We start from the raw sequence: 115,343 nt of genomic DNA, 5'->3' as shown, positions 1-115,343 counted from the left end.
AATCGGTTATTTGCAAAATTGGCTTACTTGGGAAGAGCTACAAGCGACGGGAAGGGACTTACAAAAGAATGGATATGGTCAGTATATTTTGAGTTTAAAAAGACGTTCGTGAGACTTAAAAATCACTTCCTGTAATGATGCTTGAATTAACTCAAGCAAATTGATTTCCGTCATTGAATAAATGTTGAATAGTCCCCTCACATTACCTCCTATCTGATTCATGTGTATTAGTCGGTAGTTCGAGTTAAGGCTACAGAAATGAAAGCATATAGCTTTTTCCTTAAAATAATTCAACTAGCCAATATACAATAGTGTCTCTAGCAAAAAGAACTTCATCAGGAATCCTTTGGAACTTTTTCGAGCAATTAGCGAGAAAAGGGATAGGAATATTCGTAACACTGATATTGGCATATTTCCTAACGCCTGAAGCGTACGGACTTGTGGCAATGATGGCCGTGTTTTTAGCGTTAGGATCATCGATTATGCAATCGGGATTCAATCAAGCTCTAATCCGAATGCCTGATGTTACGCAAACTGACTACAACACGGCCTTTTTTGCAAACATTGCGCTTGGTGTCTTTGCATATTTATTGTTATTCCTGACTGCGCCATTTATAGCAGGATTCTATGACGAAGCACAGTTAGTGCTGCTTATTCGAATCGCGGCTTTATCAATAATCATAAATGCGTTTCAGGTGGTTCAGCAAGCAAGCTTAAGTAGAGCATTAAACTTTAAGGCTCAGGTTAAAGCAGTGTTGCCGGCAAGTACTATCTCAGGAATAGCTGCTATTGGTTTAGCGTACTTGGGATGGGGAGTTTGGGCCCTAGTCGGACAAATGTTATTGGCGGCTCTGTTACAAACAGTATTTCTATGGATAGTACAAGGTTGGCGCCCAACTAGAGATTTTTCGATTCCGACTCTTAAAGAAATGTATGGATTTGGCTACAAGCTTTTTCTTTCAGGTGTACTAGATACTATCTTCCAAAATTTATATGTCTTAGTCGTTGCTAAATTATTTTCTACTACTATTGCCGGCTTATATTATTTTGCGCATCAGATAAAACAGTTGGTTATTCAACAGTTAGTCATGTCCATCCAGACGGTGACGTATCCCGCACTTTCGAAATTACAGAATGATGATGAAAACTTGCGGAGAGGCTATAGCCGTGTGATTAGCGTATCTACATTTTTGCTATTCCCGGCTATGTTGTTTTTAGCGGTGATGACAGAGCCTTTGTTTGCGATTTTCTTGCCTGATAAATGGTTTACTGCAGCATCATACTTACAACTGATGTGTATTGCGGCGATGATTTACCCGCTGAATACAATAAATTTGAATATTTTGAAAGTAAAGGGGCGTTCGGATCTATTTTTGTACCTCGAGATAATTAAGAAATTTGTTGCTGTAGTCATCATTCTGATTAGCTATCGCTGGGGTGTGTATGGACTGCTTATTGGACAGGTTGTAAGCTCGATGCTGGCCTATCTACCTAATAGTTATTACTCAAGTAAGTTGATTGATTATGGGGTTAAGGAACAGTTTAGGGATTACGGTGCTCATCTGGCGCTTGCAGTGATGATATCACTCCTCGCTGTAGTTGTTTATCACGTTTTTGAAATAGCAAGTTTCTCCATGGTTTTTGCTGTACTGCCGCTGATGGGCTTTACCTATCTTTTCATCAGCTTCCTTTTCCGAAAAGACGATTTTTTATTCCTTGTCAGAATATTTAAGAAAAATAAAAGAACTTCTAGTTAATGAAAATTGCACATATCTTTAGTGATCCCAAATTCATTCATGGCGCATATCAAAGTTTCGATGCTGTAGCGCCAGGTGCAAGTACCTATTTTTATGATGGGGAACGGGATATTCCCGAAAGCCTAGACGCCATTAACCCTGTTAAATTTGAACTCAATAAAGAAAATATTCAGCGTCTTGCTGAATTTAATGTGTGGGTAATTCATGGTTTATCAGGAAATCGTTTAAAAATACTACGATATAAGAAACGGCACCAAAGAGTTGTCTGGGTTGGATTAGGGTACGATTATTATGATTTAATTTTCCCTAATAGATTAGATTTATTTGAAGAAAGCACCGAAGCAAGCGCTCCTATTCCAAAAGAATATACTTTATCATTTACGAAATTCTTTTCGTTTAATGGTGTTAAATATATCGCAATGAAATTCGGTATACTGAAGTTGCGAAAGCTATTAAAAATGAGACGAGTGGATATTTTTTGCCCTGTTCTAAATAGTGAGTACGAAATGGTAATGAGTAGGTACAAGCCATTTCTGCCTAAATTTATGGATTGGAATTATGGTTCGTCATCTGAGATTTTAATGAATTTCATTGCAAATTCAGATACATATTCGGTACAGCGAACTAGCGTACTCATCGGTAATTCTGCGACACCTTCAAATAATCACTTGGAAGTTTTCGAATTAATCAATCGAAGATCCTTGTTTTCATCTTTCGATATCATTGTCTCATTAGCTTATGGTGATGAAGAGTATAAAAACTGGCTAAACGCTATTGGTCAGAATTATTTTGGTGAGAGATATAAACCATTTGAGCGTTTTGTTCCTGTAGAAGATTATTTGCTCTTGATCTCAACTTGCAGCCACGTAATTCTCAATCATCGTCGACAACAGGCGGGGGCAAATGTCGTCTTTGCCTTGGCATTAGGTGCCAGAGTAGTGATGAATTCCGTCAGCCCTTTATATAAAGAGTGGTTAGAACGAGGTGCTTTAATCAATTCACTTGATGAGCTTGAAGCTGAACCGGATAAATTAGAGTTACCTTTGACTCAAGAAGAAATTTCATTGAATAGAAAAGTGGTTTTAGATCATTTCAATCCCGATGTTTTCAAGGAAAAGACTCGCTCTCTTTTGGAAGAGCTAGAATTCAGAGAGTAACTTAACTGATTATTGAGACTAGCTTTCTTTAAAAATGGTTTAAGTTAAGACGGGACTTATATTTTGACTTAAAACTATTTATCATATCGATATTTTTCGCCTGTTCTGTGGTTTAATCAACGAGGTCAATGACTAAAGGAGACGATTAAGTCTATTAATCGAACTGTTTAGATGAAAAAAATATTGGTTTTAATTAAAACTAAATTAAGTGAAGATACGAGGGTTTTAAATCAAATTTCTCTATTAGCTGAGAATTTCGAAGAATCATGCATCACCGTTGTTAATTTTCCAAATGAAGGTGACATCACTGACTTGAATTTACCCTCGAATGTTTCCTTGATAACAATAAAGTCGCCTTTCAGAGGTATAAAAGTTTTACGACCAATTAATGCGATGATATTTTGGCTCACATGTCTCTTAATTGCTATAAAAGTGCGACCAAATATAATTCATTGCCATGATAATGCAACAGCTCCTCTTGCTGTTATAATGAGTTTTTTAATAAAACGCTCATATATTGTCTACGATGATCACGAACTTCCCAACTCATATCCGAAAAAGTCTATTGGTATAAAAATTGAAGAGCTAGCTTTGAAGAAAGCAGACGTAGTGTTATTTGCTAATTCTATGAGAAGGTCGTTTCTTAAACATGAGATGGATATTCATACTAAATATTCCTTCATTTTCGATAATCTTTGCCCATATCATTCTATTACACCGTTTTCGGAACAGTCTGTTCTTAGTTTTGAAAATCTAGCTAATGTTTTAGCTTCTGCGAGGCAAAAATATAAAGGGGTATTTTTACATCAGGGGGTTGTCAATGAGGCACGAAGATCAGATCTTCTGTATACGGCAATAGGTAAGTTAAACGACTACTTTTTCGTAATCCTATCTCCAGGCTCCAAGGAAGAAGTAAGATTAAATGTACACGAAAATGTATTAGTATTAAGTCCAATCCCGTCAATGTATCTTGGTAATGTATGGAGTTTAGTTGATTACTCTCTCATATTCTATGATAGCATGACTTTAAATAATAACCTTTGTGCACCTAATCGATTTTATTTATCATTTAAATATAGTAAACCATTTATTTTTAATGATGATAACAAGTCACTATCCTTTCTATCGGAATTTTACGGAGGTGGCGTCGCTGTGGATGGATTTGAAGACATAGAAACTGTGAAATCGAAACTAGAACTCAGTACATTTAAATGTGATTATAATGACAGTGTAGAGACTCAGAAAGAAAATTTCATATCTATCTACGGCTCGTTATTTAAAGACAAGACACGTCTATGATAATAGTTATATCACTAACATTTTTACTTGTTATTTCGATACTGTCGAACCAAACACGAAGTATACGAAGTTATTCGTTCCTAATTTTAAGTGTAATCATTATTATGGGTGCGGGTAGTGCTCTCGCGATATTTTATATATTCGAGACATCTATGCTAGGAAGTATAGAAATGTCATTCGTTAGCGATGAGCTCGGATACATTAACTCAGAGGATTTTAATCTGTTAGGAGATGCTCGTGGCTTGTGGCACTCGTTGAACTATCTAATAATTAATTACGACTTCGCCGGATATTATTCACTTCGATTTATAAATATAATTTTCGCTAGCTTTGTTCTAATTTACATCGCTAGAATTTTTGATGACGGAAAGCTGTCTATTTTTTTATTGGCAAGCTGCCCTTTTATCTTTGCAATGACATATGTGAATTTAAGAGATTTGGCGATAATTTTCTCGGCGCTACTTGTCTTTGACGGGCTACGGCGCAAAAGTATTTTAGGCATCGCGCTAGGGTTAGTTGCTTTATTGACACTTCGGCCATTGATAGCATTTGTGCTATTAATATCGTTAGCAGTATTTTATTTGATTGATACGAAATCACACAAGACTTATTCTGGGGCCTTTGCGCTGTTAATGCTCGGGTTGCTGTCATTGATTATTCTATACTTCGGCATTGACTATTTTCAGTCTTATCTTCGTTATATGGAATATTTAAGCGTCACTGATAATCAACACAGAAGTATTCTCGCACAGGAAGATTCATCGCCTATGAGAGCTTTATTGACCTATGTCTTTACCCCACTGCCTACCTCTTTGTTTCAACGTCTACTTGGAAGTGGAGCTTCCGAACTTGGCTTGGCCCATGACTTGATTAGAATTCTCCACCAGTCACTTTATTTTATTATGATGTTTGTAATGCTTCTTAATCCCAAACAAACTTATAACGGAATAATTAGGCTTTTTACTTCTCTCGGTAAAGAGCAGAAAGCTTTAATATTGTTTCTTCTAGCACATGCTGTTGTATATTCAATTCATTTGGCAGGAATAGGGCACTCAAGGTTAAAGTTACCTTTCCAAATGGCTATTGGTATTGTTTTTTATCTTATTTACATTAAGAATCGATTCGTAAAGATCCGATGATAGTGATTTGAGTTTTTAAGTTGAGATAGTATAGCAACGCTACAGCATCGTATTGGTCGAAAGGAGGTTGGCGAACTACATGTAGTGAACTTAAATTATCACCTAAAAAATCAATTCTACCACTAGTTATTGGTCGGTCTGTCGCATGGGAATGATGCGATGCTAGCTTTTGTTGGTTCTCTGGGAGAAGTTTGTATTCAAAAATATGTTGGGGGTGATAATCCAGCCTCCAATAAAATTAAAACTCCAGCTGAAGGAGTGTTAAAGCTCGATTGAAGCGCCAAACGATAACAGCAATTTGGAAAAGTTTCGATACATTAGTTCAAGTTTTAATTGTACTTCAATGAGTTAACATACGATCTCGTTGGATAGGAGTTCCAAAGCCGGCCAAAATAAATGCGCTCCTGAGCCACGTCTACGTTCTGACTCATATTTCGCTGCATTCTACGGTTCATCTAAGCGGTGTGAAAATCAGAGCGTAGATAGATGATCACGACAATTTACAATTGGAGGATGTAGCTTACATCCTTAGATTAGCGAAAAGTTAAGCAATTATTTGAAAAGAAAACAAGTTAAAACATGATATTTGGCTTTAAGCAACTTAATAGTATTGTTATAGGTCAATTGCAGAGCAACTGTTGTAACGATTTGTGGGAATCTAGATCTAACATGTACCTCAATTGATAGTGTTTAGATTTCTTCATTAGCGTTGTATTTATTTATGAATTCAGGATGTCTTAAGTACTATGCACACCTTATTTATTCTCCCCGTTTTAGGGCAGCCAAGGTATTCGAAGCGAATTTCAATGCTTAAAGCAGAAGGCTTTAGTGTAGAGGCGTTCTATTTTGAAAGAGATTATCACCAAGGCCGGCTTCCTGATTGTTCATCTGAGAGTCTAGGTAAGATAGAAAATGGCAGGTATTTGAAGCGTATTTTTATGTACTTAAAAAGTATACGGAAAATACGCCAGCAAGCGAAATTGGCCACTGTTATATATTCCTTTGAGCTCGACTTGGGAATCTTAACAAGGCTTGCAACTATAGGCATACCAATAAAAAGAGTTATTGAGATTGGTGATATACGAGATATACAAACTGCTTCAGGCGTAGTTAGCACTATTTTGAGGAAGATTGAGAAGGTTGTTATCGCTAAAGTTGATTTGCTTGTGGTTACAGCACCTAAGTTCTACACGGAATATTATCAGAAGTGGTTAGGATTGCACGTTAACCACCTGATAATCGAAAATAAGCTTGATCAGGAACTTATGCCGAGTGTTCTTTCTTCATCCAATAATGTAAGGACGGTTGATGTTATAACCATCGGTTATTTCGGTGTCTTACGTTGTGACTGGAGTGCAAAAACACTCTTTAGTCTTGCTAAAAATTATCCAAATCGTTTCACTATTCACCTTGCTGGTAAATGGATGTTATCAGATGAATTATTTGAAAAAATAACTTCATTAGAAAATGTATTTTTTTTCGGTGAGTATAAATCGCCGAATGACTTATTAAAGATATATTCTGAGGTCGACCTTGTTTGGGCGGTTTACCAACCATTTTCGGAAGCAAAGAAAAACTATAACGCCTTGTGGGCGAAAACTAATCGCTTTTATGAAAGCCAGTACTTCAGAAAGCCTATTGTCGTTCTTGAAGACTCAGGTGATGAGTTTTTTGTTCGAGCACACAGTACGGGTTTAGTTGTTAATGAGTCAATAGAACTGAGTACTCTGGTGGAAATGCTGAATCCTACTAATGTCGATGCGTGTAGAAGGAACGTTGTCAAATGTGACGTAAAGAATTTTATATATTCTGGCGAAGCAAAAGCGCTACGAGACGCGTTGATTTGAGTTTTAATGGAAGACGGAAGGTACGCGTATTTTTTGGAAAATAGACTTCACCGTTAATTTTTTTTGAATTAAGCAGAATTGTTTATAGATAGAAGTAAAATCCTTTCAGTCTTCTATATTTTTTTAAAGATTTAATATCTTAATACTTGGTGGTTTTAATGCAGGATATTCAAGTTTGTTCTCGTTGTGTTATGGACACAACAGATTCAGAAATAACTTTTGACGCGAATGGCGTCTGTGATCATTGTATCGATTTTGATAAAAATGTAAGACCCAATTGGCACACTGATGCACGCGGAGATGCCGAACTGAAAAGGATAATTACTAAAATCAAGGAAGATGGTAAGGGGCGTGACTTTGATTGCATTATTGGGATGAGCGGCGGTGCAGACAGCTCCTACCTTTTACATGTGGCGGTAAAGAAGTACGGCTTGCGGCCATTAGTGTTTCATGTCGATGGCGGCTGGAACTCGCAGATCGCTGTTAACAATATCAATGTAATGATAGAAAAACTTGGCCTTGATTTGTATACGGAAGTTATTAATTGGGAAGAAATGAAAGATTTCCAATTAGCATATTTTAAAGCTGGTGTGGCTAATATAGATGTTCCACAAGATCATGCGTTTGTTGCTACCTTATACAATTTTGCTGCTAAATATAAAATTAAGTACATCTTAAATGGGGGTAATATATCCACGGAGTGCGTACGGAATCCATTGGAGTGGATTTACTACGGGACTGATATGGCACAAATTCGTGATATACGTCGGCGGTTCGGAACTAATCCAATGAAGACTTATCCATTTAGTTCAGTATTACGACACAAGGTTTATTTACGCTATATACGTAAAGTACAGGTGGTTAAACCGTTAAATTATTTCCCCTATATTAAAGAGCAGGCTATGCAGGATTTAGCTGATGAGTACGGCTGGATACCATATCCGCAAAAGCATTTTGAAAGTCGTTTTACGAAGTTTTATGAGGGCTATTGGTTGCCTAAAAAATTTGGTTACGATACGCGTAAAGTTCAATACTCCAGTCTGATTTTAACAGGTCAAATGACACGTGAAGAAGCTTTGGAAAAATTAAAAAAACCAGTAATTTCTGATGCAGATGCTAAACATGATTTCGAGTACATAGCGACAAAGTTGGGCATCAGTGTTGAAGAGTTACAGAAATACTTTGATCAGCCTAACAAGACCTATAGAGACTATAAGAACCAACAGACGTTATTTGATTTTGGAGCTAAGATGCTCAAATTTTTAGGCGTAGAGAGATCCATCAAACGATGATTACTATAGTTGACTATGGCCTTGGTAATATCAAAGCCTTCGCAAATGCCTACAAACGACTGAATATAGACGTTTGTTACGGATCAAGCCCTGAGCAATTAAAGTGCGCAAAAAAGCTAATTCTTCCAGGCGTTGGAGCCTTTGATCATGCAATGCAGATGCTTAATGAATCCGGTTTGCGTGACTGTTTGGATCAATTGGTACTTGAGCAAAAAGTTCCGGTGATTGGTATCTGTGTAGGTATGCAAATGATGGCTAAGAGCAGTGAAGAAGGAACCAGTACTGGCCTTGGTTGGATTGATGGTACTGTTAGACGTTTTAGTTACCCAAATGAGAATGTTGCGCTGAAACATCCATTACCACACATGGGTTGGAATAGCATCTTACCGGTCAAGGAATCGGCGCTCGTGAATAATCTGGATGACCACAAACGGTTTTATTTTTTACACTCATACTATTTCGAGTGCGCTGATTCGGCAGATGTGGTGGCTACAGCGAATTACGGTTTTGATTATGCGTGTATTGTTAACCATGACAATGTTCATGGTATTCAATGTCATCCGGAAAAGAGTCACCATAATGGTGTCGCCCTACTTAGAAATTTCGCAGAGCTATAAATATGCTATTCCCCAGAATCATTCCTGTGTTACTGGTACACGACAAAGGCTTAGTAAAAACGGTTAAGTTTAGAGACCCTAAATATGTTGGTGATCCAATTAATGCGGTAAAAATTTTTAACGAGAAAGAAGCGGACGAGCTTATAGTTATTGATATTGATGCGTCTGCACAAGGTCGCGAGCCCGATTATAAGATGATCGAAAACTTAGCAACCGAGTGCCGTATGCCATTGTGTTATGGTGGCGGCATTAAAACTATTGAGCAGGCACATCGTATACTGGGCCTTGGCGTCGAAAAAGTGGCTTTGAGCTCTATAGTATTTGAAAAGCCAAGATTAATAACTGAATTATCTGAGCGTGTCGGCAGGCAAAGCGTAGTTGTAGTACTGGATGTAAAGAAGCGTATGTTTGGCGCGAAGTACGATTGTTATACATCCAACGGCAAAGTCAATCAGAAAGTCTGTGCGTTTGAATTTGCACAGAAGGTACAAGAGCTTGGTGCTGGTGAGATCGTTATCAACTCTATTGATAACGATGGCGTAATGAAAGGCTATGATCTTGACCTTATTAATAAAGTAAAAAGCTTAGTTAGCGTACCGGTTACTGCAGTCGGTGGTGCAAGCAATTATAATGATATCAAGAATTTAGTGCGGGCGCATCCAATTATCGGTGCTGCTGCCGGTAGTATATTTGTGTTTAAGGGAAAATATAAAGCTGTGCTGATTAATTATCCCACCGCGACAGAAAAGCTGAATATACTGTCAGGCACAGTTGACTGAACTATATGGACTATACATTTTTATGAAGCAAATACTACAAGATATGGCGAAGGGTGCCACAGAGATTGTTGATGCACCAGCGCCTTCGGCTACCCGTGGTGCGGTACTCATTGATACGAAGATAACCTTGATTTCTGCAGGGACAGAGAGAAGCTTGGTTGATTTCGGAAAAGCATCAATGCTTGATAAGGCACGGCAGCAGCCGGAAAAAGTGAAAATGGTTCTAGATAAAGTCAAAACAGACGGTTTAATGACAACTGTTGACGCAGTCAAGTCGAAATTGGCGCAACCTCTACCACTTGGTTATTGTAATGTAGGTATAGTCTCCGAAGTAGGCAGCGCAGCCTCAGGTTTTAAAATCGGTGAACGTGTCGTTTCAAATGGACCACATGCCGATATTGTTCGTGTCGCAAAAAATTTATGCGCGAAAATTCCTGATAATGTCTCAGATGAGGAAGCTGTTTTTACAGTTGTTGCAAGTATCGGCTTGCAAGGCATCCGCCTAGCTGCGCCAACACTCGGTGAGTCGATTGTTGTAACCGGCGTAGGCTTAATTGGCTTGCTTACTGTTCAACTTTTAAAAGCACATGGTTGTCGAGTTCTCGCGATTGATTTCGACGATGGCAAATTGGAGTTAGCGAAACAGTTTGGTGCAGAAATATGTAATCCGGGTCGTGGTGAGGATCCTATTGAAGCAGGTTTAGCATTTAGTCGTGGAAAGGGTATTGACGCCGTCATTATTACAGCGTCAACCAGTTCATCAGATCCGGTAACTCAAGCTGCTCGTATGAGCCGCAAGCGCGGACGTATTGTTCTTGTCGGTGTCACAGGTTTAGAGCTAAATCGTGCGGACTTTTATGAAAAAGAATTGAGCTTTCAAGTTTCATGTTCTTATGGACCAGGCCGTTACGACCCAAGCTATGAGGAGGCTGGCCATGATTATCCGTTAGGCTTTGTACGATGGACAGAGCAACGCAACTTTGAAGCAATTTTAGATATGATGTCGTCCGGTCAACTGGACGTGAAGCCGTTGATTACCCACCGATTCGAATTTGAAGACGCAGCAGGAGCCTATGACGTTCTTAGTCATGACAAGGCAGCGCTGGGTATCCTTTTAAACTATTCACATGATGTAAGTACTAGAAAGATAACCAAAGTCACTTTGAATACAAATGTCAGTTGCTTGCCTAGCGAACCAATTGTAGGGTTCATCGGTGCAGGAAATTATGCCTCACGGATGCTTATCCCTGCTTTTAAAAAAGCAAATGCTCAATTATATTCAATCGCCACGTCGGGTGGCGTGAACGGCGTTATTCATGGTAAGAAAGCCGGATTCAAAGAAACAACAACAGATACAAACGAATTAATAGCGAGTGATGTAGTAAATACCATCGCTATTGTAACGCGTCACAACAGCCATGCCCGATTCGTTCAACAGTCGCTTGAATCAGGTAAGCATACTTTTGTCGAAAAACCTTTGGCTATAAATTCTCAAGAGTTATCCGAATTGGAAGACGCGTATCAGGCACTAACTGATAAGCCCATGTTGATGGTGGGATTTAATCGTCGATTTGCTCCACAAATTCAGAAAATGAAGACATTGCTCGATTCAGTTAAGCAGCCCAAAACCTTAATACTTACCATGAATGCAGGCTCCATTCCAGATAATCATTGGACACAGAATGAACTAGTGGGCGGCGGACGGATTATTGGCGAAGCTTGTCATTTTATTGATTTAGCACGTTTTTTAACTGGCTCTCCGATTGTCTCGGTTCAAGCACAAAGCATGGGTAAAACGGAAAGTTCAGAGACTACCGAAGACAAAGCGACGATTACTATCCGTTTTGCAGATGGTTCCTTAGCCACGATCCATTATTTTGCTAACGGTGCAAATAGTTTCCCTAAAGAGCGAGTTGAAGTGTTTGCCTCAGGGCGTGTATTACAACTTAATAACTTCCGCAAGCTTCAAGGGTTTGGCTGGCCAAACTTTAAGAAAATGAACTTATGGCGGCAAGATAAAGGTCAAAGTGCTTGTGTAAGCGCATTTTTGGAAGCGATAAAAAGCGGCACACCAAGTCCTATTTCGGTAGAAGAGTTGTTCGAAGTTGCTCGTGCGACGATTGAAGCAGCTGAGCAAATCCGCAGTTAAACTTTATAGTATTGGATATTATATGACAAAGAGTATTTGTGTTGTCGGATTAGGTTATATAGGCCTTCCGACAGCAGCACTATTAGCTAATCATGGTTACAGTGTTCTTGGTATTGATGTCGCCCCAGAAGTCGTCGAAGTTATCAACAATGGAAATATTCACATTGTAGAACCTGAGCTCGATGCCTACGTTGCAAAAGCTGTTGCGAGTAAACAGTTAAGCGCATCTTTAAAAGCTCAACCTGCTGATGTGTTTATTCTTGCGGTTCCCACACCATTTCATGACGGTCACGTACCAAACATCGACTATGTAATTGCAGCGACTCGGTCGATTTCAGGTGTTGTCAAAGAGGGTGATATCGTCATTTTAGAATCAACTTCACCAGTTGGAACAACAGAGAAAGTTGAGGAAGTTTTAAAAGATGAGGGTGTTGATACTTCGTCTCTATTCATTGCTCACTGTCCTGAACGTGTTCTCCCAGGCCATATTATGCGTGAGCTTGTGGAAAACGATCGTATCGTTGGTGGTCTTACCGAAGAGTCAGGGGAAAAAGTTGCCGATTTCTATCGGACTTTTGTATCAGGTGATGTTCTTGTAACTGATGCTCGTACCGCTGAAATGGCTAAGCTTACGGAGAACAGCTTCCGGGATGTTAACATCGCCTTTGCGAATGAACTCTCAATTCTATGTGATAAATTCCAAATTGATGTTTGGGAATTGATTCGATTAGCGAATCGCCACCCTAGAGTAAATATTCTTCAGCCTGGAACCGGCGTAGGCGGGCATTGTATCGCTGTTGACCCATGGTTTATTGTCCACGCTGGTGGTGAAGATGCGCGTATAATTCGCGCTGCCCGTGAAATTAATGATTATAAAACTGAGTGGGTGATAGAACGAATTTTACGTGAAGTCATGATGTTTACCGAAGAGAGAGGTAAAGCGCCATCCGTTGCTTGTATGGGCTTAGCTTTCAAACCGAATATCGATGATTTGCGGGAATCACCTGCTTTAGAAGTGTTTCAGGCGCTTGTAAGAGATAACGCAGACGTTTTGGCGGTAGAACCAAATTTGAAGCGCCATAAAAGCATCGTCTTAACGGATTACCATAATGCTGCGATCAGCGCTGATATCGTGGTCTATTTAGTTGCGCATAATGAATTTAAGCATTTGAAAGTTTCAGGGAAAGTTTTAGATTTCTGTGGCGTAACTGTCAATAGATAAATTATTAAGGTGAGAATAATGAAGGTTTTGCTGGCATTTGGCACTCGACCAGAAGCGATTAAAATGGCACCGCTTGTCAAAGCTTTGCAGGCTGACGAAAAGTTTTCGGTAGTCGTTGCCGTAACTGCGCAACATCGTGAAATGTTGGATCAAGTTTTGAATTTATTTGAAATTGTTCCAGATTATGATCTGAATTTGATGAAAGCCGGGCAGGATTTATACGATGTAACTTCAAAGGTATTACTCGGATTACGCGATGTTTTCCGTGATGCTAAACCTGATGTGATTTTAGTACATGGTGACACTGCAACAACCTTTGCTGCAACTCTAGCAGCGTTCTATGCTCAGATTCCTGTTGGTCATGTTGAAGCGGGGCTGCGTACGCACGACCTTTATTCACCTTGGCCCGAAGAAGCAAATCGTCAGTTGACAGGGAGATTGGCCAAGTGGCACTTTGCACCAACCGAGCGTAATCGCAAGGATTTGCTTCGTGAACAGGTGCAGGACGATGTCATTGTAGTCACGGGCAATACGGTCATTGATGCACTACATTGGGTTATTGATAAAATTGGAAGTGATGTTGAGCTACAACATTCTATTCAAGGCCAGTTATTACGTGCGGGCCTAAGTGTTGATCTATCAAATCAGAAACTAGTTTTGATTACTGGGCATCGCCGCGAGAATTTTGGTCAAGGATTTGAAAATATCTGTCAAGCGTTGCGAGAGTTAGCAACACGCCACCCTGATGTGCATTTCGTTTATCCGGTGCATTTAAATCCTAATGTACAAAAGCCTGTAAAAACTTTACTGGCTGGTCTTGAGAATGTTCATTTAATTGAACCGCTTGGCTATGAGCCCTTTGTTCATTTAATGCAACAGAGTTACTTAGTGCTTACTGACAGCGGTGGCGTGCAAGAAGAAGCGCCCGGGCTTGGTAAACCGGTTCTTGTGATGCGCGATACTACCGAGCGACCAGAAGCAGTAGATGCAGGGACAGTTAAACTTGTAGGTACGTCTGTTGAGCGTATTGTCTTCGAGGTTTCAAATTTACTTTCAAACAACGTTGCATATGCAGAGATGTCACGTGCTCACAATCCTTATGGTGATGGTCGGGCGTGTAGTCGGATTGCTGAGTATTTACGTGAACAATCTTAGTTTAAAAGTTAAGACTTATTGGCGGCTCGGGTTAATCAATATTTGGCAAGTTTTTTGGTACCGTGTAGGTATCAAATCTGGTTTGAATCCGGTTCGGCGTCTGAAAGCGGCTCCTCCTAGCGGGCTTTTTTTCACGTGGACTTCGATGTACGTAATAGTATTAACGTAGAGACCAAAAGCGATCTCGACGTAATTTACTTGTTCGGTCACTACCGATTCTCACTTGCCAGGTCGACTCCGCCGGATTGGTTTAAAAGCCCTTTTACACAAAAGAAAATAAATACAGGCTCAAGTGAGTGGTGGCAAATTCCTGACTTCAGCTTGAATGTTGGGGACATCAAACAGATTTGGGAGCTGTCCCGGTTTGACTGGCTTCTCAAATTAGCTCAACAAGCTTCTACGGGAGATAAAGTATCTTCCGGCAAGCTTGAGCTATGGTTGCAAAACTGGATTCATAACAATCCGCCATACCAAGGAGTGAACTGGAAATGCGGCCAAGAAGCATCTATTCGAGTACTTCACTTGATTACTGCGGCACACATTCTGGACAACCTGGATAATGCAGAACAAGGACTCGTTGACCTGATTCAAGTTCATTTGCAAAGAATTGCACCCACATTGAGCTATGCCATGGCCCAAGATAATAACCATGGGACATCAGAAGCGGCTGCTATGTATGCTGGAGGATTATTTTTAAAGAACAATGGAGTAAAGCAGGGCAAAGATTGGGCTCTATTAGGTAAAAAATGGCTCGAAAATAGAGCAAAGAAGCTCATAGAAAATGATGGCTCTTTCAGTCAATATTCAGTGAATTATCACCGACTCATGCTCGATACCCTGTGCTTATCTGAACTGGTACGAGCATGGTTTGGCGATACAAAATTTAGTGACAGTTTTCATCACAAGGCGCGAGCTGCGACGTTCTGGTTGTCGGCATTAGTTGATCCGGAATCTGGTGATGTGCCGAATATTGGTGCGAATGATGGAGCGCGATTAATCCCTCTTACCCACTCGGATTATCGAGATTATCGTTCGTCTGTTTTACTCGCGAGCACCGTGTTTTTTCAAGCAATCCCAAGCCAGTTAGCGGATAGTCCATCAACTAACTTCGCTATATTGCAGTGGTTTGATTTGGAGAGACCTGCAAAGTGCTTTGACATACCACACCACAATCTTTTTGACGATGGGGGCTATGCGTTACTCGCTAATGCGAAAGCGAGAGCAGTGATTCGTTACCCTCGCTTTAAATTTCGCGCAGGGCAAAATGATTTGCTCCATGTTGATTTCTGGTTGGGGCAGGAAAACCTTCTAAGAGATGCAGGCTCATACAGTTACAACTGTGAAGAGCCATGGCAGAGTTATTTCCCTAGCGTTGTTGCACACAACAGCATTCAGTTTGACACGCGAGAGCAGATGCCTCGCGTTGGACGCTTCTTATTGGGTGCATGGCCAGACGCTAAATTTGTTGAGTTGAATAAATCAAATAAAAAGAGTGTTAGCTTTGTTGCCGCTTATTGCGACGCGTGGAGTGGTCAACATAAAAGGCAAGTTATGCTTGGCGAATCGCTACTAACCATTACCGATACTGTTAGCGGTTTTGATAAAATAGCCGTAGCAAGATACAGATTAAACCCTCAGCGAGCTTGGGCTATTAAAGGTTCCGAAATCAGTGACGGTGAACACTTAATTAGAGTAAGTGCGGATGTGCCCATCGTTAGTGTTCGTTTAGTTAGTGGATGGGAATCACGGTATTATTTTAAAAAAACGACCGTACCGGTTTTAGAAGTTGAATTACATCAAGAAGGAAGCCTCACTATGGAGTACTTTTGGGCGCTATGAAAGTTTTATATTTCCATCAACATTTTTCTACCCCAAAAGGCTCTTCAGGCATTCGCTCATACCAAATGGCAAAAAAATTGGTTGAGGAAGGGCATCAAGTAACTATGGTTTGTGGGAGTTACGGGGGTGGGAACACCGGGTTACATTCGATCTTTGCTAATGGGAAGCGTGTAGGTAATGTCGATGGAATTGATGTTATAGAGTTCGACCTAGCTTATTCTAACATTGATGGTTTTTTAAAGCGCACAGCAATCTTTTTGAAGTTTGCACTGAAGAGCATAGGTATAGCATTACGACATGATTATGATGTTATTTTCGCTACAACAACGCCGCTGACTGCAGGAATACCGGGTATTTTTGCTCGTTGGTTGAGACGTAAACCATTTGTTTTTGAAGTGCGTGATTTGTGGCCTGAACTCCCAAAAGCTATGGGTGTTATTACAAACCCGCTGGTGCTGTGGGGGATGTCGGTACTTGAGTGGATTAGCTACCGCTCTGCAACTCGTTGTATAGGATTATCCCCAGGGATTGTAGATGGCATTGCAGCATGTGGCGTTAAACGTGATCGCATTGAAATGATCCCGAATGGTTGCGATGTTGATATTTTCTCGCAGAATGAAACTCCATGGAGGCCAAACGGCGTATCTGAAAGTGATTTCTTAGCAATCTTTACTGGCACTCATGGACAAGCAAATGGATTGGATTCTGTTTTAGATGCTGCTGGTGAGTTAGAGAAAAGAGGGCGCAACGATATCAAAATCGTGCTTATTGGCGATGGTAAGTTAAAGCCAGATTTACAATATCGTGCGAGTGAACTTAATTTATCCAATTTAATATTTTGCGACCCAGTGCCTAAAAATCAACTTGTCGGCTTGATGGCGTCTGCTGACGTTGGCCTGCAGGTTCTCGCAAATGTACCCGCTTTTTACTACGGCACGTCACCAAACAAGTTTTTTGATTATATTTCAGCAGGCCTGCCGGTAGTTAATAACTACCCGGGATGGTTAGCTAATTTGATTGGCAAATATGATCTAGGTGTCGCGGTAGAACCTGATAACAAAAAGGCATTTGCTGATGCTTTAGAATTTTGTGCGGACAATCGCAGAGCTTTGGCTGAAAAAGGCCAAAATGCGTTTGCACTAGCCCAAACAGAGTTTGAACGTTCGAAATTATCGTTACAATGGTGTGACTGGGTACTTGGCGCAATGCGACGATGAAACGATTTATTGATATTTTTGCTTCATTTTTAGGTATAGCCCTTCTGTTACCAGCACTAGTTCTGATTTCGATCTTGGTGGTAGCCTTCCATGGACGTCCGGTTTTATTTTCTCAAACTCGCCCAGGGCTAACCGGTAAGCCATTTAATATGTTTAAGTTCCGTACCATGCGCGATGCGTATGATGAGAAAGGCAATCCATTACCTGATTCTGAGCGCCTTACTAAATTTGGTGCTTTCTTACGCGCTAGCAGTTTAGATGAACTCCCTGGATTGTGGAATGTTTTAAAAGGCGATATGAGCTTAGTGGGGCCGCGCCCATTACTGATGGAATATTTGCCTTTGTATTCGGCTGAGCAAGCTCGCCGTCATGAGGTTCGCCCTGGAATCACGGGTTGGGCCCAAGTGAATGGGAGAAACGCTATCAGTTGGGAGCAGAAATTTGAGTATGATGTTTGGTATGTGGACAATCGTTCGTTCTGGCTTGATATTAAAATATTACTACTGACCATTAAGAAAGTGTTTGTGCGCGAAGGCATTTCATCTGATGGTCACGTAACTATGGAAAAATTTAAAGGCTCCGATACAAAAGGCCCAGATAAATCATGAAGCGTTTAGCGATTCTTGGTGCCAGTGGGCACGGTAAAGTAGTTGCCGATATCGCCAAAGCAAATGGTATATCGGATATCGTGTGCTTTGATGATCGATGGCAAGAGATAAAAACCTTGGGCGAGTATCCTGTGGTTGGTGATGTAGCCGGAGCGATTACGGGCAAATCGGCATTCGATTTTGATGCAGCGATAGTTACTATTGGCAATCCCTCGATAAGGGCCAAGATACAAAATCAGTTGGCGTGTATAGCACCCCCGTTGGTACATCCTTCCGCTGTGGTGAGTAGCACTGCAACTTTGGGGCGCGGAACTGTGGTAATGGCAAACGCGGTTATCAACGCCGACAGCAAGATTGGCGACGGCGTAATTATTAATACGGGTGCCGTTGTTGAGCATGATTGTGTTATTGGCGATTTCTCCCACGTTTGCCCAAATGCCGCGATCGCTGGTGGAGTGATAATTGGGAGAGGTAGTTGGGTAGGGATTGGAAGTTCAATTATTCAGCTCATTCAAATCGGCGAGAACGTCACTATCGGCGCTGGTTCAGTTGTTATTCGTAATATTTCAGATGATCAAAGGGTTGCGGGAAACCCAGCAAAGCCTTTAACAAACGGTAAACCCGGTAAGGATTCTTAATTTCTATGTTAAACACCCCATTTTCCCCTTGGCCTTCGTTCTCTGAAGAAGAAGCCAAAGCTGTTCAAAATGTAGTTTTATCAAACCGTGTAAATTATTGGACAGGCACTGAATGCCGAGAGTTTGAAAAAGAGTTTGCTGCTTGGGCTGATGCAAAACATGCTATCGCGTTAGCGAATGGAACGCTTGCTTTAGATGTTGCCTTAAAAGCGCTGGGGGTTGGTGAAGGCGATGAAGTAGTAGTTACTCCGCGAACCTTTATTGCATCAATTTCCACTGTAGTTTCAGCCGGTGCTACACCGATTTTTGCCGATGTCGATCGTGATTCGCAAAACATTGAAGCGCACACGATTGCCCCAGTAATAACCCCACGCACGAAAGCTATTATTGTAGTGCATCTGGCTGGGCGCGCGGCGGATATGGACCCAATCATGGCGCTTGCTGAAAAGCATGGCTTATATGTAATCGAAGATTGCGCTCAAGCCCATGGCGCACGCTATAAAGGCCGCTCTGTAGGCAGCATTGGCCATATCGGGGCATGGTCGTTCTGCCAAGATAAGATTATGACAACCGGCGGCGAAGGCGGCATGGTAACCACAAACGATGAAGCTTTGTGGCGCTCTATGTGGAGCTATAAAGATCACGGCAAAAGCTATGAAGCGGTTTATGAGCGTGAACACCCACCGGGTTTTCGCTGGCTGCATGAAAGCTTTGGCACCAATTGGCGTATGCTCGAGATGCAAGGCGCTATTGGCCGCATTCAATTGCGCCGTATGGCCGATTGGACAGCCGCGCGGCAACAAAATGCTGAGGCTATTTGGCAAGTAGGCCGCGAGTTTTCACTTCTTCGTGTTCCTGATACCAAGCTAGGCACTTGCCCCAAAACCTGTGATACCTGTTTATCTGGCAATTCACCGGCAACTGAACAAGGCTCCAATTGCGCACACGGCGCATATAAGTGCTATATGTTTATTAACCCAGAATATTTAGCCGATGGCTGGAACCGAGATCGTATTGTGGCTGAAATTAACCAGCGGGGAGTGCCATGTTTTCAAGGTTCGTGCTCGGAAGTATATTTAGAAAAAGCGTTTGATAACACCGGTTGGCGCCCAGCTGAATCGTTGCCGGTGGCAAAGGAACTCGGGGAAACCTCGGTAATGTTTTTGGTACACCCAACCTTGCAAACTTTTGAAATTGAAAAAACCTGTGCGGTTATGCGCGAAGTGTTTGCCCTCGCGCAACGGTAAGTTGGTGCTTGTTAACATTCGTAATGCAATTTAGAAAAGCTCCATAACAAGAACCTAATCGATAAAAGGTATCGAGTACCATGTTTAAAAGAATATTTGGCCTCTCTCGGGCCCAGAAAAACCTGATAGCGGTAATTACCGATATCGGGTTTTTGCTGTTTTCGATTTGGTTTGCCTTATCGGTGCGCTATGAAACGTTTTATATTCCGCCCAATATCGAAACGTGGGCGGCGATAATCGGTTCAACCCTTCTTTCTATTCTTATTTTCCAGCAGTTTCGGCTTTACCGTGCCATTACCCGTTACATTGGCCAAAAGGCGCTAGCCGTTGTGTGGCTTGGCGTGGGGTCTTCATCGCTGGTTTTATTTTCGCTGAGCCGCTTGCTAAGTGCGCAAATACCCGCGATTGCCATTGTAAGTTATGCGCTGATGGCGCTGCTGTTGGTGGGTGGCTCTCGTATGTTGGTGCGCTCGATTGTGCAGCGCTCGCAAATGCGTGAGCGTGAACGCGTGTTGATTTACGGTGCCGGCGCTTCAGGCCGACAACTGGCCCAAGCATTGAATAATGCGGCTGAGTTTCAGCCGGTTGCCTTTATCGATGATGATACAACGCTGCATCGTTCAAATATGTTGGGATTAACGGTTTATCCTGAGCAGCAAATTGAGGCGCTTATTTCCAGCAAGCACGTTTCCCGTATTCTGCTGGCCGTGCCTTCGGCCACGCGCGCACAGCGTAAGGCTATTTTAGAGCGCTTGGAGCCGCTACCCGTGCAGGTGCAATCGATTCCGGGTATGAATGATTTAATCTCCGGCCGCGAAATCGATACGTTAGAAGAAGTGAAAGTTGAAGATTTGCTGGGCCGCGATCCGGTGCCACCGTTTGAGCACTTAATGGACAAAAACATTCGTGGCAAGGTGGTAATGGTTACTGGCGCGGGCGGATCGATTGGTTCCGAGCTTTGCCGACAAATTCTGCGCTATTACCCGAAAACCTTGGTTTTATATGAACTCAGCGAGTTCACGTTATATGCCATTGAAAATGATTTACAGCGCATTTGTCGGCACGAGAATATTTCCTGTGTTTCCATTGTGCCAATTATGGGCAGCATCCAGAACCGGGTGCGGGTAGAAGCTGTGATGCAAGCCTTTAAGGTGCAAACGGTTTACCATGCAGCGGCTTATAAGCACGTGCCAATGGTGGAATATAATGTTGTTGAAGCGATTTTCAATAACGTATTTGGCACTTGGCGAACTGCTGAAGCTGCGATTAGTTCTGGGGTTGAGAGTTTTGTATTAGTTTCTACCGATAAAGCGGTGAGGCCTACGAATGTGATGGGCGCTACCAAACGGTTATCTGAGCTAGTGCTACAGGCGCTTGCGAAGCGGCAAGATCAAACCTGCTTTTGTATGGTGCGCTTTGGTAACGTGCTGGGTTCTTCTGGCTCGGTTATTCCTAAGTTTCGAGAGCAAATTGCGGCCGGTGGCCCAGTTACGGTTACCAATAAAGATATAACCCGGTATTTTATGACCATTCCCGAGGCGGCTCAGTTAGTGATTCAGGCTGGTGCGATGAGTTGCAGTGACAAAGGCCGCGGCGGTGAGGTGTTTGTTCTGGATATGGGCGAGCCGGTTAAAATTAATGATCTTGCCCGCAAATTGATTCGGTTGATGGGGAAATCGGTTAAAGATGCGGATCACCCAACGGGTGACATTGAGATTACCTACAACGGTTTGCGCCCTGGTGAAAAGCTTTATGAAGAGCTGTTGATTGGTGATAACGTGCGTGAAACCGAGCATCCGCGTATTCGTACGGCGAGTGAAATAGATTTATCATGGCCAGAGATGGAAGCGTTGTTGAATCAGCTCGATGCTGATTGCCGGGCGTTTCGTATTGATGCGGTTCACCAATTATTACAAGATGCGCCACTGGCCTTCACCTCGAACGACGGTATCTCTGATTTAGTTTGGCAAGCCTGCAAGAAATAATTTTAGGAAACTAAAGCGAAATGAAGATTTTAGTAACCGGCACCGCCGGTTTTGTTGGTTTTTATACCGCAGTTAAATTGCTTGAGCTCGGCCACGAGGTGGTGGGGCTGGATAGTATTAATGATTACTACGATGTGAACCTGAAATTTGGCCGTTTAGCTGAATCGGGTATTGCGCGTGATGATGTGGCTTACGGCGAGTTGGTGCAATCGGCTAAGTATTCCAAGTATTGCTTTATGCAGTTGCAGCTTGAAGATAAGGCAATGCTTGATTCGTTGTTTGCGGATGAGCGTTTTGATGCGGTGTGTAATTTGGCGGCGCAGGCTGGCGTGCGCTATTCATTACAAAACCCCCATGCTTACATTGATTCAAATGTAGTGGGTTTTATGAATATTTTGGAAGCGTGCCGGCACAACGGTGTTAAGAACTTGAGTTTTGCTTCGAGTTCTTCGGTGTATGGCCTAAATGAAACGATGCCGTTTTCAACTTCGCACAATGTTGATCATCCGATTAGCTTGTATGCGGCAACGAAGAAATCGAATGAGTTGATGGCGCACACCTATGCGCACTTATATGGCATGCAGTGTACGGGTTTGCGTTTCTTTACTGTGTATGGCCCTTGGGGGCGCCCAGATATGGCGCCGTTCTTGTTTACTAAGGCAGCGTTTGCCGGCGATACCATTAAAGTGTTTAACCACGGCAAGATGAAGCGTGATTTCACCTATATCGACGATATTGTAGAAGGGGTTGTGCGGGTTATTCTTAATCCTTGTGCGGCGAACCCTGAGTGGAGTGGTGCAAACCCGGATTCTTCGAGTTCTTCGGCACCTTATAAGATTTACAATATTGGGAATAGTAATACGGTAGAGTTGTTGGAGTTTATTGAAGCGGTGGAAGCCGCTGCGGGTGTGGAAATTCAAAAAGAGTTTCTGCCGATACAGCCAGGTGATGTAGTGGCTACTTATGCGGATGTGAGCGATCTTGAGCGTGATATGGATTATGCGCCGAGTACAACCGTGCAAGAAGGCATGCGCCGCACTGTGGCTTGGTACCGCGAGTTTTACGGGGTGTAAGAAATTGGGGTCGTTGTCGGTGAGCTCTGGCACTTAAGCGCGTTCACGCTTAAGTGCCAGAGCTCACCGACAACGACCCCATCTTTTCTAACCTGCAAAAGAAAACGGCGAGCTAAATAGCTCGCCGTTTTTGATCTTACTCTTGTACTACGTTGTTAAACTAGCCGCCTGTGGTAACAGTGGTAGTGTTAACGGTAGTAGTAACCGGTGGAACAGTTTCCGGTGGAGTTGTCTCTGGCGGAGTAGTTTCCGGCGGAGTAGTCTCTGGCGGAGTAGTTTCCGGTGGAGTAGTCTCTGGCGGAGTAGTTTCCGGTGGAGTAGTCTCTGGAGGAGTTGTTTCTGGAGGAGTAGTTCCACCATTACCTGGAGGGCAATCAACGCCTTCGATACACTCAACTTCATCAGCTGGGTTTTCACCGCTGTTACCAGCAGCAATTGCCGCCGCTGCAGCTGCCGCAGCCGCAGCCGCTCCAGCTATCGCGCCAACACCGCCTGCTGCAGCGCCACCAGCGCCTGCACCAGCAGCACCTTCATCTTGTGCCATGGCCGGGGCAGATGAAAGTAGCAAGGCGCCTAATAATACTAAAGCAGTATTCTTCATTACGAACGTCCTTCTCTTAATACATGTATTACTTGTACAACTACAAGCCTCACCATGATTACAGATCTAGCGGTAAAAGCAAGTTAATTTATGTTAAAGGCTTGTTTTTTAAGCAACGGTTATCGCAAAAATACCGTTGCCATGCTTGCCTTATTACTGAACCATTGAATCTATTTATTAAAATACGGTGAGCGCTCATCGGTTTGATGCCACAAACTACCGCGAGTATGCAGCATTTGGCCACCATCACGGGTTAATGGGCTCCACGCAAAACCAACGCGGCTGCGCGATGCATTAATACTAAACAAATCAAACGGTATGCTAATAAAGAACCCTTTGTTAAAGGAGCCTTCACCGAACTCTTCCGAAGATAAGTTTGTAAATGCAGCAAAGGCGCCAATGACAACACCACTATCGAAACGCCGCTGTAGATTCACTTTTACGCCTTTATCGCCAGCAAGGAATTGCCCTGCATTCAATGTAATTAAACCACCTTCCATCGCTGGAATATGCTGGCCAACATCATAGTAGAGTGATGCAAAGCCCGTGGTAACTTCGTAATCGCGGAAGCCGAAACCACCATTGAAATCGCGTTGGCGCACGCGATTGATGTCGAGGCCGTAGGCAAATGGACTATTTAACGGGCGATACAAGATCTCGCCGCCAGCGCCTGCAAACATACGTTCGAGGTAGCCACCATATAATTGGGCGTGCCATTCACTACTTAAGGCTTTGTAATAGTTCGCTTGTAGGCGGCTCAACCATGCATCGGCTTGCATATACTCCCGTGCATAGGTGCGCACGCGGGGAACATCGTTTACTAGGCTATCTACGGTGAAATTGAATTTATCGTAGTTGTTATAAATGTTTACACCAACACTGCTATGTAGGCTGAAGTTACGGTTCACTTGTAAATTCGCAAATACATTCGCTTGTAGTTGGAAGAACATAAAGGTTTCTGGCGAGCCATAGCCTTGTTCAAATAGTGGCAATATACCCCAGCTTGGCGTGAGCTTTTGCTCTGGATATTTCAGTGCCCAATCGTCGGTATTTGGTGTGGTATATACATACTCTTCCGGATTTTCCGGCTCTTTAGGACGTGGGGTAGGTTCTACGCGTTCGATATATTCCCAGGCTTCATCCGGCCGCACATCCGGATCGGCATTGGCGATACGGCGGCGATAATCATCGGCGTTGAAGCTGTAGGCGATAAGCGGTTGCCGGCTGGTTTGCTCAACAATTTCAATTTCGCTAATAGATTCAGGTAACTCGGCCAGGAGCACGCGAGCGGTACGATCGAGCCTATCTTGTGGATCGCGCAGGCGCGAAGGGTGCGTGTATACGGTTACTTTATTAAGCGCGTTGGCTTCGCCTTCAGGGGCAGTTTCGCTCTCAGAGGCGCTTAGATAAATTTCGCTGTAGGCGTATGTGCGTTGCGCTCTAATGTTTTGCGCTAGGCGCGCCCAGTTCACGTTTTCGATATCTGGATACCGTGGTTCTTGGCCTGCATCGGCGAGAACCGGATCACGTTTTGGCGGGTTTATGTTGATTGTTGGCATGCGGTTAAAGTTAGAGCGGATATTAAAACCGAATGTGAGGACATCGCCGCGCTCGTAGTTGAGCGATAAATCGATAACGTTACTGAGTTGCCAATTTAAACCAAAGTTAAATGCTGTTTTCGGATCGATAGGGACGCCTGCCAGATCGCGTGAATAATCGTTGCTTTCATATTCTACTTTCAGGCGTAAGTTATCGATGGGGGTTTGGTATTCAACACCGGCAAATAGTGCTGCATCACCTCGGAACCAGTTACCGGCTTCGAATTGACCGCCGCGGCCCGAGAAATCATTGGGATCGAGGTTTCTTGTGCAGAAATCGTTAACCACTTCGCAAAATGGGTTGCTGATTGAATCAGCCGTGCCCATGCGGCCAAAACCTATGCCTAGGGTAAAATCGAAGGGGCCAACGGCTTTGCTAGCGGCGATATACTCGCTACTAAGAACACCGGTACCGGCCATATCAATCAGGCCTACCGACACTTCGGGCCAATAGTTGGTTTCTTCGAATAGGCGGAATTTAACATCGAAGCCTTTATCGGTATAAATTGAATCACCGGAGAAGTTTGGATCGTTGCTATATAAACGGTTTGGAATGCGCACGTAAAACGCGCTGGCTTGTAGCCAATCATAAAGCTGCACCGATACGGTATAGCGGTAATATTCCTTCATATCGTTGTAACTGAGCGCGAATTCACCGGCTGGCGCGTTGCGGGCGCTTGGCATTTGGATAAGGCCGATGTGGCCGTAATTGTTAAAGGTTAGCCGGCGCGGGTGCTCGGTTAAAAACGGTTCGAGGCTGCCTTGGTTTTGTTGTTCCCAATTGGTTTCATGCAACTGAAGTGGGCGTGCAAGTGCTCGCCAGTTGTGTTGCGGTTGGGCGCTGACGGTTTGTGCGCTTTGTTGTTCGGTTTGCACGGGCGGCACTACATGGCGCAGCAAGGCTTGAATGTTATCTTCGAGTTTTGCGGTATCTTGTGCGCTAAGCACGCCTTCGAGTTTGCCAAATGGAAGTAATCCGCCGGCTGAGGCCTCGCGTAGGCCAACGAATAGGATATCGCCCGGTAGTAGTTGTTGGCCGCCAGCATTGTGTGCTGCCCACGGTAATTTCGCATGGGTATCGTTACGGGTAAGCAGAACGTGGCCGCGGTTGGCGCTTGGGAGCAAGGCTTCGTTCTGGCTTTGCTGCGACATAAAATGACGCACGCTGGTGCCAGCAACAAATGGCTGCGCCCCTGGGGTGTTTGTAAAGCCGTAGAGATATACGTTGTCGGGGCGTTTTGGCAACACTAGGGTGTAGTTGCCCGCTGGCAATAGTGGGTTGTGGTTTATATCGAGCCGTGCCTGATAGCGATTGATAGCGCCATAAGGCTGATAGCCTAACTTCCAGCTATTTATTTGCTCGCGCAGTGGGCTTGCGATTTCGTTCGGTAACTGTGCTAATTGGTTGAAAATATTTGCCCGTAGCTCGCGTATTTCAATAGTGCGATCGTTGGCGATAATGCGGGCGCTTGGCCAATAGATTTCGTGGCTAACGCGGTTTTCATTGATGGCTGAATCAAGCACGGTTAGTAAGCGCGTTGGCTCTTCTAATGTAATCGATAGGTGCGCTTCGGACGCCGATGAGGCTTGTATCGATACTAAACTATTGGCTGTGTTTGCAGTGGGCGCAGTGGTAGCGTGTGCCATTGGGGCTACGGCCAGTGCGAACGCTACGGCTTTGGCGAGCGCTGATGGCTTGAGAAATTTTGGCTTTATCGCTGACGCTGTTTTCTTCATTGATTCATTCTTTGTTTTTTGGGTGCTTTTCAGGGTTTTTGCGGCGTGCTTTGTTAGGTTACTCATCGCGGCCCACCCACTTTACTTGTTCGAGCATTATTGGTTTCTCGCCGGGCGTGAGGTGCTGGATGCTGCGCACTACGTGGCCATCGGCTTCGAGCCAAAATTCGTTTTGAAAGGTTTTGCCGCTGGGGCTGAATGTTCCGGTTTCGGTAACGTGGTAGACGTTGCGTTCTCCGCGCGGGAGCGTGATGGTTTGTTGTTCCGCTGATACATTGAAGGTGGATTCAGCGTATGTGCTGCGGGCGCGGTTGCGATCGAGGTAATCGATTTCGCGGCTGTATGTTGTTGGGCACTGCTGACGTTCTAAGATGATGCAGTGGAGTGGATCTTTATCGCGATTGCTGATGGCGAGGATATCGTGATTGCCAAGTTCGCTACTGGATATGGCTTCGGTTTGGCCGATGGTTTTGATGATACGGCCATTTTCGGTAACGATGGTGATGTTATCGGCGCTGATCCAGCTGTGCTGCCGGCGGCCTGCTTCGCGATCGATAAAGCCTAGGACAATTAATGCTTGGCGGTTATCGCCACGGCGGATATATAGCCCGGAATAGGGGAATTCTTCGATAGCTTCGGCGCTCAAAACCACATCTTCTGCTTTGTAGCTTTCGAGTGCATATTCTACTGAATCGTAGAAATCTTGATAGGCTGAAGTGCAGGCGGTGAGTGTTGGCAATATTAAGAGGCCTGCTGCCATTACTAATCCCTTGATTTTCTTCAAGCTAATTTTCTCCGTTGTGTAGCCAGCGATAATTGACGGTATGGCTTGCAGTATATCCCTCGTGGGGTAGCTCCGCAACGCGGGAACTTATTTGTTTGCTGGTTTTGCAGGGTTTGCGGAATCGGTTTACTATCGAGGCATTGGTGACGTGTGTTTATTTCTGAAAGGGGCTTTTTGAATGTGGACAAAGCAACAGCGCGAGTGCTTGGCCGCGCTCGGCATCCCGGTGTACGAGAAGATGGGGTCAGTGAGCATGAGCTCTGGCACTTTAGCGATCTCAGCGCCGGAAAAATTGGGGTCAGTGAGCAAAAGCTCTGGCACTTTAGCGTCTGAGATACCAAGCGAAGAGGGAGCGGTAACGGCGCCTGAACTCAATGGTAAAGATGATGAAAATGTTTCTTTACCACCCGTTTTTTATCGTTTGGGCCCGTGGATTTTGCAGTTTTCTTCCGATATCCCGGCTGCGAGTTTCGATTGGTTGCGGGATTTATCTTCTTTTGTGGGCGGGCGGCCGGTGCAAGTTTCTCATGCGCCTGCCGATAAGGGAGTTATAGATTGCGGTGAGTATGCGCGTGATGCGTTGAACTCGGAGCAAAAACAGGCACTTTGGGCGAAGTTAAAGCCAGCCTTGAACTGAGAGGCATAGATGACAGAGAAAACGCAGCGGGTATTTATTGCTGATATTGAGCGCCTGACGCCGGACATGATGCAAATTGAGAAACAAGCACATGCGGTGCCTTGGAGTGGGCAGGTTTTTGGGCTTTGTTTTGGCGGTGGCTATCGGGTAGTGGGGCTATACCTGATTTCGGATGGCGTAACGCGGATGATTGGATATTCTGTGGTGCATAAGGTGCTGGATGAACTGAGCCTAATGAATATTGCCATTGCACCTGAATATCGTGGCAAAGGCTTTGGGCGCATGTTGATGCAGGATATTATTGATTATGCCTGCGATGAGAAGGGTGCGCAGCAATGGCGCGTTTTCCTTGAAGTGCGCGAAGGCAATAAAACTGCTATCGCGATGTATAAATCTTTGGGATTTACCGAAATAGGCCGCCGCCCCGGCTACTACCAACCCGCTCGCGCGGGAAACCCTCGCGAAGACGCCGTAGTGATGGCCCTCGAATAAACTGGGGTCGTTGTCTTTAAGCTATGGCACTTAAGCCGAGCTTAGAATGGGGTCGTTGTCCTTCTAACCTGGCACCTAAGCATCTTGTGTGGCTATCGCTTAACTTACTAGTTTAGATAAATCAATGCTCTACACTCGAAAGAAGGTGGTGTCGTTGAGGCGATACTCGTCCCCCGAAGGTTAACATCCTTAAGTGCCATAGTATCGCCTCAACGACCCCAATTTCAGAGCGAGGAGGAAACTATGCCACGGAGACGGCGAGCATACGTGCCTGGAATCGGTGCGCATGTAATTCAAAGAGGAAATAATCGGCAGATTACGTTTAAAGACGATAGTGATCGTTCAGTTTTTGTAAGCTATCTGATTGAATACTTGGTTGAGTTTGATGTAAAAATTCACGCTTGGGTATTGATGTCCAACCACTTTCACTTCTATTGCACATCAGAACACAAATGGGGAATATCACGATTTATTCAAATACTCTGCAGCCGATATACGCGCTATTTCAACAAGCGCCACGGGCGAACCGGAACTCTTTGGGAAGGACGCTATTATTCAGCAATGGTGCAAAGCGCGAAACATTCCCTAAATTTGTACAAATACATTGAACAAAACCCCGTGAAGGCAGGGTTAGTGGCCCGAGCCGGAGATTTCCACTGGTCTAGCTATGCCACCAATGCTCGTGGCGTGCCTTCCAGTATTTGCACGCCTCATCCCGATTATTTAGCACTCGGAAAAAATGACCAGGAACGGCGTTCCGAGTATCGTCGTTTGTTTTCCTTTGATTGCTCTTCTGAATTTTTAGAGGATATTCGAAGTGCCACTATGAGCAACGGCGCGTTAGGTGACGAGGCGTTTTTGAAGCGGCTTTCTGATTTAACCGGGGTATCTTTTGAGTGCCACAGAAAACGGAAAGTTTCGCCTGAATACTGCGCCGTCGCAGAGAATATATCTGAGGATTTAAAAGTTTAGGATCTTAATCCTTAAGTGCCAGAGCTTTGGGACAACGACCCCATCTTCATCGAGCTTAAGTGCCAGAGCATGAGGACACTGCCCCTACTCTATTGGCGCTTAACTCCTTGAAAACACGAATATCAACCGTTCTTACAAAATCCTTAAGTGCCAGAGTTTGGGGACAACGACCCCATTTTCTCGAGGTCTAGGTGCCAGAGTTTGGGGACAACGACCCCATCTTCTAAACTTCCTTGGTGTGCGTAAACGTAATCTCCGGGAAGCGTTCTTGCGTGAGCGATAAATTCGCCATGGTGGGCGCTATGTAGGCTAGTGCATTACCGCCGTCGATGGAGAGGTTGTGTTGCGCTTTGCGTTGAAACTCTTCGAATTTCTTGGCGTCATCGCAATATACCCAGCGCGCAGTAGCAACCTGAATGTTTTCGTAAATCGCTTCTACCTTGTACTCAGCGCGCAAGCGGTGCACAACCACATCAAACTGCAGCATACCCACGGCACCCACAATTAAATCGTTTGAAGCCAACGGACGGAACACCTGTACCGCACCTTCTTCTGAAAGCTGCACCAAACCCTTCAATAATTGTTTTTGCTTTAACGGATCTTTTAAACGAATACGGCGGAATAACTCAGGCGCAAAGTTTGGAATGCCGGTGAATTTGAATTCATCGCCCCATGTGAACGTATCCCCAATTTGAATCGTCCCGTGGTTATGCAAACCAATAATATCGCCCGGCCACGCTTCATCTACGTGCTCACGATCACCGGCAACAAAAGTGAGTGCATCCGCAATCCGCACCTCTTTGCCAAGGCGCACATGCTTCATCTTCATGCCTTGCTCGTACTTACCAGAAACAATGCGCATGAAAGCAACCCGATCGCGGTGGCGCGGATCCATATTTGCCTGAATTTTAAATACAAAGCCTGAAAACTTCTCATTCGCCGCGTCAACAAACTCTTCTTTATCCGTATTCCGGCCCATCGGCGTTGGCGCCCATTCCACAAGGCCATCGAGCATGTGATCAACACCGAAATTACCAAGCGCGGTACCGAAAAATACGGGCGTCAGTTCACCGGCTAAAAACAGCTCCAAATCAAATTCGTTCGAAGCGCCTTTTACCAAATTAATTTCATCGCGCAGCTCATCGGCATAGCCGCCAATGCGCTTATCGAGCTCTGGGTTATCGATACCTTTAATGATATCCACTTCCTGAATGCGGTGGCCCTGGCCTGATTTGTAGAAAATAATTTCATCACGCGCAATGTGATAAACCCCTTTGAAGTTCTTGCCTTGGCCGATTGGCCAAGTAATCGGGGCGCACATAATTTTTAAAACATCTTCAACTTCATCAAGCAATTCCAACGGATCCCGAATATCGCGATCGAGCTTGTTCACGAAAGTAAGAATAGGAGTATCGCGCAGGCGCGTAACGTCCATCAATTTAATGGTCCGTTCCTCAACACCTTTGGCGGCATCGATTACCATTAAACAAGAATCCACCGCGGTAAGCGTGCGGTAGGTATCTTCCGAGAAATCTTCGTGGCCAGGGGTATCGAGCAGGTTTACCAATGAATCGCGATACGGGAACTGCATTACCGATGTGGTCACCGAGATGCCCCGTTCCTTCTCCATTTCCATCCAATCTGATTTGGCATGCTGACCCGATTTTTTACCTTTTACCGTGCCGGCTTTTTGGATTTTTTGCCCGTGCAGCAATACCTTTTCGGTAATAGTGGTTTTACCCGCATCGGGGTGAGAAATGATGGCGAAGGTTCTTCGCATATTTATTTCATTGATTAAGCTTTGCTTCGACATGCACCCAACTTTTCTTAATTATCTGTTTTTACTGGCTAAAAGTGGCTTTTTTCTGCTGTTTTTAACACCGCAAAAAGCCCCCAGCGAATTGCCGCGCATTATACAGGCTTTATCTAAAAATATGTAGGGATAGCGTTTAGCGCGTGATTGTTAACAACAAGGGCCTGTGGCATGCTTGTTATTCTTTGAAGTTGTAAGGATATTTATTTTAGATGCAAACGCATTCAGCTGAGCCGAAAGCCCGGACAAAAGCTCACCGCAAAGCCGCAAAGGCGAAAATTCAGGATCAGCTCACGGCTCTGTTCGAGAAAGAGCAAGCTGTGCCGGAAATGTTGGCTGGATTGGTGGAGTTTTTACGCCAAGGTGGTGTGGCGCATGCGGCGGAGCGAATGGATGCACTGACGGCGCGGCTGCAACAAAACCCTGAAGAGGCACAGGCGTTAGGGGAGCGAGTTCATGGCCAGTTGGTGGGGCTGAACTTGTATCCTGCTTTAGTGAATTTGGGGATTTTTGCGCGGCGGGCGTTACTGCGGGAAATGGCTACGCGTTTGTATGATCGGTTGATTCCGCCGCCTCGAGAAGAGGGGAGTTCACTCGATTTGTTGGCGCAGCTGTTTCATCGCAAGCGTGATGCTTTGTGGTTGCAAACGATTCAACCCGTGCAGTGGCTTCGCCTTTACACGGTGCTGGTTCGCGCAAGTAGTGATGAAAGTGTGCGCGCGGCGGAAGTTCATGTGCGCCAAGAGATCCTCTACGTTTTGGAAATGCTGGCGATTTGGATTGCGGCTGAAGAGCTCGAGCCGGAGCTTATGCGCATTGATAAAAAACTGATTGATATTGATTCGCCGTTTATTGCATTGCAGCGCGAAATGCAGAGTTTTACTCAACATGAAACCCGACGTATGGAAGGGGCTGATTTGCCCCCTTTTGATGCGAGCCATTTATGGGTGATGTTGGAACAAAGCCAAGAGCAGGTTGACCGAATTCGTCGGCGTGGCCGCGGTGCCGCGGGATCTTCTTTGGCGGTGGCGCATCTGCTGGAGCGGTTGGAGCAAACTATTACCCGAATGAACTCGCTGCTTTCGTTGCTCACTACCGATAGTTCGTTTCTGGTGATGAAACGGAGTGTAGCGCTTTGGCAGCACCTGGTTTTAGCCACTACGGTAAAAAACAGTACGCTTGATGTGTGGCGCACGAGCACGGCAATGGTTTCACGTAGTATTACGCAGAATAAAAGTGATCATGGTGAGCATTATATTGCTCGGGATCCGCAAAGTTATTTCGCGATTATGCGTTCTGCGGCTGGCGCGGGTTTTGTGATTGCGTTCATGGCGTTGTTGAAAATTCACATCGAAAGCCAAGGGTTTGGGCCTTTGGCTAGCACGGTTTTGGTGAGCTTGAACTATGGTTTGGGCTTTGTTCTTATTCACCTATTGCGCTGCACTATTGCCACGAAACAGCCGGCGATGACGGCGGCGAGTTTTGCCGCTGAAGTTGAGCGGGGAGGGGATGGACGAGCGGTTAGCCGCAAGCTCGCGTTGTTGTTGATTGATGTGAATCGTTCACAGTGGGCGGCGGTGTGGGGCAATATTTCTACCGCTTTGTTAACGGCTGCTATTGTGTGTTTGGGCGTGTATTGGTGGTTTGGGCAAGCGTTACTTGATGCTGATGCGGTGCGTTATCAGTTTTCGGCAATTGAACCAATAAGTGGTTTGGCTTTGTTTTATGCTGCTATTGCGGGTGTTTGGTTGTTTTGCTCGGGGTTGATTGCGGGCTATTTTGATAACCGCGCTGATTATGTGCAGTTGCGCGCGCGGTTGTATCAGCATGTGTTGTTGAGTTGGTTGGGCGAGGAACGCCGGGAGCGGTTGGCAAATTACTTGCATGAAAATTACGGCGCTATTATGGGTAACTTCTTCTTTGGGGTGTTGCTTGGCGTTACTGGCTATATTGGTTATCTCACTGGCTTGCCGCTGGATATTCGTCATGTGGCCTTTTCTTCGGCAAATCTAGGCTTTGCTAGTTTCAGCGATTTTTTCAGTGTGTTTGATTTTTTAGTTGGTTTGTTATTTGTGCTGATGATTGGCTTTGTGAATCTTTGGGTGAGTTTCACGCTGGCGTTGTTAGTAGCGATGCAAGCGCGGGGTACTAGCATTCAGCGCTTCCGGCCAATGCTGCGTTCGTTGCGCCAACAGTTGCGTGAGAAGCCTTCAACTTTCTTTTTTCCGGCCGCGCCGGAGAGGGAACCGGAGAAAAAAGATAGCTGAGCTCTAGGCCTGCCAAAGTTTTTGGTATGCGCCGTCTGGGTCGTACATTTGGGCCTGTTTTTTTAGATTGAACGAACTTCCGCCGCGCGGATTTGCGGCTAATCCTGCAATGTATTGCCAGTTTCCATAGTTGCTTGCTGGATCGTAATCGAGCAATTGGGCTTCAAACCATAGCGCACCTAAGCGCCAATCAACGGCCATATCATGAATCAGCGCCGACGCGACATTTTGTCGGCCGCGGTTGCTCATATACCCAGTTTTCGCCAATTCACACATGTTCGCGTTCAGAAATTCGTTGTCTGTTTTACCCGCGCACCCCCCCCAGAAGTTGGGGTCGTTGTCGCGAAGCTCTGGCACCTTTATGAAATCGGGGTCGTTGTCGCGAAGCTCTGGCACCTTTATGAAATTGGGGTCGTTGTCATGAAGCTCTGGCACTTTACCAAGAGGTTTTGCAGCCCCTTGAAACAGATGGGAGCCACGTTCCGCGGCAAGAAACTGAAAAAAATCACGCCAGAGCAACTCTACGATCAACCATTCGGTGGAAGAGTTTGCTCCATTCTCAGCCTCGTACTTTCGAACCGCTTGGAGTACTTGCGCTGGTGATATACAGCCGAGATTTAGCCAAGGCGATAATTTGCTTGAGTAATCCGCACCAATAAGGCCGTTACGAGTCTCCTTGTAGTGTCCAACAGCTTGTTCTGCATAAACTTTTAAGCGTTGGAGGCCTGCAGTTTCCCCACCTTTAAAAGGCAATACTGCGCGTTCATCAGTGTAGGCATTTACAGGAATCGGGCTCACTTTTAGAACATGGTGTCTGACACCATTTTCTCTGGCACCTTTTTTTGCTTGGTGCCAGAGAAGTTCGTGCCAGACACCATGTTCTTTTAGGTGCCAGAGCTCACGGACAACGACCCCATCTTCTGGGGAGGCCACCTTACGGCGAAACTTACTAAAACTGCTAAAAGGTTCTGGGTGATGTTCACGCACGTGCTTGGTGGAAAGTAACGTGTAACATTCGTGTTGTACTAATTTTACACCAATAGCCTCAAGCGCTCGCCGCACACGCTCCGCGCTTTCAGTTTCTTCATGTGCGAATAAACGTTGAGTATGTACATGGGTGATGTTCAAATCCTGACAAAGCTTGGGCAGCAGCACTTCGGGCTCGTCAGCTTGAATCACAAGTTCACTGCCGATGTACTGCAGTTTCTTCCGCAAATTTTGCACCGATTCCCACAAAAACTTCGCCCGCAGCGGCCCACAACGCGGCATACCGAGCCATGTTCCGGTATATTGGCGATCATAGCAAAATACGCCCAGCGGCTTCGCCATGTCTATCCCGCTTGCCGCCGAACGATCAAACGCCGCCTCTAGCGCCGGGTTATTCGCGATGCGCAAATTGCGCCGAAACCAAATGAGCTGATTTGGGGAAGAGCTCACCATCACCGCCTCGCTTTGTTTTCACGAAAAGCTGAAAAATCAACCGCCGGTTCGATATCCTGCGCGCCTTCTTGCGGCAAGGCTGCCACCGCTTTATCCGGTTCGGCATAGTGCAGCCGATTAATCAACCGCGTGCTGTGATAACCATCAAGCCCCGAAATCGCCAGGGTATCAAGATCTTCAATAGCCACATAGCCATCTCCCTTCATCGCCGCTTCGGCAAAACGCACCCACTCAATTTCACCAATAACAAATTCAGTGCCGTTCACTTTAAACGGAACAATTTCAACTAACCGCAAGCCCATTTGCAGCGGGCTTTCAGCCACCGCAGGTGCTGGAAAACCAGAGTGCCAATGTGGCGTAAGGCCAGTAGCTGCAAATTCACAAACATCCGGTGGAAAGCTCGCGCTGGTTAGATGCGCGGCATTCAACATGTTCGCACCCACATGGTTAATGGTGTAGTAACCTAGCTCCTCGATATTAGCTACCGTATCGCGCTGCACAGGTTCGCCCTTCTCCGTGGTGCGAGGGCGCATTACCATCCCAATCAAAGGCGGGTTTGCGCCGAGGTGCACCACCGAACTCACCATGGAAAGGTTCATATTTTTGTTGGCGTCAGCGCTACCTACCAAATTTGCGCTCTTGAAACCGGAAAGGCTATTAATGAGCCGCGCCCGAAATCGTCGGGGCAGAGCGTTAAAATCATGTTTAGTGAACTGCAATTTACTCATGGAAATCCTTGTTTAATTTTTAATATCCGAGTGCTTTTTGCCGGTAGTTCGGTTGCGCCGACATCGTTCTGAGCAATAGCGCACCTCATCCCACACCTTCGCCCACTTCTTCCGCCACGCAAACGGACGTTGGCATGCTACACACATTTTGCTCGGTAAATGCTGCTTCTTCATTTCTTACTCAATGTGGCGTTCGAGAATGTTCGGTAAATTTTTCTGGACCAACGGATGTTTGCGCCATTTCCAAAGATGATCACGAGCTCGTTTACCGGTTTCCTTTAAATCAATAATGGGTTCTGGATAATCTTTCTCGAGCTGAAAATCATGCATGATTTGCTCAAACGGGGGCATTAGCCATGGTTCATGAATATATTGATTCGGAATATTCCTCAGCTCTGGCAGCCAGCGGCGAATAAACACACCCTCGGGATCATGTTCTTGCGATTGTTTCACCGGATTATAAATTCGAATTGTATTAATGCCGGTGACACCCGCCTGCATTTGAAATTGTGGATAATGGATGCCTGGCTCAAAATCCAAAAACAAACGGCCCAAGTGGCTGGCCCCCATACGCCAATCAAGAAACAAATGATGGGTTAAAAAACTTACCAGCATCGCGCGCATGCGGAAATTAATATAACCGGTTTGCTGTAAACAGCGAATGCATGCATCAACCAGTGGATACCCAGTTTTGCCCCGCAGCCACGCGCTTAAATGGTTAATATCGCCGCTGCGGTGCAGCTTCTCGTATCCCAGGTTTAGTGGTTCAAATTGTAAGCGTGGTTCAAGCTCAAATTTCTGGATAAAATGACAATGCCAGCGCAATCGCGATAACACACCTTGCATCGCCATTTTCCAACCATCTTCCTTACTCTTGTTTTTACAGGCTTGATAGACCTGCCGCACGCTCAGGTTTCCAAATGCCAGATAGGGCGAAAGCCGTGAACAATGGGTGCGGCTGAGCTCTGGTTTAGAAATAAACTTGTGGTAATGGCGGCCACGTGTTTGCAGAAAATCATGTAGCCATTTATGCCCGGATAGTTCGCCGCCATGTTGATAATTGGCGTTCGGTGCTACCCAATCGTGTGGTGGCTGGTAGGTTAATTCGCCGCTGGTGAAATTAGTAATTGGCTTTAGGTTTTGTAGTTCAGCTTGATCCTGCTGCTGATGCATTTTTTGATACCATCGCTTTCGCCACCCTTCGCGATTTTTCAATGCACGTTCAATGCCATTGTGTGGAAACTGCCGCCAATTAACTTCGTTTTTACGAGCCCATTCTGCAATGTCTTTATCCCGCGAGAAGGTGTTCGCGAGCCCGGTTTCTTCATAGCTAAAAATATTTTGTATGTTGTGGGTTTCGTTCAAATGCGCGAAAACTTCGCGGGCGTTGCCGTGCATCACATTCATTTGGTGTTTAAACGGCGCAAGCTGACGGTTCATCTGAGCAATTGATTGCATGACAAAGCGCCAGTGGTGTTCGCCAAAATGCTTGTCGTTAAGAAGCATGGGTTCAACGATGTAAATCAATAGAGTGGGCACATCTTCCCGGCACGCTACCGCAAGCGGCGCGTGATCTCGAAGCCGAAGATCGCGTTTGAACCACACTATATTAATCATGTTGTGCTTTACGTTCTGCCGCAGCTTTTGGTTCAGAGAAGATGGTGTCTGGCACCACTTACTATGGCACCGTTCCAGAAGATGGTGTCTGGCACCATTTACTATGGCACCGTTCCAGAAGATGGTGTCTGGCACCATTTACTATGGCACCGGTAGATAAAGTAATGTTTGGCAGCGTTTTCTGCGGCGTGCTTTGCTTTTTAAGGTGCCAGAGCTTAGAGACAACGACCCCAATTTCAAAAAGGTGCCAGAGCTTCGGGACAACGACCCCGTTTTCTAGGGGCGGAGGTGGAAAAGCGATTGCGCGATGTTGGCGATGTTGGCGGGTTCGTTGCGTTGGCCTTGTTGGCCGCAAAGCGGCATATCGGGGCTGTCGGTTTCGAGAACTAAGGATTCGAGTGGCACTTGCGCAATGGCCGCGCGCGTTTTCTTGGCGCGTTCGTAAGTGATTATTCCGCCCACACCAAGTCGAAAGCCCGCTTCTATCCACTGCATGGCTTGTTGATAGCTACCCGAAAAAGCATGCACGATACCGCCACAAACACCGGCTTTTCTTACCATCGGCAACATCATATCCAGCGTTTTTCGATGATGCAGAATTACCGGCAAATTCATGTCGGCTGCAATATCGAGCTGTTTCGTAAATAGCTCAACCTGTAAATCAAACAAAGGTTGCGTGGCATCAAGGCCAATCTCGCCCACCGCCAATGCCCCTTTCTCAAGAAACGTAGGCAACAGCGCCAAATCATCGGCGAAATTGTCCGCCGTAGGTGCGCCGTCAGCTGTACGCTCACTCAAAAAATATGGGTGCAACCCAAAGGCCACGCGCCAATCAGAATAACGTTGCGCAAACGCCAACAACCGCGGCCACTGCGCAGCACTTACACCCAGCACCAGAAAACGCTCAACCCCGGCAGCCTTTGCTCGCGCTAACATCGCATCGCGATCATCATCAAATGCAGGGAAATCAATATGGCAATGGGAATCGGTTAAATGCCGCGGGCGGCGGCCATCCAAACTTTTCGCGCCTTCTAAAGCCGCAAGCGCGTCATTGGCAGAAGGAAACTCGCTCAAAAGGCGCATTTTATTTGTTTGTGTGTGCGTCATTGTCTGGCGCTTCATAAACCGTTACATCGGGCTCTGAATGCACTGAAATGGGTCGGCGGCGGCGCAAGAACGAAAAGGTAACTAAAACCCCAGCAACAAAGGCTAACAGTAATAAAAAAGCTTGTTGTTGTAATGAAGCTCTATGATAGGGGCGCGATTGCGCCGTAATTCGATCGTAATCAAAAGTAATGCGCACGAACCCAAGTAAATGCGAACCCGTTTCGCTGCGATCAAGCACAGCAGAAACCATAGGCACAGCCCAAATAGAATCAGGCAGGTTAGCAAGATATGTATGCAACGGTAAATCGTGCCCCACGCGAACCAGATTCCGGCCCAGTTCATCTTGAATACTAACCTCTAAAATTGCTTCTTGGCTTTGTAAATGTTGCGCTAAATTTTCTAAACCGTTGTAGTTATCTTCAATAAACCATATCTTAGCTTCGTTTTGGGCTTGCGCCATGATCACTTGCGCTAAATTCTCGGTATGCTCCACCAACACCTCTTCGCCTTTTTGATTGGCTTGATACCAACTATTAGCGATAATGCCGATCAGCGTCAGCGCAGCAACAATTAAGATGATGCGGCGATACACACGTTCGCCCGGTAACATCCAAGGCCGTTTTTTACTTACTGTATTTTTTTCTGTTTGCGCTATATTCATAACGGCAACTTTAGCTCAGCGGAAGGCTTCAGGCAATCGCCTGCTAGAACAATAATTAGCGCATGTGCGCGAGGACAATAGAATGAGCACATTACCGGACATGTTAAAACCCGGCTTAGCTTTATTTGATATGGATTCTACCCTCATTCAGTTAGAGAGCATCGATGCTATTGCGGCAGCCGGTGGCAATGGCCCCGCAGTGGCGAAAATTACGGAACGCGCCATGCGTGGTGAACTAGATTTCAAAGAGGCGCTGCATGAGCGCGTGAAAATGCTAGCGGGTGTTTCGGAAGATACTATTTTTGATCTTGCTGATAACTTGCCCTATACCGAGGGCGCCGATGAGCTCATGCGCTTTTTACGTAAACACCGCTGGCGCATTGCCATTGTTTCTGGTGGTTTTACCTGGTTCGCGGATATGGCAGCCATGCGCTGGGGCGCAGATTACGTGGCATGTAATGTGCTTGAAGTGGTGAATGGCAAGCTAAGTGGGCGTTTACTGGGGCCGGTTGTTGATGCTCAAGCAAAGGCTGATGCGCTGGAAGCGCTAATGCGCCAGTACGGTATTCCACGTGAGCAAGTTATTGCTATCGGTGATGGCGCGAATGATATTCCAATGCTTGAAGCCGCCGGCTTTGGCGTCGCTTTCAACGCTAAACCGGCATTGGCGAAAGTGGCTGATTTACAAATTGAAGGTTCGCTGGCGAAACTAATTGAAGTTCTAGCCTAGCATGCGATAAAGCGCATCGGGTGCATAATCCGGTGTGTGGTTACATTCTGGGAGTGGCCAATATACTGCGCCAAAATCGTCGACCGTGGCTAATAAAAAGTTTTCGGGTTTGCGCAGCGGCTCAAATACCGGGCCATGGAGCGATTCCGCAATACAAACTTCACCCGTTTTACCATCGGTAAATTTGAGCGCCAATATATAGCCAGGTTTCGCTATTACAGTGCTCACTTTAGGCAATGTCATGGGCTTACTCCAACGGCTTAATTTTGTTTAATGGCAGCAATGCTTTTGCCAGCTCCCAATCGCACATCAATTCTTCGCGGTTGCTAATGATCCATTCAACCACCATTAATAGTACACGCTTTGGTAAATTTCTAGCAATCACTTCGAGAATTTGCTTACACACCAAACACATCAAATATATTTTCATCACTAAGAACTTCTGCGGCGTGGCCTTCGGCGAAAACTTTGCCATCGGCGAGCAGCACCGCATTATCGCAGAAGGTTTTTCCCGCGCTGAGATCGTGCATCACTACTAAAACAGTGCCACCGTTCTGGGCATGCTGCTGCAACAAATTCATCACTGCAAGCTGATGGCGGGGATCGAGCCCCGCGGTGGGTTCATCGGCCAATATTATTTTTGGTTTGCCGGCAAATACCCGAGCCAATAGGGCGCGCTGCAGCTCTCCCGTGGAAATTTCAAATACTTTGCGCTCGGCCAAGTGCAAGCAATCGGTTTCCGCCATCGCTTGTTGCACAGCCGCTTGTTTTTCATTTTTGCTCCAGCTTTCCCGTGGCAAGGTTCCAAGTTCTACCAACGCACTTACTTTCAGGGCCCACGCGGGCGTTATTTGTTGCCCTAAATAGCCTATTTCAGCCTGTGGAAAATTGTGTAGCTCGCTAGCTTTTATATGCTCAGCGGGCAGAACTCCCGCTAAAATCTTTAATAATGTGCTCTTTCCGGCGCCATTTTCGCCGAAAATGCCGGTAACTTTCCCAGTTTCAAAATGCAATGAAATATCGCTGAGAATGGCTCTGTTGTTGTACGCAAAGTTCAAGTTACTAAAGCTAATGGTGTTGGCATTGCGAGATTGGCTCATTTTGCATTCCCCCAGAGGCTACCGGACATGTTGTGGCGCACTAGTAACATTAGGAAGAATGGACCGCCGATGAGCGTGGCCATTACACCGACCTGCAGCTCTGCACCGGTTGGCAATAGCTGCACAAGTATATCCATGAGCAGCACCAATAAAGCACCGGCGAGCATGCTGCTGAAGAGCAAGCGGCGAGGATCACCGTGTACAAGGGGCCTTAGTAGGTGAGGCACTACTAACCCGACAAAGCCAATAACGCCGGTTACGGCTACCGCCCCGCCTACTAACAGCGCGGTGCCGGTAAGTATTTTTGCCCGCTCAAGCGCACCATTAAACCCCATGGAGGTGGCTGTTTCTTCGCCCAGGGTGAGAGCTTGTAGATAGCGGCCGCTGGCGAAAATAAGTATCGCGCCCACAAGTAAGAACGGCGAAATGAGCATGATTTGATCGAGATCGCGGTTGGCGAGCGAGCCCATCAGCCAAAAGCTGATTTCTTGCATAGCAAAAGGGCTGGGCGCCATGCTGAGTGCAAGCGCAATGAGCCCGGATAGGAACGCCGATACGGCTACACCGGACAAAATTAATGTGGTTATGCTGGCGCGCATGCCGGCGATCATTACCACAATGAGTAAGGCCAGCGCGCTGCCAAACACGGCGGCGATCGGCAAGAGCCATGAATACCAGGTAGCAAAGCCGAAATAGAGCACGATTACCGCGGCAAGAGCGGCGCCCGAAGACACCCCGAGTATGCCAGGTTCAGCTAACGGGTTGCGCAATAAGCCCTGCATGCCGGCACCGGCCAAGCCTAGCGCCGCGCCGGTAATGAGCGCGAGCAAGATACGAGGTATGCGGATGTCGAACAGAATCTGCTTGCTAATCGCGGTATCCGAGAAAGTGGTGTCTGGCACCATTTTCTCTGGCACCATTTTCTCGGGGAAGCCGAGGGCGGTGAGTACGTTTACATCGGCGTTGCCCACCCAGAGTGCGGCAATAGCGATGATGATGATGGCAACAACAAGATTAATTCGATGCAGGCTCATGGACGGTTTTCTCTAGCAGGTTCGGACGTCAGCTCTGAACTTGATTCTTGTACTGGCTTAAACCGCTCAGCAGAAATCAGTTGGGAAGTAAGAATATCAATAGCTTCAGGTAATCGCTGCGCCATACAGCCGCTTATTTCGCGCGGCAAATACAGCGCTGTTACGTGCGGCAATTGCTGATAATTGCGCAGTGATTTATGCATTAAGTTTAAGTTCGCAAGCGCAAAACTCTGTGGCGCTTGCTGCACACAGGTGTCGCTATTGCAGTGTTCTGCTTCACTTTCAACGGCTATTTCAGAGTTAACCAGCTTTCCTTCGAGCAACAATATATCTGGCTGCCATTGCAGAATATCTTCCAAACCTACTTTTACTAAGCCATCACCTTTACGTGCGGCCAAGTTTTCTAGCCCCATGTGCTGGAAAAGCTCGTTGAGTAAGTTGTTGCCGCCAAAACTCCATTGGTTTACTTGCATGGCAAGTACCGTGGGGCGGATATCCGTTTCGTTGATCGCTAACGCCGGCGGAATGGAAATAGCCGCAATATCCGCTTGCGCGAGTTCTGGTTGTTGTAGCACATCGGCGAGCTCACGAAAGAACTGCCGCGAATCGGCAAAACTATTGGGTTCATCGAGAACCGATACGGGCAAGCCGTTATTACGGAAATTATTGATACGAATAGGTGAGTTGAATTGCCCAGCAATAATCATATCGGGCGCAAGCTGCATAATTTTTTCAATGCGGCCGTGGTGTTCGGCAACTGGGTAAAACTCAAAGTTCTCATTTTGCCAGCGCGCGAGCACGTAATCGATGCAGTAATTCATAGACACGATGCGTAGCTTTTTCGGAGAATCCTCTTCAGGGCTTTCGTTGATTAACGTGCCTGCGCTAGTTTGCGCTGCGGAATAAGGCTGAGAATAGTTTGCCGCCTGAGCAGCGGTTAAGGTAGCCAGAAAAAGGGCTATCAACAGCATTGAAGTGAATAGCAACGCCCGTAACGGTTGCTGAGAAAATTTCGGCAAGGCGCGCATAAACATGTTTTTGTTGAATGGGAAAATGCTGAACTGGGTTCCCCTCATGTTGCGCTTCCCTTATTATGTTTGTGAGTTCATTTTTATGGCTTGAATTTTAGCATTACCGCATCAGTTTTTAAGAGCGCAGTTTAACACCACCTTCGTTTATTAGCACTTTAGCAGAGAGAGAAATATGGCCAAGGCGAAACAGAAAACAGCCTATGTATGTACCGAATGTGGTGCTGATTTTCCGCGTTGGCAGGGGCAATGCAGCGAATGTGGTGAGTGGAATACAGTGAGCGAAGTGCGTTTGGGCACAGCCTCGCCGAGTTCAGGAGGCCGCAGCCGCACCGGTTTTTCTGGCCTTACTGAATCGAAAGTGCAAACCCTAAGTGAAGTTGATTTACAGCAAGTTCCGCGCTTTTCCACCAGTTTTCAAGAGTTTGATCGGGTTCTCGGTGGCGGCATTGTGCCGGGTTCGGCGATTTTGATTGGCGGTTCGCCCGGTGCCGGTAAAAGTACATTGCTACTGCAAACCATGTGTAAGCTGGCCGAGTACATGCCAGCGCTTTACGTTACGGGCGAAGAATCGCTACAGCAGGTAGCTATGCGCGCGCAACGGCTGAACTTGCCCACCGATAAGCTGCGCATGTTGGCCGAAACCTCGGTAGAGCTAATTTGCCAACTTGCTGATAAAGAAAAACCAAAAATCATGGTAATTGATTCGATACAGGTGATGCACCTAACCGACATTCAATCAGCACCCGGCAGTGTTTCGCAAGTGCGTGAAACCGCCGCGTATTTAACGCGTTATGCCAAGCAAAACAATGTCGCTATTTTCATGGTTGGACATGTAACCAAAGATGGTTCGCTGGCCGGACCAAAAGTATTAGAGCACTGCATTGATTGCTCGGTTATTTTGGACGGGGATGGCGATTCCCGATACCGCACATTGCGCGGCACCAAAAACCGTTTCGGCGCCGTGAACGAGCTTGGTGTGTTTGCCATGATGGGTGATGGCTTAAAAGAAGTGAAAAATCCTTCGGCCATATTCTTAAGCCGCGGCCAAGAACATGGCAGTGGTTCCGTGGTGCTTACCGTATGGGAAGGCACGCGGCCACTGTTAGTAGAGATTCAGGCTTTGGTAGACCATTCGCAGCTCTCGAACCCGCGCCGGGTTGCCGTGGGCACCGAACAAAACCGCTTAGCTTTATTGCTAGCCGTATTACACCGCCATGGCGGGTTAATGCTGGGTGATCAAGATGTTTTTGTGAATGTCGTTGGCGGTGTGCGGGTAGTTGAAACCAGCTCTGATTTAGCGTTGTTATTGGCCATAGTTTCCAGCTTCCGCGATCAGCCCATTCCACAAGATATGGTGGTATTCGGCGAAGTAGGGCTTTCCGGAGAAATTCGTCCGGTGCCGAACGGTGGCGATCGCCTCAATGAAGCGGCAAAACATGGTTTCAAACGCGCCATAGTGCCGATTGCTAATGTACCGAAGAATTTACCCGCAGGCATGCAGGTGCAAGGCGTGAAGAACATCGCCGAAGCGCTAGAATTAGTGTAGTGCGGTGATCACCACCTGTGTTGACAAACGCGAGGCACAAAAAAAGCGCAACTGGTTTAACACCATGCGCTTTTAAAGAATTGGCAGGGGCGGAGGGATTCGAACCCCCAACCGTCGGTTTTGGAGACCGCTGTTCTACCAATTGGAACTACGCCCCTGCAACAGCGCTGAATTATACCGAGCATCTATACCGCGGCAAGTGTTTTATGCACAAACTAAAACGTTTGCACGGTTTTTAAACGATTTCGGCAACTTGTGAAAGTAAAGTAGGCAGATTAGCGCCTATTTAGTACCAAATATTTTATCACCAGCATCACCAAGGCCCGGCAAAATATAGCCGTGCTCATTCAAGCGCTCATCCTGCGCCGCCGCATAAATAGTAACATCTGGGTGCGCTTTTAAAACACGCTTCACACCCTCAGGTGCCGCCACTAACACCAAAATACGAATCTCTTTGCAGCCATGTTTTTTCAGCATATCCAACGTAGCCACCATCGAGCCACCGGTTGCCAACATCGGGTCGATTACTAGCGCCATGCGCTCATCAATGTTGCCTGCGAATTTCTCGTAATAAGGCACTGGCTCCAGCGTTTCTTCATCGCGATAAAGCCCTACAACACTTACTTTCGCGCTCGGAATTAACTGCAAAACGCCATCCATCATGCCAAGGCCTGCGCGGAGAATAGGAACGATAGTGATTTTCTTGCCTTTGAGGCGCTGCACATTAATCGGGGAATTATTCCAACCTTCTATTTCGGCATCTTCTAGCTCAAGATCTTGCGTTGCTTCATAAGTTAAAAGGTTACCCAGCTCGTTGGCCAGTTCACGAAAATCTTTGGTACTAATATCCGCCGCCCGCATTAAGCCAATCTTGTGCTGAATCAGGGGATGTTTAATCACGTGAATTGTCATTGGAACCTCATTAAACGTATGAATTTCCCCAAGTATAACGGAAATTCCGCCTTGGGGTGGGCGAATTCACAGACAGAGTAAGCTTCCGGGAGATCGTAACCGGCATGCAGAACCGCTCAAGCACATCCATGTGACGCTGTGGATCCACGCCATCCATGGCGTGGACACTTCTGCCTGCCGGTTACGATCTCCCTCGCGCTCACTCTGTCTGTGAATTCGCCTAACACTAATGGCTCTTTAAAAATGTGTTTTAAAATTCGTGGCGCATACTTCGAGGAACGGTGGGTTTGCGTGAGGAGGCGAGTTGGCCGTGTTCAGAAATGTCCGCGCCAAGGATGGCGCGGATCATAGCGCCACATGGATGTGCTTGAGCGGTTCTGAACACGGCCAACTCGCCGCCGGAAGCAAACCCACCGTTCCAGCGCGGAAGCAGGATGCAATGCCCGAGTGCTGTGGTACAATTGCTGTGATTTGGTTTTTTAACAGGAACAGTGAGGCGTATGGCTCAGTATATTTATAGTATGTTGCGGGTGAGCAAAGTAGTGCCACCGAAACGTACCATTTTAAAAGATATTTCTCTTAGCTTTTTCCCTGGCGCAAAAATTGGTGTACTCGGCCTCAATGGTTCGGGTAAATCGACGTTGCTGCGCATTATGGCCGGCGTGGATACCGAGTTTGAAGGTGAAGCCCGCCCGCAAACCGGCATTAAAATCGGTTATTTGCCACAGGAACCAAAACTGGATCCGAGCAAAACGGTTCGTGAAACTGTTGAAGAAGCCTTGAGCGATATTAAAGATGCATTGGCCGAACTTGATCAACTTTATGCTGCTTATGCCGAAGAAGATGCAGATTTCGATGCGTTAGCAAAGCGCCAAGGTGAGCTGGAAGCTATTTTGCAGGCGAAAGAAGGCCACAATTTAGAGAACGCTCTTGAGCGTGCTTCCGATGCGCTGCGCCTACCGCCGTGGGATTCTAAAATTGAGCACTTATCGGGTGGTGAACGCCGCCGGGTAGCGCTTTGTCGCTTGTTGTTAGAAAAGCCTGATATGTTGTTACTTGATGAGCCTACCAACCACTTGGATGCGGAATCAGTAGCGTGGCTAGAGCGCTTCTTGCATGATTATGAAGGCACCGTGGTAGCTATTACCCACGATCGTTATTTCCTTGATAACGTAGCGGGCTGGATTCTGGAACTCGACCGTGGTTACGGTATTCCTTGGGAAGGCAACTACTCAAGCTGGCTTGAGCAAAAAGATGCCCGTTTAGCGCAAGAAGAGCGTGGCGAAGCGGCGCGGCAGAAATCGATTAAGAAAGAACTTGAGTGGGTGCGCCAGAATCCTAAAGGGCGCCAAGCCAAGAGCAAAGCGCGGCTTAACCGCTTTGAAGAGCTGCAATCTGGCGATTACCAAAGCCGTAACGAAACTAACGAGCTGTATATTCCACCGGGCCCGCGCCTTGGCGATAAGGTGTTGGACGTTACCGGCTTGAAGAAGAGCTACGGTGATCGGGTTATTATCGATGATTTAACCTTCAGCATGCCGAAAGGCGCGATTGTGGGTATTATCGGCCCGAATGGTGCGGGTAAATCTACTTTGTTCCGTATGATCAGCGAGAAAGAACAACCGGATGCGGGCACGATTGAGCTCGGTGAAACGGTGCATTTGGCTTCGGTTGATCAGTTCCGTGATGATATGGACGATAAGAAAACCGTGTATCAAGAAATTTCTGATGGCCAAGAAATTTTGAAGATTGGTAACTATGAAGTGCAGGCGCGGGCTTACGTGGGCCGCTTTAACTTCCGTGGCAACGATCAGCAAAAATTCATTGGTGAGCTATCCGGTGGTGAACGTAACCGTGTGCATTTAGCCAAGCTATTGCGCGCTGGCGGCAACTTATTGTTGCTCGATGAGCCTACCAATGATTTGGACGTGGAAACCTTGCGGGCATTGGAAGATGCGTTGCTCGAATTCCCTGGCGCTGCCATGGTGATTTCGCACGATCGCTGGTTCTTAGATCGTATCGCTACGCACATTCTAGATTACCGTGATGAAGGCAAGGTAACCTTCTACGAGGGTAACTACACGGAATACGTAGATTACATGAAGAAAACCTACGGCTCCGATGCCATGGATCCACATCGCATCAAATACAAAAAAGTTACAAAATAACCTCAAAAGCCGCGGCCCAAACCGCGGCTTTTTTCATGCTGGGGGCGGGAATGAGCTGCAGCGCTTCCGTGGGATAGCTGGGGGTGGGCGAGCCGCAGGCTGGTTTCCGTGCACAGCAACAAGCATTCACCGCTTCCGCTGAGAGCCGTAGGCCAACCCAGAACCGCTGCTAGCACATCCATGTGCGCTATGATCCGCGCCATCCTTGGCGCGGACATTTCTGGGTTGGCCTACGGCTATCAGCTCGCGCGTTGAACGCCTGTTGCTAAGCACATTAAACAGCGCCTGCGGCTCGTCCACCCCCAACTAACCCACTCGCGCGCTGCAGGTCATTCCCTTTGCCATCCATATATTTGCCGCGTTCTCGGGGTGAAGCTGATCTTCGTCCGGCAATTCTAGAAATGTAGCTAGTAGAACGGGATCTGATAGGGAAACAGCTTGTAGTGCGCTAGTGGAGTGGAGCCCTCAGCTTCAGAAATGTCCACGCCAAGGATGGCGTGGAACATAGCGCCACATGGATGTGCTCGAGCGGTTCTGAAGCTGAGGGCTCCACACCACGGAAGCACTGCGGGCTGTTTCCCCACCCCCGTTCTACCAGCTACCATTCATGGTGCGAATAGGGTATACTGTGGCATTAAATTTTGGCTGATATTTCACCGTTTATTAGGAGTACGCATGTCTGGTTCTGAGATGACAATTGCTAAGTTTGACCCCGAGTTGTGGGAAGCAATGCAGGCCGAAGTTGTTCGCCAAGAAGAACACATTGAGTTGATTGCATCAGAAAACTATACCAGCCCACGAGTGCTTGAAGCACAGGGTTCTCAGCTTACCAACAAGTATGCGGAAGGGTATCCGGGCAAGCGTTACTATGGCGGTTGTGAATATGTAGATATCGCTGAAAATTTGGCGATTGAGCGAGCCAAAGAGTTGTTTGGTGCCAAGTATGCCAACGTACAGCCGCATGCAGGTTCACAAGCTAACACAGCAGCATTTATGGCCATGTGCAGTGCCGGTGATACGGTGCTTGGTATGAGCTTGGCCCATGGGGGTCACTTAACCCATGGTTCACACGTAAACTTCTCAGGCATTAACTACAATGCCGTGCAATATGGTTTGCATCCAGAAACCGGTGAAATCGATTACGATCAAGTACGTGAATTAGCGATTGAGCATAAGCCAAAAATGATTATTGCTGGTTTCTCAGCATATTCAGGCATTGTTGATTGGCAGAAATTCCGTGATGTAGCCGACGAAGTAGGCGCTTACTTGTTAGTTGATATGGCGCACGTTGCGGGCTTAGTAGCGGCCGGTTTATATCCGAACCCAGTGCCAATTGCTGATGTAGTAACCACCACTACCCATAAAACTTTAGCAGGTCCTCGTTCAGGTTTGATTTTGAGCGGTAAAGATAATCCTGAACTGCACAAAAAATTAAATAGCGCGGTATTCCCTGGCAACCAGGGTGGCCCGTTGATGCATGTTATTGCGGCAAAAGCGGTGGCATTCAAAGAAGCGCTGCAACCTGAATTTAAGGTTTACCAGCAGCAAGTGCTGAAAAACGCGAAGGCGATGGTGCGGGTAATGCAGGAGCGTGGTTACGATATCGTTTCCGGCGGCACTGAAAACCACTTGTTCTTAGTGGATTTAATTAAGAAAGATATCACGGGTAAAGATGCCGATGCTGCCCTTGGCCGTGCATTTATTACGGTAAATAAGAACTCGGTTCCGAATGACCCGCGTTCGCCATTTGTTACTTCAGGTTTGCGTTTAGGCACGCCGGCAATTACTCGCCGGGGCTTTAAAGAAGCGCAGGCTGAGCAAGTTTCAAATTGGATTTGCGATGTATTGGATGCCATTCAAGATGGCGTTGGCGATGATGCCGTGGAAGCGCGTGTGCGTGAAGAAGTTAAAGCGTTATGCGCACAGTTTCCGGTATATGCAAAATCGTAAGTAAATGAAAGGATAACTGATGCATTGTCCGTTCTGTGCTGAGCAAGATACAAAAGTAATTGATTCACGATTGGTGGCCGATGGTATGTCGGTGCGCCGCCGCCGTGAGTGCAATGCTTGCAAAGAACGTTTTACTACGTTTGAAAGTGCAGAATTGGTGATGCCTCGGGTAATTAAAAGCAACGGCGCGCGCGAACCTTTTAACGAAGATAAGCTGCGCGCTGGTCTTTTACGTTCACTGGAGAAACGGCCAGTGAGTTTAGAAGCGATGGAGCAAACCATTAATCGTATCAAATCTAAGCTGCGCGCTACTGGGGAACGAGAAGTATCCAGTAAGCTGATTGGCAGTTTGGTGATGGAACAACTCAAGCAACTAGATAAAGTTGCCTATATTCGTTTTGCGTCGGTTTACCGGTCGTTTGAGGATATACGTGATTTTGGCGCGGAGATCGCACGCTTAGATGACTAAAAATAATTTTACGGACACAGATATTCAATTCATGGAACGCGCGCTGGAACTAGCGGCGCAAGGGCGTTTTACTACTCATCCAAATCCTAATGTTGGTTGCGTGATTGTTGATTTCGCGGCTGATAAGAATGGCGAGATCGTGGGCGAGGGATTTCACTTGAAAGCGGGCGAAGCGCATGCGGAAGTGAATGCATTAGCTGAGGCCGGTGAGCGCGCGAAAGGCGCAACTGCTTACGTTACGCTTGAACCATGCAATCATACTGGGCGCACGCCACCTTGCGTTGATGCGCTGATTAAAGCGGATGTGGCGCGTGTTGTCGTAGCTATGGAAGACCCATTCCCGAAGGTAGCTGGCGCGGGTGTTAAGCGCCTGAAGAAAGCGGGTATCAAAGTAGAAATGGGCTTGCTTGAGAAAGAAGCCTATGCGGTGAGCCGTGGTTTCTTTACGCAACAGAAATTGAAGCGTCCGTTTGTGCAGTTGAAAATGGCGGCGAGTTTAGATGGCCGCACGGCGCTTGCCAATGGTAAAAGTAAATGGATAACTGAACGTGATGCGCGCTGCGATGTACAAGTAGGACGGGCGCAAGCGGGCGCTATTTTAACCGGTGCAGGCACTATTTTAGCTGATGATCCGGCGTTGAATGTTCGCCACACTGAGTTTCCGAATGGCGTTGAATATCCTGGTGAACCTGGAAAACAGCAAATACGCCAACCGGTGCGGGTGATTATTGATCACCGCAGTGAAGTGCAGCCAACTGCGCAAGTGTTTGCAGAGGGTGGCCCGGTTTGGTTGATTCGTACCAAAGCAAGCGGTATGGAATTACCGGCAAACGCTGAAGAAATTATTATGGATACGGGCGTTACTGGCCGTGTTGATTTAACAGCATTGCTGCAATTGTTAGCGAAGCGCGATATTCACACGGTTTGGGTTGAGGGCGGTTCGCGTTTAGCGGGTGCTATGCTGACGGCTGAATTGGTAGATGAACTGATCGTTTATACTGCGCCGAAATTGCTGGGTGATAACGGCGTGGGCATGTTCCATTTAGGCCAGATCACTTCCATGGACAATGTTCCCGTTTGGGAATTTAGCGAGATCACTCAAGTGGGTGTTGACGTGAAAATGGTACTACAGAAAACCGCGGGTTTTGGCTTACGCTAAGATGTCGTTGAGGTTTTGAATAGTACCAATAGCGCATACCACATGTTGTAAATGAGGATTCATAGATGTCGAGTTTGAACACTACAGAAGAAATCATTGCCGATATTAAAGCCGGTAAGATGGTTATTCTGATGGATGATGAAGATCGCGAAAATGAAGGTGATTTAATACTGGCGGCGGAATGTGTAACTCCGGAAGCGATCAACTTTATGGCGCGTTATGGCCGCGGTTTGATTTGTTTAACACTCACTGAAGATCGCTGCCGGCAATTACAATTACCACTCATGGTTGGCCAGAATAATTCTCCATATGCTACGAACTTCACCGTTTCTATTGAAGCGGCTGAAGGGGTTACTACGGGGATTTCGGCAGCGGATAGAGCGCGCACGGTGCAAGCGGCTGTGGCGGCGAACGCAAAACCGAGTGATTTGGTGATGCCAGGCCATATTTTTCCGTTGAAAGCTCGGCAGGGTGGTGTTTTAAACCGTGCTGGCCACACTGAAGCGGGTTGTGATTTGGCGCGCTTAGCGGGCTATGAAGCCAGCTCAGTGATTGTGGAAATATTAAATGAAGATGGCACCATGGCTCGGCGCCCTGATTTAGAGAAGTTTGCGGCGGAGCACGATATCAAAATGGGCACCATTGCCGATTTAATTGAATATCGTTCGGTGAAAGAGCATACCGTTCATCGTGTGGCGCAATGTAAATTACCTACCGCGTATGGTGAGTTTGATTTAGTTACCTTCCAAGATACCGTTGATGGCCAAGTACATTTTGCTTTGGTTAGTGGCGAAGTGAACGGCGATGAGCCCACGTTAGTGCGGGTGCATTTGCAAGACACGTTCAACGATTTGTTGGCTACTGAACGTGCTTCTCGCCGCAGCTGGCCGCTTTACCGCGCTATGCGCCGTATCGCAGAAGAAGGTGGTGTGTTCGTATTGTTAGGTAAGCAGCAAACGCCAACTGATTTAATTGATCAGGTACGTTTCTTTGAGCAACAAGATCGCGGTGAAGCGCGGGTAGGGAATACGCAATCAAGTGAATCACGCAATGTAGGTGTAGGTTCCCAGATTCTTGCGGAACTTGGTGTACATAAAATGCGTTTGTTGAGCTCGCCGAAAAAATACACGGCACTTTCTGGCTTTGGTTTGGAAGTTGTAGAGTTTATCGAAGATAAGTAGCCGCACTATAGCTATAGATGAGTGAAACGCGCTTTTACCGTATGGTAGGCGCGTTTTTTTATGGATGTTTTCCTTAGCAGCTTTGCCGTATCTGGCCTGTTGAATGGATGGAAATGTTCACCTTTTAAGCAAACGGTAGTGGTGCGGTTGTGTTAGTGAGGCCTTTCGGCGATAATGCGCGCTGGTGGCCTCATTGGTCCCCTCGCAACATGAACCAGCGAACCCGGTCAGGCCCGGAAGGGAGCAGCCGTAGTTGGGGTAATGTGTGCCGGGGTGCGGCTGGTGAGGCCACCTCCTTGTTTTCACTCTTCTGTATTTGGCAGGTAAGGTAAAAGCGCTGCTGCGTTTTCATAGCCGGCATCGGCCGCGGTTTTAATCAGCGCGGCACCTCGTTTTACCAGCTGCGGATCTTTCGCATGCCCGTGTAATAAAGCTCCATATAAAGTCATTGTGGTTAAATCGCCTCTGTTAATAAGATATTCTGCCCAAACTTCCCTGCGCCAACGTAAAGCCAAGCTTCGTTGAGCATGAATATAACCGCCCCTAGCTGCACGCTCCATGAGTGCTACCGCACTGATGTTTTGCATAAACTCGTATTCTTGTTCATGTTGATTCTCTCGACGCGACAAATCGCTTAAGAACATGAGATGCTCTGGTACACCGATCATTGCCAACGGATAAACATCATCAAAGGTTTTTTTAACAATTTTGAGATCATCCGATTTGCTCATATCCATATTAAAATCGAGCTGGAGTGTCATAAAAGAGAAGCTTTCCCTTTCTTCATAACGCCATTGGTCTTCGATACGTAAGTAATTTTTCATCGTATCACGCAGCGTTGAGTTAAGCGGCGTTGAAAATATAACACGGCCGTTAGGCCCAACAATGTGTGCCATTATTAGCCACGATTGTATGCCCGCAACACTCATCTCCCGAGGGTATCGAGGTGGCCGAGCATTCAAGCGCTTGGGAAGTGGTTCGTCTGTAATTTCAAAAAACGCGGAGCTATGCGGTACGACAAGCTTACTTTTCACTAATGCTGCGAAGTCATTAGCTGCAGTAATTTCTGCGGCGGTTAAGTGAGGTTCAATTTGTACAACATATTCAGAGGCTGTGGGGTGACCCCATTCGTTGGCTAATTGAAAGTAAGCAAGCGCTTGGACAGGGTCATATTCAGTGCCTAATTCATCGATATTCGAATATGCTAGATAATAGGCTGCATCGGGGCTACCGAGTGGTAGGTATTGCAGAAACTGTTCATAAGCTTCGGCGTAATTCTCTTGCTTAAACTCATTGATTGCGTGACGCAAGTTGATGTTCTCTTCGGCTTCGATTGCTGCCGAGGATATGAAGCTACTTAGAGTGAAAATGCCGGCAATTGCGCAGGTAATGGCGATTGAATTTATTTTCCGCATGAACGAGTTCCTTTCTTCGCTGTTGTTTTTATAATCAACTTTATAATTACGCTACTGTTTAAGCAAGTGGGTTGTTCTTTACCATCACGGCGAAACGAGGGGGCGGCCGCGATTTCATCGACATTGTGGCCTGACCAGTGTTATGTTAAGGCATTAATCTAGCAATATTGGGAATAATAATGAGCGAATTTGTAACAATTTCTGAAGCCAATAAAGTTGTGCGTGTGCACTTGAATCGCCCGGCGAAGCGCAATGCACTTACGCAAGATATGTATGCGGCAATGACAACAGCATTGAAAGATGCGAATGCGCGTGATGATATCGCGGCCGTAGTTTTTTCAGGTGAAGGCGATTTGTTTTGTGCGGGCAATGATCTCGGTGATTTTTTAAAGCATGGTGAGCTCAAATCAGATTCCCCGGTTTTCCAGTTTTTACAAACCATTTCTACTGTAGATGTTACCGTGGTTGCGGCGGTGCAGGGCGCAGCAGTAGGCATAGGCACTACGTTGTTATTGCATTGTGATTTAGTGTACTCCGCAGAAGGTACTCAGTTTGTGATGCCGTTTGTGGATATGGGTTTGGTGCCAGAAGCCGGTTCGAGTCAACTTATTCCAGCATTGTGTGGCCATTTAAAGGCAGCGGAACTGTTATTGCTTGCCGATCAATTTGATGCTGCTAAAGCATACGAATTAAATATTGTGAATAAAGTAGTACCTGCGGCAGAGTTAGAAGCCACCGTTGCGGACGTAGCCGAGCGCTTAGCGAAGAAGCCAATACAATCGTTACGTATTAGTAAACGGTTAATGAAGGCACCGCCTGAAGCGATTAATGACCGGATTCAACGTGAATTAGTGGATTTCTTAAAAGTTTTAGCCAGCCCAGAAACTCAGGCGATCATCGCCGCCAAAGCCAAGCGCTAGTTAAGAGATTGGGGTCAGTGAGGTAAAGCTCTGGCACCTTAGTGTGAACATAAGGTGCCAGAGCTTTACCTCACTGACCCCAACTTCCTAGCACCAGACGTCGGCTAATGTGGTGTCGGTGCTGTAGTGGTGCGCAATCTGTGCTTGTAGGAGTTCGGCAGTGGCGAGTGCATCGGTAACAGCGTCATGTGGGTGATACCATGGCAATCCATAACGGGCTCGGCTATCAGCTAAACGGATGGATGGTTGTTTTTTACCGCGCATCCGTTGCCACAACGATAACGGTTTAGCGCGGTGCATACGCGCTTCTAGTTGCATGGTATCAATGACCGGAAACTGAATCCCCTCACCAATACGTTCCCGTAGCGCCACATCGAGAAACGGCCGCTCGATACCGCGGTAATGAACCACCAGAATATGGCCAGCAATTGCTTCGAGCACTTCATCAAGAATCTCAATAAGATCCGGAGCTGCTTCTAATTGCGAATGGGTAATGCCGTGGATAACAATAGATTCACTATTCAGTGCCCGCCTCGGTTTTGCGAGCCACTGCTTAGCGTGTTGATTGAATATGCGCTTTAAATTAAAAGGCATGCTGCCAATACTCACTATCCCGTGCTTCTGAGGATCAAAACCGGTTGTTTCAAAATCGATAGAAAGTAGTGGAGCTTCGCTTAATTTTAAATCGGGATTGGTAATACCCGCATCAATGCCGGCTTGGTAATAGCGTTGTAGGCGTGGGTCTTTTGCGGTGTCTGCAAGCTCCAGAAAACGCGCTTGCCAATCGTTCCCACCTTGCACACTCAAAGGCTTTCCAGCAACTTGAAGCTCGTTCGGCTCGGCGTCCTTATTCGATTTATCATGACTCCCCAAATAAAGCATAAAGCCTCGCGTTATCCATTGGGGTAGCGAAAACGCATGAAGCGTTGCGCACTGCTTAGTATTTGGAATGCATCTTTGAGATTTTTCCGCTCGAAATCGGAAAGATCGCTGGGCGCTACATTGTTATCCGGCTTCTCACCTTGTTGCAGGGCTAACGCCTGATGGCGAATGCGAACCATAGATATAAGTTCTAACGCATCGCGTAAATCAGGCCCACGGCCCGGCGGTAAAATACCTGCTTCGGTAATATCCTCCAAACGCGCGAACGAATTCCGTTGCAGCGAACCAATAGCAAGCGCATGTACTCGTATTAAATCAGCAACCGGGGCCGTGCCGCGGCGTTTGGTATTAATCGAATTGTTGTGTTTGCCATCTTTCTCCATCACAAAATCTTTAAAGAACCCAAGCGGAGGGGTACGATTCAGCGCGTTTCTTGCCATACAGGCTAAGAATCGATTACTGCGTTGAGCTCGCCGTTGAATCAGCTTGTTCAGGATGTTGGCATATTCAGTTTTTCCCCACACACCATCCAAATCAAAGAAGATAGAAGCGTGCAATAAGCTCTCTGGTGTTGGCTCGTCGATCCAATCAGAAAAATACTTCTGCCACACCTTCAGTGGCTGACGCCACATCGGGTTGGTTGCCATAATGTAGCCAGTACAGTAGGTATAGCCACATGCATCTAGGCCATCACTCACAAACTGAGCGAGTTGGCGGAAATACTCGTCGTGTAATTCCGGATCAAAGCTATCGTCGAGCACCATAGCGTTATCTTGATCAGTAACAATTGATTGTTCATCGCGCGCCATCGATCCCAGCGCTAGAAAACAGTAGGGCACCGGAGGCGGGCCAAACTTTTCTTCGCCGAGCTCCAATAAGCGTTGCTTAAAGCTACGGCCAATTACGGCCATAGAAGAGCCAATCATGCGCGAGTTTGCATCTTCCGCAACCATGCGGACAAAACTTGCCTGCACATCCTCGACTAAGGTAGCTAGCTCTTCAATTGAGTTTTGTCGGAAAATGCTGCTTACCACAAATAAGCTGCTTTTTGATTCGTGGCGCACAACATCAGAAAGCGAAAGAATGCCAACGGTTTGGTTTTTTTTCAGTACCGGTAAATGATGCAAATTCCGCCGCAGCATAATCAACATGGCTTCGAATACGTGTTGATTATGTTGCACAAACACCAATTCTGTAGACATTACTTCGCGTACTGGAGTTTGATCACTAAGACCCACCGCCAACACACGCTTGCGTAAATCTTTGTCGGTGATAATACCGATGGGGGCATCAACTTCGAAGTTGTCGGTAGCAGGTTCTTCGTTCGCGTTTTCGTGCGGTACTTTTACGTGCGGTACTATGAGTAACGAAGATACTTCTTCCGAGGTCATTTTCTCTGCAGCTTCGCGAATCGTTGCTTGCTCGCTAATACAAATAGGTACCCGTGTTAACAAGTTGGATATCGGTACCGTCATTAAATCGTTCGCGCCTTCACGGCTCGCAACTGCTCGATTCAAGCGCTCTCGATCTTCAATTTCTACTGCATCGGCAAAGGCTTCATACTCATCGTATAACCTATTAAATTGCGCGCCTGGAATGAAATAGATCAGCGTATCTTCAATAGCCGTTACGGGGAATCGCACTTTGCCTGTGCGTAATAATCCGGCTTCACCAAAAAAACCGCCATCACTGAGGCGGTTATGTAAATCACCGGTGTGGCGGAAAACTTCCACCACACCGCTGCGAATAACATGAAGGTCGGTTATTGTTTGATTATACTCAAGAATATCACTACCTGCTTTGAAGTAACCCACTTCAGCAGCTTGCGCTAACCGCTCGAGCTCCTCTGCAGGAAGCTCATTAAATGGCGGGAAGCGCTTGATAAACTCCAGTATTTCAATATGTTCAGCTTCCATTTTTCCCCGGGCGTGGCTCGCTCATCAACCCTTTAACCAGTGATATACAGGCTACGAGCAGCACTATTGTGAATGGGAAACCAGCGGAAACCGCCATGGCTTGTAATGCAATTAAGCCACCTCCTAAAATAAGAGCGATTGCCACTAAACCTTCAAAAGTACACCAGAATACGCGCTGTGGTGTAGGTGCATTCACTTTACCGCCAGCTGAAATGGTATCGATAACTAAGGAGCCTGAATCAGATGACGTAACAAAAAACACCACCACGAGAATAATACCAATGAACGATGTAATTTGAGCTAATGGCAACGCATCAAGCATCGCGAATAACTGCAGTGGTAACTCTGCTGCCGCCGCATCTTGGTAACCACCTAGGTATTGCGTAATAGCGGTTCCACCGAATACGGTCATCCATAACACACAAGCTACTGATGGGATCAATAACACCGCCGTTAAGAATTCACGCACTGTACGGCCACGTGATACCCGCGCGATAAACATCCCTACAAACGGCGACCAGGAAATCCACCAAGCCCAGTAAAACGCTGTCCAGCCTTGTGAGAAGTTAGCATCTTCACGGCCAATTGGGTTTGCTAAAGCCGGAAGGTTTTGTAGATAGGCACCTAAGTTTGCAAAGAAACCGGTGAGAATACCGAGCGTTGGACCCACGATAATAACAAATAGCATTAACAGCGCGGCGAGTGTCATGTTTACTTGCGAAAGGCGCTTAACGCCCGCTTCAAGCCCGGCAACAACCGAGATAAGTGCGATAAGTGTGATACCCACAACCAACACCACTTCCATGGTTACGCCCTCAGGTGTACCAAACAAGGTACTCAGCCCTGCGGCGGCTTGTGAGGCACCTAGCCCGAGCGAGGTCGCTAAACCGAATAGGGTAGCGAGGATAGCTAAGATATCGATTACATGCCCAGGCCAACCCCAAACACGCTCTCCCAGTAATGGGTAGAATATTGAACGAACGGTAAGCGGAAGCCCTTTGTTAAACGAGAAAATCGCTAAACCCAGTGCCAGCACCGCGTAAATCGCCCACGGATGCAAAGCCCAATGGTAAATAGTAGCAGCCATACCTAGGCGGCGAGCCGCTTCAGCATCGCCACCGGCGCCGCCAAGCGGAGCCCAATCAACGCGGCCAGCTTCGCCCATTTCGGTACCACCGTAGGCTGCGGTGAAGTGAGAAAGCGGCTCTGAAACCCCATAAAACATGAGGCCGATACCCATACCAGCGGCAAAAAGCATGGAAAACCAGCCTAGATAGGAGAAATCAGCACTGGCTTCAGTACCACCAATGCGCACTTTTCCTAATGGCGAAAAGATTAGCACTAAACACAAGATAACGAACACGTTAGCAGCGCTTATAAAGAACCAATCAAGGTTAGCGGTTAACCAATCGCGAGTACTAGAGAAAATAGGCTCGGCTTGGGTAGGAAATATCAATGTTAGCGCAACGAAAAGAATGATGGCTAAGCCAGAAATCAAAAATACACGATTATGGATATCGAGCCCAAATGGCCCAAGTTTAAAGACAAGATTATCTTGTCCAACTTTATAATCCGTATTGATAGGAGTAACGTCACCATCGGGCTTCATTGGATCATGCGCGGGATCGAGCTGGCTCATGGTTTTGTCCTTGTTTTTTTGTGGGATTCTTATTAAGGGTACTAACAGAGTAGTAATTCTAGATCACGAAAGCAAATCGGGGGCCGAGCGGGGGATGACTTTATCGGCGTACGGATATACGTTCTCAGAGACGCCGCGAGTACGTCCTTGTAGGCTTGAGCTGCCGCATCCATGCGGCAGACACTCTGAGAACGTATATTCCATACACCGAAGCGTCATCCCCGCTCGGCGCTCCGGCTCAGGATGAAGCTTCTGCGTTCTTAAGAGAAGGTTGGATGAATAGCATTTCGGGGTCGGGGTGTGCGTTCGAAGGGTGTATGCCGCATGGATGCGGCATCCAAGCCTACAAGGATGTATTTACGGCGTCCCGCAGAACGCATACCCCGCCCCCGAAAAAAGCTATTCACGCTCCCAGCCCTGAGAGCGCAACAGCCTCACCGAATAAAGCCGCTTACTTTGCCGCGGCTTTTAGGGCGCCTTCGTAGAGAGGTAGTATTAGGTCGAGGGCACTTTGGTTGGTGCTATCTTCAAGTTGTAATTGGTTGTTTTGTAGTGGAGTAACGCGCTCGCCCCATTTTATCAGGCCAGCACCGCAGGTTAGGCCGCCGCCAAATACCGCAGAGATAATTTTATCGCCAGGTTTTACCATGCCGGTTTCTAAGGCTTCGGTGTAAGCGATAGGTAGGGTTGCCGACGAGGTGTTGCCGTATTTTTGAATGTTTACCATGGTTTTGGCTTCTGGCACTTTGCACATTTTCGCGAGGAAATCGATAAGGCGCTTGTTGGCTTGGTGCGGAATTAAGACATCGATATCATCAACGCTTAGGCCGGTTTCTTGAAATACCCCATCAACTGCCGCGCTCATGCCTTTTACTGCACGTTTGAAAATTTCTTGGCCAACGAAGTTAAAGGGCATTGCGCCATCGAAATTGTAGCGATCGAAACTCATACCAAAATCAAGTGAGAGCACATCGCGGGCATCAGCATCGCAGCTTACTTTCGATGAAAGCAAGCCCACTTCGTTATCCGATGCTTCAAGCACCATTGCACCGGCACCATCGCCGAAGAGCACAGCACTTTCGCGCTTGGTCCAATCGAGAATGCGGGTTAGGCGTTCGGCACCGATAATGAGTACTTTTTTGTGCATGCCGATACGAATCGACGAAGTGGCAAAATGCATGCCATAAAAAAAGCTACTGCAAGCGGCGTTCAAATCAAATGCGGCGGCGTTCTTCGCACCAATTTCTTGTTGAACTTTCGAAGCCACATTTGGAATGATTTCATCGGCTGTGCAGGTACCAACAATGATTAAATCAATTTCGAGCGGATCTAAATCGGCGGCCGCAAGTGCGTTGCGTGCAGCAACCGCAGCCATCGTTGATGTGCCAACGGCGCTTACGCGGCGCTCTTCAATGCCTGTGCGGCTGCGAATCCATTCGTCGGACGTTTCAAGAAACGTAGCCAGATCGTTGTTAGTCATGATTGCTGGTGGCACGCATTTGCCCCAGCCGGTGATTTCTGCAAATTTCATTCGAACTACCTTAAAATCTAGTGATTAGCGCACGGCAAATATCGTGCGTGACTCATTAGTAACAATCGTATACCTTTATGACCGATAAGAAAACGAAAAGAGCCACAACTAAAGGACGAAACACCATGCGTAACATAATCGCGGTTGTTATGCTTGCGGGCATTATATTACTTTCAGGGTGTGCAAACACACCCAATGTTCCGAATGAAGTGCGCGTTACGGCGCCGGATATTACTGATTTCCAAAAGCCAGTATTGCAGCCTGTGCGTTTATCGGTTCGTGATCAACGCACGCAAAATCATGTGCTTCGAGTTGAGCATACGCCGGATAACGCTGAGTTTGCCACGACCCATATACCGATGGCTACTCTGATGAGTGCTGCGCTGCGGGAATATTGGCCACATGATGATAATTCTCAAGTATTGTTTACGGTGTATCTTGAAGATGCGCTGACCCGTGTTGTGGCGCAAAATGATGGCTATGAAGCTGAGCATCATGTTGCGGTTCGGGTGGTGGTGCGTTCAGGCACGGAGTGGATTGGCCGACAATACGTTACGCGAGTTTCGGGTGGGCCATACCGGAAGGTAAACTTCGAACAAATCAACGATACCTTTAATCGGGCGGTGCACGCTACCCTGCGCGATTTAATGAGTGATCAAATATTACAAGAGTGGCTGCAAGATCATGTGCAGTGATAGGTTTAGTAAATATAAATGACAACGGAGCGAAACATGAAAACTTGGTTCTTAGCATTGATTTTTGCGGTTACTGCAGCACTTTCCCCGCTGGCGGCTGCTGAAGAAGATGATATTCAAAAATCGAATTTATATCCGAAGGTGAAATTTGTAACCAGCATGGGTGAAATGGTGGTGGAGCTTAATCGTTGGAAAGCGCCGCTCACCGTTGATCATTTTTTAACGCATGTGGCGAGTGGTAGTTATAACGATACCTTGTTTCATCGTGTAGTAGCCGATTTCGTCGTTCAAGGCGGCGGTTACGAACGTGATTGGACGCCGTTGCCGGAAGGTGACACGGTGGTAAACGAAGCGGGGAATGGATTGCAGAATAACTTTGGCACCATTGCATTGGCCCGCGTTAACGACCCGCATTCAGCACGCCGTCAATTCTATTTTAATGTTCAAGATAATGATCGGTTAAATCCTACGCCACGTCGCTGGGGTTATGCGGTGTTTGGGGAAGTGATCGAAAATGCTGAATTGCTGCATGAACTTGCGAAAGTTGAAACCGGCTTTAATGAAGAATTGGGATTCCCTGATGTTCCGGTAGAGCCACTGCGTTTGATTTCGGTAGAGCTTCTGCCAGAAGAGAAGTAACGTTCAGTGAAGCATACGCAAACAAATCAGGCGCCAGTAGGGTTTGCCAACATTGTTCGGTTTTATCTACAGCGCCGGCTGATTACTATTTTTTTACTGGGCATGGCTAGCGGCTATCCATGGGTCATGATCGGCTCTTCAATGTCTGCATGGCTCAATGAAATGGGTTTCACCCGTTCCACTATTGGTTTTTTTGGTGCGGTGTTTGCTGCCTACTCAGTTAACTTCTTATGGTCGCCGTTGGTGGACAGGGTAAGAATTCCGCTGTTGAGCAATTGGCTCGGCCATCGCCGGGGCTGGATACTCTTTTGCCAACTTGGAATTGCGCTCAGCTGCTTTTACCTAGCGAATATTGATTTTGCCACGAATCTATACTGGGCAGGTATTGTGGCTTTAACCCTTGCGGTTTTCTCGGCTACCCAAGATATTTCTATTGATGCGTATCGAATTGATTCGGTAGGGGAGCATGAAGCGCGTGTGCAATCTGCAGGTGCTGCGATGACAACCGCGGGTTGGTGGACCGGTTTCGCTGGCTTGGGTGCAATTCCCTTCTTCCTTTCCGATATGCCGGGCTGGGATTGGCCGCGCGTATATCAATACTTAGCGTTCTTTATGGTGGTATTGAGTGCCGGTGTTTGGCTCGCGAAAGAACCAATCACCACGCGCCGGGCTTTACAGCGAGAAGCAGAGCTTCGTTATCAACAAGTGCTCGCTGGTGTGGGTAATCGAATTGCCCTGAAGCATAAAATCACTGCGTGGTTAGGGGTTACCTTAGTGGAACCGCTGGCTGAATTCTTCCGCCGCAGTGGCGTGAAATTTGCCCTCTCTATTTTATTATTTGTACTCCTGTTTAAAGTGGGCGAAGCGTTCCTTGGTCGCATGTCGATCGTGTTTTATCAAGAAGTTGGCTTTACCAACTCAGAAATAGGCTTGTACTCAAAGCTAGTGAATTGGTGGGTAACCATTATTTTCGCCTTAATCGGTTCGTACGTAACCATGCGCATCGGTATTTTAAAGGGCCTGTTTATTGGAGGCTCGGCCATGGCCGCGAGTAATTTGCTGTTTTCTGCGTTGGCGTTAGTTGGGCCGAACAAAGCGCTTCTACTTGCAGCGGTAATTACCGATGGCTTCACATCTGCGTGGTCTACCGTGGCTTTTGTTGCTTTAATTAGCTTGTTGGCGAATCGAGCGTTTACCGCAACTCAATATGCATTGATGGCCTCGGTAGGTACGTTAGGGCGAACTGTTTTAGCGGCCTATAGCGGTGCGGTTGTTGATTGGCTGGATGGTAATTGGGCGTTATTCTTTTTGCTCACTACTTTAATGGTTGTCCCGAGTTTGTTATTCCTTTGGACGATTCGCAAGCCGATTCAAAAGCTTGAGGACGATAGCCGTGATCGGCAAAGCAAATGGGAATCGGATCAGGCAGCACTAAATTCTGAAAAGGAGTAGGGCGTGGCGAACTGGGTGATTGTGGGCACAGGGGCATTAAGTACATTGTGGGCTCATGGGTTGCAAGCAGCCGGTGCCAATGTTGTGCTGTATTCGCGCCATGAAGAAGATCGCAAAGGCGTGGCGCTCGCAATAACTCAGCATTTGCATGAAGCAGCTGAGGGCGATAAAGTTTGTGCGCAAACGCGGCAATTTTCAGCCATAGGTTCTGTATCGGACGCTCCGGATGACGCAATTTGGCTGGTTATGGTGAAAGCGTGGCAAGTGCAACCGTTGTTAACTGAACTCGCGGCGCAAGGCTTAACGCAAGCCACTCTAATTCTTAGCCATAATGGTATGGGTGCGGGCACGTCGGTGCAGGCGGCCGAGGCTGATTGGCAAATTTATGATCTAGTTACCACCCATGGCGCATGGCGAAAAAGCCGTACCCATAGCATGCATGCAGGGCTTGGTGAATCGTGGTTGGGGAAGCGCCACATCGGTGCGGATAGCGCAGATGGGAAGAGCGGCTCGGTTGAGCCGCCACCATGGTTTGTGGAACTAGCAAAGGCGTTACCACCATTGCATTGGGAGCACGATATTCTGCATCGACGGTGGCAGAAATTGGCAATTAATTGCGCCATTAACCCTTTAGCCACATTAGCGGGGGCCGATAATGGAGAGCTGCGAAACGACGAGTATCAACCTAAAATTAGAGCGATTTGCGAAGAAATTGCTAATGTTAACCCGGCATTAGATGCCGATGCGTTAGTAAAGCAAGTGCATCAAGTTGCGGCGGCAACCGCAACGAACAGGTGTAGTATGTTGCAAGATTTAACCGCAGGTAGGCGAACGGAAATAGCGTTCCTAAACGGCTTTATATGCCGTGAAGGCGAGCGCTTACATGTAGCTACCCGCGCTAACTGTGAGTTGGTTAGGCAGATTCAACAATTAGAACTTCTTCGCGTTTAGACCATTTATTTAAGTGCAATGCTAGCGAGCTAAATAACAATATGAAAAAGAACAAAGATCCAGTTTATTACGGTGATTATCTTGGTTTAGATAAGCTGCTTTCGGCGCAACAACCGGTGAGCCCGCAATACGGCCCCGAAGCACATGATGAAACCTTGTTTATTATTGTGCACCAAGCCTATGAGCTTTGGTTTAAGCAAATGATTCACGAGTTGCGTTCGGTATTGGGTATTTTCCGTGAAGAGCACGTGGCAGATGAGCGCTTAATGACAATAGTGCATCGCCTAAAGCGCATGGTTACGATTCAAGAGCTGTTGAATCAGCAGATTAACGTAATGGAAACCATGACAGCGCAGGATTTTTTAGAGTTTCGTGATTATTTAGTGCCGGCTTCTGGTTTTCAGAGTATTCAATTTAAAGAGATTGAAATTAGCCTCGGCGTAAAACGTGATAAACGTATTGCCTTCGACCAAGCTTCTTTTTATAACCGGATCAATGCAAGTGATCGTGCTTATTTAGGATCGTTAGAAGCACAACCGGATTTGTTTGAACGGGTAGATGCTTGGCTGGCGCGAATGCCTTTCTTACAACAGGACGATTTCACGTTTTGGGAACATTATAAAAACGCCATCGATCAGCAATTGCAACATGATGAAGATATCGTGCGGGCCAATTCGCTGCTGAGCGATGAAGAAATTGCGGCGGAATTGGAAGAACTTGCGAGTACCCGAGAGAACTTCTCGGCGTTGTTTGATAGCGAGAAATATCAAGCGATGCAAGATGATGGCCGCGTGCGTTTATCGCAGCGGGCAATGCAAGCAGCTTTGTTTATTCATTTGTATAGCGAAGAACCGGTGTTTAATTTGCCTTATCAAGTGCTCAACGCACTCAGTGATATTGATAAGAATTTAACGATTTGGCGTTATCGCCATGCCATGATGGTTCAGCGGATGTTGGGCTCGAAAATAGGCACGGGCGGTTCTTCTGGGCATGAATATCTGAAGCGAACTACCGAGAAAAATCGAATTTTCGCAGATTTTATGAATCTAGCTACCTATCTATTACCCAAAGCGAGCTTGCCGCCATTGCCGGCAAGTGTGCGCGCAAGTTTGCGCCGAGGAGGCTAATTGTTTACATCGATTAGTGATTCATTAGCGAAAACGGAAGCAGTGTTTGAGCGCTTACGTGAGCGGGCAGAACAAAGGCCTCCTGAGTTACGGCGCGAATGGTTTGATCAAGCACTGTTTAAAACACGAAGTAACCAAGTTTCAGCGTATCTTGATGAGGCGGAAGCCAATGCCAGGCGATTAGCAGAGTTACCGCCTGATTCGCCGGTGTTTAGTTTGATGAATGATATTGTACAGGAGCAGTTAACTGCTTTAGTTCAGGCGCTTTATCGAGGGTGAGTGCTTCGGTACACAAGCAGTTGTTACGAAACGAGTAGCCGGTATGTATAAGTGAAATAACGTTTGTTGATTTAACTCAACAAATATTCACAAAAAATTTACGTGTATTAAAAAGTTTACACACCTCTTAAGCCCTTTGGTGCTCAGCACCTGAGGGCTTTTTTCATTGCTAAATCACATTGATTCGAACTGTTTGACTTTGTCTTTTCTTGTGGATTTTTGAATTTAAAGCCCAAAATAATGCGTTAAAACTTAGCATTTTGTATTTTTGGTGAATATTCATGCATCGCTCACTAAATCACAATAAATATATGTAACTCCCTGAACCTGAACGATTTCTGTTGTTTCTGGTGATAATCCAGCTGATCAAATTTTATACATTATGTTTCATTTTAGAAATATTTGTTGTGTAAATGGTTTTTTAAACCTTGCAACCCGTATGTTGTTTGATATAGTGATGTTGTTGGGCGTGAAAAACTAGCAACATAGCGTGATGTCTATAGCTTTTTGTTAAACATGTAGATTGAACGTTTGAGTTGGGCAGTGAGTGTAGAGCTAGCTGACACGGTTTCCCACAGTTTGTTGATTTGGAACACACTTTAGATTGACTAAAGCACAGTGAAAATTGTGCGCCATAAACCTAAAAATCACTTGAAGTGATCCAGGGAGAAACTACATGTACACAAATACAAAGTTAGCTAAGTCGATTCGCTTAGCGTTAATGTTTGGCGCGTCAGCTACTGCGATGACAGGCATTGCCTCAGCGCAAGATGCTGATGAAGCTGAAGAAGAAGCAACTGGCGAGCGCGTAGAGCGCATTCAAGTAACCGGTTCTCGTTTAGCACGTACTGATATGGAAGAATCGCTTCCACTAACAGTTATCGACCGCGATGCGATCGACCTGTCAGGTGAAATTTCAGTATCTGATGTTATCCGAAACACAACATTCAACACTGCTGGTTCGTTCCGTCCGCAATCAGGTAATGCTGCTGGTGCAACTGCAACCGTAAGCTTACGTGGTTTAGGTTCAGATCGTACTCTAGTATTGGTTGACGGTCGCCGTTTACCAAAATCTCCTTCAACAGGTAGCTCGCAGGATTTGAACATCGTTCCGCTAGCGGCTGTTGAACGGATTGAAATTCTATCTACTGGTGCTTCAGCGATATATGGTTCTGATGCGGTAGGTGGTGTAATCAACATCATCACCCGTACAGATTTCAATGGCGCACAATTCCGTTATGGTCAATCAGAAATTAGCTTGCCTGCAAATGGCGGTGACCGCGAAGAAGGTTCTGCAGTATTTGGTGCTAGCAGCGACACAACTCGCGTTCTTGGTGGTGTATCGTGGAATGCGCGCGACATCATTTTCCACCGCGATTATTCTTGGGTTGAGCCAGGTGGATCAGCATACGGTAACAACTGGCTGAACTACGATGCCGTAAACGATGCTCCTGCCGGCGGCCATAATTCAATTCCACCAAGTGCAGCAGCATGTGAAGCGACTGAGAACTTTATTTTCAGTAACGGCGCGTGTGGCTTTAACTTTAACGCAACGAATGCGAACGAAGCGCAAACGGGCAACCGAGGCTTATTCGTAAAAGTTGATCACGAGTTCAATGAAGATTGGGCTGTGATGGTAAGTTCGTCTTATTCAAAATCAAAATACTTTGGCCGTTATGCACCATCGTTGAACGACCCGTTCAGCGTAATGAATGCCGACAGTATCAATAACCCAACTAATCCATTATCACCAAACTTCCAGCAAAGCGCGGTTGATGGTGATGGTGAAAATTACACTGGGAATCGTGATTTAGCCTATCGCCACCGTTTTGCTGCGTTAGGAGATCGTGATACTTATGTTGATACACACGCTACTGATGTAATGGTTGCTTTTGAAGGCCGCGTTGGCGAAGTTGATTTAGATTTCGGTTTACGCCGCAGTACCTCAAAAGCATACGAAACAGGCTATAACTACTTGCTTCGTTCTGCTGCAGCCAATGCTATCAACATCACGCAAGATGAAATCGATGCAGGCTTAGCATTAAATCCTGATTTCGTGTTCTACGACATCGGCGATCCGCTGGGTTCTCGTTATGAAGGTAACGACGCACAAATGCAGAACTACCAAACATTGCTTAACGGTATGAACGTTACTACCGCACGTGTTGGTAAATTTGAAACACGTGAGTGGTTCGGTTCAGCAGTATTTGATGTTATGGATTTCGGTGCCGGTACAATCCAAGCGGTTGTTGGTGCTGAGTACCGCGAAGAAGATTATGCTGACCAATATGATTCGCTTTCTGAAGCGGGCCAAGTAGGTGGTTCTTCTGGTAACTCTGCAGGTGGTGGCCGCGATGTAACGGCATTCTACTTCGAAACTATGCTTCCAATTACACTTGATTTAGAAGTGTCTGTTGCTGGTCGTTTCGATGATTATTCTGATTACGGTAGCGATTTCTCACCACAAGTGAGCTTCCGCTGGCAGCCAATGCAAGAGTTAGTGGTTCGTGGTTCATGGGGACAGGGCTTCCGTGCTCCGACTCTAGACCAAATCACGATGCAGCCTTCATCGGGTAACCCTGCAATGCAAGATCAGGCTACTTGTTACATGCTAACAGGTGACATTGATTGTGATGTGCAAGTACGTCAAATCACGCAAGCTAACTCTGAACTTGAATCTGAGAAATCAGATCAGTTTGGTGTAGGTGTTGCGTATCAGCCAACTGATTGGTTAAGCGTAACGTTTGATTACTGGGATATTGCAATTACTAACCAGATCTCGTTCTTCGGTATTGATACCTTGCTTGCTCGTGAAGCAGCAGGCGACCCAATCCCGCCGGGCGTATTTATTGAACGTGATACGAGCACTGACTACAGCGCGTTCGTTGATGCTGGTGAGCCAGTAAACCCAATTCGTATGGTTTACGCTGGTTTTGCTAACGATGGTACGTACGACATCTCAGGTATGGACTTCAACGCTCGTACTAACTTTGATTTCGGTCAATGGGGTGCGTTAACTCAGAACTTACAAGTAAGTTACACAACTGACATCAGCATTGATGGCGGCCGTAACTTAGTGAAAGATCCGGGTCGTCCACAGCACCGTACAGCGTTAAGCAATACCTGGTCGCTAGGTGATTACTCTGTATCTTGGAATATGAATGTTGTTGGTAAACAGTACAACAGCGTAGCTTCAGCTGGTGATGGTGTTGAACGTACTGGTAACATCGGTACTTGGACTACTCACGATCTACAAGTGAACTACAATACTCCTTGGAATGGCGTGTTTACTTTGGGCGCTCAAAACTTGTTTGAGAAAGTTCCTCAGTTAGGCACTTCAACCGCCGCTCGTGGTACTCGTGATTATAACTTTAACTTGTACCATGCATACGGTCGTATTACTTACTTCCGTTACACGCAAAGCTTCTAATATCGAAGTTTAGTGTGAGAGCATTTAAAACCGGCCCTTCGTGGCCGGTTTTTTTTCAGTGAATTTCAGTACGAAGAACACCAGCGCGTTATACTGCTTTTGGTTCGTAAAATGAGAAGGTGTATATGCAAAATAAGCAGGAAATTAAACATTGGAGCGAGTATTGGCAATCATCGCAGTCGTTGAATAGTTTTGCTGAAGGAGAAGCAGCAAAGGGATACGAAGGTGAGATTAGCGCTTTTTGGCAAGAACATTTAAAAACGCTAAATAACAACGCGGTAGTTGTTGATTTAGGAACTGGCAACGGCGCTTTGGCTGCCCTGGTGGCGGCGCATGGCCGAACTCTCGATAAAAACTGGCAAGTTCACGGTGTTGATTATGCCGATATCGACCCATTGAAAACGTTTGCACGTGATGCAGCGGTATTAAAGCAATTGCAGGGTATTACCTTCCATGGCAATACCGATATGGGTAAATTACCGTTTGCCGATGCATCAGTTGATTGCTTGGTGAGCCAGTTTGCGTTCGAATATGCCGAGCAAAATTCAGCATTGGCAGAAGCTTATCGGGTTTTGAAGCCGGGTGGTAAACTCGTAATGATGGCCCACCATGGCAAATCAGGGTTAACCAAAGATTCGGCGCGTGGATGTGATATTTTTGATTATATCCTCAATAACTCGCCGGTATTTATTCAAGCTGATTTAATGCTGCGTTTAGCAACTGAACGTTTGCAGAATAGCGATTTTAAAACCTGGAAAGAAAGCCAAGAGTGCAATGCTTTAGGAAAATCCTTGGAGTGGACATTGCATGTGATCAACGCACGCTTTTCTTTGCCAACCGACCATCCGTGGCTTACCGATATCTTTAATCGCGTGATTAATATATTGAACAACGGCCAATCGCACGCTACAGCTAAGGAAGCCCAGAAGCATTTGGCGGTAACCTACGATATGTTGCAAGCACACTTGTTACGTATCCGCGAGCAAGTAAAAGCAGCTTTTTCTGAAGACGATTTATCGAGCTTTAAACGCAATGCCAGCGCGTTCGCATCTATCGCACACAAGGAGTTCAAAATAGAAAAGGAACTTTTCGCTTGGGGTATTAGCTTGGAAAAACAGGTAGAAAACTGATCATATCAGGGGCATTCCGATACGGTTTAAAGGCAAGCATTTACTTATATCGGCAAGGATTTTGCCGTGCGCATATCTATCTAAGGCGTAACGAAAAGTTGTCATAAACTTGCAAATTCTAGCTGATAAGCTAGAAAAGTTTAATCGGTAGAACGTGCTGATATTTTCCGATATCCGCATATTAATCTGAAACTTAACCGTAAATGGGTTCTACCAGTTAAGAAACCTGCAAACAGCCGGTTGACAGGCTCGCCGCGTTCGTGGGAGTATTCAAGTAATGCTATTTCTGCGAAATAGTGTATTTCGGTGTAGGATTTTTTTTCATCACTCACACAACTGGTTCCTTAGTATTATCAGGTGACGATCGAACTTCTGTTCAAGCCTAGTAAGCGAAGGATAAAGTTAAGTCAAATTGGTTGGGAACTATGACCACAGTAATCAAACGAAGCAAAATCGCTGCCGCTATGGCAGGTGTGATGGCGCTGACGGGAGTAGGATTAGCAGCCGCTAACGATACCTCTCTGTCGCAGCTACAGGCTGAGCAAACGCAAACAAATCGTGCGAATGCCGCCTCTCAAGAGCGCATCGATTCATTGTTCGAGCAGAGCAGTGACCTTTTAGCAGACTACCGTGCGGTAGTTGCTGAATTCGAAGCACTACGACTTTACAACGACCACGTTCAGCGTCTAGTTGATGACCAGAACGCAACGCTTGATTCTTTGCAGCGTCAAATCGACGGCATCGAAGAAACGCGTCAGGGCGTTGTTCCTCTTATGTATAAGATGATCGATTCACTTGATGAGTTCGTTCAGCTGGATATTCCAATTCACCGCGAGCAGCGGGAACGTCGAGTTGAGCGCCTTCGCGAAGTAATGGTGCGTTCAGAAGTTACTGATTCTGAAAAATTCCGCCAGATCATCGAAGCATACCAAATCGAAATGGATTACGGCGTAGGCTTGATTGCATATGAAGGTACTTTGAACTTTGAAGGCCAAGACATTGCAGTTGATTACTTACACGTAGGCCGTATCGCATTCTTAGCACAATCTTTGGATATGCGTAATGCATGGGTGTGGGATAACGACAATCGTGAGTGGTCGCGTGTTGATGATTCATTCTTGAATCCGTTGACGCAAGCCATTCGTATGTCTCGCCGTCAGACAGCATTTGATGTTGTGCGTCTGCCAGTATTTGCCGCGGAGAATGCAGAATGAAACATGTAGTGAAAAACTTAATGGTAGCCGTGGCAGGTATCTCGCTAGCGGCATCAGCAGCGTTCTCTGTGAATGCGCAGGACGCTGAAGCTAAAACACTTGACGAACTACTGCAGCAGGTTCAACAGCAACGTGCAGCAGCACAGCGCATTGACCAAGCACGTGAGCGTCGCTTTATGGACGATCGTGCTGACAAGCAAGCGTTGTTACGTCAAGCACAGCAAGAGTTACGTGATGAAGAAGCACGTAGCACTCGTCTACAAGAAGAATATGCACAAAACGAAATCGATATCGGAAACAAAGAAACCGAACTAGATAACATGGTTGGTACTTTGGGTGAGATTTTCGGTGTAATTCGTGGTGCTGCGTCAGAAACGATTGGTCGTATCTCTACTTCAGTAGTAAGCGCTCAATATCCAGATCGTGAACTCGTTCTAGCTAGCTTGGCTGAAGCACGTGAGTTGCCAAATATTGCAGAACTTGAAGAGCTATGGCTGGCATTGCTTACTGAAATGACTGAATCAGGTAAAGTTGCACGCTATCAAGGCGAAGTAACGCTACTTGACGGTGGTTCTGAAGTGCGTGATGTTATTCGTATCGGTGCGTTCAACCTGATTTCTGAAGGTGAATACTTACTGTATAACGATACAACTAAGCAGATTCAACCGATTGCGCGTCAACCTTCTGGGCACATTTTACGTGCAGCAGAAAACTTTGAAGATACTTCTTCAGGGCACGCTGGCGTATTTATCGATCCTTCACGTGGCCAAATTTTGAGCTTGCTTACGCAAAAAGCTACATTGATGGAACGCTATCACCAAGGTCAAACCGTTGGTTATGCAATCACCGTAGTACTAATCTTAGGTTTCATTATTGCAATCTATAAATTAGTAACGCTAACAGCAGTTGGTGGTTCTATTCGTCGTCAGTTGAAGAATCTAGATAACCCTTCAAACAAAAACCCATTGGGTCGTATTTTGGCTGTTTATCATGAGAATCCACAAACTGATGTTGAAAACCTTGAGCTTAAACTTGACGAAGCGATTCTTCGTGAAACGCCAAGTGTTGAGTCGGGCGTAAACATTATCAAGATTCTTGCAGCTATCGCTCCGTTGATGGGTCTATTAGGTACGGTTGTTGGTATGATTGGTACCTTCCAATCAATTACCCTATTCGGTACTGGTGACCCGCGTATCATGGCTGGCGATATCTCAATGGCCTTGGTAACTACTGCGATGGGCTTGATTGCCGCGTTGCCTTTGATTGTTATCCATTCAATTGTTGCTTCAAAAAGCAAATCAATTCTGCACACTCTTGATGAGCAAGCAGCAGGTATTGTCGCTTCTCATGCTGAGAAGAAGGGAGCTTAAGCCATGCAATTGTACCTGATAGGACTTTGGGAAACTGTCAGGGATTTTATTGGCACAGGTGGTGACGTTTTATATATGGTGTTCGCCGCGCTTTTAATCATGTGGATTGTTATGGTTGAGCGCTGGTGGTATCTCCTTGGTGTGTTCCCGAAGGAACGGGATCAAATCATCAAAGAGTGGAACGAACGTAAAGACACCACCTCCTGGTACGCACATAGAATCCGTGATGCATGGGTTTCGCAAGCGTCCGAAAAACTGTCAGCGCGGATGCTGGTGCTGAAGACGATGATTGCCATTTGTCCACTTGTTGGATTACTTGGTACGGTTACGGGGATGATGACTGTTTTTGAAATTATGGCAGTTCAAGGAACCGGTAACCCTCGTCTGATGGCAGGCGGTATCTCGATGGCTACGATTCCGACAATGGCGGGAATGGTTGCAGCTCTATCGGGTATGTTCTTTGCTCAGCGCTTAGATGCGCGCGTTAAAGCAGCTAAAGAAAACCTGATTGATAGTCTGCCTCATCATTAAGAGAGAAGAATTATGGCACGTAAACGTTTACGCGAAGAAGAAGAAGCAACACTAGATATGACCCCGATGCTCGACATCGTGTTCATCATGTTGATCTTCTTTATCGTTACAACATCGTTTGTGAAAGAAGCAGGTATTGATGTAAATCGTCCTGAAGCATCACAAGCGACACAGAAGCCGTCGGCCAACATCTTCATAGCAATCCGTGAAAACGGTGAGGTATGGATGGACCGTCGTCAAGTAGATGTGGAGCGGGTAGCCGCTAACTTGGAACGTCTCCTAGCTGAGCAGCCAACTGATATGGTGGTTATTCAAGCTGACGAAGGAGCCCGTCACGGGATCGTCGTTAAAGTTATGGACCAAGTTAAAGAAGCCGGTATTGCCCAGATTTCAATAGCAGCGGAGAATGACTGATATGGTGCGCATCTTAGTATCAATATTACTAGGCGCGGCGGTCACCTTTTTACTGTTTGTCTTCATGGCATACCTAATCAGTGGTGGCGATCGTCGGGCAGAACCGCCTGAAGCTCCAACCACCATTGATATCGTTTCAGCACCACCGGAACCGGAAGCAGAAGCGCGTCGTCGTACGCCGCCGCCGCCTCCGGAGCCGCCAGAGACTCCACCGGAAACACCGCAAAGTGAACCGGATGCCTCTGACGATTCAGTATCCTTTAATATGGATATCGGCGGTGTTGACCTCGGTGGTGCAGGTGCTGGGCTAGGTGATCCTAGTGCAGGCTTGGGCCGCGATGGAGACGCTCAACCAATAGTTCGTGTTGAGCCTCGTTATCCGCCAGCAGCGGCGCGAGACGGTATTGAAGGCTGGGTGCAACTGCGCTTTACTATCGATGAGACCGGTGGTGTTACTGACATCGAAATCATTGATGCTAATCCACGTCGAGTATTCGACCAAGAAGCACGCCGTGCACTAGCTCGGTGGCGTTATGCGCCTAAAATTGTTGATGGTCAGGCACAGCGTCAAGAAGGTCTTACGGTTCAATTAGACTTTAATATGGACGGGAGTTAATTCATGAAAACTATCACAACAATAGTGTGTGCTGTGGTTGTCGCCATGGGTTTTACTCTTGCCTCTGCCAATGCACAGCAAGACTCTGACGTTGGATTTACAATTCCAACGGCAGATGAGTTGCAACGAGCGAAAGATAATCGTCGCTCGCAAGCATTGGGAGAACGAGTGGCCCGTCGTGTTATGACAGCTTATGAACTGTATGAAGCCGATGATATTCGCGGTGCTATTGCAGAGCTTGAAGAAGCTCCAGCACGTACTGATTACGATGTCGCTTATGTGGCTCGTTTTCTTGGTACGATGTGGGCAAGTGTAGAGGGTGATGATTCAGCGAATCGCAAAGCGATAGCTGAATTAGAGAAATCAATTGCGCCTAACTTGCTAAGCCATGCTGACCATGCTGCTTCGCTACAATTGCTGGGTAACTTGCAACTAATGGAAGAAAATTTCGAAGAAGCACTCGAAATCCTCCGTGAGTTTTTGCAGTTTACTGGTGAGTGGAACCCTGATGTATTGATTCGTATGGCATCTGCCCATATGGAATTAAAGCAATATGATCGGGTAAGTCCATTAGCGGAAAAAGCATTGGAAAACATGGATGAGCCGCATCGCAACCCGTACGTGTTGATGATTGCTGCTAACTACGAAGCAGGAAATGTTCCTGAAACGATTTCAGTGTTAGAACGTGGTGTTGTTGCACTACCAAACGAACGCGCTTGGTGGGTACAACTCGGCATGATGTATAACCTGAGTGAGCAGTATGAAAAAGCATTATCAACTATGCGTATAGCATACGATGCAGGCTACTTCCGGTCATCGAATGATTATCGCGCTCTGGTTCAATTATATGCGAACAACTCAGTACCATTTTATGCTGCTGAAGTAATGTCACGTCATATGGAATCAGGCGATATTGAGCAAACTGCTCGTAACTACGCAACAGCTGCTCGGTCTTACAACACAGCTCGAGAATTTTCGAAATCTGCTGCAGAGTACGCGAAAGCGGTTAGAGAAGCAGACAACAACAACGATCGTATCGATTACAATCGCCGTCAAGGAGAAGCCTTACTACTTGCTGAAGAATATCGTCAAGCAGTAGCGCCTTTCCGCTCAGCGATTGAATTGACACCAAGTGGTGAAGATGCCGGTCGTTTGTATATGTCTCTGGCGGAAGCTTACTTTTATAGTAATCAATACCGCCAAGCCTATGATGCGGCGGAACGTGCTAAAGGTTACAGCAGCACGCGCCGGAATGCTGAAGGCTGGGCTCAGTACATTAAAGATACTGCGTCACGTCGTGGTGTAGATATCTAAGGTCAGAAAAGTTGAATGCATGTGCATTAAATGATGTTCTGACGTATAAAAACCCTGCTTTTAAGCAGGGTTTTTTTATTGCTTATATTTATTACCCTTAGCGATAGCTTTACGCTTGAACCTTTCTTAAATCGTCTAGATCAGATATGATCCTTGCCCGTTGTAGATGTACTGAGGAATATTTGATGTCAAATCATGACTCTTTTAAAGATCAAAGTAACGTGTGGCATTTATTGCTCGCGTTGGCAGTATTTGTGGGTATTGCGTTACTCACACCTGTTTTACGATTAGTGACCTTATTTTTAGCTTAGTTGCTGGAACTTAAGCGAGTTCAGGGAAGCCTGCTGCGCTATTATAGGAACGTATCATGGCATTATCATTGCTGTTGGTTGAAGACAACGCGCGCACGCGCGAAAATATTGTACAAATACTTAAGCAAACGCCCTTTACCGTAACAATCGCTGTCGATGGATTAGATGGTTTGAATCGCGCCAAGCTTGAGCACTTTGATGTAGTATTAACGGATCATAAAATGCCACTAATGGATGGCATTTTATTGATTAAGAATCTCAGAGATGAAACGCCTTATGCGCAAACACCTCTGCTTTTAATGACGACTTCAGACCCCGAGCAAATTTCTGCGAAAGCAGAACGCTGCGGCGCTGATTTGGTTTTGGGTAAGCCGCTTGATGCGGATTTACTACTTTTTAAACTTCGCCAGTTAACACAGTCAAGTGTAGTGGCCTGAGTGGGTAGCCGATGACTCATAATGTAGCAGCAGACATGCGCGGGAATTATATTGCGCGCAGAATTATGCCGGTTGTTGATTTTCCAAAGCCGGGAATAACGTTTCGGGATATCACACCCGCCTTGCAAGATCCGCGCGCCTTGCGCAATAGTATCGATTTGTTCGCGGAACGATATGACAATATGGGATTAACCCAGGTTGTTGCTATTGAAGCGCGTGGCTTTATTTTCTCTGCGGCACTTGCGGACCGTTTAGGAATCGGCTTAACCCTTATTCGTAAAGCGGGCAAATTGCCACGTGAAGTATATTCAACAAGTTATACCCTTGAATATGGTGATGATATTTTAGAGCTGCATAAAGATTCGTTGAAAGCTCGAGATAAAGTGATCATTATGGATGATATGTTAGCTACCGGCGGCACGATGACAGCAGCGGTTGAGTTAGTTCGAAACTCTCCGGCTACAATCGTTGAAACAGCATTCGTGTGCGAGCTTCTACATTTAGGTGGCCGCAAAGAAATGGATAGAATTGGCGTAAATAGCTATGCCATTTGCGCTTTTGATGAATAACTGCGAAGCTTAAAACTTCGCTTTATAGAACCCAAATAAAATACTGGAGGCTGCATGAGTTACCAAGTGCTGGCACGGAAATGGCGGCCGCGTAACTTTGGTGAAGTGGTAGGGCAACAACACGTGTTGCAAGCACTCACTAACGCGCTCACCCACCAGCGTTTACATCATGCTTATTTGCTTACCGGTACCCGTGGGGTTGGTAAAACCACCATTGCACGGATCCTCTCCCGTAGTTTAAATTGTGCTACCGGCATCACGCCCACTCCTTGCGGCGAATGTTCCGCCTGTATTGATATCGAAGCAGGGCGCTTTGTAGACCTGATGGAAATTGATGCCGCATCACGCACAAAAGTTGAAGACACCCGAGAAATTCTAGAAAACGTGCAGTATCGCCCCACTTCTGGCCGTTATAAGGTGTACTTAATCGATGAAGTACACATGCTTTCGCGGCACAGTTTTAATGCGCTCTTGAAAACCTTAGAAGAGCCACCTCCGCACGTGGTATTTGTACTTGCTACTACAGACCCAGATAAGTTACCCGTTACCGTATTATCGCGCTGTTTACAGTTTAGTTTGCGAGCGCTTACGCGCGATGAAATTACTGGCCAACTGCAGCACATATTAGAAGCTGAAAAGATTCCTTTTGAACCGGCTGCGTTAGCGCTGCTAGCGCGTTCTGCTAGTGGCAGTATGCGCGATGCATTAAGCCTTACCGATCAAGCGATTGCTCAAGGTGATCAGCGGGTAAACGAGCAAGAAGTAGCGCAGATGTTGGGCCGTATCGATAACCATAACCTCCTTGCGCTGCTGAACGATATCGCTGATGGCGATGTAAATCGAGTGCTCGATGGTTTGCGTGGTTTGGTCGATAAGGTACCAGATATTGCCGGTGTGCTATCTGAGTTGCAGGGGATATTACATCAGTTGGCGTTAGCACAGGTTGCGCCGAACATGCTTGATCCTGAGTTGCATGAACATCAACAACAAATGCTCGCGTTAGCCAAGAAAATAGATCCAGCGGTAGTGCAGGTGTATTACCGCATGGTATTGGAAGGCCGGCGTGAATTGGCTTATGCGCCCGATGCCTTCAGTGGCGTGGAGATGACATTACTGCGTTTACTTGCGTTTCGTCCGGCGGTTGGAGCGCCCGTTACTGGGGGAAAGCCACAAGCTAGCGAACAGAAGCCAGCCGCTGAGCCGGCCCCGCAAGCGTATGAAGAGCCTTTAGCCCAAGGCAAAGAGCCTTTAGCCCAGGACAAAGAGCCCTCAGCGGACGATAAAGAGGCCTCAGCGGAAGATAAAGAAGCGGCTTCTGTTGATACTCAGAAGCCCGAATTTACTGATCATGAAGTTCCGGGTTTTATTGAAGAAGATGAGGAAGAATACGAGAGCTTGTATGCCGAACAAGCGCATATTGAAGCGCAAGCTGCGGGGCTTTCGAATTCCACCGCAGCAGATTCCAGTTCCGCCCAGCCCAGTTCTGTCCAGTCTAGTTCAGACACAAATAACACTCAGCTGAGTGAGAATAAAAACGTGGTACCCCAATCAACAACATCGGATTTAAGTTCATTGTTGGCAACGCGTCAGCGGTTAGCCGCTAAACGAGCGGATACCAGCAAAAGCACACCGGCCTCGAATGCAAGCGCAGAACAGCCAGCAACGCAATCCTCGGAAGTGCGTTCGGCCGAAGTTGAACCGCCGCGTGTTGAACAAAACTTAGAGAAAGACAATTCAGAAGCGGCGGTAACTAACGAACTCCCTACGGTGAGCGAAGAGCCACGTGTTAGTAATAAACCGGTGATAGAGGCAAAGCCCGAACAGACGGCAACAGCTGATGTGCAGGATTCGCAAGCTACCGAACCGTCAGTAGGCGCGAAGAAAATAGTTGCGGCTGCGCAAGTGGATGAGTGGGCAGCTACGATTGAGCAAATGAATATTGTAGGCCGCACGCGGCAGGTACTCCTGCACTCTATGCTGCATCAAGCTGACGACCGCCTAATACTGGAAGTCGATGCCGCGCAGCAAGGGCTTCTTTCTGGCCACATGGATGCCAGTATCAAGCATGAGCTCGGTAAAATCATGAACGTGGAGCGCCTACAGATAAAAACGGGCGCTCCAGAACGTACACCATTTAGAATTCAGCAAGAAATCGATGCTAAGTTATTGAAGGATGCGCAAGCGCGCGTGGCGGCGCATCCGGGAATACAGCAGTTGCAGAATAATTTTGCGGCAGAATTAAAAAAAGTTGATGTGCTGCACTAATCTTGAGCTGGTGTTTTATATGCTTACAAAGGGTTGAAAAATCGGGTATGAACCCCGATGTTCTAATCAGTGATGCGCTGCTTGTAGCGCACAATTCTTTATTTTAAAAAGAGAGATATTCAGATGTTTAAAGGCGGCATGGGTAACATGATGAAACAAGCGCAACAGATGCAGGAAAAAATGCAGAAGGCGCAAGAAGAAATTGCCAGCATGGAAGTAACCGGCGAAGCCGGTGCGGGCATGGTAAAAGTAACCATGTACGGCAATCACAACGTGAAGCGTGTAGCCATTGATCCAAGCTTATTTGGTGATGAAGATGACCGCGAAATGCTAGAAGATTTAATCGCTGCTGCCACGAACGACGCAGTGCGCCGTGTGGAAGAGGCTTCGAAAGAGAAAATGGGTTCGATTGCTGGCGGTATGGGTTTACCACCGGGTATGAAACTACCTTTCTAATGAAAGCATTTAGCCCGGCCATTGCCGCTTTGATTGAATCCCTGCGTATACTTCCTGGGGTGGGTCAAAAAACAGCACAACGTATGGCGTTCCAACTTTTGGAGCGCCATCGTGATGGTGCCGGTAAGCTCGCTAGCGCGCTTAATCATGCGTTAGAGGTAGTTGGGCGCTGCCAACGTTGCCGTACGCTTACCGAGGGTGATACCTGTTCTATTTGCGATAACCAAGCGCGCGCTGCGGAAGGTACGGTTTGTATTGTGGAATCGCCGGCGGATGTGCTCGCTGTGGAGCAAACGAGCCAATATAAAGGGCAATACTTTGTGCTGATGGGCCGGTTATCGCCCCTTGATGGCATTGGCCCTGCAGATATTGGTTTAGATTTATTAGAAAAGCGCTTCCAAGATGGCGGCATAAACGAAGTGATTCTGGCGACCAACCCAACCATGGAAGGCGATACCACGGCGCACTTTATTGCTGATTTAGCTGCCCGCTATAATATCAATGCAACCCGCATAGCACATGGCGTGCCGGTTGGCGGCGAACTGGAATATGTTGATCACACCACCTTAGGCCACGCCTTCTCCGGCCGTAAATCATTATAAAAACTCAAATTTCTTCCTGAAATCTTGCCCTTGAAATCTGTACGCCTTATCCCCATTACCTGTGTAGGGTTAATGACACGATAATTTAGGAGAGTAATCACCATGGCTGAGAATCAGCATGCTGAAAAACACGGATTTCAAACAGAAGTAAAACAGCTTCTACATTTGATGATTCATTCGCTTTACTCAAATAAGGATATCTTTCTTCGTGAACTGATTTCCAATGCTTCTGATGCCGCCGATAAACTGCGCTTCAAAGCACTGCAGAACAATGATTTGTATGCAGGCGATGCTGAGATGCGTGTGCGTTTGAGCATCGATAAAGAAAATCGCAGTATCACCATTAGTGATAATGGCGTGGGTATGAACCGCGAAGATGTCATGAGTAATTTAGGTACGATTGCTAAATCGGGTACCAAAGAATTCTTTAGCCAGCTTTCTGGCGATCAAAGCAAAGATTCCCAGCTTATTGGTCAGTTTGGTGTTGGCTTTTATTCCGCTTTTATCGTTTCTGATCGCGTAACAGTGCGCACGCGCGAAGCCGGTGCGCCTGAAGATGAAGCGGTGGAATGGCAATCGGCGGGCGATGGTGAATTCACTATTGCGCCGATCACTAAGAAAACTCGTGGTACTGATATCACCTTGCATTTGCGCGAAGGCGAAGAAGAATTCTTGGATGAATGGAAGCTACGCGAGATCGTAACAACCTACTCTGATCACTTGAGCATTCCTGTGCAAATGTGGAAAGACGAGCAACCGGAAAGCGAAGGCCCGGATGGCGAGAAAATTGCAGCGAAGCCGGGGGAATGGGAAACCGTAAACGCTGGTAAGGCACTCTGGTTGCGTGAAAAAAGCGAAATCAGCGATGAGGAATATCAAGAATTCTACAAAACTGTAGCGCACGATTTCGATGATCCGTTGCTTTGGAGCCACAACAAGGTTGAAGGTAAGCACGAGTACACCAGCTTGTTGTATATCCCGAAACGAGCGCCGTGGGATTTATGGAATCGTGAGAATCAGAAAGGTATTAAACTTTACGTGCAACGCGTATTCATTATGGATGACGCCGAGCAGTTTATGCCAACGTATTTGCGTTTCGTGCGTGGCTTGATCGATTCGAATGATTTGCCGCTGAACGTATCGCGGGAGATTTTGCAAGATAGCAAAGTAACGCGCTCAATGCGCAGTGCCAGCACGAAGAAAGTACTGCAAAGCTTGGTGAAGTTGGCGCGTGATGATGTCGATGCTTATAACAGTTTCTGGGATAATTTCGGGAATGTGTTGAAAGAAGGCCCCGCGGAAGATCAGGCGAATATCGAACGTATTTGTGAGCTATTGCGCTTCGCGTCTAGCCACGAAGATAGCAGTGAACAGCGGGTATCTTTAGATGCCTATATTGAGCGTATGAAAGAAGGCCAAGAAGCGATTTACTACATTGTAGCGGATAGCTATGAGGCAGCGAAAAATAACCCGGCGTTGGAGATTTTCCGCAAAAAAGGCGTAGAAGTTCTTTTACTCTCTGATCGCATTGATGAATGGTTAATGAGCCATATCACTGATTATAAAGAGAAGAAGTTTCAATCCGTAACCCGTGGTGATTTAGATTTAGGCTCACTTGATGATGACGCCGATAAGGCCGAACAAGAGAAGCTTGAAGAAGATTTTGCAACCACGGTAGAGCGCTTTAGTAAAACGCTCGGTGAAAAAGTGAAAAAAGTGCGGGTAACACACCGGTTGACCGATTCACCTGCATGTATCGTTACCGACGATAATGACATGTCGACGCAAATGGCGAAGTTAATGGAAGCGGCGGGGCAGAAAGTGCCGGAAACCAAATATATTCTGGAACTGAACCCTGAGCACCCGTTGGTGAAACGCGTGGCGGACGAACAAGACGAAGAGCGTTTTGGTGAATGGGCTGATTTGCTACTTGAGCAAGCAACTTTGGCCGAGCGTGGTAGTTTGAAAGATCCGAGTATCTTTGTACGCCGCCTCAATCGATTGATGTTGGCACTTTAATAGCGAAATATTTAACCGCGTAACAAATGCTCCTCAACTTGAGGAGCATTTTTTTTGCACAATACGAGTGTGCTGGGCTTTCTCACTTATCAGACCATGCAACTTCGACTATGGTCGGCCTTGTTATTTAGGGCTTTGAAAGGTAAAGTTGGCGCATTATTTTTTGAACCATCCGATGACAATAATTTAGGGGAAACACCATGCGGATCATCCTTTTGGGGGCGCCTGGCGCAGGGAAGGGCACACAAGCTCAATTTCTGATGAATACTTATAATATTCCACAGATTTCTACAGGTGATATGTTACGCGCAGCAATTAAAGCGGGCACAGAGCTTGGCAAGAAAGCGAAGGAAGTGATGGACGCAGGCCAATTGGTTTCTGACGATATTATGATCGGTTTGGTGCAAGAGCGCATTGCCCAAGAAGATTGCAAGAATGGCTTCTTACTGGATGGTTTCCCACGTACGATTCCACAAGCCGATGCAATGCAGGAAGCGGGCATCAAGATTGATTACGTGCTTGAATTTGATGTTGCGGATGATGTGATTGTGGAGCGTATGGCAGGCCGCCGCGTACACCCAGGTTCAGGCCGGGTGTATCATGTGAGCTATAACCCGCCGAAAGAAGATGGCAAAGACGATGTTACTGGCGAAGATTTGGTAATTCGTGAAGATGATAAAGAAGAAACGGTACGTAAGCGCCTGAAAATTTATCATGAGCAAACTGAGCCATTGGTTGCTTACTACAAGAAGTTGGCTGACCAAGGCGTAGTGAAGTGCTATAAATTAGATGGCACACAAAAAGTAGAAAATATTAATAAAGAACTGAAGGAATTGCTTGGCTAGGCATGGTTATGGCCTAAGCGGGTGAATACCTGTGTTTCACATGAATAAGAATAATAATTCGCACTGGAGGCCATTATGATTTTGCCTGTAACAAGTTTATTCGCCGCGTTATTAACGCTGCTTTATTTGGTATTAGCAGCGCGGATCATTCGTTTGCGCTGGCGCGATCGCGTAGGTATTGGAAACGGTGAATCCGTTGATTTACAAGCAGCCGTTCGTATTCACGGTAATTTTATTGAGTATGTTCCACTGGCGTTAATTTTATTAGGGTTGATGGAGCTAAATGCTGCAAATCCGATATTGTTATATGGTTTAGGTGGATTACTATTTATCGCGCGGGTTAGCCATGCTATTGGTTTAACGAAATCTGTGGGTGTGAGCATATATCGAACGGTCGGTGTGCTCGGCACGTTCGCGATGTTATTACTTGCCGCGGGTTTTTTGGTTGGATTCGCTATTGGAAGTTAAAGGGTTTTAGCAAAACATGACTAGCGTTGTTGCTCTGCACAGCTCACAAAGCCATAGTGGGCAGTGGCGTTCCTTAGCTAAACAGCTCGCCCGCCTTTTACCGGCGGGCGTTTCTTTTTATGCGCCTGATTTAATCGGGTATGGCCGCGGTGTTTCCCTTGCTGAAGGCTTGCCGGGCGATATAACTCAATTTCGTTTACGCGATGAGCTGAAAGCACTGCATGCGCAAGATGTTCCGGCTCCTGGCGCAGCTGAAAAGGTGGTTTTGATTGGCCATTCGTATGGCGGCGCTACGGCACTGCAATGGGCGTTGCGTTATCCGGAGCAAGTGCAGGGATTAATTCTTTACGAGCCCGTTAGCTTTCATGTATTGGCGGAAGCAGAATCGGCACGTGCTGAGATTCTGGCGATTACTGCGAGTATGGAAGGTTTATCGCTTACGGAATCTGCGGCAATATTCGTTGATTATTGGAATAAGCCCGGTTATTTTGCGCGGCTGCCGGAAAAAGCGAAAACCTTAATGAGCCAGCAGCAAGCCAAGGTTTATGCAGATTTCCACGCATTATTAGACGAAGAAACAACGCTTGCCGAGTACGCTCAAATCAAGTGCCCTGTGGTATTATTGCATGGCGATGAATCGCCACTTTCGAGTCGTACCGTAGCTGCTCATTTAGCCGATACCCTACCGAATTGCCAACTTTTGCCGGTGCACGCTGGCCATATGGGGCCTTTGGTTGCAGCGGATATTGTTAATCCGTTTATCCTCGATGCACTAAAAGATATGCATGTGCTCGAGGCTAACGCCGCTGAGAATATATAGCTCAGCTTGCACGATTCATTTTGTAATTATTGAAGTTTACACAAACGGGAATGCCGTTCTCGTTCTAGGAAAAACCATGCGTCGTATTTGGCTTGAAACCACTAAGTTGGGGCCGGAAGCAAAGAAACTGGCTTTACTAACAGGCCCAATTTTAATTGCACAGCTCACGCAAATGTTGATGAGCGTTGTTGATACTTTGATGTCGGGCCGCGTTGGCGCCGTTGATTTGGCAGCCGTTGCCGTGGGCGGTGCAATTTGGATGCCGCTTACTTTAATTATTTTCGGTTTTGGTTTGGCGCTAGCGCCGGTGATTTCTCATTGTGATGGTGCCGATGAACGTGATCAGGTAGCACGGCATGTGCAGCAATCGCTATATACCTGCATTATCAGCGCAATTCTCACCGGTATTTTGCTGTTTATTGCGCCGTATTTCCTAGCGATTATGGACGTAGAGCCTGAATTCCGGCAAATGACACTAAGCTATTTGCGCTTTATTATGTGGGGCTTGCCAGCCTTTGTATTGTACGTGGTGTTGCGTAACTTCTGTGAAGGCCTTTCGCACACCATGCCGAGTTTGGTTATTGGGGTGATTGGTTTACTGATTAACATCCCAGCGAACTACATCTTTATTTACGGCAAGTTCGGCATGCCAGCGTTGGGTGGCGCTGGTTCAGGCCTTGCATCCGCCATTGTGCTGTGGGGAATGGCGTTGAGCTTGTTAGTGTACGTGATCTATGCAAAACGCTTTGCCGCGGTAGCACCGTTTCGGAAATTCTTCGCCCCAGATTGGGATGATATTTGGCATTTCACCCGGCTTGGCTTTCCTATTTCTATGTCGTTGTTCTTTGAAACGAGTTTATTTGCGGCGGTGGCTATTCTAATCGCGCCATTGGGTGCGGTAATGGTTTCTGGCCATCAAATAGCACTGAACGTGTCGTCGTTGGTGTATATGTTTCCATTGAGTTTGAGTATGGCGGTTACCTTACGGGTGGGCTTTGCGCTTGGCGCTGAGCGGCCGGTAGACGCCATGAACGCGTATAAAGTAGCATTGCTCATGGGCGTGAGTTTCGCCACGATTAACGGCTTAGGTATGTGGCTCGGTGGGCGTTGGCTCGCTGGTTTTTATACCGAGAACGCAGAAATTATTGCGTTAGCGGGAACCTTGCTCGGTTTGGCGGCAATTTTTACTGTTTCCGATACCTTCCAAGCAATTTCCATTGGTGCTTTGCGCGGATATAAAGATACCCGTGCAGCTATGGTAGTAACGTTGATTTCATACTGGCCATTTGGTTTGAGTGTGGGGATGGTATTAGGGCTTACCGATTGGGTGGTGCCACGCATGGGCGCTGCAGGTTTCTGGATTGGCTTTATTTCTGGCTTAAGTGTGGCGGCGGTGTTGCTTACGTTACGGTTGTTCCGGGTGCATAGCGCTTGGGAAGCCAAGCTTGGAAAATAACGCTTGAAAACGAAAAGCTTCGTAACGAAAACAGCGCGCCGAATAGTGGCGCGCTGTGCTGTAATTTGCTGAAGTTGTTAATCTTTGCGGCGTTCGCGCAATACGTTTACCACATCTTCAAGGCTAAGATCACGCGCTTGCAGCACCACCAGCAAATGATACAGCAAATCCGCACTTTCATTTAGCAGCGCTTCATCGTTCTGTGCCACGGCAGCAAGGGCTACTTCTACACCTTCTTCGCCTACTTTTTGTGCACAGCGGCGAATACCATCGTTCAATAGCTTTGCCGTGTAGCTTTTACCAGGATTGCCGGCCGCTAAATCGGCTTTGCGCGCAGCAATAGTGCGCTCTAATTCAATCAGTTCACTGGCAACGGGCTGCTGTGGTGGCACCCAGCACGATTCTGTGCCTAAGTGGCACGTAGGGCCTTGTGGCCGCGCTTGCACCAGCAGGGCATCGTTATCACAATCAGCGGTAACAGATTCCAGTAATAGTTCATTGCCTGAACTTTCGCCTTTCATCCAAAGGCGCTGCTTACTGCGGCTGAAAAACGTTACTTTGCCGCTGGCTAAGGTTTCGGTTAGCGCTTCTACGTTCATATAGCCTTGCATGAGTAAGCGCCCACTGGTGCTATCTTGCACCATGCAAGGCAACAGGCCTTGCATTTTTTCCCATGCTAAATCAGCAATGTTGTCGCTGGTTACCATCATGATCTGTTCCTAGTTCGTTATCGTGAATTCTATTCATGTGTTAAAGCATAAAGTATGAATAGTATTCAAGTTACAGCCGATTCAACCTACGGGCGAATAGCAATATTTTCGTTGCGCAACGTGGCTTTCAGTGTAGGAATTGGAATAATCCCCTTGTGAAATACCGAAGCGGCGAGCGCACCATCTACGTTTGCTTGCTGAAAAACATCAATAAAATGCTGTTCCGCGCCGGCACCACCGGAAGCAATGAGCGGCACTGAGCAGTGCTGCCGAATGCTTGCCAACTGTGCAATATCATAGCCTTGGCGCACCCCATCTTGGTTCATGCAGTTCAACACGATTTCGCCAGCGCCGCGAGCAATCACTTCGTTTACCCAATCGGCGGTTTCCCAAGTGGTTTTCTCTGTGCGGCTTTCATCACCGGTGAACTTGTACACCTCGTAACGGCCAGTATCGGCGTTAAAGAAACTGTCGATACCAATCACCACACATTGCTGGCCGAATTCATCAACTAACTCATTAATCAATTCCGGGCGGCGTAACGCTAGGGAATTCACCGATATTTTGTCGGCGCCCATGGCGAGTATTTCGCGTGCTTGTTCAACATTTTGAATGCCCCCGGCAACGGCAAACGGAATATTGATCACTTCAGCGACCCGGCTTACCCACGATTTATCCACCACGCGGTTATCTGCACTGGCAGTAATATCGTAAAACACCAGCTCATCAGCGCCTTCTTCGGCGTAGCGAGTAGCTAGCGGTACGATATCGCCGACAATTTCATGATTGCGAAACTGTACGCCTTTCACCACCTGACCATCACGAACATCGAGGCATGGAATTATGCGTTTTGCCAGCATGTAATGGCCTCCTCAAGGGTAAATTTGCCGGTAAGTAAAGCCTTACCCAGTATCACGCTATCGCATTGCTCGGCTTTTAACGCGGTTAAATCATCAAGGCCAGCAACGCCGCCTGAAGCTTGCCAAACAATGCTTGGGTATTGGCGCTTCAGTTCTGCGTATAAAGGCACGTTAGAGCCGCTTAGGGTGCCATCCCGGCTAATATCAGTACAGAGCACATGGCGTAAACCACGCTCAATATATTGCTGCAACAATTCATCAAGGGTTACGCTGCTATTTTCTTGCCAACCTTCGGTGGCTAACCAGCGCTTACCTTCTGCATCAATGTTGATATCAAGCGCCAACACAATCGCCTCGGGGCCGAATTCATCCAGCCACGCCAATACAGTTTTCGGATCTTTCACCGCTTTCGAGCCAATTACCGCGCGTTGTACACCAGCGGCCAGTAATTGTTCAACATCGGCTTTGGTACGAATGCCGCCACCGGTTTGTACCGGTAAACCCGATACTTTGGTGATCTCAGCGAGTAACGCGAGCTGGCGTTTAGCGGGATCGCGCGCCCCATCTAAATCCACTAAATGAATATATTCAGCACCGCTATCTCGGTATTGGCAGGCCACTGCAACCGGATCGCTGTGATAGGTGGTTTGCTGGGCGAAATCGCCTTTTAATAAGCGCACAACCTGGCCATCAATTAAATCGAGAGCTGGAATTAACATTTGATCTCCAGAAAATTCTTCAACACACGGGCGCCATCGGCACCGGAACGCTCGGGGTGAAATTGCACACCCATAAAGTTGTTGTGGGCAATGGCTGCAGAAAACTCTTGGGTATATTCACAACTGGCAATGGTTTGTTCGCTAATGGGTGCGGCAAAGCTATGCACGAAATAGAACCACGGTTGCTTCAAGCCCTCGAACAATGGGTGATCAGATACCTCTGTGCGGTTCCAACCCATGTGCGGTAGAGGTTTGCCATCGGCCGCCTGCATGCGTTCGATACCACCGGGAATAACGCCTAAGCAATTCACAGAACCTGCGGTTTCGCTTGTTGCTACGGCCGAGCCTGCTCCGGCTTCAGCGGAACGCTCGGTCAGCATTTGCATACCTAAACAGATGCCGAGTACCGGCTGTGTTAACTCACGCAATACCGACACAAGGCCTAAACTTTCTAATGAACGCATAGCCGCGCTGGCAGTGCCAACGCCGGGAAGAACGACATGGCTTGCCGCTTTGATAACATCCGAATCGGCACTAATAATTGGCGTAACACCCAAGCGGCGAAAGGCAAAATCAACTGATGCCAAGTTCGCTACACGCGTATTCACGATCACTAGATTCACGCGAGAACTCCCTTGCTCGATGGCATTTCGCTCCCTTGCTTGCGAATCGCCTGGCGTAAACCGCGACCAAATACTTTAAACAAGCTTTCTACTTGGTGATGAGCGTTGCCTTCGGTAGTGGTGAGGTGCAAGGATACTTTCATGGTATCGCAAAGCGAACGGAAGAAATGCTCAACCATCTGCGTGCCTAGTTGGCCTACGTTTTCGGCCGTAAAATCAGCGTTGAACACCAAAAATGGGCGGCCAGAAATATCCAACACACACTCAGCGCGGCACTCATCCATAGGCAACACAAAGCCAAAGCGGCCAATACCCCGTTTATCGCCCATCGCTTTGTGCAAAGCTTCGCCCAGCGCTAATGCCGTATCTTCCACGGTGTGGTGATCATCAATGTGCAGATCGCCAGTTACGCCTACTTGCAGCGAAAATCCGCCATGGGTAGCGATTTGTTCTAACATGTGGTCGAAAAAGCCTAAACCGGTATGAATTTTAATCGGGCCGCTTTCATCTAGATTCACATCAATGCGGATATCGGTTTCTTTGGTGGTGCGCGTTACTGAGGCTACCCGTTGCTTCTGGGTGAGGCTCTTCACAATCGCAGGCCAGTTATTTTCTTGCCGATCATAACGAATGCCTTGAATACCCATGGCATCGGCCAATTGTAAATCAGTATCGCGATCGCCAATTACCGCCGAGGTAGTGAAATCAACTTTGCCTTGCTGCAAATATTCTTTTACCAAACCAAGCTTAGGTTTGCGGCAGCTGCAGTTTTCATGATCAAAATGCGGGCAAATCAACACATCGATAAACTTAATACCGTGCGCTGCAAACAAGGCCATCATGGCATTGTGTGGGGCATCAAAATCAGCCTGTGGAAAACTATCGGTACCAAGACCATCCTGGTTACTCACCATCACTAATGTGTAACCGGCGCTTTGCAAATCTTGCAAGGCATTCACGACACTCGGCTCATATACGAGTTTATCGAGGCGATCGAGTTGCTTGTCAACGGCAGGCTCTTCAACAAGAGTGCCATCACGATCAATAAATAGAATCTTTTGCGCTGCCATTTATTTGGCCTCCGTTTTTTTCGTACCCACTGCGTTCTTAAGCATGGAATCATTCGGTTGATATTGTTTCAGCAGGCTAAGTAGCTGAACATTTTCTTCAGGGCTGCCCACGGTAATGCGCACCACCTGTTCTAAACCAATTTGGTTGGATTGATTGCGCAGTAACACGCCAGCATCGATGCAGTACTGTATCAGTGCTTGTGCATCCTCTACTTGGATCAATATAAAGTTGGTAACGCTTGGGTATACCGCGTTTACATAATCCAGCTGCTTTAATTGTGCGGCTAGTAAATCGCGCTCGCTCACGGTTTCAAACGTGTTTTGCCGTGTGCTAATAAGATTATCGAGCTGCAAAGCTTGGCTTGCGATCTGTACGCTAACATCGGGCAGCGGGTAGGGCGCAAGAATTGGCAGCAACGCATTAATTAGGTTTTCAGAACCAATGGTAAAGCCCACACGAATACCCGCTAAGCCAAATGCTTTTGATAAGGTGCGCATAACCACAAGGTTCTCGTAGTTATCAAGGTAACGAACCATGGAAACGGTGCTGGCGCTGTTAGATGCAGGGCTACCTGTTTTTTCGGCTTTCACTTCAGAGGTTTGGCTCGCTTCCGCAAACTCAACATACGCCTCATCCGAAACCACTAACGCCCGGCCACGGCACATTTCCAGTACCGCCAACATATCTTGTTCGCGCAGCGCATTGCCGAGCGGATTTGATGGGTTGCAGAGAAATACTACCTTAATGCTACCGGCTGCTTCATCGAGGGCTGTTTGAATAGCATCGAGATCTAGCTGCCAAGTTTTCTCCTGCAATGGCACTACAACGGTTTCGTTGTGATTAATGCTGGCAGAAATAGCGTACATGCCATAGGTAGGTGGGCAGATTAGAATCTTATCGCAGCCCGGTTCACAAAAGCTGCGAATCAATAATTCAATACTCTCATCGCTGCCGCGGTGGCTGATGAGCTGGTTTGCCTTAACGCCGGCATAGTTTGCGTAGGCTTGATTCAAGCCTTTGTTCTGAAAATCGGGGTAGCGATTCAGATCTTCGGTGGCTACCTGATAGCTACGGCCATACGGTGATTCATTGGCATTCAGCCACAAATTACCACCCGACATACTACGGCGCGCCGAGGCATACGGGGTGAAACTCTGTAAGTGTTCACGCAACAGTGCTTGCACGAAGTTACTTTGGGTATCATTAGCGCTCATGCTGGTATCTCCACCCATTCCTCTATTCATTGTTAGTTTTACCTGTATCACGCTGAAAGCGCGAACTTTCTAAACGCAGTGAAACGGCCCGAAGGTGCGCATCGAGGGCCTCTTCTTCGGCGAGATCGATAATGGTATTCCCCAAATCGGCAAGCCCTTGGGGGCTAACGGTTTGCACCGTATAGCGGCGATAAAAATCGAGTAAGCCTAAACTGCTGTAGTTGCGAGCAAAGCCATAGGTAGGCAACACGTGGTTGGTTCCCGTAGCATAATCACCCCCTGATTCAGGCGTGTAGTGGCCCACAAAAATAGAACCGGCGCGAGTAAGCTTTGCTAACCATGGCGCACAATCATCGAGCTGTAAGCTTAAGTGCTCAGGCGCATAGGTTTCGCTAATGGCTACGGCTTCCGCTAGATCTCGTGTAAGAATTAAGGCGCTCGAGGCAAGCGCTTGATTGGTGATTTCGGCGCGCGGTAGTGTGGCAAGTTGCTCGGCTAAGGCTTCGCGAACTGCAGCAATTAATGCACTCGAAGGGCTGAGTAGCAATACTTGTGAATCGGGGCCGTGCTCAGCTTGTGAGAGTAAATCTGCTGCCACAAATGCCGGTTCCGCACTATCATCAGCGATCACTAATAGCTCTGAAGGGCCGGCCGGTAAATCAATGGCTGGGCCGCCGGCGCGTTGGCTCACTTGTTGCTTAGCTTCGGTTACGTAGCTGTTTCCAGGGCCAAATATTTTATCAACGGAAGGAATGCTCTCGGTTCCGAGGGCCAGCGCTGCAATAGCCTGGGCGCCGCCGCCCAAGTAAACACCGGTAACGCCACATTTCATAGCGGCATAGCAAATGGCAGGTGTTAATTCACCTTGCGCATTGGGTGGGCTAATCAGCACACGCTCACTGCAGTTCGCAATTTGGGCCGGAACGCCGAGCATCAATACGGTGCTCGGCAGGCTGGCGCTACCGCCGGGGATATATAAGCCAACCCGGGCAAGGGCAGCAAACTTTTGTTCGCAGTAAACGCCCGGCATAGTTTCAAGCGCTACATCATTCGGCTTTTGCGCTAAATGAAAGGCGCGAATATTCGTATACGCCTGATCGATAGCCGCTTTTACCTTGGCGGGCGCTTGCTCTGCTATTTTCGCTACCTTATCCATGCTCAGTTCTGGACTTGGCAAGGAAACGCCATCAAAGCGTTCGGTAAGCGCAAGCAAAGCGGCATCACCTTGCTCAGCAACGTTACTGATAATGGTTGCTACTTGCTCGCGTAGCGATGCAGAAACCGCTTGTACCGGCCGGCTGAGTATCTGCTCACGGGCTTCGGCGCTCGTTTCTTGCCAATTAATTGGTGCCGGCAATTGAATATTCGTGCTCATGGTCATTTATCCCATCATTTTTTCAATTGGCATCACTAATATGGAGCTACAACCGAGTGCTTTCAGTTGCTCCATGGTTTCCCAAAATAGGTTTTCAGTGCTGACAACGTGCACGGCAACCTGAGTATCGCTGTGGCTCAACGGAAGGATGGTAGGGCGCTCGGCTCCTGGCAAAATGGCTTCCACTTCTTTTAACTTATCTTTCGGCGCGTGCAGCATGATGTATTTGCTTTCTTTAGCCAGTTGCACACCATCAAGGCGCGCGAGAAGTTTATTCACCAGCTCTTGTTTCTCAGTGCTTAACGCTTCTTCGCGCTGAATCAGTTGTACCTGTGAACGGAAAATAACTTCTTCTTCAACCAAGCCATTCGCTTCAAGTGTGGCACCGGTAGATACTAAATCACAAATCGCATCGGCTAAGCCTGCGCGTGGCGCAACTTCAACCGAGCCGGTGAGCATTACCGTGCGCGCTTTAATGCCTTGTTTCTCAAGGTAGCTTTCTAATAAACGTGGGTATGTAGTGGCAATTTTCTTACCGGCTAAGCTTTGCAAGCCTTCATACTTCTCTTCTTTTGGCACCGCTACGCTCAAGCGGCAGAAACCGAAATCAAGGCGGCGCAAAGAACTAAAACCGCTGGGTTGCTGCTTGATCACACGCTCAAGGCGCTCTTCTTCTAAAACGTTTTCACCAATTAACCCAAGGTCAACTACGCCGTCCATGACTAGGCCTGGGATATCGTCATCGCGAACCCGTAGCAAATCAACCGGGTGGCTGGTGCTGTGGGCCATTAAGCGCGCTTCGTGGATATTGAATTTCACACCGCACGCTTCTAGTAATTTCATTGATTCTTTACTCAAGCGGCCTGATTTCTGTACGGCGATTGTTAGGCGTTCGTTGCTCATTCTATTTATCCTTTCAGTTCTAAATTTAAATTTGGTTGCTCGTGTTATCAGTTTCAAAAAACACAAAGAAAAAGCCCCGGTAAGGTACGCTTCCGGGGCTTGCAGCTTATTTAACTTGGAAGGTACCGTGAAAAAACGGACCTCCCATTACAGCAGAAGGCCGTTACATGGGATGGTGATGATGGTGTTTTGTGGCTACTGCTTCGCACACACTACATGCAGCTAACGCACTGGCGCCGCTCATGAAGTTGCCTGCAAAGTTGTATAATAAAACCATCATTTTGACCTTGTAATTCTGCATTAATTCGTAAAGTTGTATGGATTTTACGTTGCTGAGAGAAAAATGCAAGTGTTCCCTTATATATTCTTCAAACCTCAGCACGTTTACAACGATTTCGGTAACACCAGCATAAAGGTGGTGCCTTTACCTTCCTCACTTTTTACGGTGATATCGCCGCGCAATTTCTGCCGCACCAAGTTATATACGATCGACATCCCCAATCCTGTTCCGCCTTCATTACGCTTGGTAGTGAAGAAAGGATCGAAAACTTGCGTCAACGTTTCGTTATTCATTCCCGCACCATTATCGATAAACTTCAGGCGAATTTGGTTGCCCTCAATCGATTCTGCTTCTAAGCGTAATTCACCGCCCGGTTCTTTAAAGGCATGGCGAATCGAGTTGGTTACGAGGTTGGTAATAATTTGCGCCATGGCACCGGGAATGGTAACCATGCGAATATCTTTCGGGATACTGATCTCATAATTGATACCGGCTCGGCGTAGCTCGATAGAAAGGGTAGACATTACTTCTTCTAAATAGCCCCGCAAATCAATTTCACGTTGTTCGGCCACCATTTGATCCACAGCAATTTGCTTGAAGTTGCTAATCAAAGCACCCACCCGTGATAGATTCTTTTGCGTGAGGCTGAGCGAATCTGCGCTTCGATCTAAGAAATTTGTAAGCTGCTCACGGGTTAAATTGCCTTGGGTCAGGTGCTCTTTTAGCACGGTAATTCTATCGTTCACCATGCTGGTACCGGTAATAGCCACACCCAACGGGGTATTCACTTCATGCGCCACCCCAGCTACTAAATTCCCTAACGCCGCCATTTTTTCTGATTCCACCAGTTTGTCTTGTGCCTCATGTAATTCATCCAAAGCAAACATGAGTTGGCCTGCGGTTTTTTTCTTATTCAAAAACATAACAACGGTGGTGAAGGCCAGAATTAAGGCGATCAAAAACGCGGCGCCAATAGCCCACAAATATAATCGTTGCCGATCAATGGTGCGCTCGCGAGATTCTAATAACGCGAGCTGCTCATCGAGCGCATTCCGCTGATCACGCAGTTGTTGCTGTTGTACCGCAAGTACATTGCGGTTGGCGGTAATCCGTTCGGCGAGGTCGTCACTTTCGAGTTGCTTTTGCCGGAGCTGTTGCTCTTTTTCATTGAGTTCGGTTTGTTGTGCAGCGAGCAAGGATTCACTTTGCCGTAACGTTTGTTGAATTTGCCGCAGCTGCTCTTCACGCAAGAGAATTTGTTGGCGCTGCTGATCTAACTCATTCAGTAAATCCCGCAATGCGGATTGCTGTGATTCCATTACCTGCTCACGATCTTCTAACGTGCCTTGTTGCGCCCGCAATACGTTATCGCGCTCACGAATGGTTTGCTCTAATACCTCAATTCGGCTCAGGAGTTGGCTATTTTGATCTTGCGTGGTGGTTAAGTTTTCTTGCAGCTCTCGGTGTTCGCTTTGCAGTTGCGCGAGCCGTTGATAAGCCCGCCGCGCGTATACTGCAAGCTCAAGCTCATTGCCGCGTAAGGTTAGCAGATCGAGCGTAGAGCGCAGGCCGCTATCTTGAATACGATCGCTATTCACTTGGAATGCTAGGCGATTTTGGCTGCCACTGACCAAGTTAATCATCATTTCTTCACGCACAGGTGAATGTTCGCTAACCACCAGAATAGGCCGTGAACGCGTGGCATTAAACGCACTATTCAGTTGATGCGAGGCACCGGGTGCAATGTAGAGTATATCAACATCACTTGCCATGTTTGGTCGGGTAAGTAGCTCTACATCGATACGCAACCCGCGTACCGGCAAAATGGGTGCAGAAATGAGTTGCTGATATACCGCTTCATTGCCTAGTACACCTATGGTAAGTTGCTGGCGCACGGATTCGTTGGGCCATGTAACGTACTGCACCACATTCGATAAATAGGCGGCGCGCAACTCTTCCGGGGTGATTTCTGCGCTACGATCATTTATTGCGCTACGATTTTGTGCGTTCGCTTGCGCACTCAACTGTGTAGCCGCGCTGCCAACGGGCATTATGGTGAGCGCCAAACTCACTATTATTAAAGGAATCAGCAAAAACCGACGCATCATAACATTCGGCATCCTAAGCAACTTATGAAATAATGCCGTAAGCATAACGTAAAGGAAGAAAGGATGTCAGAGGTAACCGCAGTTTTTACATCTGGTGGCGCGTTAAGTAAATCGCTTCCAGGCTTCCAACCCCGCCCCGCTCAGCAGAAAATGGCCGCTGCGATTGAATCGCTTAGCAAGGCTGGGGATCAACTTGTGGTGGAAGCGGAAACAGGCACGGGTAAAACGTTTGCCTATTTAGCACCTGCGCTTTTACGTGGCGGTAAAGTTATCCTTTCAACCGGAACTCGGAATTTACAAGAACAGTTATTTCATCGGGATTTACCCCAGCTCCGCGATGCGTTGGCACCACAAGCCGTAGCCGCGTTACTGAAGGGCCGCTCCAATTACTTATGTTTAAATCGGCTTGAACAATCGATTAAGCATCCGGAAGATGCGGATAGCACGGTGCTTGCGCAATTGCAGGAAGTGCGTGATTGGGCGAACCGCACGCGAAGCGGTGATTTAGGTGAATTAGCCTCGTTACCGGAAGATGCGCCCGTTATTCCGCGGGTAACCAGCACTATCGACAACTGCCTCGGGCGTGATTGCCCCCAGTACGAAGATTGTTACTTAGTGAAAGCTCGGAAAGAAGCATTAGAGGCCGATATTGTGGTGGTGAATCACCATTTATTTTGTGCTGATTTGGTATTGAAAGATACTGGCTTTGGCGAACTGATTCCCGCGGCCGATATGGTGGTGTTCGATGAAGCGCACCAATTACCCGATATTGCGAGCCAATATTTCAGTGACACCGTTTCCACACGCGGTTTGGTGGATTTGTGTAAAGATCTGCAATTTCTTTATAAAACCGTGGTGCGCGATGCTAAATCACTATCGCAAATAGCAGATCAGCTTGAGCGCGCAGCGCGAGATTTACGTTTGAATTTCCCCATGGATCCAGAGCGTGGGAACTGGCGTGATGCCTTGAATCAAGATGAACGTGCGAAAGCGAGTACCCATTTAGCAGAGCTGATTAGTAGAGCGCAGGCCATTTGCAAAAATTTGGTAGGGCGCGATAAGGATTTGGATCAGTGTTTTGAACGCTTAGATTTAATTCGCAAGCGTTGGGATCTCCTTTTGAATACGCAGGTAACGGGTTATAGCTATTGGTATGAAACCAGCCAACGCCATTTGACCGTGCACCGCACACCGCTCTCGGTAGCTGAGCCTTTTGGCCGCCAACTAGCAGAGCAGGAAGCGCGTTGGGTATTTACCTCAGCAACCCTTACCGTTGATGGTTCGTTCGATTATTTTAGCGAGCGCTTAGGTTTAGGGAATGCGAAAACGTTAATTCTGGATAGCCCATTTGATTTTGCTAAGCAAGCCATGCTTTGTTTGCCGCGTTATTTGCCCGAACCTCATGCGCCGCAAATGGCGGATGCGCTCATTAGCATTGTCCGCGATGTGATTGCGGTAAACCCAGGCGGTACATTTGTGCTGTTTACCAGCCACCGGATGCTGCAAAAAGTGGCCCAGGCGTTAACGGATACCATTGATCGGCCGTTGATGGTGCAAGGACAAAGTAGCAAGCGCGAATTATTAAGCACCTTTGTGGAAGCCGGCAATGGCGTGCTTTTGGGAACCAGCTCGTTTTGGGAGGGAGTTGATGTGCGCGGCGATGCACTAACGTGCGTGATTATTGATAAATTGCCGTTTACCTCGCCCGATGAACCGCTATTGCAGGCACGCGTTGAAGATTGCCGTATGCGCGGTGGTGATCCGTTTGCCAGCATTCAAATACCGCAAGCGGTGATTGCTATGAAGCAAGGCGCAGGGCGTTTGGTTCGCGATGTCACCGATCGGGGTGTTTTGATTGTTTGCGATAACCGTATTGTTACCAAACGCTATGGCGCTACTTTTTTGAGCAGCTTGCCGGCGATGGCCCGAACCCGATCTTTAGCAAAAACCTTACAATTTTTAGCCGCGGCCGATGCATTAAAAGGCACTGATGTGCCGATCATGGAAGCGGTTGCAGGAGACGATGAATGAATAGCTCGCGATTACTCGCCATAGATAGCGCAACCGAATATTGTTCGGTTGCGTATACAGATGGTCAGCAGTTGATTACTCGGGGCCAAGAAGCACCAAGAAAGCATGCGGATTTAATTTTACCGTATGTGCAGGACGTGTTGGCTGAAGCCAAAATCACCTTAGCTGATTTAGATGCTATCGTGGTTGGTCGCGGTCCGGGTAGCTTTACCGGGGTTCGTATTGCGGCAGGCATTGCGCAAGGGCTAGCGTTTAGCCAAGATATTCCATTAATTGGAGTGTCCAGCCTAGAAGCCATGGCACAGCAAGCATTGCGTTTGCATGGTGCGAAAGCGGTGGTAGCAGCGATTGATGCGCGCATGGGTGAGGTGTATTTTGGAACCTGTTTGGCAGAGCATGGTCTGATGGTTATGCAGGGCAAGGAAATTGTATGTGCACCTGATACCGTAAAGGCATTAGCGGCTGAATATGAATGGTTCACGGTAGGTACAGGCTTTGTTACTTATCCGGAAGTTCTCGCCGCGCGCTTTGGCACTGAAGCAAGGGTTACGCCTACTGACATTCGTTTTCCGCATGCAGAAGATATGCTACCCATCGCCACACAACGTTTAATAAATGGAAAGGCAGTTGCAGCGGAAGACTTTGATGTTCATTATGTTCGTAACGAAGTAACGTGGCAAAAGCTACCCGGCCGTTCTTAAAGCTCAGGGGTGGCGATTGAAATCGCTTCATGCGAGGTTGTTTACACGCCCCGTTGTGGCGGAATAACTGAGGAAAGTGAGATGAAAAAGCCTGTATTATTTGGTTTGTCTGTATTCATTTTAGCGCTCACGCTAACGGGGTGCGCTTCGCAAATACCCCAATCGGTGCGTGGCGATGGCAGTGAATTAACAACCTTCGAGCAAGTTCGCGCTGCGCCGGAAGCAACACTTGGCGAGCAAGTGCGCTGGGGCGGCATTATTGCTGAAGTGCGAAATCGTGAAAATAACTCAGAAATTGAGGTGGTTGGCTTCGCACTCCGTAGTTTTGGCCGGCCGCAATCGAATGATGAAACCTATGGTCGTTTCCGCGTTGTGGTTGATGGATTTGCTGATCCTGAAGTCTATGCCAAAGGGCGAATGATCACTGTGCTTGGTGCATACACGGAAACTGAAGCTGGCATGATCGGTGAGTACGTTTATGAGTTCCCAGTGGTGCAAGCGAGTGGTGTTGAGCTATGGCGCGAAGAAGCACCACGTGTTGATGATTGGCGTTACGATATTTATTCTCCACGCTACCGGAATTATCTATACGGTGTTGGCCCTTATCGGGTGCACCCGTATCACTACTACCCGTACCATTATTTTCCGCATGGTGGGGTAAATCAAGATGGTGGCCGGCCTAATCGCGGTGATAATCAGCGCCCACCAAGCCAGCAGCCAAGTGAGCCGCCACGTCAACGTAGTGAACCACGCCAACCGCCAGTTGATCGTGCTGAGCGGCTTATTATTGAATGAAGCCGTTTACTACTAAACTTCCACATATCGAACTTGCGGGCCTTAAATCGGGCCCGCAGTCGTTTCCAAAACTACTTGGTTTACACGGGTGGCTCGATAATGCTCAAAGCTTCGCGCCGCTAGAACCTCATCTCGATAATTTTCATCGCAGTTTTCTCGATTTCCCCGGGCACGGCCATTCAGGCCATAGACCTAACGGGGGTTGGTACTACTTTACCGAGTACGTTGCTGATGTGGTGGCCTTTCTTGAACAAGAAGATGTGCACGATTTGCATCTAGTAGGGCACAGTATGGGAGGCTATGTAGCCCAACTGGTGGCGAGTATTTGCCCTGAGCGTGTGAGCAAGTTAACCTTGATAGAAGCATTCGGGCTCTATATTAGTACGCAAGGGGATGTGGTTGAACATCTCAGTAAAGCTATTTTTGAGCGCAAGCGACTGGCCGATAAAACCGCACCGGTGTACTCTAATAGTGCACGCTTAGTAAAGTTAAGAGCTGAGAAAAGTGAACTAAGCGAAGATTTAGCACGTTTAATTATTGAACGTAATTTAGAAACCGTAGCGTCTGGTGTAACGTGGCGCATCGATCCAAGAGTTCGATTGGCATCACCAATTCGCTTTACAGAAGCCAATGCTACCGATATGTTGAAACATATCGCATGCCCAGTGCAGTTAATTTTAGGTGACACGGGTAGCAAAGATTTATTGAAAGCTGTGGCTGCATGGCGAAAACATGTTCCGCAATTAGAGGTTCATACCTTGTCTGGGGGGCATCATGTGCACATGCAACAGCCAGAGCGGGTAGCGCAATTAATAAACAGACTAGATTGAATTCGCGATGTATTTCGGGGAAATCGTGCTAAAAATGCAGATAAAATCGAGATAAGCGCTAGGAACAACTGGTCTGATATGCGAATATTACGCGTTTTTAATTTTAAGAATAATAGCTAATCAGGAGCATTCACGGTGGAAAAGATTTGGTTAAAACGTTATCCAAACGGGGTTCCGACGGAAATCGATCCGGATCATTACGCATCTTTGGTTGATATTTTTGAAGAGAGCGTAAAGAAATATAAAGATTCTCCGGCGTTCAGCAACATGGACCATGAAATTACCTATGGTGAGTTGGACAAACTAACAGAGCAGTTTGCTGCGTATTTGCAAGGATTAGGCCTTAAGAAAGGCGATCCAGTTGCCGTCATGATGCCTAACCTTCTGCAATATCCTGTTGCTTTGTTTGGTATTTTGCGTGCAGGCATGACAGTGGTAAATGTGAATCCACTGTATACCGCCCGCGAATTAAAGCATCAGTTGAATGATTCGAAAACCAAAGCCATTGTTATTCTCAAGAACTTCGCAGAAACCCTAGCTAAGATTGAGAAAGACGTGAAGCTCGATAAGGTTATTTTGACGGGTATTGGCGATATGTTGCCGGTTCCAAAGCGCTGGATTGTTAACTTCGTAGTGAAGTACGTGAAGAAAATGGTGCCAGCATATAGCCTGAGCAACACCGTTGAATTCAATGAAACCTTGAGTATTGGCAGTAAGAAAACCTATACGCGGCCAGAAATTGCCGGTGATGCATTAGCATTCTTACAGTATACCGGTGGTACCACAGGTGTTTCCAAAGGCGCAATGCTAACGCACCGGAATATGGTGGCTAATTTAGATCAAATCTCAGCCTTCATTTTGCCGCGTTTAACCGATGGCAAAGAAGTAGTGATTACCGCATTACCGCTTTATCATATTTTCGCGTTAACGGCGAACTGCCTAGCTTTCCTGAAGTTTGGTGGCAAAAATATCTTGATTACTAACCCACGTGATATGCCGGCGTTTGTTAAAGAACTGAGTAAGCACAAGTTCACCATGATCTCGGGCGTAAATACGTTGTTCAATGGCTTGTTACATACGCCAGGTTTCAAAGATCTCGATTTTTCACATCTGAAAATTGCGTTAGGCGGCGGTATGGCTGTGCAGCGCGCTGTCGCTGAAAACTGGGAAAAAGTTACGGGTTCGGCATTGTTGGAAGGCTATGGCCTAACGGAATGTTCGCCGGTGGTGACTGCAAACCCATTTGATATCGAGCATTATACTGGCAGCATTGGTATTCCTTTGCCTTCAACCGACGTAATTATTGTGGATGAAGATGGCAAAGAAGTACCGCAAGGCGAAACCGGTGAGATTTGGGCGAAAGGCCCGCAAGTAATGGCGGGTTATTTAGGCCGCCAAGAAGATACGGATAACGCCATAAAAGACGGTTGGTTCGCGACTGGTGATATGGGGACTATGGATGAACATGGTTTCTTCCGTATCGTAGACCGCAAAAAAGATATGATTTTGGTATCGGGCTTTAACGTATACCCAAATGAAATCGAAGATGTGGTGGCGAGCCATCCGAAAGTATTGGAAGTAGCGGCTGTGGGTGTTGAGCACGAAGCCTCGGGCGAAGTTGTTAAAATTGTAGTGGTGAAGAAAGATCAATCGCTTGCAGAAAAAGAGCTAATTGATTATTGCCGCGAAAACCTTACCGCTTACAAAGTACCAAAACTTGTAGAGTTCCGTGATGAATTACCAAAAACTAATGTTGGTAAAATTCTGCGTCGGGAACTACGTGATAATTAATACGAGACAACAGTTCGGAATATTGGATGACTAAGAACTTTCGTATGATAAACGCCACCGAGGAATTGGTGGCGTTTTGCGATCTAGCGCAAGCCAACGGTTGGCTGGCGCTAGATACCGAATTTGTAAGAACGCGCACGCTATATGCTGAACTTGGTTTGGTACAAGCGCGAACAGGTGCCGAAATTGTGCTTATCGATCCGTTGAATGGAGTTGATTTAAGCGCTTTGTGGCAGCTGTTGCGAAGTGATGTGATCACGGTATTGCACGCTGCAGGCGAGGATTTAGAAATATTTCAGCGCAACAACGCGGCGCCGAAATATTTATTCGATACACAAATTGCCAATGCTTTTATCACGGATGGTTCGCAAATTGGTTATGCCGGATTAGTGGAGCAAATGCTCGACGTTAGTTTGGATAAAAGCCAGAGCCGTACTGATTGGTTGCAGCGGCCATTAAGCCCGGCACAACTTGAGTATGCGGCGGCTGATGTTGAATATTTAGCGGAGCTTTATCCAACATTGCGTGCAAAAACGGTTGCTTCCGGCATGGAGCCATTGGTGCTGGCCGAATGCCAAGAGCAAGTGGCGAAACGTGCCCGTGAAACCGTAGCGGAATTGGCTTGGCGAGATATTGGTGGCGTGAATCTACTGGATGGTACTGGCCGAGCAATTCTTCGCGAATTAGCGCAGTGGCGATTAGAGTTAGCGCGGGAAAAGAACATAGCCCTACCTTTTGTGGCGCGTGATCATATTCTCACCGATATAGCGCGGAAGAAGCCAAGCAATCGGCATGAATTGAGCCAAATAGAAGAATTACACCCAAAATCATTACGCCTTTATGGTGAAGCCATTTTGCAGTGTGTTGAACGCGGTGCCGCGGTACCGGAATCTGAACATCCGGAAGAAATTCCGCGCTATGATCAAGATTCACAATATAAGCGCTTTTTCAAAGCAGCGAAGGCGCTGTTAAAAGAAGCTGGGGAAGCGGCAAATATTCCTGTGCCGTTGATGGGGTCGCGCAAACAAATTAACGAAGTATATGTGTGGCAGCACTTCACCCGTGAATCTACCAAAGCAAAACTTTACAGCCCAGATTTGTATAATGGTTGGCGTGGTGAGTTAGTAGCAACATCGATGGCCGAATTAGTGGCAGCAAATCGTTAAGCTCGCCACTGATTGGGCTTATACAGCAGTAAATTGAGGTGAGCATGTTAGTTCGCATATTACGTTCGCCAAAAAAAGCGGATACCTATTTATATCTTCCTCTGAAAGCCGATATAGCTGAATTGCCTGAAGTATTGCAAAAGCTGTTTACGCCTGAACAACTGGTAACGAAACTATCGATAACGCCGGAACGACAGCTGGCGCGTATATCTGGTGTAAAGCTACTGGAACACCTGAATACAGAGGGGTACTATCTACAAGTACCGCCACCGGTAGTAAGTTTGCTAAAAACACCGGAATAGTAACCACGAATTATCTACACGTTCTGGGTAATCGCCGAAGAACCACGTAAAGAGGAAATCCCATGCAAGGTTTCAAGAATAAATTTATACCGTATTTCACGGTGGCAAATGCGCGTATCGCGTTCGTGATCATGACGCTTACGCTATTCTCAGCGGGTAGTGCGCGTGCCAATGATGTTGACGTTGAAGGCTTTCCTGCTTACGTAGAGAAACTGAAAGAAGAAGCATTGGCACATGGTATTTCAGCGGCAACCATAGAGAAAGCATTTGTGGATGTGAGCTTTTACGAGCGTGCCGTTACTGCTGATCGCAATCAACCTGAGTTTACTATTACCCTCGATACTTACTTACCGCGCGCTGTGCCAGATTGGAAAGTGCGCCAAGGGATTGAGAAGTATAACGAGCATAAAGAATTGTTAGAGCGTATCGGCGCTGAGTACGGTGTGCAACCCCGTTTTATCGTGGCGTTATGGGGCATTGAAACCAACTATGGTGGTTACACTGGGAACTTCCGTGTTATCTCTTCGTTATCAACTCTAGCTTACGAAGGCCGCCGGGAAGAATTTTTCAAGCGCCAACTTATGCAGGCGTTGGAAATTATTGATGCTGGGCACATTGAGCCAGAACAAATGCGTGGCTCCTGGGCCGGTGCCATGGGGCAAACACAATTTATGCCAAGCTCATTTTTATCCTACGCTGTAGATGGTGATGGCGATGGCAAAATTGACATCTGGAACAGCTACGCCGATGTGTTTTCTTCCGCTGCAAATTACTTAGCAAACGTGGGTTGGGATGACACTAAAACCTGGGGTCGGCAAGTACAGTTGCCCGAAGGCTTTGATGTTGAGAGCGCTGGTTTAGGTACCAAGAAACTACTCTCAGAGTGGCAAGATTTAGGTATTCGTCGTTATGATGGGAGCGATTTACCAACGCGCGAGATACCGGCTTCAGTGATTATTCCTGATGGCGTAGATGGCCGTGCATTCCTTGCTTACCATAATTGGGATGTACTTATGCGCTGGAACCGCTCTAACTATTTTGTAGTGGTGGTTGGGCATTTATCTGATCGTATTCAGATGGGGCAATAAGTACATGGCGATTAACCAATACACGTTCAAGCGTCATGGCGTTGGTTTACCCGATGTAACCATGCCGATTGATCGGGCTTTGTATTCGGTTAATGGCGGGCCGATGGCATCAACGGCAGGTAAAATTGTGTGTGTTGGGCGAAATTACGCTGACCATGCCAAAGAGCTCGGGAACGAGGTGCCGGAATCACCGCTTTTGTTTATGAAGCCATCCTCAGCAATTCAGCCCCTGCACGGAGAGCGTTTACGCATTCCTACCGGGCAGGGGGCATGCCATCACGAACTTGAATTAGCGGTGTTAATTGGTGGTTTGATGCAGGGTGTAAGTGCAGACAACGCCCTCACTAATGTAGCCGGTTATGCCTTGGGTTTAGATTTAACACTGCGCGATTTGCAAGATGCGTTAAAAGCTAAAGGCCACCCTTGGGAGCGAGCAAAAGCGTTTGATGGCAGTGCAGCATTGGGGCCTTTCGTTTCTGCGAATGTCTTTGGCAATGTGAGTAAAGCTAGTTTTCAGCTTGAGCGCAATGGTGTAGTGCAGCAAGAAGGCAAAGTAACAGAGATGATTTTCTCGGTGGCTGATTTGCTGGCCGAGATATCCTCGGTATTTACTTTGGAAGCTGGCGATATTGTGTTTACGGGAACGCCAGCGGGAGTGGGGCCTTTAGCTGTGGGTGATAATTTAAGTGCGAAATTAATCACCGGTAATGGCCAAGAATATGCTTGGAAAACACGGGTTGTTGGTCGCTAATGGCATTTTGGCAAGAAAAAACATTAACCGAGATGACCGTGGCGGAATGGGAATCGCTTTGTGATGGCTGCGGTAAGTGTTGTTTGCATAAGCTTTTAGACGAAAACGATGCGTTGGATGCCGATGCGCCCATGGCGCTGGGTGAAGATTTACATTACACCAATGTTGCATGTCAGTTGCTCGATACCAAATCCGGTGGGTGCAGTAATTATGTGAATCGTCACGAGTTTGTTCCTGATTGCGTACAACTATCGTTGGCGGCATTACCGAATATTCATTTTATGCCGCCCAGCTGTGCATATCGGCGATTGTATGAAGGGCGCGGGTTACCCAGTTGGCATCCGCTTTTGCACGCAGGTTCGCGGCAGCCTATGGAAGCGGCGGGAATGGCAGTTACCTGCCACCCCACCGTACATGATACAGAGTGTAAAGCTGAAGATGGCTTAATTGTACTTTGGCCACTCGCGGATGAATCGAGTTAGGTTTTATACTTTTCGTAAGTAGAGCAATCGAATTACGAGTATTACTACCGCGATCGCGAGTAATATAAAGAAAATGATTTGCATCCACTCTGGCATATTTAAGCCGAGTAAGCGCCAACCATCATCACCACACATACCTGTTACGGCAAATATACTTGGAAACCACTCGTGTAACGGCGCCCAAGTTGGAAAATCAGGGAATGCGGCGCAACTATTAAAGAGCGGGTTTGCTTCGCGTTGTAACCATAAATGATGGTTCGCTGCCGATAGCCCGGCCCAAGCCGACGTTATCCAACCCGCATAGGCAACAATACGGACAAAGGCTTTTTGTGGTGCTAGGAAACCGAGCCATGCAAAAAGCGCAACACCAATCATGGCAGTGCGCTGGTAAATACATTGCACACACGGATTTAATCCTTGTACGTGCTGCATCACCAGCGCAGTGATTACTAAACCGGTGCTAACGAGAGCTAGCAACAGCCAAGGCCAACGATGCTGTGGCCACTCAGCGATGCGATGCAACGGTGTGATGCCGGATGTAAAGCCCGAGGTGAGTTTATTTTTATTCGTATTCATCGCAATTCCATGGTTAACTTCAAGTAGCGAATTGTTAAATTAAAACAGCATGCTAACCCAAGAACGAAAGAAAAAGAATGCCTGTGCAGCGGATTCTGTTGCTAGATAAGCATCTAAAACTTGTCCGACCATTACCGGCAAGTTACAATCAAACGTTGTTCCTATCGAATTTAAACGATTTAGCGAAGAAAGGCACTTATGTTTATTAAAGCAAAAAGCCCAGCTGGGTTTGCAGAAGAATTTATTGTGAAATCTATTTGGAAAGGTGATTTCGCACCTGGATCTATTTTGCCTGCAGAACGTGAGTTGTCGGAGTTAATTGGCGTTACTCGCACTACCTTACGAGAAGTTTTGCAGCGGTTAGCACGCGATGGATGGTTGACCATTCAACATGGTAAACCTACCAAAGTGAATAACTTCTGGGAAACATCTGGGCTTAATATTCTGGAAACTCTGGCCCGCCTTGATGAAGATGGCATGCCGGATCTGGTTGATCAGTTGCTTTCTGCGCGCACGAATATTAGTGCCATTTATATTCGCCAAGCGATTCGCCAGAATAAAGAACGGGCTGCAGAAGTATTGCGCACTGCACAAACGGTAGAAGACACCCCTAAAGCCTTTGCTGATTTCGATTACCAATTAAATCATGAACTCGCGTTTGCTTCAGGCAATCCGATTTATGTATTAGTATTAAATGGCTTTAAAGGCTTATATGCACGTATTGGCCAGTTTTATTTTGCCGAACCGGTGGGCCGTGAGCTTGCCCGCAAGTATTACGAAGAAATGTTAACCTTGGTAGAAGCTGGCGATCATACCGGTGCGATGAATTTAGTGCGCCAATACGGTTATGATTCAGCCGCAATTTGGAAAAACTTACGCGATTCAATTCCTGAAAACTTGGTGGATTAAAATGTGGGTTTAACCGCATGCTAATCACCCTTTAGATAACGAGAAGCATGATGTTTAAAACCAAAAAAATATTATCCGTTTCTATTTCTCTACTGGCGTTTATTACCTGTTCCGCAGCGGCACAAAGTGCTGAATCGGCGAAAACGCCCTTGCAGTATGATGATGTATTCTTATTAGAGTACGCCAGCTCTCCCGCGCCGCGTCCAAGTTCTGAAGAAATTGTATTTGTGCGAACTTGGATGGATCGGCAAAGTGACCGCCGCCGCAGCCGTTTATGGACAGTGAACGCGGATGGCTCACAATTACAGCCCCTCACACCAAATGAGCAAAATGCGCAACAGCCGGTTTGGTCGCCAATGGGTGATCGTTTAGCCTATGTAGCCGATGGCCAAATTCACATGCACTGGGCGAGTTCTGGGCGCAGCGGCCAAATTTCCCATCTTCAACACGGGCCTTCTTCACTAAGTTGGTCGCCGGATGGCCAATGGTTGGCGTTTGTTATGTTCACCCCTGAGAAGCGTTCAGCTCCGGTAAGTTTGCCGGGCAAACCCGAAGGGGCTGATTGGGCGCAACCACCTATCTACCTCGATAGCCGCCAATATCGTGCCGATGGCGCGGGTTATTTACCTGCCGGATATCGGCACATTTACATTATGCCCGCTGAGGGCGGTACGCCAATTCAACTGACGTCTGGTGATTTTAATCATGGCGGCAGCTTAAGCTGGGCGCTTGATGGTAGTGCGTTGTATTTCTCGGCGAATCGCCGCGCTGATGAGCATCAGCAACCCCTGAACAGTGAAGTGTATCGGTTAGATATTGAAAGCCGCGAAATCACAGCGCTTACCGAGCGTTATGGCCCGGATAGTAACCCACAAGTTTCCCCTGATGGTGATTGGATTGCCTATACCGGTGTGGATGATCGTAAGTTAGCGCAACAGAACCAGCAGTTATATGTGATGCGCACGGATGGCAGTGGCGTACGCTCCCTCAGTGCGAATCTCGATCAGCACGTGAGCAGTTTTGAGTGGGCGCCGAATAGCCAAGGTGTGTTTATTGCTTATGATGCACAAGGAAAAGGCAATATTGCTTATCAGCCGCTTGATGGTGAGTTGCAAGTGTTAACTGATGATATGGGAGGTGTCGCGTATAGCCGGCCGTATACGGGCGGGCAATTTGCGGTAGTGAGCAATAATCGCCTAGTTTACACGCAGGCGAGCACCGAACATCCCGCAGAACTCGCGGTATTGCGCATGAACTCAAGCCCTAGCACCATTACACAGTTGAACCGTGATCTGGTGGCAAAACGCGAAATCGGTAAAGTGGAAGAGATTTGGTATACCTCTTCGGTAGATGAGCGCGATATTCAGGGCTGGATAATGTATCCGCCAGGTTTTGATGCGGATAAACAGTATCCTTTGATACTTGAAATCCATGGTGGCCCGCACGCAGCCTATGGCCCCTATTTTGCCATGGAGCTTCAGTTGATGGCGGCGCAGGGTTATGTGGTGTTGTATACCAATCCACGTGGTTCAACTAGCTATGGGGAAGATTTTGCTAACCTGATTCACCATAACTATCCAAGCCACGATTATAACGATTTGATGGACGGTGTAGATGCGGTAATTGCGAAAGGCTTTATCAACGAAGATGAACTCTTTATTACCGGCGGTAGCGGTGGGGGTGTGCTCACTACTTGGTCGATAGGCCATACCGATCGCTTCCGGGCAGCGGCCGCGGTTAATCCGGTAATCAATTGGTATAGCTTTGCCTTGAATGCGGATATGTATAACTACTTTAGCCAGTATTGGTTCCCTGATTTACCGTGGGAAAATCCGGAGCATTATTTGAAGCATTCGCCAATTTCATACGTTGGTAACGTTTCAACACCAACACTATTATTTACGGGTGAATCGGATCATCGTACGCCGATTTCGGAAACCGAGCAGTATTATCAAGCGTTACAATTACGCGGAATCGATACAGCCATGGTTCGTGTTCCCGGCGCATCCCATGCATTGCATACTCGGCCGAGTAACCACATGGCAAAGCCGGCGTATGTGATCTATTGGTTTGAAAAATATCGTGAAAAGAATAACTAATCTTTACATCATTCCATCGATTTCTAGACTATAGTGGTAGTAACAACAACCAAGGAGAGCGATATATGAATAAGAAATTAGCGATTGGTACCTCTTTGTTACTCGGTACTTTTGTTTTCAACCCTGCTGTGATGCCGGTTGCGCATGCTGATATTGTTAGTACTCACGATGTTGTTGCCGAAAAGCAATCAGGGCTTGATCGAGCACAGTTAACGGAACAACTGCAGCGCGATGATGTTCGCGAGCAGCTGGTAAAATATGGCGTTAATCCTGATGAAGCGATTGCGCGCGTTAGTGCAATGACCGATGCTGAAGTATTGGAATTGACCGCTGGTATTGAAGAGCTTCCAGCAGGCGCAGGCGTTAGTATTAGCCTCGGTGCTATTTTAGTTATTGTTCTTGTATGGTTGCTTGTGGCTCGCTAATAGGTAGTATTTTCATTGCGTTTTAGCCAGAATCAAAGCAAGAAACGAAGCAACTGCGTTCATAAAAACCGCCCGCTACTGAGAATAGTAGTTGTGGCGGTTTTCTCGTTTTTCTTTCTCACAGCATGCAGTAGCATGCCTATGCAACATACCGATCTCCCGTTGCATGAATATCAACCGGTAGAGTTGCGTGATACGCCATTTTTTCCGCAAGAAGATTATCAATGTGGGCCGGCTGCGCTTGCTACGGTATTAAAGGTGAGTGGCGTGGATTCGGCGCATCCGGATACATTGCGCGAGCAAATTTATATTCCTGATCGCCAAGGTAGCTTGCAAGCGGAATTGATAGCTGCAAGCCGCCGGGCTGAGCGAATTCCGTATGTGCTTGATACCGAATTTTCAGCGTTGCTGCGCGAGTTGTATTCTGGAAATCCAGTATTAGTATTGCAGAATCTCGCATTAGCCCGTTGGCCGCAATGGCACTACGCTGTAGTAGTGGGGTTCAAACCAGATTCTGAAACCATAATTTTACGTTCAGGTACTAATAAACGTGAAGAGATGTCGCTGCGCGCATTTGAGCGTACTTGGCAGTTGGCCGATTACTGGGCCATGGTAGTCCCACCGAACGGCCTTACACCGGCTACAGCAGAGCCGCTGCGCTATTTTGCAGCAGTTGCGACAATGGAACAGCAACAACGCTGGCAAACGGCCTTAGCGGGCTATGAAGCGGCTGAACAACGTTGGCCTAATGATGCAACGAGTGCGTTCGGAATGGGTAATATTGCTTATCAGCAGCAGAACTACGGGCTGGCCGAAGAACATTACTATCGCGCAAGTGAACTCGATCCCCAAGAGGCGGCTATCTTTTATAACCTAGCTTGGGCCTTATTTCGGCAAGGCAAGGTAGCGGAGGCACAGCTTTCTGCCGCTACTGCAGAGCGCTTAGCGCCGGAGCACTCGGTTTATGGTAAGGCCGTGAGCACGCTCAAGGCTGCTGATTAGCTCAAGGCTGTTGTTCCGCGCTCAAGGCTGTTGTTCCGCGCTCAAGGCTGTTACTCCCCGCTCAAGGCTGTTACTCCCCGCTCAAGGCTGTTATTCCGCGCTCAAGGCTGCTGAACGAAAAAAAAAACGGCACCCGTGGGTGCCGTTTTTTGTTTCGATACGTCTGGGTATCTCTAATGCCGCATTAACCGAAGTTTTTGCTAGCAAATTCCCAGTTCACTAACGACCAGAATGCTTCCATGTACTTCGGACGAGCATTACGGTAATCAATGTAGTATGCGTGTTCCCACAAATCTACGGTTAATACTGGAACATAGCTTTCATCAGTAACTGGCGTTTCTGCGTTGCTGGTGTTCACAATATCAACACCGCCATCTTTGGTTTTCACTAACCACGTCCAGCTTGAACCAAAATTGTTCACAGCGCTGGTGGTAAAGGCTTCTTTAAACTTCTCGAAAGAACCCCATTTTTTGTTAATGGCTTCTGCCAATGCGCCAGTTGGTTCGCCGCCGCCATTTGGGCTTAAGCAATGCCAATAGAAAGTGTGATTCCAAATTTGCGCTGCATTGTTAAATACGCCACCGCTAGAAGTTTTCACGATTTCTTCTAAAGATTTACCGGCAAACTCAGAACCTTCAACAAGGCCATTTAGCTTATCAACGTATGTTTGGTGATGTTTGCCATAGTGATATTCTAAAGTTTCAGCAGAAATGTGTGGTTCAAGTGCATTTTTTTCGTAAGGAAGTGCTGGTAATTCAAAAGACATATTATGCTTCTCCATTCGTTGTCATAATGCTGACAACCATAACCTTATAAAATGGTAACCGTGGCTTATGGTTGCCGGTAATCCTAAATTCTTTTTTCATTATAGCGGTTGTTGCCCATAACAGACAATGGCAAGCGAAAAAGGCCATTATTTTGCTATAACGTTAAAGTATACATGGTGGCGCTTGATTTGGATTTCAAGGGTGTAAAACAATAATCGTAATGTGTTCAGATGGTTCATCCCATTATCTTGCTTGTGTTATAATGCACGCCTTCACATGGCGATACGCTTTAAGCGAAATAATTTAAAGTGATATGAGAGTGCTACACGGCCTTTTGTGATATCGGCCTACTTTTATTTTTTAAGGAGTTGTTATGCAAGATATGCAGCCAGAGCAAACCCAAGATACAGAAGCACGCATTCGCGAACAAATCGCTGAGAATCCAGTTTTGTTATATATGAAAGGTTCGCCAAAATTACCAAGCTGTGGTTTTTCAGCGCAGGCATCTCAGGCGTTGATGGCGTGCGGTAAGCCGTTCGCTTATGTTGATATTTTGCAGAATCCTGATATTCGCGCTGAACTTCCGCGTATAGCGGATTGGCCAACATTTCCACAACTATGGATTAACGGTGAGTTAATTGGTGGTTGCGATATTATTCTGGAAATGTTCCAACAAGGTGAATTGCAACCGCTTGTAGCGGAAGCCGCGCCAGAAGTAGATGAAAACGGCGCTGAGTGATTTTCTTGGGGTTGTTTTTTTCATGAGCAACCCCAATATCTTTAATACGTTGCTAGCGTATTCCAACACGTAACTTTAGGTAGTGTTCACTACCCAAATATAACCAAAAAACGGAGAGATAAAATGGCTGTATTAGTTGGCCGTCAGGCCCCTGATTTTACTGCGGCAGCAGTATTGGGTAATGGTGAAATTGTTGAAGGTTTCACTCTGAGCGACCACATCAAAGGTAAAAAAGCGGTGCTTTTCTTTTACCCGCTCGATTTTACGTTTGTTTGTCCATCTGAATTAATCGCTTTTGATAAGCGTTTAGCTGAATTTGAAAAGCGTGGCGTAGCAGTGATTGGTGTGTCTATCGATTCACAATTCTCGCATCACGCATGGCGCAGCACGCCAGTTGAGAAGGGCGGTATCGGCGAAGTTAAATACCCACTGGTTGCTGACGTTAAACATGAAATCGTAAAAGCTTACGATATTGAGCACCCAGAAGCAGGTGTTGCATTCCGTGCGTCATTCTTAATTGATGAAGAAGGCCAAGTGCGTCATCAAGTGGTAAACGATTTACCATTGGGCCGTAACGTAGACGAAATGCTACGTATGGTTGATGCGTTGAACTTCCACCAAGAACACGGTGAAGTATGCCCAGCGGGCTGGAATGCTGGTGATGAAGGCATGAAAGCTGATGCGAAAGGTGTTGCTGATTACTTATCGAAGAATAGCGGTAAGTTATAAGCACATATTAGCAGGTTAAATTCTGCATTAAAAAAGGCGAAATCGTTTCTGATTTCGCCTTTTTTGTTGGCTGCTTACTGATCTGGGGTGGTGCTTGGCTCTGGCGTTTCGGGCGCGGGGGTGAGTGGCCAACCCCCTAAGTTTTGATAGCGATTCACCATCCAGCAAAATAGTTCTGCGGTGCGTTCAGTATCGTACACTGCGCTGTGTGCTTCTTTGCTATCGAACGGGATGCCAGCGGCCCGGCAAGCCTTTACTAACACCGTTTGGCCGATCGTAAGCGCTGCTAATGCGGTGGTATCGAAAGTAACAAAAGGGTGAAAAGGATTTCGCTTCAAACTCGCGCGTTCCGCCGCCGCCATCAAGAAACTATGATCAAAAGTGGCATTGTGGCCCACCAGCACACAGCGCTGACAATCGGCCGCTTTTTGCGCTTTACGAATAGCACGGAACATATCCCGTAAGGCTTCGCCTTCATCAATCGCGCCACGTAATTCGCTGAATGGTTCAATACCGTTAAAATCAATAGCAGCCTGTTCAATGTTGGCACCTACAAAAGGCTTGATGTGAGCATGATGTGTGGCTACCGGCACAAGCTGGCCGTTGTCATCGAAATCTACCAATACCGCCGCTATTTCAAGAAGGGCATCGGTTTTCGCGTTAAAACCAGCGGTTTCTACATCGATGACAACCGGAAAATACCCACGAAAGCGATCTTTTAGTGCCAAGGCTTTCTTGCCTTGATTGCTCTCGTCGGCTGGTGAATCACTCATGAATATCCTTTTATATTTAAAGTTACAAACTTAACGTGCGGCCGGATAATCCAACGCCCAATTAATCAGAAGCTCGGTACCAACACGCAAAGAATCTTCGTCGGCATAAAAGTATGGTGAATGGTTACTGGGCGCCGCCGAGGGATCCTGGTCCGGCGGTGTAATTCCAAGAAACACAAACATACTCGGTACTTCCAATGCGTAAAATGAGAAATCTTCTGCACCGGTCACTAAATCGGCTTCATACAGATTCTCACGACCAATAATACGTTCCGTTGTTGGCATCATTCGGGTAACTAAATCAGGGCTGTTTACCGTAACGGGGTAGCCCTCGTCAATGGTCACCTCAGCTTTAGCGCCACTGGCGGCAGCGGTCATTTCGGCGGTGGTTGTTAGTTTTTCGAAAATTTCGCTGCGAATATCCATATCAAAATTGCGGATGGTACCTTCGAGGTATACTTCATCAGGAATAATATTGTTGCGCACGCCGCCTTCAACGATGCCAAAGCTTACCACAGCAGGTGCTTTGGTGATATTCACTTGCCGGCTCACAATGGTTTGTACATTATTGATAATTTGGCTGGCTACAACGATTGGATCAATGCCGCCCCATGGGCGTGAACCATGGGTTTGTTCACCCAGCACTCGAATTTCAAAACGATCGGATGATGCCATTAAAGGCCCTTGGCGATAGCCAATATGGCCGGTAGTGCCGGCAGACCAAACGTGGATTCCAAATACGGCATCGGGTTTCGCGATATCAAACAAGCCTTCTTTGAGCATGAGCTCCGCACCACCTTCCTCGCCATCTGGGGCACCTTCTTCGGCGGGCTGAAAGATAAACATGATGTCGCCGCTAAGCTCCGCCTGAATTCCAGCCAGATATTCGGCGGCACCCATTAACATAGCAACATGGAGGTCATGGCCGCAGGCGTGCATTACGGGCACTTCACGGCCACGGTATTGCCCGGTTGCGGTGGAAGCAAATGGCACGTCAGTCATTTCTTTTACCGGTAGTGCATCCATATCCGCACGTAGAGCAACCGTAGGCCCTGGA

At 46.9% G+C, this 115,343-nt stretch carries 106 protein-coding genes, 1 tRNA gene and 1 other RNA gene (2 of these 108 cut by a window edge); 73 read left to right on the top strand and 35 right to left on the bottom strand.

The window, feature by feature from the left end; translation table 11 throughout:
• The 19 genes from rfbA to CWE13_RS04785 all read left to right on the top strand — a co-directional run.
• Positions 1-112, top strand: partial view of a glucose-1-phosphate thymidylyltransferase RfbA gene (gene rfbA, locus CWE13_RS04875; RefSeq protein WP_126806439.1) — the end only. It extends 758 nt beyond the left edge of the window; 112 of the gene's 870 nt are visible here — the last part of the coding sequence; the start codon falls outside the window, past its left edge; it ends in the stop codon at positions 110-112.
• 199 nt (positions 113-311) lie between these two features.
• Positions 312-1,757: a lipopolysaccharide biosynthesis protein gene (locus CWE13_RS04870; protein WP_126806437.1), complete on the top strand. Its 1,446-nt coding sequence runs from the start codon at positions 312-314 to the stop codon at positions 1,755-1,757.
• On the top strand, positions 1,757-2,914 hold the full coding sequence (locus tag CWE13_RS04865) for a TDP-N-acetylfucosamine:lipid II N-acetylfucosaminyltransferase family protein (RefSeq protein WP_126806435.1): 1,158 nt from the start codon (positions 1,757-1,759) through the stop codon (positions 2,912-2,914). Before CWE13_RS04870 ends, CWE13_RS04865 begins: the two co-directional genes overlap by 1 nt.
• A 171-nt stretch (positions 2,915-3,085) precedes the next feature.
• Positions 3,086-4,213, top strand: coding sequence for a glycosyltransferase family protein (locus tag CWE13_RS04860; protein WP_126806433.1), 1,128 nt, complete (start codon positions 3,086-3,088; stop codon positions 4,211-4,213).
• Between the two features lie 170 nt (positions 4,214-4,383).
• Positions 4,384-5,352, top strand: coding sequence for a hypothetical protein (locus tag CWE13_RS04855; protein WP_126806432.1), 969 nt, complete (start codon positions 4,384-4,386; stop codon positions 5,350-5,352).
• 806 nt (positions 5,353-6,158) lie between these two features.
• The gene (locus tag CWE13_RS04850) at positions 6,159-7,199 is read left to right on the top strand and encodes a glycosyltransferase family protein (protein ID WP_126806430.1); all 1,041 of its coding nucleotides are present in this window, start codon (positions 6,159-6,161) and stop codon (positions 7,197-7,199) included.
• 158 nt (positions 7,200-7,357) lie between these two features.
• The gene (locus CWE13_RS04845; RefSeq protein ID WP_126806428.1) at positions 7,358-8,491 is read left to right on the top strand and encodes an N-acetyl sugar amidotransferase; all 1,134 of its coding nucleotides are present in this window, start codon (positions 7,358-7,360) and stop codon (positions 8,489-8,491) included.
• Entirely contained in the window at positions 8,488-9,108 is a 621-nt protein-coding gene (gene hisH / locus CWE13_RS04840; protein ID WP_126806426.1) for an imidazole glycerol phosphate synthase subunit HisH, read from the top strand. The genes CWE13_RS04845 and hisH (CWE13_RS04840) overlap by 4 nt, the downstream gene beginning before the upstream one ends.
• 2 nt (positions 9,109-9,110) lie before the next feature.
• Complete coding sequence (locus tag CWE13_RS04835) at positions 9,111-9,887, top strand: AglZ/HisF2 family acetamidino modification protein (protein ID WP_126806425.1); 777 nt, start codon at positions 9,111-9,113, stop codon at positions 9,885-9,887.
• Between the two features lie 22 nt (positions 9,888-9,909).
• Complete coding sequence (locus CWE13_RS04830; protein ID WP_126806423.1) at positions 9,910-12,036, top strand: bi-domain-containing oxidoreductase; 2,127 nt, start codon at positions 9,910-9,912, stop codon at positions 12,034-12,036.
• A 22-nt stretch (positions 12,037-12,058) separates the two neighbouring features.
• Entirely contained in the window at positions 12,059-13,258 is a 1,200-nt protein-coding gene (wecC, locus tag CWE13_RS04825) for a UDP-N-acetyl-D-mannosamine dehydrogenase (RefSeq protein ID WP_126806421.1), read from the top strand.
• An 18-nt stretch (positions 13,259-13,276) separates the two neighbouring features.
• A complete protein-coding gene (gene wecB / locus CWE13_RS04820) occupies positions 13,277-14,413 on the top strand; it encodes a non-hydrolyzing UDP-N-acetylglucosamine 2-epimerase (RefSeq protein ID WP_126806419.1) in 1,137 nt (378 codons plus the stop codon).
• 135 nt (positions 14,414-14,548) lie between these two features.
• Positions 14,549-16,252: a heparinase II/III family protein gene (locus CWE13_RS04815; RefSeq protein ID WP_126806418.1), complete on the top strand. Its 1,704-nt coding sequence runs from the start codon at positions 14,549-14,551 to the stop codon at positions 16,250-16,252.
• The gene (locus CWE13_RS04810; RefSeq protein ID WP_126807313.1) at positions 16,249-17,469 is read left to right on the top strand and encodes a glycosyltransferase family 4 protein; all 1,221 of its coding nucleotides are present in this window, start codon (positions 16,249-16,251) and stop codon (positions 17,467-17,469) included. The genes CWE13_RS04815 and CWE13_RS04810 overlap by 4 nt, the downstream gene beginning before the upstream one ends.
• Positions 17,466-18,077, top strand: coding sequence for a sugar transferase (locus tag CWE13_RS04805; protein ID WP_126806416.1), 612 nt, complete (start codon positions 17,466-17,468; stop codon positions 18,075-18,077). The genes CWE13_RS04810 and CWE13_RS04805 overlap by 4 nt, the downstream gene beginning before the upstream one ends.
• On the top strand, positions 18,074-18,715 hold the full coding sequence (locus CWE13_RS04800; RefSeq protein WP_126806414.1) for an acetyltransferase: 642 nt from the start codon (positions 18,074-18,076) through the stop codon (positions 18,713-18,715). Before CWE13_RS04805 ends, CWE13_RS04800 begins: the two co-directional genes overlap by 4 nt.
• A 5-nt stretch (positions 18,716-18,720) precedes the next feature.
• The gene (locus CWE13_RS04795) at positions 18,721-19,962 is read left to right on the top strand and encodes a DegT/DnrJ/EryC1/StrS family aminotransferase (protein ID WP_126806412.1); all 1,242 of its coding nucleotides are present in this window, start codon (positions 18,721-18,723) and stop codon (positions 19,960-19,962) included.
• Positions 19,963-20,042: 80 nt separating this feature from the next.
• Positions 20,043-21,947 (top strand): polysaccharide biosynthesis protein, encoded by a 1,905-nt coding sequence (locus CWE13_RS04790; protein ID WP_126806411.1) that lies wholly within the window; start codon positions 20,043-20,045, stop codon positions 21,945-21,947.
• 20 nt (positions 21,948-21,967) lie between these two features.
• Positions 21,968-23,020, top strand: coding sequence for an NAD-dependent epimerase (locus CWE13_RS04785; protein ID WP_126806409.1), 1,053 nt, complete (start codon positions 21,968-21,970; stop codon positions 23,018-23,020).
• A gap of 160 nt (positions 23,021-23,180) precedes the next feature.
• Here CWE13_RS04785 and CWE13_RS12560 read toward each other — a convergent pair whose 3' ends face one another.
• The 3 genes from CWE13_RS12560 to CWE13_RS04770 all read right to left on the bottom strand — a co-directional run bounded on the left by CWE13_RS12560 (position 23,181) and on the right by CWE13_RS04770 (position 27,716).
• Entirely contained in the window at positions 23,181-23,621 is a 441-nt protein-coding gene (locus tag CWE13_RS12560; protein WP_198677892.1) for a hypothetical protein, read from the bottom strand.
• A 170-nt stretch (positions 23,622-23,791) separates the two neighbouring features.
• Positions 23,792-27,022 carry a YjbH domain-containing protein gene (locus CWE13_RS04775; RefSeq protein ID WP_126806407.1) on the bottom strand — a complete coding sequence of 1,077 codons (3,231 nt, stop codon included), beginning with the start codon at positions 27,020-27,022 and terminating at the stop codon, positions 23,792-23,794.
• Positions 27,015-27,716 (bottom strand): YjbF family lipoprotein, encoded by a 702-nt coding sequence (locus tag CWE13_RS04770; protein ID WP_126806405.1) that lies wholly within the window; start codon positions 27,714-27,716, stop codon positions 27,015-27,017. Before CWE13_RS04770 ends, CWE13_RS04775 begins: the two co-directional genes overlap by 8 nt.
• Positions 27,717-27,918: 202 nt before the next feature.
• Here CWE13_RS04770 and CWE13_RS04765 point away from each other — a divergent pair, with 202 nt between their 5' ends.
• The 3 genes from CWE13_RS04765 (at position 27,919) to CWE13_RS04755 (ending at position 29,841) form a co-directional block, all read left to right on the top strand.
• Positions 27,919-28,377, top strand: coding sequence for a hypothetical protein (locus CWE13_RS04765; RefSeq protein ID WP_126806403.1), 459 nt, complete (start codon positions 27,919-27,921; stop codon positions 28,375-28,377).
• Between the two features lie 9 nt (positions 28,378-28,386).
• On the top strand, positions 28,387-28,869 hold the full coding sequence (gene rimI, locus CWE13_RS04760; protein WP_126806401.1) for a ribosomal protein S18-alanine N-acetyltransferase: 483 nt from the start codon (positions 28,387-28,389) through the stop codon (positions 28,867-28,869).
• Between the two features lie 243 nt (positions 28,870-29,112).
• On the top strand, positions 29,113-29,841 hold the full coding sequence (locus CWE13_RS04755; RefSeq protein ID WP_126806400.1) for a transposase: 729 nt from the start codon (positions 29,113-29,115) through the stop codon (positions 29,839-29,841).
• 223 nt (positions 29,842-30,064) lie between these two features.
• On the opposite strand, the gene prfC is transcribed toward CWE13_RS04755, so the two are convergent.
• Positions 30,065-31,654, bottom strand: a complete 1,590-nt coding sequence (prfC, locus tag CWE13_RS04750; protein ID WP_126806398.1) for a peptide chain release factor 3 — start codon at positions 31,652-31,654, stop codon at positions 30,065-30,067.
• A 212-nt stretch (positions 31,655-31,866) separates the two neighbouring features.
• On the opposite strand from prfC, the gene CWE13_RS04745 reads away from it, so the two are divergent.
• On the top strand, positions 31,867-33,921 hold the full coding sequence (locus tag CWE13_RS04745; protein ID WP_126806396.1) for a site-specific recombinase: 2,055 nt from the start codon (positions 31,867-31,869) through the stop codon (positions 33,919-33,921).
• Positions 33,922-33,924: 3 nt separating this feature from the next.
• On the opposite strand, the gene CWE13_RS04740 is transcribed toward CWE13_RS04745, so the two are convergent.
• The 6 genes from CWE13_RS04740 to CWE13_RS04715 all read right to left on the bottom strand — a co-directional run bounded on the left by CWE13_RS04740 (position 33,925) and on the right by CWE13_RS04715 (position 39,474).
• Positions 33,925-35,361 (bottom strand): DASH family cryptochrome, encoded by a 1,437-nt coding sequence (locus CWE13_RS04740; protein WP_126806394.1) that lies wholly within the window; start codon positions 35,359-35,361, stop codon positions 33,925-33,927.
• Positions 35,361-36,089, bottom strand: a complete 729-nt coding sequence (locus CWE13_RS04735; protein ID WP_126806392.1) for a flavin reductase family protein — start codon at positions 36,087-36,089, stop codon at positions 35,361-35,363. The genes CWE13_RS04740 and CWE13_RS04735 overlap by 1 nt, the downstream gene beginning before the upstream one ends.
• Positions 36,090-36,101: 12 nt before the next feature.
• The gene (locus CWE13_RS04730) at positions 36,102-36,263 is read right to left on the bottom strand and encodes a DUF2256 domain-containing protein (protein WP_126806390.1); all 162 of its coding nucleotides are present in this window, start codon (positions 36,261-36,263) and stop codon (positions 36,102-36,104) included.
• 3 nt (positions 36,264-36,266) lie between these two features.
• On the bottom strand, positions 36,267-37,706 hold the full coding sequence (locus CWE13_RS04725; RefSeq protein ID WP_126806389.1) for a cryptochrome/deoxyribodipyrimidine photo-lyase family protein: 1,440 nt from the start codon (positions 37,704-37,706) through the stop codon (positions 36,267-36,269).
• Between the two features lie 276 nt (positions 37,707-37,982).
• Positions 37,983-38,813, bottom strand: coding sequence for a TatD family hydrolase (locus CWE13_RS04720; RefSeq protein WP_126806387.1), 831 nt, complete (start codon positions 38,811-38,813; stop codon positions 37,983-37,985).
• A complete protein-coding gene (locus CWE13_RS04715) occupies positions 38,791-39,474 on the bottom strand; it encodes an AhpA/YtjB family protein (RefSeq protein ID WP_126806385.1) in 684 nt (227 codons plus the stop codon). The genes CWE13_RS04720 and CWE13_RS04715 overlap by 23 nt, the downstream gene beginning before the upstream one ends.
• Positions 39,475-39,556: 82 nt before the next feature.
• Here CWE13_RS04715 and serB point away from each other — a divergent pair, with 82 nt between their 5' ends.
• Positions 39,557-40,204, top strand: coding sequence for a phosphoserine phosphatase SerB (serB, locus tag CWE13_RS04710; protein ID WP_126806383.1), 648 nt, complete (start codon positions 39,557-39,559; stop codon positions 40,202-40,204).
• Here the strand turns inward: serB and CWE13_RS04705 are convergent.
• Genes CWE13_RS04705 through CWE13_RS04690 form a run of 5 tightly spaced genes read right to left on the bottom strand, consistent with a single transcriptional unit; the run spans position 40,196 to position 43,414 of the window.
• Positions 40,196-40,447: a DUF2442 domain-containing protein gene (locus tag CWE13_RS04705; protein ID WP_241973634.1), complete on the bottom strand. Its 252-nt coding sequence runs from the start codon at positions 40,445-40,447 to the stop codon at positions 40,196-40,198. The genes serB and CWE13_RS04705 overlap by 9 nt on opposite strands.
• Before the next feature lie 4 nt (positions 40,448-40,451).
• The gene (locus CWE13_RS12555; RefSeq protein ID WP_198677891.1) at positions 40,452-40,634 is read right to left on the bottom strand and encodes a DUF4160 domain-containing protein; all 183 of its coding nucleotides are present in this window, start codon (positions 40,632-40,634) and stop codon (positions 40,452-40,454) included.
• Entirely contained in the window at positions 40,603-41,304 is a 702-nt protein-coding gene (locus CWE13_RS04700; protein WP_126806381.1) for an ABC transporter ATP-binding protein, read from the bottom strand. Before CWE13_RS04700 ends, CWE13_RS12555 begins: the two co-directional genes overlap by 32 nt.
• Positions 41,301-42,338 (bottom strand): FecCD family ABC transporter permease, encoded by a 1,038-nt coding sequence (locus tag CWE13_RS04695; RefSeq protein ID WP_126806379.1) that lies wholly within the window; start codon positions 42,336-42,338, stop codon positions 41,301-41,303. The genes CWE13_RS04700 and CWE13_RS04695 overlap by 4 nt, the downstream gene beginning before the upstream one ends.
• Positions 42,335-43,414 (bottom strand): ABC transporter substrate-binding protein, encoded by a 1,080-nt coding sequence (locus CWE13_RS04690; protein WP_126806377.1) that lies wholly within the window; start codon positions 43,412-43,414, stop codon positions 42,335-42,337. The genes CWE13_RS04695 and CWE13_RS04690 overlap by 4 nt, the downstream gene beginning before the upstream one ends.
• A gap of 127 nt (positions 43,415-43,541) precedes the next feature.
• Between CWE13_RS04690 and radA the strand changes: the two genes are divergently transcribed.
• Positions 43,542-44,915 (top strand): DNA repair protein RadA, encoded by a 1,374-nt coding sequence (gene radA / locus CWE13_RS04685; RefSeq protein WP_126806375.1) that lies wholly within the window; start codon positions 43,542-43,544, stop codon positions 44,913-44,915.
• Between the two features lie 81 nt (positions 44,916-44,996).
• Here radA and CWE13_RS04680 read toward each other — a convergent pair.
• Positions 44,997-45,073 (bottom strand) — tRNA-Trp (locus CWE13_RS04680).
• 124 nt (positions 45,074-45,197) lie between these two features.
• Entirely contained in the window at positions 45,198-45,827 is a 630-nt protein-coding gene (upp, locus tag CWE13_RS04675) for a uracil phosphoribosyltransferase (protein WP_126806373.1), read from the bottom strand.
• Between the two features lie 500 nt (positions 45,828-46,327).
• Here upp and ettA point away from each other — a divergent pair, with 500 nt between their 5' ends.
• The 6 genes from ettA (at position 46,328) to ffs (ending at position 53,042) form a co-directional block, all read left to right on the top strand.
• Entirely contained in the window at positions 46,328-47,995 is a 1,668-nt protein-coding gene (gene ettA, locus CWE13_RS04670; protein ID WP_126806371.1) for an energy-dependent translational throttle protein EttA, read from the top strand.
• Between the two features lie 675 nt (positions 47,996-48,670).
• Complete coding sequence (glyA, locus tag CWE13_RS04665; protein ID WP_126806369.1) at positions 48,671-49,945, top strand: serine hydroxymethyltransferase; 1,275 nt, start codon at positions 48,671-48,673, stop codon at positions 49,943-49,945.
• Positions 49,946-49,964: 19 nt separating this feature from the next.
• The gene (gene nrdR, locus CWE13_RS04660) at positions 49,965-50,414 is read left to right on the top strand and encodes a transcriptional regulator NrdR (RefSeq protein WP_007420552.1); all 450 of its coding nucleotides are present in this window, start codon (positions 49,965-49,967) and stop codon (positions 50,412-50,414) included.
• A complete protein-coding gene (gene ribD, locus CWE13_RS04655) occupies positions 50,407-51,573 on the top strand; it encodes a bifunctional diaminohydroxyphosphoribosylaminopyrimidine deaminase/5-amino-6-(5-phosphoribosylamino)uracil reductase RibD (protein ID WP_126806367.1) in 1,167 nt (388 codons plus the stop codon). Before nrdR ends, ribD begins: the two co-directional genes overlap by 8 nt.
• 65 nt (positions 51,574-51,638) lie before the next feature.
• Complete coding sequence (gene ribBA / locus CWE13_RS04650) at positions 51,639-52,754, top strand: bifunctional 3,4-dihydroxy-2-butanone-4-phosphate synthase/GTP cyclohydrolase II (RefSeq protein WP_126806365.1); 1,116 nt, start codon at positions 51,639-51,641, stop codon at positions 52,752-52,754.
• A 191-nt stretch (positions 52,755-52,945) separates the two neighbouring features.
• An RNA gene (gene ffs, locus CWE13_RS04645) (signal recognition particle sRNA small type) lies at positions 52,946-53,042 on the top strand.
• Positions 53,043-53,056: 14 nt separating this feature from the next.
• Here ffs and CWE13_RS04640 read toward each other — a convergent pair.
• Positions 53,057-54,169, bottom strand: coding sequence for an SEL1-like repeat protein (locus CWE13_RS04640; protein WP_126806363.1), 1,113 nt, complete (start codon positions 54,167-54,169; stop codon positions 53,057-53,059).
• 179 nt (positions 54,170-54,348) lie between these two features.
• Here CWE13_RS04640 and CWE13_RS04635 point away from each other — a divergent pair, with 179 nt between their 5' ends.
• On the top strand, positions 54,349-55,089 hold the full coding sequence (locus CWE13_RS04635; RefSeq protein ID WP_126806361.1) for an enoyl-CoA hydratase-related protein: 741 nt from the start codon (positions 54,349-54,351) through the stop codon (positions 55,087-55,089).
• An 87-nt stretch (positions 55,090-55,176) separates the two neighbouring features.
• Here CWE13_RS04635 and CWE13_RS04630 read toward each other — a convergent pair whose 3' ends face one another.
• From CWE13_RS04630 to CWE13_RS04615, 4 genes are all read right to left on the bottom strand, one after another.
• Positions 55,177-55,971, bottom strand: coding sequence for a 3'-5' exonuclease (locus CWE13_RS04630; RefSeq protein WP_126806359.1), 795 nt, complete (start codon positions 55,969-55,971; stop codon positions 55,177-55,179).
• Between the two features lie 11 nt (positions 55,972-55,982).
• Positions 55,983-57,887, bottom strand: a complete 1,905-nt coding sequence (locus CWE13_RS04625) for a DUF294 nucleotidyltransferase-like domain-containing protein (RefSeq protein ID WP_126806357.1) — start codon at positions 57,885-57,887, stop codon at positions 55,983-55,985.
• Positions 57,877-59,526 (bottom strand): BCCT family transporter, encoded by a 1,650-nt coding sequence (locus CWE13_RS04620; RefSeq protein WP_126806355.1) that lies wholly within the window; start codon positions 59,524-59,526, stop codon positions 57,877-57,879. The genes CWE13_RS04625 and CWE13_RS04620 overlap by 11 nt, the downstream gene beginning before the upstream one ends.
• A gap of 451 nt (positions 59,527-59,977) precedes the next feature.
• Entirely contained in the window at positions 59,978-61,057 is a 1,080-nt protein-coding gene (locus CWE13_RS04615; protein ID WP_126806353.1) for a ketoacyl-ACP synthase III, read from the bottom strand.
• Between the two features lie 125 nt (positions 61,058-61,182).
• On the opposite strand from CWE13_RS04615, the gene CWE13_RS04610 reads away from it, so the two are divergent.
• From CWE13_RS04610 to CWE13_RS04495, 25 genes are all read left to right on the top strand, one after another.
• Positions 61,183-61,752 (top strand): YajG family lipoprotein, encoded by a 570-nt coding sequence (locus CWE13_RS04610; RefSeq protein WP_157980930.1) that lies wholly within the window; start codon positions 61,183-61,185, stop codon positions 61,750-61,752.
• A 36-nt stretch (positions 61,753-61,788) separates the two neighbouring features.
• Positions 61,789-62,391, top strand: coding sequence for a peptidylprolyl isomerase (locus CWE13_RS04605; protein WP_126806350.1), 603 nt, complete (start codon positions 61,789-61,791; stop codon positions 62,389-62,391).
• A 6-nt stretch (positions 62,392-62,397) separates the two neighbouring features.
• Positions 62,398-63,843 (top strand): AmpG family muropeptide MFS transporter, encoded by a 1,446-nt coding sequence (locus CWE13_RS04600; RefSeq protein WP_126806348.1) that lies wholly within the window; start codon positions 62,398-62,400, stop codon positions 63,841-63,843.
• A gap of 3 nt (positions 63,844-63,846) precedes the next feature.
• Entirely contained in the window at positions 63,847-64,794 is a 948-nt protein-coding gene (locus CWE13_RS04595; RefSeq protein ID WP_126806346.1) for a ketopantoate reductase family protein, read from the top strand.
• A gap of 41 nt (positions 64,795-64,835) precedes the next feature.
• Entirely contained in the window at positions 64,836-65,921 is a 1,086-nt protein-coding gene (locus CWE13_RS04590) for a tryptophan 2,3-dioxygenase family protein (protein ID WP_126806344.1), read from the top strand.
• Positions 65,922-66,200, top strand: coding sequence for a primosomal replication protein PriC (gene priC, locus CWE13_RS04585; RefSeq protein WP_126806342.1), 279 nt, complete (start codon positions 65,922-65,924; stop codon positions 66,198-66,200). It begins immediately after the preceding gene.
• Between the two features lie 676 nt (positions 66,201-66,876).
• Entirely contained in the window at positions 66,877-69,630 is a 2,754-nt protein-coding gene (locus CWE13_RS04580) for a TonB-dependent receptor domain-containing protein (RefSeq protein WP_126806340.1), read from the top strand.
• A gap of 125 nt (positions 69,631-69,755) precedes the next feature.
• The gene (locus CWE13_RS04575; protein WP_126806338.1) at positions 69,756-70,760 is read left to right on the top strand and encodes a class I SAM-dependent methyltransferase; all 1,005 of its coding nucleotides are present in this window, start codon (positions 69,756-69,758) and stop codon (positions 70,758-70,760) included.
• Positions 70,761-71,185: 425 nt separating this feature from the next.
• Positions 71,186-71,974 carry a DUF3450 domain-containing protein gene (locus tag CWE13_RS04570; protein WP_126806336.1) on the top strand — a complete coding sequence of 263 codons (789 nt, stop codon included), beginning with the start codon at positions 71,186-71,188 and terminating at the stop codon, positions 71,972-71,974.
• Complete coding sequence (locus CWE13_RS04565; protein WP_126806335.1) at positions 71,971-73,344, top strand: MotA/TolQ/ExbB proton channel family protein; 1,374 nt, start codon at positions 71,971-71,973, stop codon at positions 73,342-73,344. Before CWE13_RS04570 ends, CWE13_RS04565 begins: the two co-directional genes overlap by 4 nt.
• 3 nt (positions 73,345-73,347) lie before the next feature.
• On the top strand, positions 73,348-73,875 hold the full coding sequence (locus CWE13_RS04560; RefSeq protein WP_126806333.1) for a MotA/TolQ/ExbB proton channel family protein: 528 nt from the start codon (positions 73,348-73,350) through the stop codon (positions 73,873-73,875).
• A gap of 12 nt (positions 73,876-73,887) precedes the next feature.
• Positions 73,888-74,289 carry an ExbD/TolR family protein gene (locus tag CWE13_RS04555; protein ID WP_007421175.1) on the top strand — a complete coding sequence of 134 codons (402 nt, stop codon included), beginning with the start codon at positions 73,888-73,890 and terminating at the stop codon, positions 74,287-74,289.
• A gap of 1 nt (position 74,290) precedes the next feature.
• A complete protein-coding gene (locus tag CWE13_RS04550) occupies positions 74,291-74,905 on the top strand; it encodes an energy transducer TonB (RefSeq protein WP_126807310.1) in 615 nt (204 codons plus the stop codon).
• Between the two features lie 3 nt (positions 74,906-74,908).
• Complete coding sequence (locus CWE13_RS04545; protein ID WP_126806331.1) at positions 74,909-76,219, top strand: tetratricopeptide repeat protein; 1,311 nt, start codon at positions 74,909-74,911, stop codon at positions 76,217-76,219.
• Positions 76,220-76,404: 185 nt separating this feature from the next.
• Complete coding sequence (locus CWE13_RS12675) at positions 76,405-76,530, top strand: hypothetical protein (protein WP_275540842.1); 126 nt, start codon at positions 76,405-76,407, stop codon at positions 76,528-76,530.
• Positions 76,531-76,586: 56 nt separating this feature from the next.
• Positions 76,587-76,967 carry a response regulator gene (locus CWE13_RS04540; protein ID WP_126806329.1) on the top strand — a complete coding sequence of 127 codons (381 nt, stop codon included), beginning with the start codon at positions 76,587-76,589 and terminating at the stop codon, positions 76,965-76,967.
• 11 nt (positions 76,968-76,978) lie between these two features.
• Positions 76,979-77,536, top strand: coding sequence for an adenine phosphoribosyltransferase (locus CWE13_RS04535; protein WP_126806327.1), 558 nt, complete (start codon positions 76,979-76,981; stop codon positions 77,534-77,536).
• 54 nt (positions 77,537-77,590) lie between these two features.
• On the top strand, positions 77,591-79,801 hold the full coding sequence (dnaX, locus tag CWE13_RS04530) for a DNA polymerase III subunit gamma/tau (RefSeq protein WP_126806325.1): 2,211 nt from the start codon (positions 77,591-77,593) through the stop codon (positions 79,799-79,801).
• Positions 79,802-79,924: 123 nt separating this feature from the next.
• Positions 79,925-80,257 carry a YbaB/EbfC family nucleoid-associated protein gene (locus CWE13_RS04525; RefSeq protein ID WP_126806323.1) on the top strand — a complete coding sequence of 111 codons (333 nt, stop codon included), beginning with the start codon at positions 79,925-79,927 and terminating at the stop codon, positions 80,255-80,257.
• Positions 80,257-80,859, top strand: a complete 603-nt coding sequence (recR, locus tag CWE13_RS04520; RefSeq protein ID WP_126806322.1) for a recombination mediator RecR — start codon at positions 80,257-80,259, stop codon at positions 80,857-80,859. Before CWE13_RS04525 ends, recR begins: the two co-directional genes overlap by 1 nt.
• Before the next feature lie 102 nt (positions 80,860-80,961).
• Positions 80,962-82,878 carry a molecular chaperone HtpG gene (gene htpG, locus CWE13_RS04515; protein ID WP_126806320.1) on the top strand — a complete coding sequence of 639 codons (1,917 nt, stop codon included), beginning with the start codon at positions 80,962-80,964 and terminating at the stop codon, positions 82,876-82,878.
• 200 nt (positions 82,879-83,078) lie between these two features.
• On the top strand, positions 83,079-83,723 hold the full coding sequence (gene adk, locus CWE13_RS04510; RefSeq protein ID WP_126806318.1) for an adenylate kinase: 645 nt from the start codon (positions 83,079-83,081) through the stop codon (positions 83,721-83,723).
• A gap of 75 nt (positions 83,724-83,798) precedes the next feature.
• A complete protein-coding gene (locus tag CWE13_RS04505; protein WP_126806316.1) occupies positions 83,799-84,191 on the top strand; it encodes an MAPEG family protein in 393 nt (130 codons plus the stop codon).
• A 16-nt stretch (positions 84,192-84,207) separates the two neighbouring features.
• Positions 84,208-85,011 (top strand): alpha/beta fold hydrolase, encoded by an 804-nt coding sequence (locus tag CWE13_RS04500; RefSeq protein ID WP_126806314.1) that lies wholly within the window; start codon positions 84,208-84,210, stop codon positions 85,009-85,011.
• 76 nt (positions 85,012-85,087) lie between these two features.
• Positions 85,088-86,467 (top strand): MATE family efflux transporter, encoded by a 1,380-nt coding sequence (locus CWE13_RS04495; RefSeq protein WP_126806312.1) that lies wholly within the window; start codon positions 85,088-85,090, stop codon positions 86,465-86,467.
• Between the two features lie 77 nt (positions 86,468-86,544).
• Here CWE13_RS04495 and hisIE read toward each other — a convergent pair whose 3' ends face one another.
• From hisIE to CWE13_RS04450, 9 genes are all read right to left on the bottom strand, one after another.
• Positions 86,545-87,177, bottom strand: coding sequence for a bifunctional phosphoribosyl-AMP cyclohydrolase/phosphoribosyl-ATP diphosphatase HisIE (hisIE, locus tag CWE13_RS04490; protein ID WP_126806310.1), 633 nt, complete (start codon positions 87,175-87,177; stop codon positions 86,545-86,547).
• Between the two features lie 86 nt (positions 87,178-87,263).
• On the bottom strand, positions 87,264-88,037 hold the full coding sequence (gene hisF, locus CWE13_RS04485; protein WP_126806308.1) for an imidazole glycerol phosphate synthase subunit HisF: 774 nt from the start codon (positions 88,035-88,037) through the stop codon (positions 87,264-87,266).
• Positions 88,019-88,756 carry a 1-(5-phosphoribosyl)-5-[(5-phosphoribosylamino)methylideneamino]imidazole-4-carboxamide isomerase gene (gene hisA / locus CWE13_RS04480; protein WP_126806306.1) on the bottom strand — a complete coding sequence of 246 codons (738 nt, stop codon included), beginning with the start codon at positions 88,754-88,756 and terminating at the stop codon, positions 88,019-88,021. Before hisA ends, hisF begins: the two co-directional genes overlap by 19 nt.
• Complete coding sequence (gene hisH, locus CWE13_RS04475; protein ID WP_126806304.1) at positions 88,750-89,379, bottom strand: imidazole glycerol phosphate synthase subunit HisH; 630 nt, start codon at positions 89,377-89,379, stop codon at positions 88,750-88,752. Before hisH (CWE13_RS04475) ends, hisA begins: the two co-directional genes overlap by 7 nt.
• Positions 89,376-90,449: a bifunctional histidinol-phosphatase/imidazoleglycerol-phosphate dehydratase HisB gene (hisB, locus tag CWE13_RS04470; RefSeq protein WP_126806302.1), complete on the bottom strand. Its 1,074-nt coding sequence runs from the start codon at positions 90,447-90,449 to the stop codon at positions 89,376-89,378. The genes hisH (CWE13_RS04475) and hisB overlap by 4 nt, the downstream gene beginning before the upstream one ends.
• A complete protein-coding gene (gene hisC / locus CWE13_RS04465; protein ID WP_126806300.1) occupies positions 90,450-91,664 on the bottom strand; it encodes a histidinol-phosphate transaminase in 1,215 nt (404 codons plus the stop codon).
• A gap of 22 nt (positions 91,665-91,686) precedes the next feature.
• The gene (hisD, locus tag CWE13_RS04460; RefSeq protein ID WP_126806299.1) at positions 91,687-93,039 is read right to left on the bottom strand and encodes a histidinol dehydrogenase; all 1,353 of its coding nucleotides are present in this window, start codon (positions 93,037-93,039) and stop codon (positions 91,687-91,689) included.
• Between the two features lie 6 nt (positions 93,040-93,045).
• Positions 93,046-93,942: an ATP phosphoribosyltransferase gene (gene hisG / locus CWE13_RS04455; protein WP_126806297.1), complete on the bottom strand. Its 897-nt coding sequence runs from the start codon at positions 93,940-93,942 to the stop codon at positions 93,046-93,048.
• Between the two features lie 384 nt (positions 93,943-94,326).
• Entirely contained in the window at positions 94,327-96,330 is a 2,004-nt protein-coding gene (locus CWE13_RS04450; RefSeq protein WP_198677890.1) for a YfiR/HmsC family protein, read from the bottom strand.
• A gap of 63 nt (positions 96,331-96,393) precedes the next feature.
• Between CWE13_RS04450 and CWE13_RS04445 the strand changes: the two genes are divergently transcribed.
• The 10 genes from CWE13_RS04445 (at position 96,394) to CWE13_RS04400 (ending at position 106,267) form a co-directional block, all read left to right on the top strand.
• Positions 96,394-98,361 (top strand): DNA repair helicase YoaA, encoded by a 1,968-nt coding sequence (locus tag CWE13_RS04445; RefSeq protein ID WP_126806293.1) that lies wholly within the window; start codon positions 96,394-96,396, stop codon positions 98,359-98,361.
• The gene (gene tsaB, locus CWE13_RS04440) at positions 98,358-99,062 is read left to right on the top strand and encodes a tRNA (adenosine(37)-N6)-threonylcarbamoyltransferase complex dimerization subunit type 1 TsaB (protein ID WP_126806291.1); all 705 of its coding nucleotides are present in this window, start codon (positions 98,358-98,360) and stop codon (positions 99,060-99,062) included. Before CWE13_RS04445 ends, tsaB begins: the two co-directional genes overlap by 4 nt.
• An 81-nt stretch (positions 99,063-99,143) precedes the next feature.
• Positions 99,144-99,857, top strand: coding sequence for a Slp family lipoprotein (locus CWE13_RS04435; protein WP_126806290.1), 714 nt, complete (start codon positions 99,144-99,146; stop codon positions 99,855-99,857).
• The gene (locus CWE13_RS04430; RefSeq protein ID WP_126806288.1) at positions 99,854-100,687 is read left to right on the top strand and encodes an alpha/beta fold hydrolase; all 834 of its coding nucleotides are present in this window, start codon (positions 99,854-99,856) and stop codon (positions 100,685-100,687) included. Before CWE13_RS04435 ends, CWE13_RS04430 begins: the two co-directional genes overlap by 4 nt.
• Positions 100,688-100,822: 135 nt before the next feature.
• Positions 100,823-102,478, top strand: a complete 1,656-nt coding sequence (gene fadD / locus CWE13_RS04425) for a long-chain-fatty-acid--CoA ligase FadD (protein ID WP_126806286.1) — start codon at positions 100,823-100,825, stop codon at positions 102,476-102,478.
• Positions 102,479-102,504: 26 nt separating this feature from the next.
• The gene (gene rnd, locus CWE13_RS04420; RefSeq protein WP_126806284.1) at positions 102,505-103,644 is read left to right on the top strand and encodes a ribonuclease D; all 1,140 of its coding nucleotides are present in this window, start codon (positions 102,505-102,507) and stop codon (positions 103,642-103,644) included.
• Between the two features lie 44 nt (positions 103,645-103,688).
• Entirely contained in the window at positions 103,689-103,946 is a 258-nt protein-coding gene (locus CWE13_RS04415) for a YcgL domain-containing protein (RefSeq protein WP_126806282.1), read from the top strand.
• 62 nt (positions 103,947-104,008) lie between these two features.
• Complete coding sequence (locus CWE13_RS04410) at positions 104,009-105,034, top strand: lytic murein transglycosylase (RefSeq protein WP_126806281.1); 1,026 nt, start codon at positions 104,009-104,011, stop codon at positions 105,032-105,034.
• A gap of 4 nt (positions 105,035-105,038) precedes the next feature.
• A complete protein-coding gene (locus tag CWE13_RS04405; RefSeq protein ID WP_126806279.1) occupies positions 105,039-105,785 on the top strand; it encodes a fumarylacetoacetate hydrolase family protein in 747 nt (248 codons plus the stop codon).
• Complete coding sequence (locus tag CWE13_RS04400) at positions 105,785-106,267, top strand: YcgN family cysteine cluster protein (protein ID WP_126806277.1); 483 nt, start codon at positions 105,785-105,787, stop codon at positions 106,265-106,267. The genes CWE13_RS04405 and CWE13_RS04400 overlap by 1 nt, the downstream gene beginning before the upstream one ends.
• 3 nt (positions 106,268-106,270) lie before the next feature.
• Here the strand turns inward: CWE13_RS04400 and dsbB are convergent, their stop codons facing one another.
• Positions 106,271-106,843, bottom strand: a complete 573-nt coding sequence (gene dsbB, locus CWE13_RS04395) for a disulfide bond formation protein DsbB (protein WP_126806275.1) — start codon at positions 106,841-106,843, stop codon at positions 106,271-106,273.
• Between the two features lie 198 nt (positions 106,844-107,041).
• On the opposite strand from dsbB, the gene fadR reads away from it, so the two are divergent.
• The 4 genes from fadR (at position 107,042) to CWE13_RS04375 (ending at position 111,278) form a co-directional block, all read left to right on the top strand.
• Complete coding sequence (fadR, locus tag CWE13_RS04390) at positions 107,042-107,752, top strand: fatty acid metabolism transcriptional regulator FadR (protein ID WP_126806273.1); 711 nt, start codon at positions 107,042-107,044, stop codon at positions 107,750-107,752.
• A gap of 50 nt (positions 107,753-107,802) precedes the next feature.
• The gene (locus CWE13_RS04385; protein ID WP_126807308.1) at positions 107,803-109,851 is read left to right on the top strand and encodes a S9 family peptidase; all 2,049 of its coding nucleotides are present in this window, start codon (positions 107,803-107,805) and stop codon (positions 109,849-109,851) included.
• A gap of 65 nt (positions 109,852-109,916) precedes the next feature.
• Positions 109,917-110,276: a DUF6627 family protein gene (locus CWE13_RS04380; protein ID WP_126806272.1), complete on the top strand. Its 360-nt coding sequence runs from the start codon at positions 109,917-109,919 to the stop codon at positions 110,274-110,276.
• A 141-nt stretch (positions 110,277-110,417) separates the two neighbouring features.
• Positions 110,418-111,278: a PA2778 family cysteine peptidase gene (locus tag CWE13_RS04375; RefSeq protein WP_157980929.1), complete on the top strand. Its 861-nt coding sequence runs from the start codon at positions 110,418-110,420 to the stop codon at positions 111,276-111,278.
• Positions 111,279-111,462: 184 nt separating this feature from the next.
• Here CWE13_RS04375 and sodB read toward each other — a convergent pair whose 3' ends face one another.
• On the bottom strand, positions 111,463-112,044 hold the full coding sequence (gene sodB / locus CWE13_RS04370; RefSeq protein ID WP_126806268.1) for a superoxide dismutase [Fe]: 582 nt from the start codon (positions 112,042-112,044) through the stop codon (positions 111,463-111,465).
• A 374-nt stretch (positions 112,045-112,418) separates the two neighbouring features.
• Here sodB and grxD point away from each other — a divergent pair, with 374 nt between their 5' ends.
• Positions 112,419-112,784 carry a Grx4 family monothiol glutaredoxin gene (grxD, locus tag CWE13_RS04365; RefSeq protein ID WP_275540841.1) on the top strand — a complete coding sequence of 122 codons (366 nt, stop codon included), beginning with the start codon at positions 112,419-112,421 and terminating at the stop codon, positions 112,782-112,784.
• A gap of 123 nt (positions 112,785-112,907) precedes the next feature.
• Positions 112,908-113,513 (top strand): peroxiredoxin, encoded by a 606-nt coding sequence (locus tag CWE13_RS04360; protein WP_126806266.1) that lies wholly within the window; start codon positions 112,908-112,910, stop codon positions 113,511-113,513.
• A gap of 74 nt (positions 113,514-113,587) precedes the next feature.
• Here the strand turns inward: CWE13_RS04360 and rnt are convergent, their stop codons facing one another.
• The gene (gene rnt / locus CWE13_RS04355) at positions 113,588-114,286 is read right to left on the bottom strand and encodes a ribonuclease T (RefSeq protein WP_126806264.1); all 699 of its coding nucleotides are present in this window, start codon (positions 114,284-114,286) and stop codon (positions 113,588-113,590) included.
• Positions 114,287-114,316: 30 nt separating this feature from the next.
• Positions 114,317-115,343, bottom strand: the 3' portion of a protein-coding gene (locus tag CWE13_RS04350) for an amidohydrolase (RefSeq protein ID WP_126806262.1). The gene runs 299 nt beyond the window's last position; the window shows 1,027 of its 1,326 coding nt (coding positions 300-1,326); its start codon lies off the right edge, out of view; the stop codon is at positions 114,317-114,319.

It is taken from the genome of Aliidiomarina shirensis (assembly GCF_003987345.1).
GTDB lineage: Bacteria > Pseudomonadota > Gammaproteobacteria > Enterobacterales > Alteromonadaceae > Aliidiomarina > Aliidiomarina shirensis.
The sequence above is the reverse complement of the archived record's forward strand: the minus strand, read 5'-3'. Positions and strand labels throughout refer to the sequence as shown.

Bases quoted from the DNA above. Each gene is read 5' to 3' on its own strand.
- CWE13_RS04865 (WP_126806435.1), top strand. From the start codon at position 1,757: ATGAAAATTGCACATATCTTTAGTGATCCCAAATTCATTCATGGCGCA.
- CWE13_RS04860 (WP_126806433.1), top strand. From the start codon at position 3,086: ATGAAAAAAATATTGGTTTTAATTAAAACTAAATTAAGTGAAGATACG.
- CWE13_RS04855 (WP_126806432.1), top strand. From the start codon at position 4,384: ATGTCATTCGTTAGCGATGAGCTCGGATACATTAACTCAGAGGATTTT.
- CWE13_RS04850 (WP_126806430.1), top strand. From the start codon at position 6,159: ATGCTTAAAGCAGAAGGCTTTAGTGTAGAGGCGTTCTATTTTGAAAGA.
- CWE13_RS04845 (WP_126806428.1), top strand. From the start codon at position 7,358: ATGCAGGATATTCAAGTTTGTTCTCGTTGTGTTATGGACACAACAGAT.
- hisH (WP_126806426.1), top strand. From the start codon at position 8,488: ATGATTACTATAGTTGACTATGGCCTTGGTAATATCAAAGCCTTCGCA.
- CWE13_RS04835 (WP_126806425.1), top strand. From the start codon at position 9,111: ATGCTATTCCCCAGAATCATTCCTGTGTTACTGGTACACGACAAAGGC.
- CWE13_RS04830 (WP_126806423.1), top strand. From the start codon at position 9,910: ATGAAGCAAATACTACAAGATATGGCGAAGGGTGCCACAGAGATTGTT.
- wecC (WP_126806421.1), top strand. From the start codon at position 12,059: ATGACAAAGAGTATTTGTGTTGTCGGATTAGGTTATATAGGCCTTCCG.
- wecB (WP_126806419.1), top strand. From the start codon at position 13,277: ATGAAGGTTTTGCTGGCATTTGGCACTCGACCAGAAGCGATTAAAATG.
- CWE13_RS04810 (WP_126807313.1), top strand. From the start codon at position 16,249: ATGAAAGTTTTATATTTCCATCAACATTTTTCTACCCCAAAAGGCTCT.
- CWE13_RS04805 (WP_126806416.1), top strand. From the start codon at position 17,466: ATGAAACGATTTATTGATATTTTTGCTTCATTTTTAGGTATAGCCCTT.
- CWE13_RS04800 (WP_126806414.1), top strand. From the start codon at position 18,074: ATGAAGCGTTTAGCGATTCTTGGTGCCAGTGGGCACGGTAAAGTAGTT.
- CWE13_RS04795 (WP_126806412.1), top strand. From the start codon at position 18,721: ATGTTAAACACCCCATTTTCCCCTTGGCCTTCGTTCTCTGAAGAAGAA.
- CWE13_RS04790 (WP_126806411.1), top strand. From the start codon at position 20,043: ATGTTTAAAAGAATATTTGGCCTCTCTCGGGCCCAGAAAAACCTGATA.
- CWE13_RS04785 (WP_126806409.1), top strand. From the start codon at position 21,968: ATGAAGATTTTAGTAACCGGCACCGCCGGTTTTGTTGGTTTTTATACC.
- CWE13_RS12560 (WP_198677892.1), bottom strand. From the start codon at position 23,621: ATGAAGAATACTGCTTTAGTATTATTAGGCGCCTTGCTACTTTCATCT.
- CWE13_RS04775 (WP_126806407.1), bottom strand. From the start codon at position 27,022: ATGAGTAACCTAACAAAGCACGCCGCAAAAACCCTGAAAAGCACCCAA.
- CWE13_RS04770 (WP_126806405.1), bottom strand. From the start codon at position 27,716: ATGGCAGCAGGCCTCTTAATATTGCCAACACTCACCGCCTGCACTTCA.
- CWE13_RS04765 (WP_126806403.1), top strand. From the start codon at position 27,919: ATGTGGACAAAGCAACAGCGCGAGTGCTTGGCCGCGCTCGGCATCCCG.
- rimI (WP_126806401.1), top strand. From the start codon at position 28,387: ATGACAGAGAAAACGCAGCGGGTATTTATTGCTGATATTGAGCGCCTG.
- CWE13_RS04755 (WP_126806400.1), top strand. From the start codon at position 29,113: ATGCCACGGAGACGGCGAGCATACGTGCCTGGAATCGGTGCGCATGTA.
- prfC (WP_126806398.1), bottom strand. From the start codon at position 31,654: ATGTCGAAGCAAAGCTTAATCAATGAAATAAATATGCGAAGAACCTTC.
- CWE13_RS04745 (WP_126806396.1), top strand. From the start codon at position 31,867: ATGCAAACGCATTCAGCTGAGCCGAAAGCCCGGACAAAAGCTCACCGC.
- CWE13_RS04740 (WP_126806394.1), bottom strand. From the start codon at position 35,361: ATGGTGAGCTCTTCCCCAAATCAGCTCATTTGGTTTCGGCGCAATTTG.
- CWE13_RS04735 (WP_126806392.1), bottom strand. From the start codon at position 36,089: ATGAGTAAATTGCAGTTCACTAAACATGATTTTAACGCTCTGCCCCGA.
- CWE13_RS04730 (WP_126806390.1), bottom strand. From the start codon at position 36,263: ATGAAGAAGCAGCATTTACCGAGCAAAATGTGTGTAGCATGCCAACGT.
- CWE13_RS04725 (WP_126806389.1), bottom strand. From the start codon at position 37,706: ATGATTAATATAGTGTGGTTCAAACGCGATCTTCGGCTTCGAGATCAC.
- CWE13_RS04720 (WP_126806387.1), bottom strand. From the start codon at position 38,813: ATGACGCACACACAAACAAATAAAATGCGCCTTTTGAGCGAGTTTCCT.
- CWE13_RS04715 (WP_126806385.1), bottom strand. From the start codon at position 39,474: ATGAATATAGCGCAAACAGAAAAAAATACAGTAAGTAAAAAACGGCCT.
- serB (WP_126806383.1), top strand. From the start codon at position 39,557: ATGAGCACATTACCGGACATGTTAAAACCCGGCTTAGCTTTATTTGAT.
- CWE13_RS04705 (WP_241973634.1), bottom strand. From the start codon at position 40,447: ATGACATTGCCTAAAGTGAGCACTGTAATAGCGAAACCTGGCTATATA.
- CWE13_RS12555 (WP_198677891.1), bottom strand. From the start codon at position 40,634: ATGAAAATATATTTGATGTGTTTGGTGTGTAAGCAAATTCTCGAAGTG.
- CWE13_RS04700 (WP_126806381.1), bottom strand. From the start codon at position 41,304: ATGAGCCAATCTCGCAATGCCAACACCATTAGCTTTAGTAACTTGAAC.
- CWE13_RS04695 (WP_126806379.1), bottom strand. From the start codon at position 42,338: ATGAGCCTGCATCGAATTAATCTTGTTGTTGCCATCATCATCATCGCT.
- CWE13_RS04690 (WP_126806377.1), bottom strand. From the start codon at position 43,414: ATGAGGGGAACCCAGTTCAGCATTTTCCCATTCAACAAAAACATGTTT.
- radA (WP_126806375.1), top strand. From the start codon at position 43,542: ATGGCCAAGGCGAAACAGAAAACAGCCTATGTATGTACCGAATGTGGT.
- upp (WP_126806373.1), bottom strand. From the start codon at position 45,827: ATGACAATTCACGTGATTAAACATCCCCTGATTCAGCACAAGATTGGC.
- ettA (WP_126806371.1), top strand. From the start codon at position 46,328: ATGGCTCAGTATATTTATAGTATGTTGCGGGTGAGCAAAGTAGTGCCA.
- glyA (WP_126806369.1), top strand. From the start codon at position 48,671: ATGTCTGGTTCTGAGATGACAATTGCTAAGTTTGACCCCGAGTTGTGG.
- nrdR (WP_007420552.1), top strand. From the start codon at position 49,965: ATGCATTGTCCGTTCTGTGCTGAGCAAGATACAAAAGTAATTGATTCA.
- ribD (WP_126806367.1), top strand. From the start codon at position 50,407: ATGACTAAAAATAATTTTACGGACACAGATATTCAATTCATGGAACGC.
- ribBA (WP_126806365.1), top strand. From the start codon at position 51,639: ATGTCGAGTTTGAACACTACAGAAGAAATCATTGCCGATATTAAAGCC.
- CWE13_RS04640 (WP_126806363.1), bottom strand. From the start codon at position 54,169: ATGCGGAAAATAAATTCAATCGCCATTACCTGCGCAATTGCCGGCATT.
- CWE13_RS04635 (WP_126806361.1), top strand. From the start codon at position 54,349: ATGAGCGAATTTGTAACAATTTCTGAAGCCAATAAAGTTGTGCGTGTG.
- CWE13_RS04630 (WP_126806359.1), bottom strand. From the start codon at position 55,971: ATGCTTTATTTGGGGAGTCATGATAAATCGAATAAGGACGCCGAGCCG.
- CWE13_RS04625 (WP_126806357.1), bottom strand. From the start codon at position 57,887: ATGGAAGCTGAACATATTGAAATACTGGAGTTTATCAAGCGCTTCCCG.
- CWE13_RS04620 (WP_126806355.1), bottom strand. From the start codon at position 59,526: ATGAGCCAGCTCGATCCCGCGCATGATCCAATGAAGCCCGATGGTGAC.
- CWE13_RS04615 (WP_126806353.1), bottom strand. From the start codon at position 61,057: ATGAAATTTGCAGAAATCACCGGCTGGGGCAAATGCGTGCCACCAGCA.
- CWE13_RS04610 (WP_157980930.1), top strand. From the start codon at position 61,183: ATGCGTAACATAATCGCGGTTGTTATGCTTGCGGGCATTATATTACTT.
- CWE13_RS04605 (WP_126806350.1), top strand. From the start codon at position 61,789: ATGAAAACTTGGTTCTTAGCATTGATTTTTGCGGTTACTGCAGCACTT.
- CWE13_RS04590 (WP_126806344.1), top strand. From the start codon at position 64,836: ATGAAAAAGAACAAAGATCCAGTTTATTACGGTGATTATCTTGGTTTA.
- CWE13_RS04580 (WP_126806340.1), top strand. From the start codon at position 66,877: ATGTACACAAATACAAAGTTAGCTAAGTCGATTCGCTTAGCGTTAATG.
- CWE13_RS04575 (WP_126806338.1), top strand. From the start codon at position 69,756: ATGCAAAATAAGCAGGAAATTAAACATTGGAGCGAGTATTGGCAATCA.
- CWE13_RS04570 (WP_126806336.1), top strand. From the start codon at position 71,186: ATGACCACAGTAATCAAACGAAGCAAAATCGCTGCCGCTATGGCAGGT.
- CWE13_RS04565 (WP_126806335.1), top strand. From the start codon at position 71,971: ATGAAACATGTAGTGAAAAACTTAATGGTAGCCGTGGCAGGTATCTCG.
- CWE13_RS04560 (WP_126806333.1), top strand. From the start codon at position 73,348: ATGCAATTGTACCTGATAGGACTTTGGGAAACTGTCAGGGATTTTATT.
- CWE13_RS04555 (WP_007421175.1), top strand. From the start codon at position 73,888: ATGGCACGTAAACGTTTACGCGAAGAAGAAGAAGCAACACTAGATATG.
- CWE13_RS04550 (WP_126807310.1), top strand. From the start codon at position 74,291: ATGGTGCGCATCTTAGTATCAATATTACTAGGCGCGGCGGTCACCTTT.
- CWE13_RS04545 (WP_126806331.1), top strand. From the start codon at position 74,909: ATGAAAACTATCACAACAATAGTGTGTGCTGTGGTTGTCGCCATGGGT.
- CWE13_RS12675 (WP_275540842.1), top strand. From the start codon at position 76,405: ATGTCAAATCATGACTCTTTTAAAGATCAAAGTAACGTGTGGCATTTA.
- CWE13_RS04540 (WP_126806329.1), top strand. From the start codon at position 76,587: ATGGCATTATCATTGCTGTTGGTTGAAGACAACGCGCGCACGCGCGAA.
- CWE13_RS04535 (WP_126806327.1), top strand. From the start codon at position 76,979: ATGACTCATAATGTAGCAGCAGACATGCGCGGGAATTATATTGCGCGC.
- dnaX (WP_126806325.1), top strand. From the start codon at position 77,591: ATGAGTTACCAAGTGCTGGCACGGAAATGGCGGCCGCGTAACTTTGGT.
- CWE13_RS04525 (WP_126806323.1), top strand. From the start codon at position 79,925: ATGTTTAAAGGCGGCATGGGTAACATGATGAAACAAGCGCAACAGATG.
- recR (WP_126806322.1), top strand. From the start codon at position 80,257: ATGAAAGCATTTAGCCCGGCCATTGCCGCTTTGATTGAATCCCTGCGT.
- htpG (WP_126806320.1), top strand. From the start codon at position 80,962: ATGGCTGAGAATCAGCATGCTGAAAAACACGGATTTCAAACAGAAGTA.
- adk (WP_126806318.1), top strand. From the start codon at position 83,079: ATGCGGATCATCCTTTTGGGGGCGCCTGGCGCAGGGAAGGGCACACAA.
- CWE13_RS04505 (WP_126806316.1), top strand. From the start codon at position 83,799: ATGATTTTGCCTGTAACAAGTTTATTCGCCGCGTTATTAACGCTGCTT.
- CWE13_RS04500 (WP_126806314.1), top strand. From the start codon at position 84,208: ATGACTAGCGTTGTTGCTCTGCACAGCTCACAAAGCCATAGTGGGCAG.
- CWE13_RS04495 (WP_126806312.1), top strand. From the start codon at position 85,088: ATGCGTCGTATTTGGCTTGAAACCACTAAGTTGGGGCCGGAAGCAAAG.
- hisIE (WP_126806310.1), bottom strand. From the start codon at position 87,177: ATGATGGTAACCAGCGACAACATTGCTGATTTAGCATGGGAAAAAATG.
- hisF (WP_126806308.1), bottom strand. From the start codon at position 88,037: ATGCTGGCAAAACGCATAATTCCATGCCTCGATGTTCGTGATGGTCAG.
- hisA (WP_126806306.1), bottom strand. From the start codon at position 88,756: ATGTTAATTCCAGCTCTCGATTTAATTGATGGCCAGGTTGTGCGCTTA.
- hisB (WP_126806302.1), bottom strand. From the start codon at position 90,449: ATGGCAGCGCAAAAGATTCTATTTATTGATCGTGATGGCACTCTTGTT.
- hisC (WP_126806300.1), bottom strand. From the start codon at position 91,664: ATGAGCGCTAATGATACCCAAAGTAACTTCGTGCAAGCACTGTTGCGT.
- hisD (WP_126806299.1), bottom strand. From the start codon at position 93,039: ATGAGCACGAATATTCAATTGCCGGCACCAATTAATTGGCAAGAAACG.
- hisG (WP_126806297.1), bottom strand. From the start codon at position 93,942: ATGAGCAACGAACGCCTAACAATCGCCGTACAGAAATCAGGCCGCTTG.
- CWE13_RS04450 (WP_198677890.1), bottom strand. From the start codon at position 96,330: ATGATGCGTCGGTTTTTGCTGATTCCTTTAATAATAGTGAGTTTGGCG.
- CWE13_RS04445 (WP_126806293.1), top strand. From the start codon at position 96,394: ATGTCAGAGGTAACCGCAGTTTTTACATCTGGTGGCGCGTTAAGTAAA.
- tsaB (WP_126806291.1), top strand. From the start codon at position 98,358: ATGAATAGCTCGCGATTACTCGCCATAGATAGCGCAACCGAATATTGT.
- CWE13_RS04435 (WP_126806290.1), top strand. From the start codon at position 99,144: ATGAAAAAGCCTGTATTATTTGGTTTGTCTGTATTCATTTTAGCGCTC.
- CWE13_RS04430 (WP_126806288.1), top strand. From the start codon at position 99,854: ATGAAGCCGTTTACTACTAAACTTCCACATATCGAACTTGCGGGCCTT.
- rnd (WP_126806284.1), top strand. From the start codon at position 102,505: ATGACTAAGAACTTTCGTATGATAAACGCCACCGAGGAATTGGTGGCG.
- CWE13_RS04415 (WP_126806282.1), top strand. From the start codon at position 103,689: ATGTTAGTTCGCATATTACGTTCGCCAAAAAAAGCGGATACCTATTTA.
- CWE13_RS04410 (WP_126806281.1), top strand. From the start codon at position 104,009: ATGCAAGGTTTCAAGAATAAATTTATACCGTATTTCACGGTGGCAAAT.
- CWE13_RS04405 (WP_126806279.1), top strand. From the start codon at position 105,039: ATGGCGATTAACCAATACACGTTCAAGCGTCATGGCGTTGGTTTACCC.
- CWE13_RS04400 (WP_126806277.1), top strand. From the start codon at position 105,785: ATGGCATTTTGGCAAGAAAAAACATTAACCGAGATGACCGTGGCGGAA.
- dsbB (WP_126806275.1), bottom strand. From the start codon at position 106,843: ATGAATACGAATAAAAATAAACTCACCTCGGGCTTTACATCCGGCATC.
- fadR (WP_126806273.1), top strand. From the start codon at position 107,042: ATGTTTATTAAAGCAAAAAGCCCAGCTGGGTTTGCAGAAGAATTTATT.
- CWE13_RS04385 (WP_126807308.1), top strand. From the start codon at position 107,803: ATGTTTAAAACCAAAAAAATATTATCCGTTTCTATTTCTCTACTGGCG.
- CWE13_RS04380 (WP_126806272.1), top strand. From the start codon at position 109,917: ATGAATAAGAAATTAGCGATTGGTACCTCTTTGTTACTCGGTACTTTT.
- CWE13_RS04375 (WP_157980929.1), top strand. From the start codon at position 110,418: ATGCAACATACCGATCTCCCGTTGCATGAATATCAACCGGTAGAGTTG.
- sodB (WP_126806268.1), bottom strand. From the start codon at position 112,044: ATGTCTTTTGAATTACCAGCACTTCCTTACGAAAAAAATGCACTTGAA.
- grxD (WP_275540841.1), top strand. From the start codon at position 112,419: ATGCAAGATATGCAGCCAGAGCAAACCCAAGATACAGAAGCACGCATT.
- CWE13_RS04360 (WP_126806266.1), top strand. From the start codon at position 112,908: ATGGCTGTATTAGTTGGCCGTCAGGCCCCTGATTTTACTGCGGCAGCA.
- rnt (WP_126806264.1), bottom strand. From the start codon at position 114,286: ATGAGTGATTCACCAGCCGACGAGAGCAATCAAGGCAAGAAAGCCTTG.